Here is a 115343-nt window from a genome sequence, read left to right as displayed (position 1 = left end):
AAACGGCATGAGGTGCTGCTGGCGCGCGGCCCGTTCACCGTCGCCGATGAGGTCGAGTTGCTCACGGACCGTCGCATCGATGCCCTGGTCACCAAGGACAGCGGTGGAACGCTCACCGAGGCGAAGCTCACCGCGGCCCGTGAGCTCGGCCTGCCGGTCGTCATGATCGATCGGCCGCGCCTGCCGGAGGGTGCGACGCAGGTGGAAACCGTTGCCGCGGCGTGGGATTGGTTGCTCCGCCAGGCGCGTTAGACCGATCAGGACAGTCGGCTATTGCGGTCGAGTAGTTCGGGCAGCCGGTCGAACCATTCCAGGACGGCCCGCTCGTAGCGAATACCGAAGTCCAGGGTGGCGCGTTCGAAGGGCGACATCTTCTGCTCGTCGTGGCCGGAAAGGTATTTGGCCAGGCGTTGTTCGTGCACGGTGCGATTGGCGGCGATGATGCGGTCGAGCCGGTGTGGGTCGACGAATTCACCGAAGGACAGCGTGAGCAGCAGCGGCACGCGGATGGTTTCCGCGCCCGGATCGCGGGCGATCCATTCGGCGAAGGCCTCGCGGCCGTCCTCGGTGATGCGGTAGGGCGTGCGGTCGCGGGCGCCGGATTCGCCCTTCTCCACCAGGCCGTGCTGATGCATGGCGCCGAGCTCGCGGTAGACCTGGCTCTGGGTGATGGTCCAGAAGTCGCCGATGCGGTCCTGCGCCAGGGCGACCAGGTCCCATCCGGACATATCGCCCCAGTGTAGGAATCCGAGTAGAGACGCGGCCGTCGAATTGAGCTGGCGACGCGATTTCTCTTCTGTCACTGCCACTCCTTCCAGCCTACGTTCCACTATGGAATATTAATCCCCGTAGCGCCGCGAGGTGTACACCCGGGGTCCGCCCGGCGCGTCGAACACCGTGGTGGTGGATGCGCCCACGATCAACAGCGTGCGCATATCCACCTCGGCCGGATCCAGCTCGCCCAGGGTAACCACCCGCACGGTCTCGGTCGGCCCGCCCACATCGCGGCCGATGACCACGGGCGTGTCCGGCTTACGGTGCTCGAGCACCAGCTCCCGCATCGCCGCCACCTGCCACTTGCGCTGCGACGACGCCGGGTTGTACACCGCGAACGCCATATCGGCCCCCGCCACCGCCGAAATCCGCTTGGCCACGGCCTCCCACGGCTTCAGCCGATCCGACAGCGAGATCATGGCGAAGTCATGCCCCAGCGGAGCCCCCATCCGACTGGCCACCGCACTCGCCGCGGTAACCCCCGGCAGCACCCGCACCGGCACCTCCCGCCACTGCGGATCGGCCGACTCCTCGACAACCGCCGCCGCCATGGCGAACACCCCGGGATCCCCGGAGGACACCACAACAACCTTGGCCCCCTGCTTGGCCATATCCAAAGCCATTGCGGCCCGCTCGGATTCGACCTTGTTATCACTCGCATGCCGCCGCTGCCCCGCCCGCACCGGCACCCGATTCACATACGTCGAATACCCGACGATATCGGTGGCCTCGGCCAGCGCCTTCGTCACTTCAGGAGTAGTCCACGCCTCGGCTCCCGGGCCAAGCCCGATAACCACCACTTCGCCCGTTCGATCCAGCTGCGCCGCAGATGAATCCGTAGCCGTGCCCGGAGCGGCGACGTTTGCGGCGACTGACGCGGACCCGGTATCTGTGGCCGAGCTGCCGTCTCGGGTCACAGCTCGATCATCGTGCGGATCACCGTGTGTCACAGTCGATGCCGCGGCGAGCAACTCGGCGGGCGCGGCAGCGGTCGAGTCGACCGAGATTTCGGTGGGAGCCGCATGCGTAGCGGTCGCGCTAGTTACGGTGGTCGCGACACCCGTCATCTCGGCATGCTCCTGGCCGGGATGACCTACTGCGCGCTGGGTTCCGGCCAAGAATGTGCCGGAATCACGGGGCGAAGCTTCCGTCCCGCGCGTGGAGGCGGTGGCAGCGTCGGATGTGGTGTCCGTCAGTGTGATTCGGGTTTCCGGCTTCGGGCCGGGGACGATGGTGATCGCGAAGTACGGGACGCTGGCCTCATCCACGTCGGCGGCGCGCAGGACGCGCTGGCGGGTGCTGCTGGCGCGTTCGACATAGTAGGCGTCGGCGAGGCGGCCGGAATCGGAAAGGGCTTGGCGGACACCGGGATAGGTGCGGCCGAGCTTCATGATGGCGGCGGCGTCGGTTTCGCGCAGGCGGCGGGTGAGCTCCTCGGTGGGCATGGTGCCGGGGAGGATGGTGAGGACCTGTTCGCCTTCGACCAGGGGAGTGGCCAGGGCGGCCGATGCGGCGCTGACCGAGGTGACGCCGGGGATGATCTCGGAGTCGAAGCGGTCGGCCAGGCGGCGGTGCATGTGCTGGAAGGAGCTGTAGAAGAACGGGTCTCCGGCCGCGAGCAGGGCCACCGAGCGGCCCGCCGCGAGATGTTCGGCCAGGCGGGCGGCGGCCGATTCGTAGAATTCGTCGATGGCGCCCTGATAGCCGCCGGGATGATCTGTGGCCTCGGTGGTCACCGGGTAGACGAGATGCTCTTCGAGCTGGCCCTCGCACATATAGGGCGCGGCAATGGCGCGCGAGATGCTGCGGCCGTGCTTGGCGCTGTGGAAGGCGATCACATCGGCCGCGCCGATGACCCGCGCCGCCTTGACCGTCACCAGCTCCGGATCGCCGGGGCCGAGTCCGATGCCCCAGAGCTTGCCGCTCATTCTGTCTCGCTCGCAATCGCATTGAGGGCGGCGGCGGTAATGGCGCTGCCGCCGCGCCGGCCACGCACGGTGAGGAATTCGATATCGCCGTATTCGGCCAAGGCCTGCTTGGATTCGGCCGCGCCGATGAAGCCGACCGGGATGCCGAGCACCGCGGCCGGTCGGGGCGCGCCCGCATCGAGCATGTCGAGCAGATGGAACAGCGCGGTCGGCGCATTGCCGATGGCGACCACCGCGCCCTCCAGTCGATCACGCCAGAGTTCCAGTGCCGCAGCGGATCTCGTATTGCCCATCAGCGCGGCCAGCTCGGGCACGCGCGGATCGCCGAGCAGGCACAGCACGTCATTGTCGGCGGGCAGCCGCTTACGCGTCACCCCGGAGGCGACCATATTGGCGTCGCACAGAATGGGCGCGCCACCCCGCAGCGCGGCCCGCGCCGCGGCCACCACACCGTCGCTGTATTCCACATCGCCCGCGAGATCGACCTGCCCGCAAGCGTGGATCATCCGCACCACCACCTGCGACACATCCGCCGGGAACCGTGCGAGATCCGCCTCGGCCCGAATGGTCGCGAAGGAGCGCCGATAGATCTCGGCCCCGTCGGTGAGGTAGCTGGTGCGCACGTCGGACATGGCGTCCACCCTAGATTTCGCGCTCCCGGCCGCGTGGAGCGGGTAGTGCGCCGGACCACACGGCTGGGATTCGCGGTGCCCGGATCAGGTGCGCGGCCGCTCGATCAGCCGCGACATGACAATGTTGCTGCGGGTGCGCCCAACCCGCGTGTTCTCCCGAATCCGCTCCACGGTGGCCTCGATCTCGGCCATATCGGTGGCCATGACGTGCACGAGCGCGTCGGCCTCCCCGGCAATCGTCCACACGCCCACCACCTGTGGAATGGGTTCGAGACTGCGGCGCAGTTCGCTGGGGGAGATGTTGTCCTGATAGAAGACTTCGACGTACGCCTCGGTGCGCCAGCCCAGTGCGGCCGGATTCACCACCGCCGTGAATCCGGTGATCTGGCCACCGGCCACCATCTTGTCGACCCGCCGCTTCACCGCGGGTGCGGAGAGTCCGACCACGGTGCCGATGTCCTGGAACGAGGCGCGGGCGTGCTTGAGCAGGTGGGCGAGAATCCGCCGGTCGATCTCGTCCACGGTGATCCCTTCGGCGCGCGCAACGATTCGCTGTCAGAATCCATGATCACGCAATGAATCGCTATTTCAGACGCAACGCTACGCCATTTACCTTCGTGTCAACGCTGGAAACCAAACACCTGAATCAGTGTGTTCGAGAGGAGTCTCGTTGACGTCCGTAGCCACCCTCCGCGCACCAGAACCGTCGGGCGCCCGCCGCCCGACGGTGCGCGAGTTCCTGATGTGCCGCCCCGATCACTTCGACGTCAATTACGCCATCAATCCGTGGATGGACCTCAGCGCCCCGGTGGATCAGGCGCTCGCGCTCGCGCAGTGGGAGACCTTGCGGGCGACCTATGAACGGCACGGCCATCGCGTGCATGTGGTGGACGGTGTCGCGGGGCTGCCGGATATGGTGTTCGCGGCCAATGGCGGCCTGGTGATCGGTGATCGCGCGCTGTCGGCGCGATTCGCCAATCCCGAACGGGCGCAAGAGGGTCCGGCCTATCACGACTGGATGTCCGCGCAGCACTACGCCCAGGTCGCGGCTGCGCACGAAATCAATGAGGGTGAAGGCGATTTCGCGATCTCCCGCAATCGCATTCTGGCGGGTACCGGCTTCCGCAGCTCTCGCGACGCGCACCGTGAGGTGGCGGAGTTCTTCGGCCTGCCGGTGGTGTCACTGGAGTTGGTCGACCCGCGCTTCTACCACCTCGACACCGCGCTCATGGTCCTGGACGACACCATTGCCTACTACCCGGCCGCCTTCAGTGGCACCAGTGCGCGCCTGCTGGCCGAGATGTATCCCGATGCCATCATCGCCACCGACGAGGACGCGAATGTGCTGGGCCTCAATGGTGTCTGCGACGGCTTCCACGTCTTCCTCAGTGAGCGCGCCACCGCTCTGTCCGAGCAACTCCGCGCCCGCGGATACGAACCGGTCGGCATCGACTTGTCCGAGCTGCTCAAGGCCGGTGGCAGCGTGAAATGCTGCACTCTCGAATTGCACGGGGTCAGAACGGCAGCGGAGTCCTCCACACACTGACCGTCGGATCGCGCAGCGGGTGGGCGAGAATCAGGAAGCGGAACAACATGATCGCCCCACTGATCTGCAGTGCCGCCAAGGGAATCTCGCCCACAATGGCCGTGCCCGCCGACCACCACACATCACTGGCCTCGGCGGTCACGATGTCGAACCAGGCATCCACCAGCAACAACACCCCCGTAGCCAGCGCGGGCAAAATCAACAACACCCGCCGCCGCCACCCCAGATACGCCGTGGCCGCCATGCTGAGCACCAGCACAATGTCATACCCGATCCAAGCCAGCGACCAATTCTGCGCGTGATACTCCGCAGGCAACGTCAACCCCAGATAAACCATCCAAGGAATCAACGCCAAACACCCACCGACCATGAGCGTCAACCGAACCCGCCGATGCACCCGCACCACCTCGGGCCGCGGCAACACCCGCTCCACCGGCACCTGCAACCGCCGAATCAACTCCCGCCGCTCATCATCCGACATCCCCGCGATCTCACCATCGCTCAACCTCGAAACCGTCACGCCAACCTCCCGCACCCGTTCCAACCCGCGGATACTCCACTCTCCCTCTCCCCGGGCTGTCGAACAAGATTCACAGGGCACAGTCACCCCCACCTGGACCCCGACCCACCACCGCCTCGCAATCCACTGACCCCGGCAGGGCTGGCCGGTGAGGGAGCTGTGGTGGCGGGATTTCCCCGCAATTCCCACCACCACAGCTCCCTCACCGATTTCGATGCCTCCCAGGCCTGGCCATTGAAGACGTCACTGAGAATGCGGCGCTGCGCGTCGGTATCGCGACAGTCGTAGTCGAGCTGGTCGGATGCCCACTCGAAAATCGCTATGGTCTCGGCGTTGTGGCCGCGACCGGAGCTGCTCGCAGGGGACGATGCGGTGGTCGTTCGCGAATCTTGGTGACCGTGCGGCGGCGCGCCTGGATGGGCGATGGAGAGCTGACGGTGGCGATGCCGTCCGTTGACCGCGCTGCGGGAGCGGGCTGCGGCGGTGGGATTCAGGCGGGTGGGTTTATTCGGTAGCCGGTGGTGGTGGCGATGATGTCGGTGGCCGGGCCTCGGGGGCGGCCGCAGCGGCGGTCGCAGCCGGACCAGTGTTGGCGGCCGGAGGCGATGATTTCGTCGGCGTTGAGGGCCTCGTGGGCGGATTGTGGTGTGGCGGAGTGGAGTACGCGGCCGGATTCGACGGCTTCGGCGACGTCGGCGCGGACGTCGGTGAGGGATTTGGCGCAGCCGGGCATGCCCGCGCAGGCGCTGACCAGGAGCCAGGGGGAGTTGGTGTCGAAGAGCAGGCCCATGGGGGCGAGGACGCGGACGACTTGTTCGGCGGTCCATTCGTCGAGGTCGGTGATGACCACGCTGCGCCACGGGGTGAGGAGGATGGGGCGTTCGATGGCGGCGATGAATTCGGCGGTGCGGGCGGGGAGGGTGCCCAGGCGGATGCCTGCGCCGAGTGCCACGTTGTTATCGGACTGGGTGAGCCAGCCGATCGGGATGTCTTGGCGCGCAGCCACTTCGACGGATTCGTCGGAGGTGGTCAGACCGGATCGGGTGGCCAGTAGCTGCTCGGTGACGCGCGCTGACCCCTCGGGGACTTCATGCAACCGCCATTGGCCGTCGCGCACTTCGAGGAACGCGTGCGCGGCCGCGAGCATCAGGTCGACCGCCTCGCCCGCGGGCACCCGCACCCCGGAGTCCTTGCCCGCGAGCAGCAATGCGTAGGTGGTGTCGTCGATCGCGTGCACACCGATATCGCCCCCGAGCCCGCTCACATCCCCGCGCCCGTCATCGAGAGTGAACAGCACCCGCCCCGGCAATTCCGCCAACCGCGGCTCGGCTTGCAATCCGGCATCCAGTGCCGGGACCAGCGGATGCACATCGGTCCACCCACCCAACCGCCCGGATAAGGGCGACGCGACAATATTCCGCACCCGCTCATGTGAAGCAGTGGGCAGCAACCCGGCCGCCCTCAACCGCTCCTCGAGCGCACCCGCGTCCCGCACCCGCCGCAACTGCACATTCCCGCGCGAGGTCAGCTCGATATTCCCCTCGCCCAGCTCAACGGACGCTTCGGCCAACGCCTGCAACTGCTCCGGTGTAAGCCGCCCCCCGGGCACACGAATACGGGCGAGCGGCCCATCGGCTGCCTCATGCAGCCGCAGCACACCAGGGCAAGAGTCGGATTCGGTTCTGCTCATGACCAACCCAGCCTACGGCGACTCCCACCCACCCCGCGATCCACCCGACACCTCCGCCGAGGGAGCTGTGGTGGCGTAATTTTCAGCCGATTCTCGCCACCAGCGCTCCTTGATCTTGGTGCGCCGCACGAGCAGCGCCCATCGGGCCGTGCGCGGGCGACCCCCACCTACACGCGATCCACCCAACTCATCCACCGAGGGAGCTGTGGTGGCGCGATTTCCAGGCGATTCCCGCCGCCAGTGCTCCCTGATCTTGGTGTGCGTCGCATGCAGCGCTTATGGGGGCCGCGCGTGGGCGAGCACTGTCGCGCCGGTCATCCGATTGCGTGGATGAAGACGGTGGAAGTGGCGGGCAGGGTGAAGGCGGGTGCCTGGTGGGGCACCCGCCTTTGGGGGAGGGGTCAGCCTGCGTGGTGGGGTTCTATGGACTTCGGGGCGCCTCGGCGGCGGGCGAAGGCGGGGCTTACTTCCCAGGTGTCGTTGAGGAGGCTGGGGACGTTGTGGTGTTCGGTGTGGTCGCGGTGGATGGTGGTGGTTGCGACCGTGAGCCCGAAGAGGACGGTGGCCGCGCAGATGATGCCCGAGAGCATGGCCCATTGGGTGTGGCCGCTGCCCGCGGCCGTCAATGCCATTGCCAGCGTCGCGAAGGCAACCAGTACGCAAAAGTATCCTGACCAGGCAGCAAAGCGGTTCCGCCTGACCCAACCCGGGGTGTTTGGCATACCGGGAGCGTACGCCTGGAGGGGAGGGCCGAGAAGGCTCACGGAGCAGGCTTTGCCGCACTGTGATGCGGGCGCGATAGCATCGCGGGGCTCGTCGGACCAGAAGAAACCGGTGCAATTCCGGTGCGGTCGCGCCACTGTGACAGTCAGACCTTCCCGGCGGGCGCCGAACCGTGCTGGGCGCGAAACCCTTAGGAAGGCCGAACCCTGTGATTGTGCTGCTGTCCACCTCCGACACCGATCTGCTGAGCGCGCGCGCCAGCGGGGCCGATTTCCGGCTCGCGAACCCGGCGCGCCTGCTGCCGGAGGATCTGCCGGGCCTGCTGGAGGGCGCGGATCTGGCGATCGTGCGCATCCTCGGCGGCAAGCGTGCCTGGGAAGAGGGGCTGGAGGCGGTGCGCGCCAGCGGGATTCCCATGGTCGCGCTCGGCGGTGAGATCGCTCCCGATGCCGAGCTCATGGAGTGCTCCACCGTCCCCGGCGGTGTGGCCGCCGATGCGCACAACTACCTGGCCGCGGGCGGTCCCGGAAACCTCTTGCAGCTGCACAACTTCCTGTCCGACACGGTGCTGCTCACCGGCCATGGCTTCGAGCCGCCGGTGGAGATGCCGAGCTGGGGTGAGCTGGAACGGATTTCCCGCGAGCTCGCCGAAGACGCTGCGACGGTCGCGGTGGTCTACTACCGCGCGCAGCACCTGGCCGGAAACACCACCTACATCGACGCGCTGTGCTCGGCCATCGAGGACAAGGGCGCGCGGGCGCTGCCGATCTACTGCGCCTCGCTGCGTACCGCCGAACCGGCCCTGCTCGCCCGGTTGCGCACGGCCGATGCCCTGGTGGTGACGGTGCTGGCCGCGGGCGGCACCAAACCGGCTACCGCCTCGGCGGGCGGCGATGATGAAGCGTGGGATGTGGGCGCGCTCGCCGACCTGGATGTGCCCATACTGCAAGGACTCTGCCTGACCAGTGGGCGCGAGCAGTGGGAGGCAAATGACGACGGCCTCTCGCCCATGGATGTCGCCACCCAGGTGGCGGTGCCGGAGTTCGACGGCCGCATCATCACGGTGCCGTTCTCGTTCAAGGAGTTCGACGCCGACGGACTGTCGAGCTATGTGCCCGATGCCGAGCGCGCGGCACGCGTGGCGGGCATCGCGACCAGGTATGCGCGGCTGCGGCACATTCCCGCCGAGCAGAAGCGGGTCGCCATCGTGCTGTCCGCGTATCCGACCAAGCATGCCCGCATCGGCAATGCCGTCGGTCTCGACACTCCTGCCAGCGCCATCAAGATCCTGAATGAAATGCGTTCCGCCGGATACGATCTCGGCGAGCCGGGGGAGATCCCCGGCCTGGAGCAGGGTGACGGCGACGCGCTCATTCACGCCCTCATCGCCGCCGGTGGCCAGGATCCGGACTGGCTGACCGCGGAACAGTTGGAGGGCAACCCGATTCGCATCGGCGCGGCCGCCTACACCGTCTGGTTCGAGACCCTCCCCGACGATCTGCGCGCGGGCGTCATCGAGGCGTGGGGCCCGCCGCCGGGGGAGCTGTACGTCGACCGCTCCGCCGATCCCAAGGGCGAAATCGTCATTGCCGCACTGCGTTTCGGCAATGTGGTGTTGATCGTGCAGCCGCCGCGCGGTTTCGGTGAGAACCCGGTCGCCATCTACCACGACCCGGATCTGCCGCCCTCGCACCACTATCTGGCCGCCTACCGCTGGCTCGCCGCCCCCGACGGTTTCGCCGCCGACGCCATGGTGCACCTGGGCAAGCACGGCAACCTGGAGTGGCTGCCCGGCAAGACCCTCGGCATGTCCGCCTCCTGTGGCACCGATGCCGCGCTCGGCGATCTCCCACTCATCTACCCGTTCCTGGTGAACGATCCGGGCGAGGGCACCCAGGCGAAGCGCCGCGCCCACGCCACCCTGGTTGACCACCTCATCCCGCCCATGGCGCGCGCCGAAACCTACGGCGATATCTCGCGTCTGGAGCAATTGCTCGACGAGCATGCCAATATCTCCACCCTCGACCCGGCCAAGCTCCCCGCCATCCGCCAGCAGATCTGGACGCTCATGCGCGCGGCCAAAATGGACCACGACCTCGGCCTGGCGGAGCGCCCCGACGAGGAAGTCTTCGACGATATGCTCCTGCACGTCGACGGCTGGCTGTGCGAGATCAAGGACGTCCAGATCCGCGACGGCCTCCACATCCTCGGCCAAGCCCCTACCGGCGAAGCCGAAGTAGACCTGGTCCTGGCCATGCTCCGCGCCCGCCAGCTCTGGGGCGGCGAATCCAATGTCCCCGGCCTGCGAGAAGCCCTGGGCCTCAGCGAAGCCGGTGACGAATCCCGCAACCGCGTGGACGCCTTCGAAACCCGTGCCCGCGAACTGGTCGCCGCCATGCAAGAGGTCGACTGGGACGTGGATTCCATCGACGCGATCACCGAAGACCTCGTCGGTGGATGGCGCGCAGCCGCGGAAGCCGGTGTGGGAGCGGCGGAGTCCGACTCCGAGGTTGCGGGGCGGCTGGACGCGGTGCGGAAGGTGCTGGGGTTTGCGGCTACCGAGGTGGTGCCGCGGTTGCGGCAGACCGGGGTGGAGATTTCGCGGATTCTGCATGCGTTGAATGGTGGGTTCATTCCGGCGGGGCCGAGTGGGTCGCCGCTGCGTGGGCTGATCAATGTGTTGCCGACCGGTCGGAATTTTTACTCGGTGGATCCTAAGGCGGTGCCTTCGCGGCTGGCGTGGGAAACCGGTCAGGCCATGGCGGATTCGCTGCTGGAGCGGTACCTGGCCGATCACGGGGAGTACCCGCGTTCGGTGGGGCTTTCGGTGTGGGGCACCTCGGCCATGCGGACCTCCGGCGACGATATCGCCGAGGTGCTGGCCTTGCTGGGTGTGCGGCCGGTGTGGGATGAGGCGAGCCGCCGTGTCACCACCCTGGAGGCGATTTCGCTGGAGGAGCTGGGGCGGCCGCGCATCGACGTGACCGTGCGGATCAGCGGGTTCTTCCGCGATGCCTTCCCGCACGTGCTTGCGTTGCTCGATGACGCCGTGCGGCTGGTGGCGGAGCTGGAGGAGCCCGCCGAGTCGAATTACGTGCGCGCGCATGCGCAGTCGGATCTGGCCGAGCATGGCGATGAGCGCCGCGCGACCACCCGGATCTTCGGGTCGAAGCCGGGCACCTACGGTGCGGGCCTGTTGCAGCTCATCGATTCAAAGAGCTGGCGCACCGATGATGATCTGGCGCAGGTCTACACCGCGTGGGGCGGTTTCGCCTACGGCCGCGACCTGGACGGCGCTCCCGCCGCCGACGACATGCGCACCGCATACCGGCGAATCGCGGTGGCCGCCAAGAACACCGACACCCGCGAGCACGATATCGCCGACTCCGATGACTACTTCCAGTACCACGGCGGCATGGTCGCCGCCGTGCGCGCGCTCACCGGCAAGAATCCGGAGGCGTACATCGGCGACAGCACCCGCCCGGACGCCGTGCGCACCCGCACCCTGTCCGAGGAGACGACCCGCGTGTTCCGCGCCCGCGTGGTGAATCCGCGCTGGCTCGATGCCATGCGTCGGCACGGGTACAAGGGCGCATTCGAAATGGCCGCCACGGTCGACTATCTGTTCGGCTATGACGCCACCACCAATGTGGTCGCCGACTGGATGTACGAAAAGCTTGCCGAGAGCTATGTCTTCGACGATGTGAATCGCAAGTTCATGGAGCAGTCGAATCCCTGGGCGCTGCACGGCATTGCGGAACGTTTGCTGGAAGCGGCGGAACGGAAGCTCTGGGAGCATCCGGAGAGCGACACGCTCGACCGTTTGCGTCAGGTCTATCTGGAGACCGAAGGCGAACTGGAATAGGCGAATTCCAGGTTAGCGAGGCGTAATGCTGTGGCGGGCCGGGGTGTCCGGCCGATCTTCCGGCGCCGGATAAGCGCAGGACATTGGCGGACAACCCCGGCACCGGGGCTGCCCTACCAGGCTTTCTGAGAGGATCATAAGAATCGTTCGGCCGCCAGACTCGGGGAGGCACCGGACAACCCAATCCCCATATTGGGCCGAACAATTGGAAGTGGATTCCCCGATTCGCCGCGTCGCAAGAGTACGCGCAATCGAATCGTAGTGTGTCGACGTTTCCTCCCCGGATTACGTCTACTCCGTACTGCGGTGAATCGGCTCATCGATTGCAGGGAACCATCATGAGAATCGCCAGAATTGCCGCTACAGCCTTACTTTCCGTCGCCGCGCTGTGTATGGCGACCGTTACCGCGCACGGTGAACCGGCCGTCGCCATTCCGGGTGTGAGTGGTGTCGATCGAGGGGTCGAATACACCACCAGCCTGGCCACCGATCGCTCCACGGTGAGTACCACACTCGTCGGCGGGCATTTCGAAATCGCCGGTGGCATAGTCAATGTGATCGGCGCGAATGGCGAGGTCATGAGCTCGCTACCGCTGGTCTATCAGGTCGCCGATCGGTCGGTGAGCGTGGTCCCCGAAGTCGACGCCGCCGGAACCACATTGACGGTCCGGCCCGCCAGCATGGCGGATATCGTCGCGCCCACCACCGACGTGGCCGCGCTACAGAACATCTCCAATACGGGTTCGATCGTCGCGGGCGCGGTGATCGGCTGCATTGTCGGTATCGCGATCGGTATCTGGTTCTTCATCGTCGGAGCCATTGTCGGCTGTGGCGTCGGCGGACTGCTCGGCGCGCTCATCGCCGCCGATCAACCATGACGCGGTAGATACGGCACATCTCGTAGGCCGCCGGGCCGCAGGGTCCGGCGGTCGGGCCGCGCCCGGTTCCGGCGTGAGCGCGTACGACTACCCGTCCCGAGTACGACTCCAGGCGTAGGCGAATGCGCGCTCGTGCGCGGATGTGACCCTGCCGGGCGCGGCAATACCGTTGGCGTATGACATGGAATGACCTGGCCCAGGCCAAATACGCACGACTCACCACCTTCAAGAAGGACGGCACCCCGGTCGGTTCTCCGGTGTGGGTGGCTCCCGACGGCGACCGCATCGTCATCTGGACCAGTGTCGGTACCTGGAAGGTGAAGCGCATCAGCCGGACTCCGCTGGTGAAGCTTCAGATTTCCGATAATCGCGGCCGGGTGCGCGGCGTCGAGGAGATCTCGGGTACCGCCGTCGTGCTCGACGCCGCCGAAACCGAACATGTTCGTGAGGTCGTATACGGCAAGTACGGCCTGATCGGCAAGCTATTGATCAAGGGGCACAAGCTGTTTCGCGGTCGGGACGCGTCCGTCGGTCTCGCCGTCACCCAACTGCTCGACTAGCCCGCCGGGAAATTCGGGCGGCAGCCCGCAGCGTGCCGCCCGAGCCGATCGCCTACGCGGCGGCGATCTCGATGCCGATGGTGCCGGACTTGCCGCGGCGCAGCTGACTGCCCAGCACGGTGACCAAGCCCGCAATGCCATAGCGGCGCTTGATCAAACCCCGCACCCGGTCGGAGCCCGCGGCATCGAGCACCGCCGCGGTGCCCTCGACCACGTCACCGTGCACCTTGCCGCGCAGATCGCACGGCTGCACGGTGACCTGCGGATTGCGCCGGATGCGCTTGACCTTCCAGCTGTCGGTGACGGTCCAGACATAGAGGCGGCCACCGTCCAGCGCGGCCCACACGGGGGTGCCGACCGGCGTGCCGTCCTTCTTGAACGAGGTCAGCTGCACGTAGTTCGCGGTGCCCGCAGGCCCGAAGGGGTTGTCCACGCTGGCAGCCTATCCGGTGGTGATCAGGTGCCGCAGATAGCGCGACTCGACGGGACGCAAGCCTGGTCGGGGCGGGATTGATCACCCCATGAGTTATGTGCGTGTAGGCCTCCCGCCTTCGTACGGTGGATTGGACGACGATCACCGCGAGGAGGCATTCATTGGCTGCCATATCGGTTCCCATGCTCTGGGCGGGCAACCTGCCCGAGACACTCGACTTCTACCGCACCCTCGGCTACAAGGTCACCTACGAGATGACCCGCCCGTATCCCTACGGCGCGGTGGAGCGCGACGGCTTCCAACTGCATTTCGGCCCCACGCCCAAGGACATCGACGCCCAACAGGCGCACATCGGCTGCCTCGTCTTCGTCGATGACGTCGAACCGTGGCATATCGAATTCACCGCGGCCCTGCGCGCCCGCTACGGCCGGATCCCGGCTCGGGGAACCCCGCGCATCACCCGCTTCCGTCCCGGTCAAACCCGCTTCAGCGTCGTGGACCCGGTCGGCAACACCATCCTCTACGTGGAGCGCGACGAACCCGACCCCGAATACGGCGGCTCCAAGAAACTGAAGGGCCTGGCCAAGGTCCTCGATAATGCCCGCATCCTCCGAGACGAGAAGATGGACGACCCCACCGCCGTCCGGATAATCGAAGTCGGTCTCCGCCGCCACGCCGCCACGGCGTCCCCGCTGGACCGTGGCCGCGCCCTGGCCATGCTTGCCGAAATAGCCACCGCCGCAGGCAATCCCGCTCGGGTAGCCGAACTGATCGCCGAAATCGAAGCCCTCGACCTCACCGCCCTCGACCGCGCCGCCGTCGCGGCCGAACTCCAAACGGTCACCGCCCTCCAGCATTGGCTCAACGCCACAGACTGACCGGGCGAGTTCCGGGCGACTTCGCACACCTTTCCTCCTCTTCACCCCTGTAATCGCACTCGATTTCGGGGGCGAAGAGCCGAAGGCGGATGGCCTGTGGCGGCGCTACTCGGCGCGGGCGGCGACCATGCGGAGGGCGGTGGCGGCGTAGTCGGCGGCTATTTCGTCGGGGGAGCGGCGGTAGTCGGGGTGATACCAGCGGGCCGTGTCCACACAGAGCGAGAGCAGGGCAATGGCGGTCGCGCCGGGGTCGGCTACCGTGAAGTCGCCGCAGGTAATGCCTTCGGCGACCAGGTCGCGGACCACCTTGTGAATACTGCGCTGAAGTTCCAGGACCTCGGCGCGGTGCTCGGGCGTGAGGTCGGTCAGATGGTGCAGGACCACCCGCACCGACGCGCCGTGCTCGGCGTGCCAGGCGGTGAGTTCGCTGATGGCGGCGGCAAGGCGGGCCGAGACCGTGCCCGGCGCGGTGACGGCCGTAATGGCCACCTGTTCGGTCAGCCGCATGGCCGAGACGGAGATGCGGTGTAGCACTTCCTCTTTGGAGCCGAAGTGGACGTATAGCCCGGCGGGGCTGAGGCCCGCGCGGGCGGCGATATCGCGGGTGGTGGTGGCGTGGAACCCGCGTTCGGCGAAGGCGTCGATGGCGGCGAGGAAGATGCGGCGCCGGCCTTCCGGGAAGCGGCGCTGGTCGCGTTCGAGGCCCGCCATGGCGGTTGCCAGGGGGCCGCTGCCTGCGTTCGGCGGTGTGGCGTCGTCGTTACCCATCGAAACAGTATCGCGCAGCGACGCTTTGGAGTGGGGAGTGATCTCTCGCGGTCAGCCGATGCGAGTGAGGACCTGCGGTCCGGCCTCGGTGATCGCCACGGTGTGCTCGGAGTGCGCGGTGCGGGAGCCGTCGGCGGAGCGAATGGTCCAGCCGTCCTCGGCGGTGACCACGCGATCGGTGCCGCGCGCGAACCACGGTTCGATGGCGATGGTCAGGCCCGGCTGCAGGCGATAGCCGCGCCCGGCCCGCCCGGCATTGGCGATATGGGGATCCTCGTGCATGGTGCGGCCCAGTCCGTGGCCGCCGAATTCGAGGTTCACCGGGTATCCGGCGGCGTGCGCCACGCCCGCGATGGCCGCGGAGATATCGCCGATTCGATTGCCGGGCAGGCATACCGCGATGGCGGCCTCGAGGGCTTCCTCGGTGGCGCGCACCAGCCGCGCGTCCTCGGCATCGGGTGTGCCGACAATGACGGTGGTGGCCGAATCGGCGACCCAGCCGTCGATGCTCACGGCCAGGTCCATGCTCAGCACATCGCCGTCGCGCAGGGTGTAGTCGAAGGGAAGGCCGTGCAGGACCGCGTCGTTCACCGACAGGCAGATGGTGTTCCGGAACGGCCCGCGCCCGAAGGAGGGTGCGTAATCCCAATAGCAGGAGACCGCGCCGCGCTGCCGGATGCGCTCGCGCACAATCGCTTCCAGCTCGAGCAGATTCACCCCGATCTGTGCCTTGGTGCGCAGTTCCGCGAGCACCTCGGCGACGAAACCGCCGGTGACCCGCATGCGGGCCAGCTCGTTCGCGGTCTTGAGTTCCACCATGACAACCTCCGTATCGGTATTTTAATACCGACGATAGCGGTTGCGGTATTTTTATACCAACCGTATGGTGGCAGCCATGGTCCGACTCCCATTGACTCCCGCGCAGCTCGAGGCCGGTCGCCGACTCGGCACCGCACTGCGCACGGCCCGCGCCGGGCGCGACCAGGCCGCGATCGCCGAGAGTGCGGGCATTTCCCCGGAGACGCTGCGCAAGATCGAATCAGGCCGCATGCCCACCCCGGCCTTCGGCACCGTGGTCGCGCTGAGCCGCGCGCTGGGTATCGACCTCAGCGAACTCGCCGAGGTCTGGCAGCCCAGCGTGGAGACGGCTCGCCGCTCGGCTTCCTGAAGGTCGAACCGGTGGTTACGGGCTTCCTCGGCATGGGAAGCTCGCCCGCCGACCGGCCCCCGCGTCAGTCGATACTGAGCTCGATCGGAACGGCGATGACGTCCACCATCGCCCCATTGCGCAGCACCGTCACAGGCAGTGAGCGCCCGATGGCATCGGCGAACAGCTGGCTCTGAATACCCTGCGCGTCCCGCACTTCCTTGCGCGCGATGCTCAACACCAGATCCCCGCGCCGCAGTCCCGCGCGTTCGGCCGGGCCGCCGCGCACGATCTCGACAATCCGTAGCCCGGCATCCTGGCCTGTGCGTTCGGCGACCGGCGCCGGTAGGGGAGCGGGCACCCCGACAATGCCGAGGTAGGCCCGCCGCACCCGACCCTCGTGCAGCAGGGTGGTGATGATTCGGCGCGTGGTGATATTGATCGGAATCGCCAGCCCCAGCCCGATCCCCGCGACCGCGGTATTGATCCCGACCACTCTTCCGGCCGAATCCGCCAGCGCACCACCGGAATTGCCCGGATTGAGCGCGGCATCGGTCTGGATCACATCCTCGATGACGCGTGCGGCGCGGCGATTGCCCACCGGCACCGAACGGCCCAGCGCGCTCACCACGCCCGCCGTCACCGACCCGGCCAGCCCCAGTGGGCTGCCCACCGCCACCACCAGCTGACCGACGACCAGGTGATCGGCGTCTCCGAGCGTCGCCGCCCGGGGCGCGCCGCCGCGCGCTCGCAGCACGGCCAGATCCGAGAGCGGATCCACGCCGATCACATCGAATCTCGACTCCAGCCCGTCGGCGAAGACCACGACCCCGTTCTCCGCCGACCCCACCACATGGGCATTGGTCAGCAGGAACCCGTCATCGGTGAAGACCACCCCGGATCCGCCGCCGCGCCGCGTCTGCACGCTGGCGACATGCGGGGTGACCGAGGCGGCCACCGAGATCACCGAGCGCGAATAGGCGTCCAGCGCAGCGGAATCCGACTCGTCCGGCGGGCCTTTGCGCGCCGGTGCCAGCGGATCCATGGCCGTGGATTCGGCGCTATGATCCGAATACTCGCTATGACCATCGCCGTCCGGATTCGGCCGTGCGGTCGGCGAAAAGGCAGCTTCGTCGTCCACGACGACCACCATCCCGATTACATGATTACGCTCTTGCTCTGCTCCCAGGATGCACCCGATCGGGCAATGGCGCACTGTGTTCGCTTGTGGCGCAACAAACGTGGCGTGGTGAGACGGTCTTTATCACAACCTCTCAACAATCGGGTACATGACCAGTCGAACGACTTGCCACCCCCGAAGTGCCGGGCATACCGTCGAACTACCTCGAATTTCCCGCAGCGCAGCGGAGGTGCTCGGCATGACCGGCAGCAGTGATATGGCCACCGTCCACGACTTCACCCGTCGCGCAGCGCGACCCACGCCCGGCGAGGCCCTCGCCGAGGATGTCCGGTGGTTCACCGGATCACTCATCGCGGGCCTGTTCGGGCGGCTCGCCTTCGATCAGGTGGCGTATCGGGAGATTGCCGCCAGCGTGGATCGCACCGGACGATTCGCCCGCAATTTCACCGATCGGGGCGTGCGCAGCTTCGCCCACGTAGAGCTCATGACCTTCGGCGATCGCGCGGACATTCAGGAGGAGATCGAAAGTCTCAAGCAGAAGCATCGCGCGGTCCGCGGCACCGGCAAGGATGGCTTCGCCGACACCCGGTACAGCGCGCTGAGCCCCGACACCTGGAAATGGGTGGCGGTCAGCGGAATCAACGCCATCTATCAGGCCTACGTGCATACCGCCGGGCGCACACTCGACCCCGATGAGCACGAGATCGTCTATCAGACGATCCGCGTGGCCATCGAGCCGCTGGAACTGCCCGGCCAGGCAACCAAGCTGCCCGCCACCCTCATCGAGATGAACGAGTACTACGACGGCGTCGCCCGCACCAAGCTCGCCGACAATGAGTTCCTGCGCTTCGCCGATCGTCACTTCGGTGAGCTGCCCTTGCCCGCGCTGATCGTGCCCGCCGCATTACGTCCACTGCTGCAACCGATCTGGCAACTGGTCCTCCCCTTCGCCACCCGGCCGCCTCTGATCTGCGCGGCCGGTGCGGCGCACCCGCGCATGCGGGAACTGCTCGGCCCGCCGCAAAGACCCTGGCATCGCTACGAATTCGCGCTCTACACAGGTCTCGCGGGCCTGGCCTGGCGTCACCTACCGCGCCGCCTGACGCTCTCGCCGATGGCGTACAACAGATTCCGCTATGAGAAGCTGCGCGACCTGTACCGCAGCATTCAGCTGGAATCCTTCGCCGCGAGCTAGCGCGCCCGCATCTGGCGTCCGGCTCAACCGCGTTGCAGCAGTGGAAGCACGGTGTCCGCGATGGTGGCGGCGGCGGGCAGTCCCGAGGCCGCTTCGGGCGGGCTGAGGTGGCGTTGCAGCGCGCGCTGGTGCGCCGCGCCGGTGAGCAGGAGGGCGACCGGGCGCAGGTCGGCGTCGGTCGTGGCGGGGAATCGGCCGGACAGATGGGCGACCACCGCATCGACCGCGCGGTGTGGGCCGAGGTCGAGATCGCGGCTGCGCTCACGGTAGATCGCGCCCAGTTCGGCGTCGGATTGGACCGCGGCCATGACCGGGATGGCGGCGTGGAAGAAGTCCTCGAGAATGCCGAGCAGGGTGAGCAGGTCCGTGCGCAGATCGCGCTCGGCGGTGGTGTCGCCCTCGGTGAGTAGGTTCTTCAATGGGCGCAGCTGCTGTTGAATGACCGCCTGTAGCAGTCCCATTCGGTCGCCGAAGTGGTAGAAGATGCTGGATTCCGCGACTCCGGCGCGCGCCGCGACCGCCTTGGTGGACAGCCGGGCGACTCCGGATTCGGTGAGCACTCGCTGTGCGCTGTCGATGACGGCCTCGCGCACCCCGGTGCTCGGGCGGCCGCGGGTGCGGCGCACGCGCTCGGATTCCACATCGCCTCCTGCCTTTTCGCTCTCGTGCCCTTGCAGTATGCCGCATCTCGTCGTATTTTCTGAGTAAGGACTCAGTAATTATGTGCCGCGGAGGTACTCACCATGTCCAGTCCCGCGAAACCCGCAACCACCCCCCAATCGGGCCGAACTCAGCGCTCGTTCAACGCGATCATGCGCGCTCTCCTGCGCTCACCACTGCACGGCCTGGCCAGCACCAAACTGCTGATCATCACCGTGACGGGCCGCAAAACCGGCCACCGCTACGAGAACCCGGTCGGCTACGTCGAACACGAGGGCCACATCCTCATCGGCACCGCCGCCCGCTGGCCCCGCAACCTGCGCCCCGGCGAACCCGCCCACCTCGAGCTCCGCCGACGCACCCTCACCGCCGACTGGGAGATCATCACCGACGAGGACCGGATGGCCGACCTCTACCGAATCATCCTCACCCACAACCCCACCCACGGCCGCTTCGCGGGCATCTCCCTCGAGCCCGACGGCACCGTCAACCGCGACGAACTACGCGCGGCCCGCGAAAAAGGCACCGCCGTCGTCCGCCTGCGTGTGCATCCCGCTCCCTGACAGTCACATCGGATCAGCTGATCCGACTGGAGTGGAACGCAATCGAATATCGACGCACAACGGCCCGCCTCGGTGGGGATCGAGGCGGGCCGCAGTGGATTCGAGAACTGTGCGCCGGGAATGGCGGTCGGTCGCGCGCTAGGTCGCCTTGCTGACCGAGGACATGTGGAAGTCGGGAATCCGCAAGGCGGGCATGGCGGTGCGGGTGAACCAGTCTTTCCACTCGCGGGGGAGGGTGATTTCGGTGCGGCCCGCCTCCGAGACTCGGCGCAGGAGGTCGAGGGGGCTCTCGTTGAAGCGGAAGTTATTGACGGCCGCGGTGACTTCGCCGTTCTCCACGAGGTAGACGCCATCGCGGGTGAGGCCGGTGAGCAGCAGCGTGGCCGGGTCGACCTCGCGGATGTACCAGAGGCAGGTGAGCAGTAGGCCGCGTTCGGTATTCGCGATCATTTCCGGGAGGGTGGCTTCGGAACCGCCGGTCATGAGCATGTTTTCGCCGGGAACCGTGGTGGGCGCGCCGAATTCGGCGGCGGTGGCGCGCGGGTAGATCAGGGATTCGATCACGCCTTCGCGCACCCAATCGGTGCGCTGCGCGCTGAGGCCATTGTCGAACACCGAAAGCTGTTCCGAGGAGGACGAAGTGGCCACGAACGGCCGATATTCCAGCCCGGCCGCGCTCGGATCCGAGTAGAGGGTGAGCGGAATCTCGGTGAGCCGCTCGCCGATTCGGGTGCCGCCCTTGCGGGAGAACGCGGTGTGCCCTTCGTGCGCGCCGCGACCCGCCATGGACCAGGCCAGATAGATCATCAGATCGGCGACCGCGGACGGCGGCAGCAGCGTTTCGTACCGCCCGGCCGGGAGATCGACGCGCCGCTTGCTCCAATCCAGTCGCCGCGACAGTTCCGCCAGCAGCCCGGGAGTATCGATATCGGTGAAATCGAGTGTGCCCGCACCCACCCACGCGCTGGCCAGATCCGCTCCGGCACCGCGCTTGCCATTGATCTCCACCGATCCGGTCGGCTGCACCCAGCGCCGCCGCAGCCCGGTGGAAGTCCCCAGCCAGGTGGAATGCACCTGATGATGCGCGAACCCGTAGAGCGCATCGGCCTCGTCGAAGCCGACGGCGAGATCGCGGGCCAGATCCGAGAAGACGGTGATGTCGGTGGTGCCGGGTGCGTCGTCCCACGGCAACCGCTGATCGGGCGCGCTCGCATCGACCGCCGCCGAATCCAGCAGCGGCATGGCGTCCTTGGCGGGTTCGGCGGTGCGCGCGGCCTCCTCGCTGGCCCGCACCACGGCGTCGATATCGGCGGCCTGCACGCTGGTGGAACTCACGCTGCCCACTCGCGCGGCATTCGGCCCGTCGCGGAATACCGACACCACGACCCAGTTCCTCGATACCGAGGACCCATTGGTGGTCATGGAATTACCGGCCCAGCGCAGCGACGCCTCATGCGCGTCGGTCACGATCACAATGGCCTCATCGGCGCGCGAGGACCGCAGCGCGGCCTCGACGACCTCGGGGGCGGGGAGCACGCTCACTTGTGGTTCCTTCCTCACTGCCCGGCTTCGGCACGGGTATTGAGAACATTGATGCCGCGCACCAGGATCGACGGGCAGCCGTGCGATACGGCCGCCACCTGGCCGGGCTGAGCCTTACCGCAGTTGAACGCGCCGCCCAGCACCCAGGTGGACGGACCGCCGACCGCTTCCATCGAACCCCAGAAGTCGGTGGTGGTGGCCTGGTAGGCGACATCACGCACCTGCCCGGCCAGTTCACCATTGCGAATGCGGAAGAACCGCTGGCCGGTGAACTGGAAGTTATAGCGCTGCATATCGATCGACCAGGATTTGTCGCCGACGATGTACAGGCCGTTCTCGACGCGGGAGATGAGTTCCGCGGTGGAGGTGTCGCGCTCGGGATCGGGCTGCAGCGACACATTGGCCATGCGCTGGATCGGTACGTGATGCGCGGAGTCGGCGTAGGAGCAGCCATTGGAACGTTCCAGGCCGAGCCGCGGGGCGAAGACCCGGTCCAGTTGATAGCCGACCAGAGTGCCGTCGCGCACCAGGTCCCAGCGCTGCCCGGCCACGCCCTCGTCGTCCCAGCCGACCGAGGCGAGCCCGTGCTGCTGGGTGCGGTCACCGGTGACATGCATGATCGGCGTGCCGTACTTCAGCGTGCCCAATTGATCGGGGGTGGCGAAGGAGGTTCCGGCGTAGGCGGATTCATAGCCGATGGCCCGGTCGTATTCGGTGGCGTGGCCGATCGACTCGTGAATGGTCAGCCACAGATTGGTGGGGTCGATGACCAGGTCGGTGGCTCCGGCCTGGACGGTCGGGGCCTTGACCTTCTCGGCCAGCCACTCCGGGATCTGCGCGAGTTCGCCCGCCCAGTCCCAGGTTCCGTCCGCGCCGCTCACGTACTCCCAGCCGCGCCCGGCGGGGGCCGCGAGGGTGCGCATGGTTTCGAACACGCCCGCCGCCGGATCGACGGTGATGGCCTCGATCTCGGGATGCAGCCGCACCCGCTGCTGGGTGATGCGCGAGCCGAAGGTGTCGGCGTAGTAGGTCTGCTCCTTGACCTGCAAGACCGAAGCCGTCACATGGTCCACGCCATCGGCGGCCTTCAACCGCTCCGAATAGTCCAGCAGCAGCGCCACTTTGTCATTGGCGGGCAACGCGAAGGGGTCGATCTCGTAGGCCGACACGTATTCCGCACCGTCGTAGCGCGGCTCGTCGGCCAGCTCCACACGCTCCCGATTGAGTGACCGCAATGTCTTGGCTACCGTGACGGCGCGCCGCGCCACCTCCACCGCGGAGTCCGCGGACAGCTCGGCATGTGACGCGAAACCCCAGGTGCCGTCTACGATCACCCGGACGGCGAAGCCGAGATCGGTGCTGTCGCTGACCGATTCGACCCGGCCGTCACGTAATCGGATGGACTGCTGTAACAGTCGATGCACCCGCAGATCGGCATAGTCGGCCCCGGCCGCGCGTGCCGCCGACAGCGCGGCGTCGGCCAGCGCGGCCAGGGGCAGTGCGCGGAACTCCTCGTCCACGACCTTGATTGCGATGCTCACCCGCACCACGCTAGAGGTCGGCACGCCGCGGGTTCAACAATCCACGCAGGCGGAGTGAAATACGCAGCATGCAAACATGCACACGCTGCAAGAATGCATGAAGTGCGAAGAAGCACACCATGAAACGCGCGCGACAAGTCCTGGACATGCCACGTTTTGCTGTCGGGATGCCGTAGGGTCTGCCCGCGTGCCGCCATCCGCACTCCGCGATCGCAAACGGGAACGTACCCGCCGAGCCCTACTCGAAGCAGCTGTCGAACAGTTCGAGTCCAGAGGTTACGAGGCGACCACCGTCGCCGATATCGCCGCCGCCGCCGAAGTAGGCACGAGAACATTCTTCAACTACTTCGCCAGTAAAGAGGAACTGCTCTTCCCCGAACCCGACGAACGGGTCACCGCGGCAGTGCAAGCCATCGCCACCCGCCGCCCCGATGAGCGGCCCGTGGAGGTACTGCTGCGCGCGCTGCGCGCCGCCGGGGACAATCCCGGTGATCACCTCGGCGACAACCTCGCCGCGCGCATCGCGGTGCTCCGCGCGCAAATATCCCGCACCGTGCCCGCGGTGAGTGGCCGAGCCGCCTACGCCCAGTTGGCTTCCCAGCAGGAGATCGCCCGCCAGCTACGGGCCGCCTTCCCCGAAGAACTGGACGAAGTCGGCGCGGCCGCCTTGGTCGGCGCGGTCATCGGCGCGGTGACCGGAGCGCTGACCGCCCTCTTCCAGAACCGTCAGGCCGTGGAAGACGGTGACCGCCTGCACCGCCAGATCCGAGAAACCACCTCGAAAGTCCTGGCCCCCTGGCTGAATCCACCCTGCACGCACTCGCACCGCCAGTCGGTGGAGGACACGCAGGCCCCCGCGCAATCGACCCGGGCCGAGCTACCCACTTCCGAGCCCACCGACGCCGCGGCCCTGCAAACCGCACGGGCGGTGCTGACCCAGACCGATACCGCGGCCGTGCAAGCAGCGCACGCGGCGGCACGGACCGAGGCGTCCGTCGCCCCGCGAACCGAAGCGCCGGAGGCGATCACCACACTCGCCGATCGGATCGAAACGCAGTTGGCGGCCCCCGAGGCCGCGTCGGTCGCGAAGTCCGGGCCCGAGCGGTTCGACACCCCGGTACCCGAACGGATGGTGACATTCGGCGCGGAGCGAGCCGACACGCCCGCCGCCGACCAGCCGAATCCGTCGGTGCCGCACATGCGTCCGACCGTCCTGGAGCAGCCGAGCTGGCGAGCGCGGGTGCATCCGGGCTCACCGGTCATGCTCACCGACCGCCGCATGGGGATCGCGCCGGAACTGCGCCGCAGTGTCGAACCGCCCGCACCCCCGGCTCCGGAGGGCGAGTCCGACCTGGAGTCCGACAGTCGCGCCATAGCGGAGGCCGTCCGCCGCGCGAGCACCGAAGTCCTGGTCTGACGAACGCCGCAGGGCTGATCCCCGCCGAATTCGGTGGGGGTCAGCCGAACTGCTGCCAGCCCAGTCGAATCACCATGCCCACCACCACAACCAGCAGCACGATTCGGACGAATCCGGCTCCGCGCGCCAGCGCCATGCGCGAACCCACAATGGATCCGGCCACATTCCCCACCGCCATCGACAGGCCGAGCGCCCACAGCACATGGCCCGTCGAGGCCAGGAAGATCAGCGATCCCAGATTGGATCCGCAGTTGACCACCTTGGCCATGGCGGCGGCCCGCACGAATTCGGTGCCGAGCAGCGTGGCGAAGGTAATGATGAGGAACGTTCCGGTGCCCGGCCCGAGAATGCCGTCGTAGAGCCCGATCAGCCCCGCCGCCAGCGCCACCACCAGAATCGTCTTGCGCCGGGTCGGCGGATGCGTGGCCATGGTGACCCCGATGGACGGCCGCATGGTCACGAAGATCGCCACCCCGACCAGCACCACCATCACGATCGGCACGAAGAACTTCCGATCGATCAATGCCACGGCCGCCGAGCCGCCCGCCGCCGCCACCGCGGCGATCCCAGCCGCGGGCACCAATAACCGCCACCGCATCGGCACCTTGCGCGAAAAGGTGATCACCGCCGCGCTGGTCCCGGAGAACGCCGCAATCTTGTTGGTGCCCAACGCCGTCTGGGGAGCCAGCCCCGGCATCACCACGAACAGTGTCGGCAGCACAATCAGCCCACCCCCGCCCACCACCGCATCAACCCACCCGGCCGCCACCGCCGCCGTCAGCAAGACCGCCCAGTCCGCAACACTCACCCCCAGACCCAAGCACCCGCGCCACCCTCGGGCAAACCCGCCCAAGTCCCAGCGCGCCCGATCAACCAAGATCAGGGAGCGCTGACGTCGCTCTCACCCCCGAATTCCCGCCACCACAGCTCCCTCGGCGACTGCTCCCCTCGAGGGAGGGCGTTCAGTGGTGTCTGCTCGCAGGATTCGCGTCGTCCGGGCTTCCTGATCTTGGCCGACTGAGTGGACAAGCGAGTCCGGGGAGATGCGGCGGCTCGTCGGCATCGCTGGTGGGAGGGCGTGTGGGAGGGAACCTTTAGGGTGGGGTAATGCGCAGATTCAGTTTGTGGCTGCGTGGGAAGCCGCTGATCACCGATTCGATGCTGGCCCTGGGGCTGCTGATCCTCGATGTGCTTGCCGTGGGCGAGAGCACGAATAAGTCGGCCTACCTCGTCATCAGCGTGTTGCTGCCACTGCCGGTGGTGTTCCGGCGCACCCATCCGCGGGCGGCGGCTGTGGCGATGGTGGTCGCGTCTCTCATGACGAGTTTCGTGCACGGGGCCGGTCATGACACCTCGGTGCATCCGGCGCTGCTGGGGCTGGGGATCCTGCTGTACACGCTGGTCGCGTATGTGGGCCGCCGCGAAGGACTTTGGTACCTGGGGGTGCTGGTGCTCGACAGCCTGCTGTCGGCCGCGCTGATCGGGAAGCCCGCGGGCGGGGACATCCCCTTCACCGCTCTCTACTACGCCCTGTGCTGGACGCTGGCCGAATTCGTCGGCGCGCGACACGCGTACGACGCCGAGGTGGCCGCGCGACTCGCCGTCGCCGATTACGACCGGGAGCGCCGAGCCCACGATGCGGTGGCCTTCGAACGCACTCGCATCGCACGCGAGCTGCACGATGTGGTCGCGCACGCGGTGAGCGTCATGATCGTGCAGGCCGACGGCGCGCGGTACGCGCTGCGCCACGACCCGGATGTCGCCGAAAAGGCGCTCACCACCATCGCGGGCACCGGCCGCGAAGCCCTGCGGGAACTCCGCCGCACCGTCGAACTGCTGCGCACCGAACACGCGCCCGAGGAACTGCCGCAGCACGGCACGGCGGGGATCGCCAAGGTCGTCGCGATGATGAGGGACACCGGCCTGTCGGTATCGCTCGAATTGAGCGGCGAACTCGACACCGTCAGCCCGGAAGTCAGCCTCGGCGTGCATCGCATCGTGCAGGAATCGCTCACCAATACCCTGCGCCACGCCGGGCCCGACCCCCGCGCCCAAGTCAAGGTGTTGCGCGGCGAGACCGACGTGGTCATCGAGGTGGTCGACTCCGGTGGTATCCCGGCCGCGAGCCCGGCGCCGCGCCGCGCCCTGGTCACGGCTCCCGGCGTAGCGCCCGCGGGTGCGGCGAACGGAACCGGCGGCCTCCCACACGAACTCGCCGCACCGTCACCGGCCCGCGCGCCGGGCAGCCGCATCCCCGGCAGCGGGCTCGGCCTGGTCGGTATGCGCGAGCGCATCGCGGTGCTCGGCGGCACCCTTTCCGCAGGCCGGAACCCCAATGGCGGCTGGACCGTCCGCGCCACCATCCCGCTGACTAGGGACCTGCTCGAGTAATTCGCTGTGGTCGGCCGATAGATTGATGGGTGTGCCGATCACCGTTCTAGTAGTCGATGACCAGGAGCTCATGCGCGCGGGGTTGCGGATGGTGCTCGGTGCCCACCCCGATATCGAAGTGGTGGGGGAGGCCGACAATGGGGCCACCGCCGTCACTCGTGCCCTGGAGCTATGCCCCGATGTGGTGCTCATGGATGTGCGCATGCCGATCACCGACGGCGTGGCCGCCACCGGCCGCATCATCGAATCCGGTTGTGGCAGCCGGGTACTCGTCATGACCACCTTCGACCTCGATGAACACGCCCTGGGCGCGTTGCGCGCCGGGGCCAGCGGGTTCCTGCTCAAGGACACCCCGCCCGAGGACCTCATCTCCGCGATTCGCAGTGTCGCGGGCGGTGACGCGGTCGTCTCCCCGAAGGTCACCAAGCGACTACTCGACCGCCTCATCGCCGAGGATCCGGCCGCCGGTCGTGACCCCGGGATTCTGGAAGTGCTCACCGCCCGCGAGCGCGAAGTCCTCGAGCACATTGCCGCCGGGCGCTCCAATGCCGAGATCGCGGGCCAGCTCTTCCTCTCCGAAGCCACGGTCAAGACCCACGTGGGCCGAGTCCTCACCAAACTCGGCCTCCGCGACCGCGTCCAAGCCGTGGTCCTCGCCTACGAAACCGGGCTGGTCCGCCCCGGCAGCGCCTGACCGAAGGCTGCCGCGTGATCCGCGGCCCATTGCGCGAAAGTGCGTGGGGCGCTTCCGGTGACGTCTTGCACGGTGGGATACACGACCGAGGTGAACGACTCCAGCGCGGTTGCCCGCAGCGCCATGATCGCATCGGCCAGTTCGGCGGGGACGCCGTGGTCGAGGATCGCCGAGCGGGCCTGCTCGGGGGAGACCTCGACGTAGTGCAGCGGACGGCCGAGGACCTCGGCGAGGATTTCGGTCTGCTCGCCGGGGGACAGGGGCTGTGATCCGCTCAGCGTGTAGGTTCGCCCGTCATGGCCCTCGCCGAGTAGCGCGACGGCCGCGACGGCCGCGATATCGCGCGGGTCCACCACCGCGATCCGGCCCTGACCGAATGCGGCGTACACGGTGTCGTGATCGCGAATGCTGCCCGCCCAGTGCAGGGCATTGGACATGAAACCCAAGGGCCGCACGATCGTCCATGGCACACCCGACGCTTCCACGGCCTGCTCACCCGCGCGATGCCACGTGGGAATGGGGTCGGTCGCGGCATCATCGCCCGTGCGACCGGAGGACAATTTCACCAACCGGGTGACTCCGGCCGTGGCGGCGGCCTTCGCGAGGATCCCGTCGTGCTCGGGAATCTCCGGTCCGCTCGACAGCAGAAATACCCGCTCGATACCCTGCATCGCCCCGGCGACGGCGACGGGATCACCGAGATCCGCCCCGACCACCTCGACTCCTGCGGGAAGGCCCGCTTCGGCGGGCCGACGGCTCACCGCCCGCACCCGGGCTCCCGCCTCGACCAGCTGATCCACCAGTGCGCGGCCCACGGTTCCGGTGGCTCCGGTGACAAGAATCATTGCGCTACTTCCTCTTTCGCTGTGCGCCTTCCGATCGAACGCGCCCTGCGATCCACCTTCGGTGGCGAATGCCCTCCGATCCAGCAGCAGCCACCAGACTGCGGAAATCTTCCATATGATCTTCGAATATGAACGAAGCGACCACCCTCGACGAGGTGGACCGCGGCCTGATCCACGCCCTGCATATCGACGGTCGCGCCCCCTTCGGCCGCATTGCCGCGGTGCTCGGCGTCTCCACCCAAACCGTCACCCGCCGCTACCGCCGCCTGCGCGAAACCGGCCTGCGCGTCATCGGCCTCCCCGACACCACCCACACCGGCCACTCCCAATGGCTGGTCCGCCTGACCACGACCACCACCGCCGCCCAGAACCTCGCCCACGCCCTCACCCGCCGCCCCGACACCTCCTGGGTCAAGCTCCTGTCCGGCGGCACCGAAATCCTCTTCATGGCAGACATCCCCTCCCACGCCGACCCCACCAAATCCCTACTCCTGCACGACCTCCCACGCGCCACCGGCATAACCGGCGTCTCCGCCCACCTTGTGCTGCACACGTACCACGGCGGCCCCACCGCCTGGCAAGGCCACCTCACCGCCCTCGACTCGACTCAGCGCCACACCCTCGAATCCGCACTGCCGCAACAGCAGACCCACCAATCGGATTCGCCCACCGATCCGGCCGCGCCCGAGGTCGCTTCAAGATCAGGGAGCAGTGGTGGCGCGATCAGCCCCGAATTCACACCACCACAGCTCCCTCGGAGATCGGGACCGGAGGCGGCGCTGCTTGGAGTGCTCGGGCGGGACGGTCGCGCGACGATCGGTGAGCTTGCGGCGGCTACCGGATGGTCGCAGGCCACGGTCACCCGGCGATTGGCGGAGCTGCGCACATCCGGTGTGCTGTTCTTCGACGTCGAATTCGACGACACCCTGCTCGGGGGCACCACCCAGGCACTGCTGTGGATGACCGTGCACCCCGCGCGCCTGAACGAGGTCGCGACCGCCCTGGCCGCCCATGCCGAACCCGCCTTCGTCGCGGCCACCACCGGTTCGACAAACCTTGTCGCCCAAGCCCTGTGCCAGAGTCCCGCCGCCCTGCATCGCTACCTCACCGGCCCGGTCGGTGCGCTCGAGGCGATCCAAACCCTGGAGACGACCCCGGTCCTCCAAACGCTGAAAGCGGGCGGTCGTGCCGTCTCCGACCTTCGTGCGGCCGTCCCGGTCCATGGCCGACGTGGACGTTCGGCACGGTGAATTCGTGGGTGGCTCAGGGCTCTTCGCACTCGGTGCCTCCTGGATCCCGCTGTGATCGCTGCGGCCGCGCACATTGGTGGCAGCCGGAGAGCATGGATCAGGACTGCGCGGCGGCATGGCGAGTGCCGTTGAACAGGTCGATCAATCCGAAGGGTGCGCGGTCGTCGAGGCAGATCTCCAGGATCTTGTGTGCGTGCCCGGCGGTCGATTCGCTGCGCGGGAACATCGCTGTCTCGTAGGCGGTGAGGGCGGCTTCGATATCGCCGGGGTGCGCGGCGATTGCCTGCCCGAGCTCCGCACCATCGAGCATTGCCAGGTTCGCGCCATCGCCGGAGGGCGGCATGAGGTGCGCGGCGTCGCCGAGGAGCGTGACCCCGGGTACCCGTTCCCAGCGGTGCCGGTTCGGGAGCGTGTAGATCGGGCGCGGGGTCGGCGCGGTTTCGCCATCGGTGATCAGTGCGGTGAGTTCTGGTGTCCACCCGTCGAATTCGGCTGCGATGGCCGCGGTCGCCGCGGCGGCGTCGGTGAAATCGATACCGGCGATCCATGCCTCGGAGCGGTTCAGCTGGACGTAGGTGTGCAGAACGTTTCCCGCCTCGCGGTGCGCGGCAATGCCTTTGCCGGGGGTGGCCGCGAACATCGAACCGCCGCCGACCGCTTCGGCTGCCGCGGCATGCCGTTCGTCGGCGTCGTACAGGTAGGTCTCGATGAACGTGGTGCCGACGTACTCGGGTTGGGCGGCCGAGAGCAGCGGCCGGACCTTCGACCAGGCCCCGTCCGCGCCGACGAGCAGTTCGGTGGTGACCGTGGATCCGTCCGCGAAGGTCAGGGCGTGCCGACCGTCGCCGAGTGCCCTGACGTCGGTGAGTTTCTTCCCCCACTGAATCGTGTTCGCGGGCAAGGAGTCCAGGAGAATGCGCCGCAGGTCGCCGCGGAGCACCTCGGGTCGGCCGCGGTTTCCGTCATCGGCCTGGTCCAGGAGCACCTCCCCGTCCTGGGCGAGCACGCGCGTCGCCTCGCCGCCCACGTGAATGATCGCGCGGAACTCCTCGGTGAGACCGGCTGCCTCGAGGGCGAGCTGGCCGTCTTGTTCGTGAATGTCGAGTTGGCCGCCCTGCGTGCGGGTTTCGGCCGAGGGGTCCGCCTCATAGATGGTCGCGGGGATTCCGTTCAGGTGCAGAACGCGGGCGAGGACGAGGCCGCCGAGGCCTGCGCCGACGATCGTTACTGGTGTCTTCATTGGGTGCTCCTTCCGAGCGTGATGTTGGAACGCTGTTCCATAGAGAGTTTGGAACAACGTTCCATTCGTGTCAAGATGGTGTCCATGGCGAGCAAGACGCGGCGGAACGAACGACGCACGGACGCGCTCTCGAAGGAGCGGATCGTCGAGACCGCGGTCGAGATCCTCGATACCGAGGGGGAGGGCGCACTGACCTTTCGCGCGCTCGCGGCCCGCCTGGCCACGGGTCCCGGAGCGATCTACTGGCATGTCGCGAACAAGAACGACCTGCTCGCGGCGGCCACCGACGAGGTCATCGGCCGCGTCATGACCGAGGTGGTCGGTAGTGCGGAGCCACAGCGGGCGATCCGTGCCGTCGCCCTCGGCGTTTTCGACGCGATCGACGCACACCCCTGGGTGGGTGCGCAGCTCTCCGGCCCAGCGGGGCAATCCGCGATATTGGAGATCTTCGAAGGTCTCGGCAAACAGCTTCGCGCGCTGGACGTCCCGCAGCGGGCGCACTTCGGCGCGGCCTCCGCCCTGCTGAACTACATTCTCGGCGTCGCCGGGCAGAATGCCGCGAACGCTCGCATGAACCCGCACTTGACGGATCGATCGGACTTTCTCGACAGCGTGGCCACGCGGTGGGAACAGCTCGACCCGGCGCGGTATCCGTTCGTGAATCAGGTCGCGGCCCAGTTGCGTGATCACGACGACCGCGAGCAATTCCTCGCGGGAATCGACCTCATCCTGGCCGGGATCGGCACCCTCCACTAGCCGCGGTTCCGGTGATCGCGAAGCCGAGAGTGATGTGAGGATCACCGCAGCCGGGAGAAAAACGCCGGGGTGGGGCGTTGAGCGAGTAGATCGATCGAAAGGATCGGGATATGCCTGCCCTGTTGTTTGCCGCCTACTTCATTGCCGAGATCGCCACCTTGGTGCTGTTCGGGCACCTCATCGGGGTGTTCCCGACGATTCTGCTGCTCATCGCGGGATCGGCGGCCGGGTTGATTCTGGTGCGGTCGCAGGGGCGGCGGGTGATCGAGGGCTTCCGGCGCGCTTCGCGCGGTGAGGTCGAGCCGAGTACCGCTGTCGCGGATGGCGCGCTGGTGACCGTGGGCGCGGTGCTCATGTTCGTGCCCGGCCTGCTGACCTCGCTGCTCGGCCTGCTGGCGCTCATGCCGTTTACCCGGTTCGTGATTCGCCCGGTGGTGGCGGCCTTCGCTGCCCGGCGGTTGAGTCGAGTGGCCACCGCGGTCGGTCCGTACGGATACCGCAATGTGGTCATCGACCCCGATGGCGAGGTCATCGACGCCACCGTCGTGACCGAGTACTACGACGACGGCCAGGGCAACGGGTACCGCGCGATCGATCCGCGCTGATCTTGTCGGCGCTGTCCGGCGGCGTCGACGGTAATGAGGGCTGGGCACCGATTCGGTGCCCAGCCCTCACTCGTCTGCGGGACGCCGGGAGCGAATGCGGTTGTGGGTCCGGCGCGCGGGTGGGGCAGACTTGAGCCCCGTGAGTACCCAGTTGCTTGTCGGCGGCCGCATCTACAGTTCGACCAATCCTGACGCTACGGCGATGGCCGTGACCGACGGCACCGTGGTGTGGGTGGGGCTGGAACGGGCCGGGCGGGCGCTGCACCCGGATGCGGAAATCATCGAGCTGGACGGGGCATTCGTCGCGCCCGCGTTCGTGGATCCGCATGTGCATGTGACCGCGCTGGGGTTGAAGCTCACGGGACTCGATCTGACACAGGCGCGTTCGCTGAGCGAATGCCTGGAGTTGCTGCGGGCGCATGCCGTGGCGCAGCCGCAGGGCGCGATCCTGGGCGAGGGGTGGGACGAGACCGGCTGGGCCGAGGGACGTCCGCCCACCCTCGAGGAAATCGACGCCGTCGCACCGGGCCGACCGGTGTATCTGGCTCGGGTGGACGCACATTCGGCCGTGGCGTCGACGCCGCTGCTGGACGCGGTCCCCGGCATTACCGAGGCGACCGGCTTCACCCGTGGCGAACCGCTGCGCGCCGACGCCCACCACCGGGTGCGGGGCGCGGCGCTGGGTGCGCTGGACCGGTTGCAGCGCGACAGCGCCCGCCGGGCCGCCCTGAATGCCGCCGCCGCCAATGGCATTGCGGCCGTGCACGAATGCGCTGGACCCGACATCTCGGGCGAAGCGGATGTGCGTGAGTTGCTGGAGTTTTCGCACGGGGTCGAGGTGCGCGCCTACTGGGGCCAGGCCGTGCGCACCACCGATGAGGCCAGCGCCTTGGTGAAGGATCTCGGCGTGCACGCCCTCGGCGGCGACCTGTTCGTGGATGGTTCGATCGGCTCGCACACCGCCTGGCTGCGCGCGCCCTACGCCGACCGCGACACCACCGGCACCAGCTACATCGACACCGACGCCATTGCCGCCCACGTGCTGGCCTGCACCGAGGCCGGAATCCAGACCGGCTTCCATGTCATCGGCGATGCCGCGATGGACGCGGTGGTCGAGGGCTTCGAGCGTGTGGTCGCCGAACTCGGCGGACCGGCCGTGGCCTCGCGCGGGCACCGCCTCGAACACGCCGAGATGATCGACGCCGACCAGATCGCCAAACTCGCCCAGTGGGGCGTAATCGCCAGCATCCAACCGGTATTCGACGCCACCTGGGGTGGCCCCGACGGCATGTACGCCGCCCGCCTGGGTGCGGACCGGGCCGCGACCCTGAACCCCTTCTCCGCCATGGCTTCCGCGGGCATCTCCCTCGCCATCGGCTCCGACGCCCCGGTGACCGTCCTCAACCAGTGGGAAGCCATCCGCGCCGCGGTCAACCACCGCACCCCCGGCCACCAGATCTCCCCCCGCGCCGCCTTCGCCGCCGCCACCCGCGGAGCCTGGCGCGCAGGCGGCATCCGCGATGGCGTGGCAGGCACGTTGGTCCCCGGAGCCCCCGCCTCCTACGCGGTCTGGGAAGCCTCCGACCTGGTAGTCGCGGCCGCCGCCGACACCGTCCAGCGCTGGTCCACCGACCCCCGCTCCCGAGTCCCCGGCCTCCCGCCCCTCACCCCCGACGCAACCCTGCCCCGCTGCCTGCGCACCGTGCACCGTGGAACCACCATCCATGAGGCCTGACCCCGCCCCCGAAACCACCCCCGCCTCAATACCTTCCGGGCCGCACGACAGCGGCTCCACGCACGATGGAGCCTCGATGCCTCGCGAAGAGACCGCCAGCGCAGCGCCCGCACCGGAACCCGGTGCAACGGCAGAAGCGGACGATCGGGGCCACTCGGATACCAGCAACTCGGGCCGCCAGGATGACACCGCCATGGTGGCCGCTCCCTCGGACAGTGTGGCGCCCAACGAGAGTGTGGCGCGCACCGAAAGTGCCGCTGCCTCGGACGGTGCGGCGCGGACCGAGAGTCCGGTGCGCGCCGAAAATGGTGGTGTCGCAACCTCATCGGACGCCGCAAGCGGTTCCGGAGCTGGGCGAGGGAGCTCTCATGGCGGGGATTCGGGCGAAAATCTACCGCCAGTGCTCCCTGATCTTGGTTTGGGGCTGACGGCGCGGGTGAGCTTGTCGCTGGGGCGGCATCCGGTGGCATGGCGGATGGTTGCGGCTGTGGTCGCGGGGTTGTTGCTGTTTGCCAGCTTTCCGCCGCGGACGTTGTGGTTTCTTGCGCCGGTGGGGATTGCGCTGTTGACCGTTACCGTGCGCGGGAGTGGGCGGCTGCGTGGGGGATTCGGTTACGGAATGCTGGCGGGGCTGGGGTTTTTCTTGCCTTTGTTGCCGTGGACCGGAATTTATGTTGGGCCGGTGCCTTGGTTGGCATTGTCGACGGTGTTGTCGGTGTATGTCGGGTTGTTCGGGATGTTCACCCGGTTGATCGGCGGGCTGCGGGGGTGGCCGCTGTGGGTTGCGGCGGGGTGGTCGTTGACCGAGTGGGTGCGGGCTAGTTTTCCGTTCGGTGGATTTCCTTGGGGGAAGCTGGCTTTCGGGCAGGCTGATGGGTGGTATCTGCCGTATGCCATGGTCGGTGGCGCGCCGTTGGTGAGTTTCGCGGTGGCGCTCACGGGTACGGGACTGGCTGCGATCGCGGTGTGGTGGTGGCGGTCTCGGGGTGGTTCCGAGGGTTCGAAGGGCGCGCAGCATAGTTCCAGATGGGGGGCTTTGCATCTCACATCGTGGAACCGGATTGTTGCTGCGGCAATGCTTGTGGCTATTATTCCGATCACCGGAGTGATCCTCCGGACCGCGCTGCCCGGCCCGGAGGACGGCAATCGGCTGATCACGGTCGCCGCCATCCAGGGCAGCGTGCCGCGGTTGGGTCTGGACTTCAATTCTCAGCGCCGCGCGGTTCTCGACAATCATGTCAAGCGCACCGAGGAACTCGCCAAGGCCGTCGCGGCCGGGCAGGCCGAACAGCCGGATGTGGTGATCTGGCCGGAGAATTCGTCCGATATCGACCCGCTGCGCAATGCCGATGCGGCCGCGCTCATCTCGCAGGCCTCGCGAGACATCAAGGCGCCCATCCTGGTCGGCGCGGTGCTGGTGAACAATGATCGCACCACCACCAATTCGGTAATCGTGTGGAACGGTGACGCCGGTCCGGGGGAGCGGCACGACAAGAAGATCATTCAGCCCTTCGGCGAGTATCTGCCCTATCGCAGCTTCTTCCGGCACTTCTCCGAGTACGCGGACCGTGCAGGCTATTTCGTGCCCGGCAGCGGCGACGGCGTGGTGCACGTGCAGCCCGATACCGGTGGCGCGCCGGTCGCGATCGGCGTGGCGACTTGCTACGAGGTGGCCTTCGATCGCGCCTTCGAGGAAGCGGTCCGCGCGGGCGCGCAGCTTCTGACGGTCCCGTCCAATAACGCCACCTTCGGCGATAGCGAGATGACCTTCCAGCAGCTGGCCATGTCGCGGGTGCGCGCGGTGGAACACGGCCGGGCCGTGGTGGTCTCGGTGACCACCGGTGTGAGCGCCATGATCACCGCCGATGGCACGATCCAGCAGCAGACTCCGCAGTTCGTTCCGGCGGCCCTGGTAGCGAAGCTTCCGCTACGGACAGACACGACACTCGCGACCCGTTTGGGCCCCCTGCCCGAAGGGATCTTGTGTATCCTTGCCGCGGCTGCCGCTGTGGTGGCGGGAATTCGGCGGCGGACGCGCACCCCTGCGAAACCGACCGACCAGGATGCCGGGTAACCTTCCGGCGCGATAACAGTGAGCACGTGCGACGAGGGCCGTGCCGCTGGGCGATCTCGATATTCGCCAACATGTAGCTAGAGCCTTTTGCTCGCCCGGTATGTCTGAATCTGTGCTGTTCCTTATGCGAATTCAATGACAATCGCGAGGTTTGCCTTGTAGTAACTGGCCTAAAACTGCGCTCCGCCAACGCTGTTCGTTGCGGGCAACTCGAGATCACCACCGATCCGCTCGGCGGGATGCTCCGAATCATAGGGCGTGGATCACGTCCTAAGGCTCGCGCGTGCGCGCGTCAGCCGGGTTGGGTGCAGCACGTGATCGGTATTTGGGGCTCGGGGAGTTGCGTCGTCAGCGGAGAACGGAGTGATTTGATGAGTTCATTGGCCACCGATCGTGTCGACCAATGTTCTTCTGGTGAATTCTCGGCACAACCTTTCGCGCTTTCTCCCGCGCAATCGGCCCTGTGGTACGCCCAGCGGATTCGGCCCGACATCCCGCTCACCATCGCGCAGTACGTGGAGATCCACGGCGATCTGGATGTCGGCCGCCTGCTCTACGCCATCGAGCGGTTCGGCGCGGAGACCGAGGTCGGCCATGTGCGATTGCTGGAGATCGACGGGGTGCCGCACCAGGTGGTGGATCCGACCTGGCGGCCCGGCTGGGCGCGCATAGACCTGCGCGAGGAGCCTGATCCGCGCGCCGCGGCGCTGGCCTGGATGAATGATCACGCCAATTCGGCCATCGATATCGAGCACGATCCGCTCACCATCAATGTGGTTCTGCGGATCGGTGATTCGGACTACCTGTGGTACACCCGCGGCCATCACATCGTGATCGACGGCTACGGCGCCATGAACGCCACCACCCGCGCAGCCGAGATCTATACGGCGCTGGAGGAACAGGCCGAACCGGTGGTCAGTCGCGCCACCCCGCTGGCCACCATCTACGGCGATGAGAACCGCTACCGCGAGACCACCCGCTTCCGCTCCGACGGTGACTACTGGCGTGAGCAGCTGGCCGACGCGGGTGAGCCGATCACCCTCTCCAGCACCGGGATTACCGCCGCCCCCTCCGATGCGGGCCGCCGCTGCGCCACCGCGGTGCTCGGCGAACAGGTCGAGGCCGCCGTGCAGGACGCGGCAACCGCGTTCGGCTCCAATAGTTCCGCGCTCTTCGTGGCCGCCCTGGCCTGCTATGTGCGTGCGGTCACCGGCACCCAGGACGTGGTGCTGAGCCTGCCGGTCTCGGCGCGCACCACGGTCGCGCTGCGCCGCTCGGGCGGCGTGGTCTCCAATGTGGTGCCGATTCGCGTGCAGTTCAGCGGATCCGACACCGTTGCCGACACCGTGCGCGCGGTCGAACTCCAGATCACCGGCGCACTGCGCCACCAGCGCTACCGCAGCGACGATATTCGCCGCGACTGCGGCTACTCCCGCGATGCCCGCGGCTTCTTCGGGCCGATGGTCAATCTCATGCTCTTCCACAGCGAATTGAAGTTCGGCAGCCTGGTCGGCTCGCTGAACGTGCTCTCCACCGGTCCCGTGGAAGACCTGTCGATCAACCTCTACAACGGTGTCGGCAATCGCATTCACATCGACTTCGAGGCCAACCCCCGGCTCTACGGCGATGCCGAACTGACCATGCACCACGGCCGGTTCCTCGATTTCCTGGAGCGCTTCCTGCGCGCCGCACCCCAGTCCGTGGTCGGCGACCTGCCGGTCCTCACCGATCTGGAACGCGAACGCGTACTGCACGAGTGGAATTCGACTCAGGTCGCCCGACAGGAAGGCACCCTGGCCGGTCTGTTCGCCGAACGCGCCGCCATGTGCCCGAGCCGGGTGGCACTCGATTTCGAGGGCGAGACCCTCACCTACGCAGCCTTCGACGAGCGCGCCAATCGCCTGGCCCGTGAACTCATCTCCCGTGGCGCGGGCCCCGATACGGTGATCGGCCTGGCCATTCGCCGCAGCCTGGACCTGCTGATCGGCATGTACGCCATCGTGAAGGCGGGCGCGGCCTACCTGCCCATCGACCCGGACCATCCGGCCGATCGCATCGAGGCGATTCTGGAGCAGGCGCACCCGCTGTGCGTGCTCACCGCCGCCCGCGATGCCCTCGAACTGCCCCGCGCCGCACCCAGATTCGATATCGACAATGCCACGCTGCCGGAGCATTCGATCCGTCCGGTCACCGACGCGGACCGGCGCGCCCCCTTGCGCGCCGATCATCTGGCCTACGTCATCTTCACCTCCGGCTCCACCGGTAAGCCCAAGGGCGTGGGTGTCAGCCACGCCGCCATCGTGAACCGGTTGCGCTGGATGCAGCACGCCTACCCCCTGGTCAGCACCGATGTGGTGTTGCAGAAGACCCCCGCCACCTTCGACGTCTCGGTGTGGGAGTTCTTCTGGCCATTGCAGATCGGCGCGCGCCTGGTCATCGCCGCCCCCGACGGGCATCGCGACCCGGGCTATCTCGCCAAGGTGATCGCCGAGAAGCGGGTCACCACGGCGCATTTCGTGCCATCCATGCTGTCGGTCTTCCTCACCGACACCGATGTGCGCGGCTGCACCGGCCTGCGGCGGGTGTTCTGTAGCGGTGAGGCACTGCCCGCCGCCACCGTCACCGAATTCCATGCCGCCCTGGGCACCGGCGCGGACGCGCCCCAGCTGGACAATCTCTACGGTCCCACCGAGGCCGCCGTGGACGTCACGGCCTGGCATTGCGCGCCCGGCGCGACGGATGTGCCCATCGGCGCGCCGATTTGGAACACCCGCACCTATGTCCTGGATGCCCGGTTGCAGCCGGTGGCGCCCGGCGTGGTCGGCGAGCTGTATCTGGCGGGCGTGCAGCTGGCGCGCGGCTACCTCGGCCGTCCCGGCCTGTCCGCGGACCGGTTCGTGGCGAATCCCTTCACCCCCGGCACCCGCATGTATCGCACCGGTGATCTGGTGCGCTGGCGTGGCGGCCGTTCCGGAGTGCTGGAGTACCTGGGCCGCAGCGACTTCCAGGTGAAGGTGCGCGGGCTGCGGATCGAACTCGGGGAGATCGAGAACGCCCTGCTGGCCGATGAGCGGGTCACCCGTGCGGTCTGCGTCGCCCGGCGCGGTCGCGGCGGCGACGAGCTGGTCGGCTACGTGGTGGCCGCACCCGGTGCGGCACCGCTGGATCCGGCCGATCTCGCGACCGGCCTGCGCCGCATCCTGCCCGGCTATATGGTGCCGTCCCTGCTCATGGTGCTCGACGAACTACCGCTCAGCGCCAATGGCAAGGTGGATCGCAAGGCCCTGCCCGAGCCGACCGCGTACCCGAGGCGGATCGGCGCGCCCAGCGCCGAACCCGCCACCGAGGTGGAACGGCAGCTGACGGCAATCTTCGCCGAGGTACTCGGCGCCGATGAGATCGGCGTGGGGGACAACTTCTTCGACCTCGGCGGCAATTCGCTGACCGCCGCCCGCGCGGTGGCGCGCGTCAATACCGCCCTCGGCGCGGCGCTCACCATTCGCGACCTGTTCGAATCCTCGACCGTCACGGCCCTGGCCGCACGCCTGGCCACCCCGCAGGCCGAAAACGCCCAGCCCACCCTGGGCGCGGCCGAACGGCCGCAGCACATTCCGCTGTCGCTGGCCCAGCAGCGGCTCTGGATTCTCAATCGCTTCGCCGAGCACGCGGCCGCCTACAATATGCCCCTCGCCGTGGAACTGACCGGGCCCCTGGATATTCCGGCCCTGCGCGCGGGCCTGATCGATGTGCTGGAACGGCACGAGAGTCTGCGCACCACCTTCCCCGATACGCCCCAGGGGCCGTGCCAGGTGGTGCATCCGGCGTCGGAGATCCCGCTCACCCTCGAACCGATCGACGCCACCGAGGCCGATGTGCTCGAGCTGGCGGGCGAATTCGCGGGGTACGGCTTCGATCTGCGCAGCCAGGCCCCGATCCGGGTAGCGCTGTGGTCGACCGCCCCGGACCGGCATGTGTTCCTGGTCGTGTTGCATCACATCAGCGGCGACGGCTGGTCCATCGCCCCGCTGACCCGCGACATCATGGTCGCGGTGGCCGCTCGCGCGCAGGGACACGCCCCGGAGGCAGCACCGCTGCCGGTGCAGTACGCCGATTTCGCACTGTGGCAACGGGAATTGCTGGGCGATGAGGCCGATCCGGCCAGCGCCCTGTCCCGCCAGCTGGCCTACTGGCGTGCCGCCCTGGCGGATCTCCCCGATCAGTTGGACCTGCCCCTGGATCGCCCGCGCCCGCGTCAGCGATCCACCGATGGCGGCCGGGTGGAGTTCACGATTGCCGCCGAGACTCGCCGCGCCCTGGCCGCGCTGGCCGCCGATCGCGGCGTGAGCACCTTCATGGTGTTGCACGCGGCGCTGGCGGCCTTGCTTGCGCGACTGTGCAATACGGCCGATATCGCGATCGGCACGCCCATCGCGGGCCGCAGCGATCCGGCATTGGACGATCTCGTCGGCATGTTCGTCAATACCCTCGTACTGCGCACCCTGGTCGATCCGGCCGCGGGTTTCGACCGCATGCTCGCCGAGGTCCGCGATACCGACCTCAATGCCTTCGCCAATGCCGACGTCCCGTTCGAGCGGCTGGTCGAGGTCGTCAATCCGGAGCGGTCCGCCGCCCGGCATCCGCTGTTCCAGGTCATGCTGTCCTACGACAGCACCCCGGAACTGAAGATCACCCTGCCCGGCGTGCAGGCGGCCGTGCTGCCCATGGCGGTGGATATCGCCAAATTCGATCTGCAACTGACGGTGCACGAACCGGTCGGCTCGACCGCGGATAGCGGTTTCACCGCCGAATTCGAGTACGCGGCAGATGTTTTCGACCACGCCACCGTCGAGGCCATCGCCCGCCGCTTCGGTGCGATCCTGGCCGCCGCCGTGGCCGACCCGTCCGTACCGGTCGGCGATCTGCCGATCCTGGACACCCGGGAAACCGCCAAACTGGTGCCCATCATGGGCTCGCCCGGCGAGCCCGGCACCACCCTCGCCCGCCTGCTCAGCGATACCGCCGAACGCGTACCGGATGCGGTCGCGGTGCGCTACCAGGGTGCGGATACCACCTACCGCGAGCTCGACGAACGCTCGAATCGCCTGGCGCGCGTGCTCATCGAGCACGGTGCGGGCCCCGAGGTGGTCGTCGCCATCGCACTGCCGCGCAGCCTGGACTGCGTCCTCGCGGTGTGGTCGGTGGCGAAAACCGGTGCGGCGTATGTGCCGATCGATCCCGACTACCCGTCGGACCGCATCGCGCACATGCTCTCCGATTCCGGAGCCATGCTCGGCATCACCAGCCCGGACCGCCGCGCCGAAATGCCGGACTGGCCGGGTAGCCGTGGGCGGCACCGAAAGTCGTATGTGGACTGGCTGCTGCTCGGCTCCGAGCAACTGGCCGCCGAATGCGAGCACTTCACCGATGCCGCCGTCACCGATGCGGACCGGCATCACCCGCTGCGCACCTCCGGCCCGGCCTATCTCATCTACACCTCCGGCTCCACGGGCAAGCCCAAGGCCGTGGTGGTCACCAATGCCGGTCTGGCCTCCCTGGCGCATGAGCAGATGCATCTGTTCCGCGTCACGGATTCCGCACGCACCCTGCACTTCTCCTCGCCCAGCTTCGACGCCTCGGTGCTGGAGTTGCTGCTCGGCTTCGCGGCCGGGGCCACCATCGTGGTCGCGCCCGCCGGAATCTACGGCGGCGCGGAACTCGCGACGCTGCTGCGCGAGGAGCGGGTGACCCATGCCTTCGTCACCCCGGCCGCGTTGGCCACCGTGCCTTCCGAGGATCTGCCCGATCTCGAGGCCGTGATCGTCGGCGGCGAAGCCTGTCCCGAGGATCTCGTTCGCGTGTGGACCGAGGCATCCGATTCCCGGCCCGGCGGGGCGGTCCGTCGCATGCACAATATGTACGGCCCCTCCGAGGCGACCGTGGCCGCCACCGCCACCGGACCGATGGTGGCGGGTCAGCCCGTGCCCATCGGTCTTCCGGTGCGCGGTATGCGACTGTTCGTCCTGGACCGCCGCCTGCACCCGGTGCCGCCGGGCGTGGCGGGGGAGCTGTACCTGTCCGGACCGGGTCTGGCCCGCGGCTATCTGGACAGGCACGGCCTCACCGCGCAGGCGTTCCCGGCGAATCCGCACGGGCGCCGGGGCGAACGCATGTACCGCACCGGTGATCTGGTGATCGCCGACGGCCACGGGCAGTTGCGCTTCCTGGGTCGCGCCGATGATCAGATCAAGATCCGCGGCTTCCGTATCGAATTGCGCGAGATCGATCATGTGCTGCTCGCCCATCCGGGAGTCACCTTCGCGCTCACCGTCGTTCACAATGACGAGCGCGGAATCCCGCGTCTGGTGGCCTATCTCACCGCCGACACCGAACTCGAGATCGGCGAGGTACTCGACACCGCACGTGGCCGCTTGCCCGGCTATATGGTGCCGTCGGCGATCACGGTGCTCGATACCCTTCCCGTCACCCCGTCCGGGAAACTGGACCGCAAGGCCCTGCCCGCACCGGATTTCGTGGCCGCGGCCCCCTCGCGCGCCCCGGAAACCGAACTGGAGCAACAGGTCGCGCACGTCTTCGGCACGGTGCTCGGCACGCCGGTGCACGGTGCGGAGGACAACTTCTTCGAGATCGGCGGCAATTCCCTGCTGGCCACCCGCCTGACCGCGGCCCTGCACGGTGAATTCGGCGTCGAGCTGCCGGTGCGCGCGATCTTCGAAGCCCCGACGGTGGCCGGTGTGGCCGCACGTCTGGCGGAAGCGCCCCGGACGCACAGGGCGGCGCTGGCGGTGCATACCCCGCGTCCGGAGCGCATCCCACTGTCGCTGCCGCAGCAGCGACTGTGGTTCCTCAACAGATATTCCCCCGAATCAAGTGCCTACAACATCGCTTTCGTGCTGCGGATCGATGGAGATCCGGATATCGATGCGATAAAGGCCGCGCTCGCCGATGTGGTGGAGCGGCACGAGGTCTTGCGCACCGTCTTCCCCGAGGACGAGCAGGGCGCCTACCAGGTGGTGCTGGACACCGCCCGCTGCCTGCCGGTGCTGGAGCCGGTCGAGACCGATGATGTCGGCGCGCGCACCACCCTGCGCTCGCTGGCCCGGCGCGGCTTCGATCTCGCCCATGAGATCCCGCTGCGAATGGCCTTGCTGCGCACCGGGAATCGCCGTCACCTGCTCGGCATCGTGCTGCATCACATCGCGGCCGACGGCTGGTCGCTGGGCCCGCTGACCCGGGATCTGGCCGTGGCCTACACCGCACGGCACGGCGGGGTCGCCCCCGCCTGGACGCCACTTCCGGTGCAGTACGCGGACTTCAGTCTCTGGCAGCGCGAGGGCCTGGGCCAAGAGGCCGATCCGGAGAGCATGGCCGCCACCCAGCTGGCCTACTGGCGCGGCGCGCTGGCGGAGCTGCCCGAGGAACTGCCGCTGCCGTATGACCGCACCCGCCCGGCCGCGCCCACCCAGCGTGCGGGCGCGGTCCGGTTCGAGGTGCCGGAGGACTTGCAGCGCAGGCTCTCCGATGTCTCGCGCGCCCACGGCGTGAGCCTGTTCATGATGCTGCGCTCCACCCTCGCGGTGGTCTTGCGCGTGGTCACCGGTGGCCGCGACATTGTCATCGGCACTCCGGTGGCGGGCCGTACCGACACTCGTCTCGATGAGCTCGTCGGCATGTTCGTCAATACCTTGGTGCTGCGCTCGGATGTGGACCCCGACCGCAGTTTCGCCGAACTGCTGCAAGCGGACCGCGATACCGAACTCGCCGCCATGGCGAATGCCGAGGTGCCGTTCGAACGCGTGGTGGAGGAGATCGGCGGCGCTGCGGGCGGTATGCGGCCCTTGTTGCAGGTGGCCTTGACCGTGCAGGACACCCCGCTGCCCGCGCTGCAATTGCCCGGACTCGCCCTGCAGGCCGAGGAGCTCGATATCGCCCTGGCGAAATTCGATCTCGAACTGCGGGTGCTGCCCGGCGTCGACGCCGAGGACCGCGTCTTCGAATTCGTCTACGCCGCGGAGCTTTTCGATCAGCAGACCATCGAAACCCTGGCCGAGCGCCTGGTCCGGGTCTTTGCCGCGGTCACCGCCGATCCGCGCATGCGCGTGCGGGACATCGACGCGCGCACCGATTCCGAGCGGGAACTGTTCACCCCCGCCTGGGGTCCTGCCCCGGAACCGCAGTGCAGCCTGGCGGCCTACTTCGCCGCCACCGCGCACCTGAATTCCGATCGTGATTTCCTGTGCTTCGGGGAGACCGCGCTCACCTATCTCGAGGCCGATGTCTACTCGAACCGATTGGCGCGGGCGCTGATCCGGCGCGGCCTCGGCCCGGGTGACCGGGTCGCGCTCGGCCTCACCCGGTCGATCGAATCCGTGCTGGCCGTCCTGGCGGTGGCCAAGTCGGGTGCTGCCTTCGTCCCCGTCGATCCGGGTTATCCGGCGGATCGGGTGCGGCATATGCTCATCGACTCCGGCTGTGTGGTCGGCATCAGCATGACCGCGTCCGCCGACCGGCTGCACGAGGCCGCGGGCGACCACCCCATCGAATGGCTGCTGCTCGACAATGCCGAACTGCTCGAGGAATTGGAGGTCCTCGAGGACGGCCCGGTCACCGATCAGGAACGGATCGACACCCTCTGGACCGCCGATCTGGCCTATGTCATCTACACCTCGGGTTCCACCGGCAAGCCCAAGGGCGTCGCCGTCACGCACGGTGGCCTGTCCAATTTCGCCGATGACATCCGGGACCGCATGCGCGTGGACCGGGACGCCCGGACCATGCACTTCTCCTCGCCGAGCTTCGATGCCGCCATTTTCGATCTGCTGCTGGCGGTCGGCTCCGGCGCGACCATGGTCATCGTCCCGCCGGATGTCTATGGCGGCGATGAACTGGCCGCACTCATGGAACGCGAGGAGATCACCCACACCTTCCTGACTCCGGCCGCGCTGGCCACCATCGATCGCGACCGCTGGGCGCTGCCGCACCTGCGGGCCGTGACGGTCGGCGGCGAGGCCTGCGGCCCGGAACTGGTGGCGCGGTGGGCGCCCGGCCGCATGATGTACAACGGCTACGGCCCGACCGAGGCCACCGTGGTGTGCACCATCTCCGGACCCATGCAGCCGGGGGAGCCCGTCACCATAGGGACTCTGGTGCGCGGTGCCCGGGCGCTCGTCCTGGACGAACGCCTGCGTCCGGTGCCGGTGGGCGTGCCCGGTGAGCTGTATGTGGGCGGACAGGGTTCGGCGCGCGGCTACCTGGATCGCTTCGCGCTCACCGCATCCCGCTTCGTGGCCGATCCATTCGGTCCCGAGGGCGGGCGGCTCTACCGCACCGGCGATGTGGTGCGCTGGACCGCCACTGGCGAACTGTTCTATCTGGGCCGCAGTGACCATCAGGTCAAGGTGCGCGGCTTCCGCATCGAGCTCGGCGAGATCGACGCGGTCCTCACAGCGAATCCGGATATCCGGTTCGCGCATACCGAGGTCCGTGAGATCGCGGGCACCGAGCGCATCGTGTCCTTCGCGCTGCCCGTCGACGCCGCCGTCATCGACACCGAGGAGCTGCGGGCGCACTGCGCGAAAAATCTGCCCGCCCATATGGTTCCGAGCAGCATTACGCTGCTCGACCACATTCCGATGACCCCGGTCGGCAAGCTCGATCGCGAGGCGCTGCCGCAACCCCAGGTCGCCGTCGCCGTGGTCTCCCGTGATCCGGAGACCGATACCGAGCGCCTGGTGGCCGAGGTCATGGGCGAGCTGGTCGGCGCCACTGAAACATCTCAAAGAACCCTCGGCGCGGACGACAGTTTCTTCGAGGTGGGCGGAAATTCGCTGCTCGCGACGCAATTGGTGGCTCGGCTCGCCGCGCCCACGGGAGTGCGCCTCGAGGTTCGCGCCGTCTTCGCCAACCCGACCGTGGCCGGACTGGCCGCGGCGCTGGATGCCGGATCGGCCTCCGCGGACCTGCGGCCCGAACCGCGCAAGCGCACCCGGCCCAAGCAGATTCCGCTGTCGGCGGCACAGCGTCGGCTGTGGTTCCTGGAGAAGTTCAATGCTTCGGGCGAGCCCGGAGAAGCACTGGGCGCGTACAACATCCCGGTCGCATTGCGCCTGCAAGGCAAGCTGAATATCGCCGCGCTGCGTGCCGCCCTGCACGAGCTCCAACGACGCCACGAAACCCTGCGCACCGTCTTCCCGGAGATCGACGACGCACCCTGCCAGCGCATCCTGGATGCCGATCAGGCCGCCGTCGCCCTGCCGGTGCGCACCGTGCGTGCCGCCGACGTGCCCACCGAGATTCGGCGCGTCACCGCGGCCGGATTCGACCTCGGCACCATGGTTCCGCTGCGGGCGGCACTGCTGCGCATTACCGGGGTCGAGACCGAGGAGCACGTGCTGGTGCTGGTGGTGCATCACATCGCCATGGACGGCTGGTCGCTGCAGCCGCTCGCGGCCGATGTGGCCGCCGCCTACAGCGCGCACGCCGGTGGCAAGACCCCCGAATGGCCCGAATTGCCGATTCAGTACGCCGATTACACGCTGTGGCAGCAGGATGTCCTCGGCCGCGAGGACGATCCGGAATCGGTGATCAGCCGCCAGCTCGACTACTGGCGACGCGCGCTCGACGGTATTCCGGAGCTCCTCGCGGTACCCGCCGACCGGCCCCGCCCGCCGGTGCCGAGCTATCGCGGCGGCACCGTCGAATGCAAGATCGATGCCTTCACGCACCGCGAATTGCAGTCTCTCGCGGCCGAACACGGCGTCACCATGTTCATGGTGCTGCACGCCGCGCTGGTCGCCCTGTTGCATCGCCTCACCGCCGGTGACGACATCACCGTCGGCACGCCGATCGCCGGGCGCGGCCACCCCGCGCTCGACCGCATGATCGGCATGTTCGTCGGAACGCTGGTACTGCGCACCCAGATCGACGGCGGAGCCGCCTTCGGCGATCTGCTGCGCGCGGTCCGCGATACCGACCTGGAGGCCTTCGCCCACGCCGACGTGCCGTTCGAGCGCCTGGTCGAGGTGCTCAATCCGGTGCGCTCGCAGGCACATCACCCCATGTTCCAGGTCATGCTCTCGGTGCAGAACCAGCCGGTGCGGGTCCTGGAACTGCCCGGCCTGCGCATCGAGAACGACGAGGCCGATCCGGGCATCGCCAAATTCGATCTGCAATTCACCCTCACCGAATCCTGGACGCACCGCCGCGAACCCGACGGCATCACGGTGTCGGTCAACTACGCCTCCGACCTGTTCGAGGAGCCGACCGCACAGCGACTGGCCAATCGATTCGTGCGGCTGCTCGGCGCGGCCGCCGCGAGCCCGGCCACCGCCGTCGGCGATCTGGAACTCCTGGATTCCGGCGAATGGTCGGCGCTGGCACCGGTGCGCGGGGCGGAACCCGGTCTGCCCATTACCTTCCCGGAGGTATTCGAGGCCGCCGCCAACCTCAACCGCTCGGCCATCGCCGTGCGGGCGGCGGGCACCCAGATCTCCTACGACGCCCTCGACCGCTGGACCAACCGGCTTGCCCGGGTGCTCATCGGCTATGGCGTCGGCCCGGAAACTCTTGTCGCCATGGGCATTCCGCGTTCGGCGGAATCGGTGGCGGTCACCCTGGCCATTGCCAAGGCGGGCGCGGCCTTCGTACCCGTCGATCCCGGCTACCCGGAACAGCGCATCAGCCATATGCTGCTGGATTCCGGTGCCGCCGTGGGTATTACGCTCGCCGCGCACCGTGAGCGGATGCCCGACGGGGCCAACTGGACAGTCCTGGACGCGCCGTCGTTCCGTCGTCGCGTACTCGGCACCTCGGACGCTCCGATCTCCGATGACGAGCGCACCACGCCACTGCGCATGGACAACCCGGCCTATGTCATCTACACGTCGGGTTCCACCGGCATCCCCAAGGGCGTCGTCGTCACCCACGGCGGCCTGTCCAACTTCGCCGCCGAGACCGCGCAGCGCTTCGACGTCGGCCCCGGCTGCCGCGTCCTGCACTTCGCCACACCGAGTTTCGACGCCGCCATGCTTGATCTGCTGCTCGCGCTCGGCGGGGCGGCCACCCTGGTGATCACGCCTCCCGGCGTGGTCGGCGGCGAGGAACTGGGCCGGGTGTTCATCGACGAGGGCATCACCCACGCGTTCATCACCACCTCGGCGCTGGGCACCGTCGACCCGACCGGCGTCACCGCGCTGCGGCACGTGCTGGTCGGCGGTGAGGCGCTGCCGCCGGACCTGGTGACCAGGTGGGCCCCCGGCCGCAGGCTCTACAACGTCTACGGACCCACCGAAACCACCATTGTCACGGTGATTTCGCAGCCCATGACGCCCGGCGGGCAGATCACCATCGGCGGGCCCATTCGCGGTGTCGGCGCGAGCGTCCTGGACGGCCGCCTGCATCCGGCCCCCGCGGGCGTCACCGGCGAACTGCACCTGGGCGGCGCCGCCCTGGCCCGTGGCTACCTGCGGCGTCCGGGCATGACCGCACAGCGCTTCGTGGCCAACCCCTTCGGCAAGCCGGGCGAGCGCATGTACCGCACTGGTGACCTGGTCCGCTGGCTCTCCCGTGGCAGTCGCACACCGGATCTCGAATACGTCGGCCGCACCGACCACCAGGTCAAGATTCGCGGCTTCCGCATCGAACTCGGCGAGATCGACGCGGCCCTGGCCCGGCATTCGGCGGTGGAGTTCGCCACCACGATCGGCCACCGCACCCCGGCCGGTTCCACCGCGCTGGTCTCCTATGTGAAGCCGCGCAATGGCACCGCGCCCAGCGTGGCCGAACTGACCGCGCACGTGGCGGAGCTGGTACCCAATTACATGGTCCCGCAGTCGATCATGCTGCTGGACCGGGTGCCGCTCTCGCCGGTCGGCAAGCTCGATCGAAAGGCGTTGCCGGAACCGGTATTCGCCGCCCGCGAGGGCTATCGGGCCCCGTCCACCCCCACCGAGGAGGCGCTGTGCGCCGCCTTCGCGGAGGTGCTCGGCATCGACCGCTCCGCCTCCCCGCGCTTGGTCGGCGCGGACGACGGCTTCTTCGAACTCGGCGGCAACTCGCTGCTCGCCACCAAGGTGGTCGCACACGTGCGCGCCGCCGGTATCGAGCTGCCGGTGCAGGCCATGTTCGGCGAATCCACCCCGGCCGCCATCGCCCGTCGCCTCGACGATGCCAAGGGTGATGCGGGTGCGGCGCTGGCGGTGGCGCTGCAAGCGGTGCTCCCGCTGCGTCCGTCCGCCGATTCCGCTGTGCCGCCGCTGTTCTGCGTGCACCCCGCCATCGGTTTGTCGTGGTGCTTCGCGGGCCTGGCGGCGCATCTGCCCCACGAGCGTCCGGTATACGGCCTGCAAGCACCGCACGTGGTCGGCGAGGAAAGTCATGCCTCCATGTCCGAGGCCGCGAAATACTATGTGGCGCATATCAAGTCGGTGCAACCGGAAGGCCCGTACCATGTGCTGGGCTGGTCGCTCGGCGGGCTCATCGCCCATGAGGTGGCCGTGCAGTTGCAGGACGGCGGTGACGAGGTGGCGCTGCTGGCCATGATGGACAGCTATCAGCTCACCGATCGCTGGCTCGAGCACGCCATCCCGTCGGTGTCGGACATCATCGGCGAATTCGGCAGCGATCTGCTCGGCGGCGATACCGGCGTCGACCCGCGGCTGAACCTGCACGAAGCAGCCGAATTGCTGCGCAGTCGGCCGGGCCCGTTCGCGGCGCTCACCGTCGAGCATATGGAACGGCTCTACACCGGCTACACCAATGGGGCCATGCAGGCGCACGGTTTCCGCCCCCGCGTCTTCGACGGCGATGTGCTGTTCTTCACCGCCGCCGACGATGAGATCAATCGCGCGGATCCGGATCGCTGTGCCGCGGCGTGGGAACCGTTCGTCACCGGCGTCGTGCACGACCAGCTGGTGCGCTGCCGTCACTCGGGCATGACGACGCCCGAATCGCTTGCCGTCATCGGGCCGGTGCTGCGGGATCACTTGGCCGAGCTGGATTCCCGCACCGAACGGGAGGGGACTCGATGAGCTTGGCGGTAGAGGTATCCGGACTGATCAAGTACTACGGCAAGATTCGGGTGCTGGACGGCATCGATCTCGAGATCCCGTCCGGCACCGTGATGGGGCTGCTCGGTCCCAATGGTGCGGGCAAGACCACCACCGTCCGCATTGTCACCACCTTGCTACGCCCGAGCTCCGGCACCGTGCGCGTGGCCGGGGTGGATGTGCTGAAGAATCCGGCGCGCGCCCGCACCCGGCTCGGCCTGTCCGGGCAGTACGCGGCGGTGGACGCCAATCTGACCGGATTCGAGAACCTGCGCATGGTGGCGCGGCTCTACGGCATGGACCATAAGCGGGCCGCCGAGCGGGCGGGGGAACTGCTTGCGGCGCTTGGCCTCGAGCATGCCGCGGGCCGCCGGGCGGGCACCTACTCCGGCGGTATGGCGCGGCGGCTCGACCTGGCGGGCGCGCTGGTGTGCCGCCCGCCCGTGGTGGTCCTGGACGAGCCGACCACCGGTCTCGACCCGCGCGGGCGGCTCGATATGTGGCGGGTCATCGGGGAACTCGTGGACGATGGCACCACGGTCCTGCTCACTACGCAGTACCTCGAGGAGGCCGATCTCCTGGCCGACCGCATCACCGTCATCGATCGGGGCCGGGTCATCGCGCGCGGTTCCGCGGACGAACTCAAGACATCCATCGGCGGTGACAAGCTGACCGTCACCCTGGCCGCCGGGCAGGACCCCAAACCGGCCCTGCAAGTGTTGTCCCAGATCGGCATCGGCGATCCCGACCACGATTCCGGCGAGGACGCGGCCACCGTCGTGGTGGCCGACGGCACCCGCACCATGGTCGAAGCCCTGCGCCGCCTCGATGACGCGGGCGTGTGCGTGGTCGATGCCGCCGTGCACCGCCCCAGCCTCGACGACGTATTCCTGTCGCTCACCGGCAAATCCGCGGAGCGCAAGTTACCGGCACCCGCCACCGACCCCGTGCAAGAGGAGATTCTGTCGTGACGACCGTTCCCGCCGGCATCACGGTCCGGCCGGATGCCTCCAGACCCAAGAGCGCCTCCGGCCCGATGATGTTGTTGCCCCGCGTCTTCCGGGACAGCGCCATCGTCGCCTACCGGAACCTGCTGACCATTCTGCGGGTGCCGACCCTGCTGGTGACGGCCACCATCCAGCCGCTCATGTTCGTCTTCTTGTTCGCCTACATCTTCGGTGCGTCCCTGGGCGGCAGTCAGTACCGGGAATTCCTGCTCGCCGGAATCTTCACGCAGACAGTGGCTTTCAATGCCGCCTTCACCACCGTCGGCCTGGCCAATGACCTGCACAAGGGCATTATCGACCGGATGCGCACGCTGCCCATGTCGCGGCTGGCGGTCCTCATGGGCCGCACGCTGTCCGACACCGTGGTGAACATCCTGGCCCTGACCGTCATGGTGGCCTGCGGTTATGCGGTCGGCTGGCGCATCAACGGCGGAATCCTCGATGCCGTACTGGCTTTCGGGGTGATCCTGCTGTTCGCCTTCGCCATGTCCTGGGTCGGGGCGATCACCGGGCTCATGTCACCGAGCGTCGAGGTGGCCCAGAGCGCGGGCCTGATCTGGCTGTTCCCACTGACATTCATCTCCTCGGCCTTCATCTCGGGGGAGACCCTGCCCGGCCCGCTGCGCACCGTCGCCGCCTGGAATCCGATCACCGCCGTCTCCGCCGCGGGTCGCAAGCTCTTCGACAATGGCTCGCCGCCCACCTTCGTCCCCGCCAAGGGCTGGCCCGCCGATCACTGCGTCGAATACGCGATCATCTGCTCGGTCGTCATCCTCGCCATCGCCGTCCCGCTGGCCCTGCTGCAGTACCGCAAGGTCGCCAGCCACTGACCGGGTAAAAGGAGTCCGAATACGCGCGAACCCCCTCACATCAGTGAGGGGGTTCGCGCGTGAGGTATCGACCTCTAGCCGCGGCGGCGGCTCTTGATCAGATCCATCCGCTCCTGAAGCAGCTCCTCGAGCTCCTCCTTGCTGCGGCGCTCGAGCAGCATGTCCCAGTGGGTACGCGGCGGCTTCACCTTCTTGGGCTCCTGAGTGGTGCCCTCCATCAAGGTGCCTTCCTGGCCATTGCGGCACAGCCAGGTCGCGGGGATCTCGGCGTCGTCGGCGAACGGAACATCGAATTCCTCGCCGTTATCCGTCTTGTACCGCGCCATCCGACGCGGCGCCAGGTCGTGGTCGCGGTCGGTCTCGTAGCTCACCGCTCCGAGTCGACTTCCCCGGAGTACGCGATCTGCCATGAGTGCGGTCCCTTCTCGCCTGTCGGCAACGTCTAGATGCAGTGTTAACGCTTATGTGCACGCTGTGGTTCCCGTGGGAGAACCCTGCCATTCTACTCGTTGCCCAGACTGCGTTCGTTTCGCTCCGGTTGTAGCGGTGAATTCGGCGTGCCCACCGCACGACCGGGGCGGGTTCTGACTACTGTGTCGATTCATGCAGCGTCGCCTGCTCCCCTGCCAGTGGTGCGGAAGGGAGATTGCCGAATCCGAGATCGGACGCCGCCGTCGCTACTGTCGGCAATCGTGCCGTCAGCGTGCGTACGAGCATCGAAACAGCGTGAAGGGCACCGGTATTCCCGAGGATTCGGTGGTACTCAGTGCCCAGGAGGTCGCCGATCTGTCCGATCGCTGGTTCGCGGCCCGCTGCGCGGCCGAGGATGTGGCGACGGCCGTCGCGGAGGGCGCGAACCAGATCGAACTGGCCGATCTCACCGCCGCGCTGGTGGCGCTGACACGGGACGCTGAGCGCCTGCGCTGAGCGCGGGCAGGGGTTCGGTCACGTCGAACATCGAGGCGGGGGCTTCGAGGACCGTCGGAGAGGTGTCGGCGGTCCGTCCGCGCACGGCGTAGACCAGACCCAGCCCGGCGGCGGTCACCGCGACCACGGCTCCCAGTGCCGCGAGGGTCTTGCCGTCCGGGTGGGTGACCGGCTGGCCGCGCAGCGCCTGCCACAGCAGCGTCCCGAGCAGTCCGGCGTACCCGACCGCCAGCACCCGGATGAGGTCGGCGCGGGCCCGCTCCGAGCGCAGCCACGGCACCTGCGGTGCGAGGCGGGCCAGCACCAGGGCGGCCAGGATCAGGATCTGGATCCCGTGCAAACCGACGAAGTGCGGAATCCGCATATCCCCGCCGACCGTGCTCCAGTGACTCACCGGCATTTCACCCAGGCCGTCACGCACCACCGGCTGACCGTTGATGATGGTGTGCCCGGAGATCAGCGTGACCGGCTTTCCATAGGCGTCGGTCACCTCCTGCTTCCCGCCGTACCCCATGAAGTAGGCCAGCGCCATGCCCACCACGGCGATCCCCAGCCCGTAGTGAATCGCGCGGGTGGTGGGCAGATCGGTGATCTTCTGCCAGGAAAGCATCAGCGCGATCACCAGATTCGCGAGGAACAACCCCGGCACACCGTACTGGAACACATGCTGCCCAATGACATTGACGGTATCGGTGTCGTAATTGTTGAAGTGGCTGAATGTCCCCCGAGCCGCCTGCACCGCGATGAACCCGACATCGGCCGTGGCCGTGACCGCGAAGGCGGTCCCCATCCACCAGGTCAGCCGCTGGCCCCGATGCGGAAAGGACAGCAGCCAAGCCAGCGTGCCCGTGTACAACGCGAACGCGAACGCGAACTTGAGGGACTTCAGCCACACCGACTCGTTCAGCAGCATTCGATCGTCGAATGCCATGGCGCACAAGGAGACAACGGCCAGCACAGTCATTCCGGCGGTGGTGGCGAGCAACGGCCGATGCAGGCGGCGAGTGGTGGAAGCGAGAGGCGCGGTGGTCATGTCGGTGACGTTATGGTCGTCCGTCCGGACCGCAGATCCCCCGAAGGTGGGGTCCGCACGTAGTACTCGGGTATGACGGCGGCCATGACACGCGGGCCCCGGTCCGGGGTTACCCGAATGTTGCCGTCCGGTGCGCGAATTCTGGAAGGATATCCGCCAGGATGTTCTCTCGGCCGGTTCTTCGCCTAGCTGGAGGTGTCTATGGATGTCGGGCAGACTGCGCAAGACCCTCTCACCCTGATGGATATCCTCTCGACCAGAGTCGTGGAAACACCCGAAAGTGTCGCTTATACGTTCTCGAATTACCGGGAAGACTCAATAGTCGTCGATCATCTCGAATTGTGGGGGCGCGTAGCGGGTTTGGCGGCGCGGGTGCGGGAAGCGACCGCGCTCGGGGATCGGGTGGTGCTGTTATGCCCGCCCGGACCGGAATTCGTGTACGCGTTCTTCGCTTGTCTGTCGGCTCGGCGAATCGCGGTTCCGGCGGCGCTGCCGTCGTCGGCGCATCAGATGGCGACCTTGGCCTCGATCCTGCGGGACAGTGGCGCGCGGGCGGTTATCGCCCCGCTGTCCATGGTGCCGATCACCAGCGAAATGGTCGGCGCGGATATTCGGATAATCGACTGCGATGCGGCGGGTGACGGTGCGGACTTCGCCGGAGATATGGAATGGGATTACTCCCCGGACGACATCGCGTTCCTGCAATACACCTCGGGTTCGACCGGAGCTCCCAAGGGTGTGGCGGTCTTGCACCGGAATCTGATGCACAACCTGGGGCTCATGCGAGAGAGGTTCGAGCTCACGGCGAACAGCTCGATCGTTTCCTGGCTGCCGCCCTATCATGATATGGGTTTGATTCAAGGCATTCTGCTACCGATGTTCGTGGGATTTCCGGCGATTGTCATGTCGCCCATGACATTTCTGCGCGATCCGCTCGCCTGGCTGCGGGCGATTTCCGCCGGTGAGAATGTCATGGCGGGTGGGCCGAACCTCGCTTACGGGCTGTGCGTGAAGCGGGTATCGCGCGCCGACGCGGAGCAATTGGACCTGAGCGGCTGGCAGGCCGCCTTTGTCGGGGCGGAGCCGGTCGACCCGAATACCCTGCGGCAATTCGCCGACCTGTTCGAGGTGAGCGGCTTTCGCCGGGAGAGCTTCATGCCCTGTTATGGGCTGGCCGAGTCGACGCTGTATGTCAGCGGTGGGCCCCGCGGTACGGGTGCGCGCTCGCGCTACTTCGTGGCGGAGGACCTGGAGCGGGGGAGCGCCACGCCGACACCGCAGGGGCGGGAGCTACTGAGCATGGGGCCGGTCGAGACCGGGCCGGTCGCCGTGGTCGACCGGGAGTCGGGAGCGCGCTGCGGAGAGAACCGGGTCGGCGAGATCTGGTTGCGTGGACCCAGCATTGCCGCAGGTTATTGGAACAAACCCGCCGAGAACGAGCGCGCCTTCAACGCCCGGATCGCCGGGGAGGGGGAGGTCGCGTATCTGCGGACAGGTGATCTCGGATTCGTCTCCGACGGCGAGTTGTACGTGTCCGGCCGCATCAAAGAGCTGATGATCGTGCACGGACGCAATATTTTCCCGCAGGACATCGAGCAGACCATCGTGTCCACTCACCCGGACTTGCGCCCGGGAGGCTGCGCGGTGTTCTCGGCGAATATCGGCAATGAGGACCGTGTGCTGGTCGTGCAGGAGCTCAATGACACGTTGGAGAAGGACGGCGCGGCCGAGTTGGAGGGATCGATTCGCGACATTGTGAGTCGCGTGCATGCGATCAGCTTGTATCGAGTTGTGTTCGTCGGGAAGGGCGAGGTACCGAAAACGACCAGCGGGAAGATTCAGCGGCAGCGTCTGAGCAAGGACTATTCATCCGCAGCGCCACTCGAGGAGAGTTCGATATGACGACGACGGAGAGCTCGGCCGTACTGGAATTCTTCGTGGATTGGGCTGCTTCGAGATTGGACCGGGAATCGGTCGACCCGCACCTGCCGCTGACCTCGCTGGGTCTCGATTCCGTGAAAGCGGCGGAATTGATGACACTGCTGGAGGAACGGTACGAAACGGAGATCACCGCCGAGGAGATTTTCGACGGCCTGACGCTGGCCGATGTCGCGGAATTGGCGACCGGCCGAACCGCTGACGAGTCTCACACCGGCACGATGGATTTCAGCCTGCTCTTCTTTTCCAGCGACGCGCAGCAGCATGCCGACGGCCGCTACCGCCTGCTTCTGGAAAGCGCTCGTTTCGCCGATACCCATGATTTCCAGGCGATCTGGATGCCGGAACGGCATTTTCACAAGTTCGGTGGTCTGTACCCGAACCCGGCGGTGCTCGGTGCGGCGCTGGCCGCCGGTACCGAACGAGTGCGCATTCGGGCGGGCAGTGTGGTGCTCCCGCTGCACAATCCGGTGCGCGTGGCCGAGGACTGGTCGGTGGTCGACAACCTGTCCAATGGCCGCGTCGACCTGGCGTTCGCCACCGGGTGGAATGTCGACGACTTCGTGCTCGCGGGGGACAACTACGCCGATCGGGTCGAAATCACCCGAGCCGGAATGGATACCGTGCGGCGGCTGTGGCGCGGGGAGTCGATTCCCCTGCGCAATGGCGTCGGCGAGGAGCGCTCGGTGCGGATCTTCCCGGCCCCGGTGCAACCGGAGCTGCCGATGTGGCTGACGTGCAGCGGCGGTATCGAACGCTTCGAGATGGCCGGTGCGCTGGGCGCGAATGTGCTTACCGCACTGCTGTTTCAAGAGGTGGACGAGCTGGCGGAGAAGCTGGCGGCCTATCGCAAGGCCCGGGCGGAGCACGGCCACGGCATCGATACGGGCACCGTCACCGTCATGCTGCACACCTTTGTCGGGAAAGACGATGCGCTGGTGCGTAAGACGGTCGAGGGCCCGTTCAAGCGGTACCTCGAGGATTCGGTCGACCTGTGGCGGCGCGGTTCCGACGCTCTGGACAGCCTGGATCAGAAATCGCGAACCAAGGTGCTGGACTTCGCATTCGAGCGCTATTACCGAAACAATGGCCTGTTCGGCACGCCCGAATCCGCCCTGTCGACGACCACGCGGCTGCGTGCGATCGGCGTCGATGAGATCGCCTGCCTGATCGACTTCGGAATCCCGGATTCCGAGGTGCTGGCGGGGCTGGAATCGCTTGCCACGCTGAAGAATCGGATGTCGTCCGTCCACTAACGATCCAGTAGCGTCGAGATGCGGGAGCATAATTGACCGAGGCATGCCCACGCCCTTTTCCGTTGTCGGCTGCTCAGCAAGGAATCTGGTTCGCGCAACAATTGGCCGGCGCGACACCGGTGACGAATGCATTGTGCGTCGATCTGCGCGGTGACCTCGATGTCGAGTTGTTGTGCACGGCATTCTGGCGCGTGGCCGGGGAATTCGAGGCCGCGCGACTGCGCCTGCTCGAGGTCGACGGCAAGGTGATGCAGGTGGTCGACCGGGCCCTGGACGAGCCGGTCAAGTGCCTGGACCTGCGCTCGGAGCCGGATCCGACGGCCGCCGCGCACGACTGGATGCGCTCGGAGTACGGCAAACCGGTTGACCTGCAACGAGATCGGCTGATCACGACCGCGGTGCTGCGGGTCGATGACGACCGCTGGTTCTGGTATGTGCGTGCCCACCACATCGCCATCGACGGCGTTGCCGCCATGACCCTGCTGACCCGGGTCGGCGACGTGTACACCGCCGCGGTGGAAGGACGGGAACCGGCCGCCGCCAAGAGTCAGGGTCTCGCCGACCTGGTCGCCGCCGACGAACAGTACCGGGCCTCGGAACGCTTCGAGACCGACCGGGAGTTCTGGCTGCGGCAGCTGCAGGACCTGCCCGCCCCGGTCAGTCTGGCCGGACAGAGCGGCCCCGCCGACGCGCATCCGATCTCGGTGAGCGGCGTATTCCCCGCCGAGACAAGCGAATTGCTGGCGTCGGTGGTCAAGGCGACCTCGACGACCCCCGCGGTCCCCATCCTGGCGGCGTTCGGACTGTTCCTGGCCCGCATGACCGACAGCGCCGATATCGTGCTCAGCCTGCCGGTGTCGGCTCGCGTCACCACCGCGGCGCTGCGCTCGGGCGGCATGTTGGTCAATACCCTGCCCTTCCGGATCGGCACCGGGCCGGACGCCACCGTCGGAACGTTGATCGAGGCCACCCAGAAGCATTTGATCGAGGTGCTCCGCAGGCAGCGCTACCGCCAGGAGGACATGTTCCGCGATATCGGGCGGCTGACACCGCAATCGCAGGTGTTCGGGCCGTACGTGGACCTGATGATGTTCGATACCAAGATCTCCCTGGGCCCGATCGCCGGACAGCTCCAGGTGCTGACGCCGGGTCTGGTCGGGGACCTGTCGGTGACTTTCTATACCGTCGCGGGTTCCGGTGCGACCCAGGTCGACTTCGTGGCGAACCACAATCTGTACACGCCTGAGGATCTCGCCGGTCACCATCGCCGATTCCTCGGCTTCTTCCATGAGTTCCTGCGCGCGCTGAGCATGGATCCGGCGACGCCCGTCCGCGATATCGATGTGCTTGAAACTGCTGAGCGGCAACGAATCCTGACCGAGTGGAACGACACCGCGGCACCGATCGATGCGGCCGCCACGCTCGCCGAGGTGTTTCATCGGCAGGCCACCCGCACACCCGAGGCGATCGCCGTCGTTTCCGGTGCGCGGCACCTCACCTATGAGCAGCTCGACACCCGCGCCGATCGGCTGGCGGCGACCCTCGCTGAGCGCGGGTCCGGCCCGGAAAGCATTATCGCCGTGGCACTTCCGCGCGGCCTCGACCTGATCACGGCACTACTCGCGGTATTGAAGACCGGGGCCGCCTACCTGCCTCTCGATCCCGCCTCGCCGTCGGAGCGGCTCGCCTTCATCCTGGCCGACGCCGCCCCGAGGCTGGTCCTGGTCGATGACGGCACCGCCGATCTGGTCCTGCACAGCCATGTACCCGCGCTGCGTGTCGACCGACTGCCGAGCGAGACCGGCGAGCACGCCGTCACCGCGCATCCGCTGCGCCCGGACAATGCCGCCTATCTCATCTACACCTCCGGCACGACGGGAAAACCCAAGGGCGTGGCCATTACCCACGCGAATGCGATGTCCCTGTTCTCGGGCACCCAGCCATGGTGCGAATTCGGCGCTGACGATGTGTGGGCGTGGTGCCATTCGCAGGCCTTCGACTTCTCGGTGTGGGAGATCTGGGGTGCGCTGCTGCACGGCGGCCGCGTGGTGGTGGTGCCGCGCGAGGTGGCGTACTCGCCCGCCGAATTGTGGGATCTGGTCATCGAACACGGGGTGACGATCCTCAACCAGACGCCGTCGGCCTTCTATGCGCTCATCGAATCCCGTGCCGCCATCGCCGACCAGCGGTCCGCGCTGCGCATGGTGATATTCGGTGGAGAAGCGCTGGACCCCAGTCGTTTACAGCGCTGGCAACCCGTCGATCAGGTGGGTGGTCCGGCACTGGTGAACATGTACGGCATTACCGAAACCACCGTACATGTGACCAAACAGGCTCTCACGGAACAGCATCGGCGTGGAGACCTCGGCGTCAGCCCGATCGGCGCGCCGCTGGCCAACCTGCGCACCTATGTGCTGGATTCCTGGTTGCGGCCGGTCCCGGTCGGTGTGGCCGGGGAGCTGTATGTGGCCGGAAATCAGGTCGGGCGCGGCTATTACGCACGGCCTGGATTGACCGCGTCCCGATTCATCGCCGACCCGTTCGACCCGTCCGGCGGACGGTTGTATCGCAGTGGTGACATTGTCCGATGGACGGCGGACGGCACGCTGGAATACCTGGGCCGCGTCGATGAGCAGGTGAAGATCCGCGGCTACCGTATCGAACTCGGGGAGATCGAAACCGCTCTCGCGGCACATGATTCGGTCGCTCGCGCCGTCGTCACGACCCACACCGCCGCGGCGGCCGGGCCCGGTGACGTGCCGTCCCAACAGCTGATCGCCTACCTGGTCCCGGACCCCGGATTCGCTCCGGTGGCGCTGAAATGCCTGGAGCTGCAACGCGCGGGCGTGATCGCGCCGGACGAGTTGCACGAGCTCCCCAATGGCATGCCGATCGTCGGCCGCAATCCCTCGAATATCAAGTTCCTCTACGAGGAGATCTTCGAGCGCGAAGAGTATTGCTACGGCAATCTGACCATCCCCGACACGGGCTGCATTGTCGATATCGGTTCGCACGTCGGCATGTTCTCCATGTACGCGAAGAGCAAATCGCCCGGCGTCAAGATATTCGCCGTCGAGGCCATGCCCGAGCTGCGCCGGATGTTCGAGGCCAATTCGGCTCTGCACCATATGGATGCGACCATGGTGCCGTACGCGATCGGCGCGGAGACCGCGACCGATACCTTCACCTACTACCCGGAAATGTCGGTGCTGTCCGGGCGCGGTACCGACAGTCACGTGCAGCGCGACATCCTCGAATCGTTCATCCACAACGAATACCAAGCCGAGAGCCGCGATATAGGGGACAGCCTTGTCGATCAGCTGATCGATGAACGACTCGAATTCGTGCAGGTCGAGGTGCCGATTCGGACCCTGTCTCACATTATCGGCGAATACGAGATTCCTCGAATCGATCTGCTCAAGCTCGACGTGGAAGGCAGTGAGCTCGATGCCTTGCGCGGCATCGAGCCTCGGCACTGGCCGCTCATCGATCGCATGGTCATCGAGGTACATGACGTCGACGATCGGCTCGCCTGCATCGAGAATCTATTGCGCGAGCACGGATTCCAGGCCGAAGCGCGAGTCTCGCCGAATGTCACCGGGACGGATCTGCACATCGTCTACGCGGTGCATGAGCGGGTCGAATCGAACCCGGCACTGGACGGGGATCAGGTCGATCTGCTCGCGCCGAACGAGAAGTGGAGCGCCCCGGCCTCTTTGGGCACTCTGATGCGTCAACATCTCGGCGCGTGCCTGCCCGGCTACATGGTGCCGGATGTGGTGATGGTGCTCGACGGATTGCCGCTGACGGTGAACGGCAAGGTCGACAAGGCGGCGCTGCCCGAACCGGTGCTGGCGCGCGCGTTCTATCGGGCCCCGTCCACAGTGGTCGAGGAGATCGCGGCGGGGGTGTTCGCCGAAGTCCTCGGCATCGAGGAGGTGGGCCTCGACGACGACTTCTTCGAACTGGGCGGCAATTCGCTCTCGGCCACGCGATTGGTGGCACGGCTGGCCCAGGGCGTGGGCGTCGCGGTCGCGGTGCGCGATGTGTTCGAGTGCGCGGTGGTGGAGCGCCTGGCGGCCCTGCTCGCAACCCGGGTGGCGGCGGCGCCACCGGAGGACACGGGACCGCGCCTGGCCCCGTGGGCGCGTCCGGAGCGGGTGCCCTTGTCCTTCGCGCAGCAGCGCATGTGGTTCGTGAACCAGTTCGCGCCGGAGTCGGCGGCCTACAATATTCCGCTGGTCCTGCGGCTGACCGGTGAGCTGGATGTGGCGGCATTGTCGGGCGCGGTGCTGGATGTGCTTGCGCGGCACGAGGTATTGCGGACCTCGTATCCGGACGCGGACGGCGTGCCATTCCAGCAGGTCGTCCCGGTGGCCGATATCGCCACGCGAGTGGATGTGGATCTGACGCCGATCCGGGTGAGCGCGACCGATATGCCGGGCGCGATTTCCGGTGTGGCGTCCATGGGTTTCGATGTGGTGCAGCAGGTTCCGCTGCGAGTCCGATTGTTCACGGTACCGGGGGCGCAAGATTTCGCCTTGGTGATGGTGATGCACCACATCGGTGCCGATGGATTCTCCATGGCCCCGCTGGGCCGCGATCTCGCCACCGCGTATGCCGCCAGGTGCGCTGGGCGGCAGGCGGATTGGACGCCATTGCCGGTGCAGTACGCGGACTATGCGCTGTGGCAGCGGGACCTCCTGGGCGCGCCGGGCGATCCGGAGTCGATGCTCTCCCGGCAGCTGCACTACTGGACCGAGCAACTCCGCGGGCTGCCCGAGGTGCTGGAGCTGCCCGCCGATCGTCCCCGCCCGCCGGTGGCCTCGCATCGCGGAGCCCGGCACGGCTTCGTCGTGGAGCCGGATGTGGTTGCCGGGCTGCGGGAGCTGGCACATTCGCACGGCGTGACGGTGTTCATGGCATTCCATGCGGCCTTGGCGATCGTCCTGTCACGGCTGTCGGCCAGTAGCGATATCGCCGTTGGCTCGCCGGTGGCCGGGCGCGGCGCGGCGGAGCTGGACGATCTCGTCGGCATGTTCGTCAATACAGTCGTGTTGCGCACCCGCGTGGACGAGTCGGTGCCGTTCACCGAGCTGCTCGCCGATATTCGCGGCATCGATCTGGATGCGTTCGCGCATGCGGAGGTTCCATTCGAGCAGGTGGTGGAGGTCCTCGATCCGCCGCGCAGTCAGGCGCAACACCCGTTGTTCCAGGTGATGCTGGCATTCCATAATCTCGGCGACGCCAGCTTCGCGCTGCCGGGCGTCGAGGTGCACGCCTCGGGTGCCGATACCGGGATCGAGCGGTTCGATCTGACCCTGACATTGACCGACGCGGCCGACGAGACGGGCGCGATCCCGGTCGACATCAGCTACGCCACAGACCTTTTCGATCCGGCGACGGTCGCGGAATTCGCGGAACGCCTGCAACTGGTGTTGCGGACCATCGCACGCAATCCCGCTGTGCCGGTGCGTGATATCGACGTGCTGTCGGCACGTGAGCGAGAGCAACTGCGGCACTGGGGTCACGGCGGTTCGGTCGTGCGTGATGTGACCCTGCCTGATCTGCTGGCTGCCGCGGTGGCGGGCAATCCGGATGGCGATGCGGTGGTGGACGGGGATCGGCGGATCTCGTACCGCGAGCTCGATGAGCGTTCGAACCGATTGGCGCGACACCTGGTCAGACTCGGAGTGGGTCCGGAATCGGTGGTCGCGGTCGGGGTTCCGCGATCGCTGGAGTGGGTGCTGACCGTCTGGGCGATCGCCAAGACCGGGGCGGCATTCCTGTCCTTGGATCCCTCGCATCCGGTGGAACGCAATGAGTTCGTCTGCTCGGATTCCGGTGTGCTGATCGGGATTACGACGGACACCTATGTCCCGGAACTGCCGTCCGAGGACATGTCGTGGCTGATTCTCGACGAGCTCGACCTGTCGGGACTCGACTCCGCCGCGGTGACGGATGCGGATCGGTGTCGGCCGCTACGGGCGGCCGATGTGGCCTACGTCGTCTACACCTCGGGGTCGACCGGGCGTCCGAAGGGTGTCGAGGTCACGCATGCGGGACTGGCGGCAGCGGTGTCCGATCACCGGGATCGCTGTGCGATCGATGCCGATTCCCGGGTGCTGGGTGTGGCCGCGCGGACCTTCGATGCGGCGATTCTGGAGCTCCTGCTGGCGGTGTCCGGTGGTGTGACGCTGGTGATCGCGCCCGCGGATGCGTATGGCGGGCAACCATTGTCGGAGCTGCTACGTGCTCAGCAAGTCACCCATGCGTTCCTGACGCCGTCCGTGGCCTTGTCGGTGGATCCGGCCGGTCTCGATGCGCTGCGGATGGTGCTGACCGGTGGCGATCGGTGCCCGCAAGAACTGGCATCACGGTGGTCGGGCACCGATGCGGCGGGTGCTCGCACGGTGCACAACCTGTACGGCCCGGCCGAGGCGACCATCTGGGTGACAGGTGCGGAACTGACACCGGGAGACCTGCCGCGGATCGGTGGTCCGATCGCGGGTGTCGATGTGGCGGTGCTGGATTCGTGGCTGCGTCCGGTGCCCGCGGGTGTGCTCGGTGAGCTGTATGTGTCGGGTCCCGGTGTGGCGCGGGGCTATCGGGGCCGCCCCGGATTGACTGCCTCGCGATTCGTGGCGAATCCGTATGGGTCGCAAGGTGATCGGCTCTACCGCACGGGCGACCTGGCCCGCTGGGTCACCGATGACTCGGGCGTCGGGCAACTGGTGTTCGTGGGCCGCGCCGATGCCCAGGTGAAGGTGCGCGGACAGCGCCTGGAACTGGGCGAGGTCGAGGCGGCCCTGGCGGATCTGGCGGGGATCGAACAGGCCGTGGTGGTCGTGCATTCCGCCGGTGCCACGGTGCGCCTGGTCGGCTACGTGGTGGCCGAACCGGACTGCGCACTGGATCCGGAGCAGGTCAGGCGCTCGATTGGTGAGCGGCTGCCCGGATACATGGTGCCGGATGCGGTACTCGTCCTGGACGCCATGCCTTTGACGGTGAACGGCAAGGTGGACAAGGCCGCTCTGCCGGAGCCGGTATTCGCGCGTGCGGGCTATCGTGCGCCCGCCGCCGGGGTCGAGCAGCTCGTGGCGAGCGTGTTCGCGGAGGTCCTCGGGGTGGAGCGGGTCGGAGCCGATGACGACTTCTTCGGATTGGGCGGAGATTCGATCGTCTCGATCCAGGTGGTCGCCAAGGCACGGGCGCGAGGCGTGGTGTTCGGTCCGCGCGATGTCTTCGAGCAGCGCACGCCCGCCCGGCTCGCACTGATCGCCCGGACCGGTGCCGACGGCGCGGCCGAGCCCGCGGGAGCCGGAGTGGGCGAGCTGCCGCTGCTGCCGGTGGCCCAGTGGATGGTGGAGTGGGGCAAGGGATTCGATCGCTTCGCCCAGCATATGGCCGTGCGACTCCCGGCCGGTCTGGATGCGGCCGGTCTGATCGCCGGTGTGCGTGCGGTACTGGACCGTCACGACATGCTGCGGTCCCGGCTGGAACGTAGCGAGTTCGGGCACTGGCACCTGGTGGTCGCACCCCCGGGCGCGGTCGACGCTGCCGCGGTGCTGCATCGCCGGGTTCTCGATGCCGATATCGACTCCGCACAGACGCTGCCGTCGGATATCGCTGCCGCGGAACTCGACTCGGCCCTGGATCGATTGAATCCGGCCGAGGGCGTGATGGTGCAGTTCGTGTGGCTGGATCCGGGCTGGCTCCTGGTGGTGGCGCACCACCTCGTGGTCGACGGCGTCTCGTGGCGAGTGCTGGTGCCGGATCTCCAATCCGCATTCGAGCGTGCGAATTCGGGTGCCACTCCGGTCCTGGAACCGGTGGGAACGTCCATGCGGCGATGGGCACGCGAGCTGGTCACCGCGGCGCGCGAGCCCGGTCGGGTGGACGAGCTGGGGCTATGGCAGTCGATGGTGTCGGGACCCGATCCGCTCTGGGGCGGAAGGGAATTGGACCCGTCCATCGATACGGCCGAGATGCTCGAGGAGATCGAGGTCGAGCTGCCCGAATCGGTGACGCGGGCGCTGCTGTCGCGGGTTCCGGCGGTCTTCTACGGCGGCGTCAACGATGGACTGCTGGCCGGTTTGGCCGTGGCAGTGCGAATGTGGCGGTCGCAGCGGGGGATCGACGAGTCGTCGGTGCTGGTGCGCCTGGAAGGTCACGGGCGCGAGGAGCAGGTGGTCGCGGGCGCGGATCTGTCGCGCACAGTTGGCTGGTTCACGTCGATGTTCCCCGTCCGTTTCGAGCTGGCCGGAATCGATCTCGACGAGGTGGCCGCCGGGGGTGCCGCGGTCGCGGCGGTGGTGCGGGCGGTGAAGGAAACGCTGCGATCACTCCCCGACAAGGGGATCGGCTACGGACTGCTGCGGTACTCGAATGCCGAGACCGCCACCGAACTGCCCGATCGGATGCCGGGGCGGATCGGCTTCAACTATCTGGGGCAGGTCGGTGCCACGGATATCGCCGGAGTATTCGGTGAGCTGCGGGCCGCGCCGGATCCGGATATGCCGGTGACCCTCGCGGTGGATGTGAATGCCCTCGTGATCGAGGACCGGCTGCGCGCCGGATTCCGTTTCCCGCGCACCCTGCTCGATCGTGCGGACGTCGAGGCGCTCGCCGCACTGTGGTGCCGGGTATTGACCGCGATCGCCGCGCATTCCGCGGCTCCGGACGCCGGTGGGTATTCACCGTCGGATTTCGGCTTGGTGGAATTGACCCAATCCGAGGTCACCGCACTCGAACTCGCGTACCCGTCGCTGACCGACGTGTGGCCGCTGACGCCTCTGCAGGCCGGGTTGCTGTTCCACACCCGGCTCGCCGATACCGGGACCGATGTCGATGCCTATACCGCGCAGCTGACCCTGCGGCTCTCGGGCGCACCGGATGTGGAGCGCCTGCACCGATCCGCGCTCATGCTCGTGGACCGGCACGAGAGTCTGCGGACCGCGTTCACCACCACCGGTAGCGGTGCGAGCGTGGCCGTCGTGAGCGATGACGTCGAATTGCCGTGGCAGGTCGTTGATCTCAGCGACCGATCCGATCCGGAGAGCGCACTCGCCGAGCTGGCCGCCGCCGAGAAGGAGCGCAGGTTCGATCCGGCCGAGCCCGCGCTACTGCGGATCACGGTCGCCGAGTTGGGCTCCGGGCAATGGGCATTGGTGCTGACCAATCACCACGTGATCCTCGATGGCTGGTCGCTGCCGCTGCTGATCACCGAACTGTTCACCCACTACTGTGGCGAGGACGGCATCGCGGCGCCCGGCTCGTATCGGGACTTCCTGGCGTGGTTGGCCTCTCGTGATCGCGACGCCGCCTCGATCGCCTGGGGAACGGCCCTGCGCGGCGTCGAACCGACACTGATCGCTCCCGTTGGCTCCGACGCGGGTTCCGGTGCGGTGGTGGATTATTCGCTCACCCTCGACGCTGCCGACACCCGTGATCTGGTGGCCGCCGCGGCTGCTGCCGGGGTGACACTCAATACGGTGCTGCAATCGGCGTGGGCAATCATGTTGGCGCAGTGCGGCGGTCGCACCGATATCGTGTTCGGTTCGACAGTGTCCGGTCGTCCCGCCGAACTGTCCGCCGCCGGGCGCACCGTCGGCCTGTTCGTCAACACCATCCCGACCCGGGTCCGCTTCGAACCGTCCGAGCGCATCGGCGAACTGTGGACTCGGATCCACGGTGAACAAGCCGCCCTGCTTGAGCATCATCATCTCGGGCTGAGCGATATCCACACGCTCACCGGTCATGACAGCCTGTTCGACACCGTCATGGTGCTCGAGTCGTATCCCCTTGACATGCACAACATTCGGCAGGTCACCGACCGAGGCGACCTGGCGATCACCAGTGTCACGGCGGCCGATTCGACGCACTACCCCTTGACCTGTAGCGCCGTCCTGCACGACAGCCTGCGGCTGCGGCTGCAATATCAGCCCGGGGTCTTCGACGCGGCAACCATCGCGACATTCGCCGAGCGACTGCGGCAGGTCCTGCGTGCGATCACGGTCGACCCGGCACTGCCCGTGCGCGATATCGAGGTGCTGTCGGAGGTCGAGCGGCAACGACTGCTGGACCGGGGCCGGGGCCACACGGTGGAGACCGCCGCGACCCTGCCGGGTCTGCTCGCCGCCGCCGTGGCGGCCGATCCCGACGGTGATGCGGTGGTGGACGGGGATCGATGCCTGTCCTACCGCGAGCTCGACGAAAACTCGAATCGCTTGGCGTGGCACCTGATCGGGCTCGGGATCGGACCCGAGTCGGTGGTCGCGATCGGCGTTCCGAGGTCCCTGGAATGGGTATCGGCGGTGTGGGCGATTGCCAAGACCGGTGCCGCGTTCCTCTCGCTGGATCCCGGGCATCCGCTGGACCGCAATCGCTTCATGTGCACCGATTCCGGTGTGCTGGTGGGGATCACGGCCGATCGGTACTCCACGGTCTTGCCGCACGAGGATATGTCGTGGCTGAGCCTCGATGATCCCGCCGTGGCGGCAGCGGTCGCGCACTGCTCGAATGCCCCTGTGGCCGAGGCGGATCGGCGTGGTTCGGTGCGGTCGGACAGCGCCGCCTATGTCGTCTACACCTCGGGTTCGACCGGGCGTCCGAAGGGCGTCGAGGTCACCCACGCGGGGTTGGCGGGCGTTTGCGCCGGACAGCGCGAGCGTTTCGAGGTGGACCCCGAATCGCAGGTGCTGAGTGTGGCCGCCAGGACCTTCGATGCGGCCGTCTTCGAGCTCCTGCTGGCCGTCTGCGGTGCCGCCGTCCTGGTGATCGCGCCCCCCGATGTGTATGGCGGGCAACCACTGACCGAGCTCATGCGCGCCCGGCGGATCAGCCATGCCGTGCTCACCCCGAGCGTGGCGGCCATGATGGACACCGCGAGCCTCGACGACCTGCGCGTCCTGACCGTCGCGGGCGAGGCATGCCGACCCGCGCTCGTGACCCGGTGGTCGCGCACCGATGCCGCCGGTGTCCGGCGGGTGCACAACCTGTACGGCCCCGCCGAGGCGACGATCTGGGTGACCGGCAGTGCGGAGCTGTGCCCGGGCGACCCGATCACCATGGGTTCGGTAATCGGCGGAATGACCGCAGTGGTATTGGATTCGTGGTTGCGCCCGGTGCCCGCGGGCGTCGTGGGCGAGTTGTATGTGTCGGGTCCCGGTGTGGCGCGCGGGTATCGCGGCCGGGCCGCGCTGACAGCCTCGCGATTCGTGGCGAATCCCTTCGGCACGTCCGGGGATCGGCTGTACCGGACCGGTGACTTGGTCCGCTGGGTGACGGACGGCGAATCCGGTTCCGGCACCGGGGTTCTGGAGTTCATCGGCCGGGCCGACTTCCAGGTGAAGGTACGCGGGCAGCGGCTGGAACCGGGCGAGGTCGAGACCGCACTCACCGATCTGGACGGCATCGAGCAGGCGGCCGTCCTCGTGCACGCTCCGGAGACCGGTGGTGCCCGTCTGGTCGGGTATGTGGTGGCCGGTGCGGGGCAGGTCGTGGATCCGGTGCGGGTCCGGCGATCGCTCGGCGAGCGTTTGCCCGGATACATGGTGCCGGATGTGGTGATGGTGCTCGACGCACTGCCATTGACGGTGAACGGCAAGCTGGACACGGCCGCTCTGCCGGAGCCGATGGCGGCACGTGCGGGCTACCGCGCGCCCTCCTCGGTCATGGAGCACCTGGTGGCGGAGGTGTTCGCGGAGGTCCTGGGCGTCGAACGCATCGGGCTCGAGGACGACTTCTTCGTGCTGGGCGGGAACTCCCTGTCCGCCACCCGGCTGGCGGCACGATTGGCCGACGCCGCCGGTGCCGGGGTGGGTGTGCGTGATGTGTTCGAAGCGCCGGTGGCGGGGGAGCTCGCGGCCTTGCTCGCCGGTCGCGCCGCGAGTTCGGCTGCGCGGGAAGACGACTCGGCGGATGCGCCGCGCCTGCGGGCCCGGCCGCGCCCCGCGCGGGTGCCGCTGTCGTTCGCGCAGCAGCGCATGTGGTTCGTGAACCGCTTCGCACCGGACTCGGCGGCGTACAGCATCCCGCTCGTCCTGCGCCTGTCCGGTGCCTTGGATTCGGCGGCCTTGGCGTCGGCGGTGCTGGATGTGCTTGCGCGGCACGAGGTCTTGCGGACACGGTACCCGGATATCGATGGCGTGCCATTCCAGGAGATCGTCCCGGTGGCCGAGCTGGCCGCCCTGGTGGATATGGATCTGAGTCCGCTGTCGGTGAGCGAGGCCGAGGTGGCGGGCGGGGTCGCCGCCATGGTGTCGGCGGGATTCGATGTCGCCGAACGGATTCCCTTGCGGGCGCGGCTGTTCTCGGTGGCGCGGGATGAGTTCGTCCTGGTGATGGTGGTTCATCACATCAATGCCGACGGGTTCTCCATCACGCCCCTGGCACGCGATCTGGCCACCGCGTATGCGGCGAGGTGCGCTGGGCGGCAACTGGATTGGTCACCACTGCCGGTGCAGTACGCGGACTACGCGCTGTGGCAGCGGGACCTGCTGGGCTCGGCGAGCGACCCGGCTTCGATGCAGTCCCGGCAGCTGGGGTATTGGCTCGGGCAATTGCGGGATGTGCCCGAACTGCTGGAGCTGCCGACCGATCGCCCGCGCCCTCCAGTGGCCTCCCACCGTGGGGCGACGCACCACTTCACCCTGGACCCGGAAGTGGTCGCCGGATTGCACGGCCTCGCCCGGTCGCAGGGCGTGACAGTGTTCATGGCGTTCCACGCCGCGCTGTCGATCGTGCTGTCCCGATGGTCGGGCAGCAGCGATATCGCGGTGGGCACCCCGATCGCGGGGCGCGGTTCGGCAGCGCTGGACGACCTGGTCGGAATGTTCGTCAACACCGTGGTTCTGCGCACCCGGATCGATGAGTCGCGGCCGTTCACCGCGCTGCTGGCCGATATTCGCGGCACCGATCTGGACGCGTTCGCGCATGCGGAGATCCCATTCGAGCAGGTGGTGGATGCACTGGATCCGCCGCGCAGTCAGGCGCATCACCCGCTGTTCCAGGTGCTTCTGGCCTTCCACAACCTCGACCGCTCCGCCGTCACATTCCCCGGCCTCACCGTGCGCGCCTCCGGGGCCGAGACCGGTATCGAGCGATTCGATCTGACGCTGACCCTGGCCGACATTCCTGATTCCGAGGGCGCGATACCGGTCGACTTGAGCTATGCCACCGACCTTTTCGACGCCGAGACGATCGCACTGTTCGCCGAGCGCTTGCACCGGGTGTTGCACGCCATCGGCATCGATCCCACCGTGCCGGTGCGCGATATCGAGATCCTGTCGGCGTCGGAGCGGGAGCGCCTGCGCGAATGGGGCGGGGACCACCGGATCGACGCCTTCGATGACGTCGAAAGCACCCTGCCGGGCGTGCTTTCGGCGGCGGTGGCGGCCAATCCGGAGGGTGACGCCGTCCTGGACGGGCAGCGGCGGACCTCGTACCGGGAACTCGACGAACGTTCGAATCGATTGGCGCGCTGCCTGATCGGGCGCGGCATCGGCCCGGAATCGGTGGTCGCCGTCGCGATGTCGCGATCGCTGGAATGGGTTGCGGCGGTGTGGGCGATCACCAAGACCGGCGCGGGCTTCCTCTCGCTGGATCCGGCGCATCCGCTCGACCGCAATCGGTTCATGTGCGCCGATTCCGGTGTGCTGGTGGGAATTACGCTGGATCGGTACGCGTCGGTATTGCCGGAGGACGGGCTGTCCTGGCTGGTCATGGATGAACCCGCGCTGGCCGCGGAGATCGAACGTGTCGCAAGCACTCCGGTGACCGATGCGGACCGGTGTGGGCCATTGCGGCCGGAAAATACGGCCTACGTCGTCTACACCTCGGGCTCGACCGGCCGCCCGAAGGGCGTCGAGGTCACCCATGCCGGAGTGCTCGCGGTGGCGGCGGCACACCGCAGTCACTATGCGGTGGAAGCGGATTCACGAGTGCTTGGCGTCTCCGCACGCACCTTCGATGCCGCGGTGCTCGAACTCCTGCTGGTCGCTCCCGCCGGTGCAGCGCTGGTCCTCACCCCCGAGGATGTGTACGGCGGGGAGCCCTTGACCGAGTTCATGCGCACCGAGCGCATCAGTCACGCCTTCCTGACTCCGTCGGTCGCGGCCTCGGTCGATCCGGAGGGGTTCGACGCGCTGCGAGTCGCGGCAATCGGCGGTGAGCGCTATTCGCCCACCCTGGTGGAACGCTGGTGTCCGCCCGGAACCGAAGGCGCGCGACGGTTCTTCAATACCTACGGGCCGACCGAGACCACGATCATCATGATGATCAGCCCCGAACTGCGCGCCGGTGATCCGATCGTGCTGGGCTCGGCCATCGACGGCATGTCCGTGCAGGTGCTTGATGCGTGGATGCGACCGGTGCCCGCCGGTGTGGTGGGTGAGATGTATGTGTCGGGCGCCGGTGTGGCACGGGGATATCGGGGTCGATCCGGGCTCACGGCCGCGCGGTTCGTGGCGAATCCGTCCGGGGCGCACGGTGATCGGCTGTATCGCACCGGCGACCTGGTCCGGTGGACCATCGATGAATCCGGGGCCGGGACGCTGGTCTTCGTGGGCCGCGCCGACTTCCAGGTGAAGGTGCGCGGGCAGCGCCTGGAGCTGGGTGAGGTCGAGGCCGCGTTGACCGATGTATCCGGCATCGAGCAGGCCGTCGTGATCGTGCACACGCCGGACACCGGCAGCACGCGGCTGGTGGCCTATGTCCGGTCCGCGCGCGCACTGGATCCGGAGCAGATCAGGCAGACGGTGGGCGAGCGCCTGCCCGGCTACATGGTGCCGGATGTGGTGATGGTGCTCGAGGAATTCCCCTTGACCAGTAGCGGAAAGGTCGATCGCCGCGCGCTGCCGGAGCCCGTGCTGACCGTGCGCGAGTTCCGGGCTCCGATCTCCGCGACCGAGCGGATCGTGGCCGAGGTGTTCGCCGAGGTGCTCGGAATCGAGCGCGTCGGAACCGATGACGACTTCTTCGCCCTGGGCGGCGACTCCATCGTGTCGATCCAGGTGGTGGCCAAGGCACGCGCCAGGGGAGTGCTGTTCGGTCCGCGCGATGTGTTCGAGCAACGCACGGCGGGGCGTCTGGCGCTGTGCGCGCAGGTCACCGAGGGCGAATCCGGTGAGACGGGTGAACCTGCCGGTGGTGGGGTCGGCGAGTTGCCCCTCTTGCCCGTGGCTCAGTGGATGGTGGAGTGGGGCAAGGGATTCCGTCGACTCGATCAGCATGTGATGCTGCGTATTCCGGCCGGTGTGGATGAGGCGGGCTTGCTGGCGAGTGTGGGTTCGGTGCTGGACCGGCACGACATGCTGCGTTCCCGGCTCGAGGAAAGCGATTCCGGCGGTTGGTCGTTGATGGTCTCTGCGCCGGGCACCATCGATGCCGCCACGGTCTTCCACCGGCACGTGCTCGACGCCGGAATCGATATCGATTCCGAGCAGGGCCGAAAAGTGGTGGCGGGCATTGCCTCCGAGCAGTTGGATGCCGCGCTGGATCGAGTGGATCCGGCCACCGGGGCGATGGTGCGGTTCGTCTGGCTGGATCCGGGTTGGCTGCTGGTGGTGGCGCACCATCTGGTCGTCGACGGGGTGTCGTGGCGAGTGCTGGTGCCGGACTTAATGTCCGCGTTCGAGCAGGTGAGCTCGGGCGGCACACCGGTGCTCGAGCCGGTGCGGACATCCATGCGGCGGTGGGCACACGGACTGATGGCCGAGGCGGCCAACCCGCAGCGGGTCGCCGAACTCGGAATGTGGCAGCAGCTCGCGATCGGACCCGATCCGCTCTGGGGCGGGCGGGAATTGGACCCGGCCCTGGACACGGCCGACGTCATCGAACAGGTCGAGGTTCAGCTGCCGGAATCGGTGACCCGGGCACTGCTGTCGCGGGTTCCGGCGGTATTCCACGGTGGCGTCAATGACGGGCTGCTGGCCGCCTTGGCCGTGGCCGTGCGGATTTGGCGTGGACGCCGAGGCATTGACGAGTCGTCGGTGCTGGTGCGTCTGGAAGGTCATGGGCGCGAGGAGCAGGTGGTCGCAGGCGCGGATCTGTCGCGCACCGTGGGTTGGTTCACGTCGATGTTCCCGGTGCGGTTCGAGCTCGCCGATATCGATCTCGATGAGGTTCTCGCCGGGGGTGCCGAAGTCGCGTCGGTGGTGCGGGCGGTGAAGGAGACGCTGCGATCCATCCCGGACAAGGGAATCGGGTATGGGTTGCTGCGCTACCTCAACGCCGAGACGGCTGCCGAGCTGCCTGATCGGATGCCGGGACGCATCGGCTTCAACTACCTCGGCCGGTTCTCGACGGCCGACACCGGCGCGAATGGCGTGCACGGCGGGCTGGGCGAACTGACCTCGACGCCGGACCCGCAGACACCGGTGACCGTGGCCGTGGATGTGAACGCAATCGTTCTGGAAGACCGGCTCCGGGCGAGCTTCCGCTTCCCGTACACCCTCTTGCGCCGTGAGGACATGGACGAGCTGGCGGGACTGTGGTCCCAGGTGCTGACCGTCATCGCCGCACACGCCGAAACCCCCCGCTGCGGCGGCCACTCCCCATCGGACTTCGGATTGGTGCGGCTGCCGCAATCCGATATCACCGCACTCGAACGCGAATACCCCGCGCTGAGCGATGTCTGGCCGCTGACACCATTGCAGACCGGCCTGCTGTTCCATTCCCGGCTGGTCGACGCCGACCTCGACGCCTACACCGTGCAGATGGTGCTGCACCTGACCGGTGAGCTGGACGTGCGACGCCTGCGTGAGGCCGCGACCACGCTGCTGCGGCGACACCAGGGTCTGCGCACGGCCTACACAACCACCGACAGCGGTGTGAGTGTGGCGGTACTCCGGGACGACATCGAAGTGCCCTGGCGTGTAGTGGATCTGGCTGATCATCCAGATCCCGACACCGAACTCCGAGAGCTGGCCGCAGCGGAGAAGGCGCGCGGTTTCGATCCCGCTGTCGCTCCCTTGCTGCGGTTCACCATCGCGCGACTGGGCACCGGTCGCTGGGCATTGATCCTGACCAACCACCACCTGATCCTCGACGGCTGGTCCTGGCCGCTACTGCTCACCGACCTGTTCCGTCACTACACCGGCGATAACTCGCTTCCCGCGGCCGGTTCCTATCGAGACTTCTTGGCGTGGTTGGCGACTCGTGATCGGAACGCGTCACTCGCGGCATGGGATTCGGCCCTGGACGGTGCCGAACCGACCCTCCTGGCTGCCGGATCCGGTGCCGGGGCGGTCGCGGATCGGTCGATCACCATCGAGAGTTCGGTGACCCGGAATCTGGTGGAGGCGGCGGCCACCGCCGGTGTGACGGCCAATACCGTCTTGCAGTCGGCGTGGGCAATCATGCTGGCGCAGTTGACCGGCCGAACCGATGTCGTCTTCGGCGGCACCGTATCCGGGCGTCCCGGTGACCTCCCGGGTGCCGATCGCACCATCGGCTTGTTCATCAACACCATTGCGACCCGAGTCCGATTGGCGCCGGGGGAGAGCGTCGCCCAGCTGTGGACGCGAATCCACGGCGAGCAGGCCGCCCTGCTCGAGCATCACCATGTGGGCCTGCCGGATATTCACGCGCTGACCGGCAATGACAGCCTCTTCGACACGCTCATGGTGCTCGAATCCTATCCCGTCGACATCCATGACATCGAGCACGCCATCGGTCACGGCGAGCTGGCGATCGGCGAGGTCGGTGCCACCGATTCCACGCATTACCCGCTGGCCTGCACCATGGTGCTCGGGGACACGCTGCGGATTCGGCTCCAGTACCAACCCGATGTAATCGACTCGGCGCGGATCGACCTGATCGCCGATCGCCTGCGGCGGGTATTGCAGTCGCTCACAGTCGATCCCACCATCGCGGTGCGCGAGATCGATGCCTTGTCGATGCCCGAACGGCAGCGGCTGCTGCACGACTGGAGTCATGGCGACACCCTCGCGGGGCTCGAGGAGGTGACACTGCCCAGCGTGCTCGCTGCAGCGGTGGCAGCCGATCCGGATGGCGTCGCGGTGGTGGACGGTGAGCGGCGGATGTGGTATCGCGAGCTTGACGAATACTCGAATCGCTTGGCGCGGTGCCTGATCGGGATCGGTGCGGGGCCGGAGTCGGTGGTGGCCATAGCGGTGCCACGGTCGCTGGAATGGGTGACGGCGGTTTGGGCGATCGCCAAGACGGGGGCCGCGTTCCTGTCGGTGGATCCGGCGCATCCGCTGGAGCGGAATCGGTTCGTGTGTGCCGATTCCGGTGTGCGGGTGGGAATTACATTGAACAGGCAGGGCGAGACCCTGCCGCGCGAGGGTATGTCGTGGCTGATTCTCGACGACCTGGACCTTTCCCCGTACAGCGTCGACGCGGTGACCGACGCGGATCGGCATGGGCCGGTGCGGACGGGCAATACGGCCTACGTCGTCTACACCTCGGGTTCGACCGGTCAGCCGAAGGGCGTCGATGTCTCGCATACGGGGTTGGCGGCGGCGGTCGCCGATCACCGGCGGCGCTGCGCGGTCGATGCGGGCTCCCGGGTGCTGGGTGTGGCCGCGCGGACCTTCGATGCGGCGATTCTGGAATTCCTGCTGGCGGTGTCCGGCGGTGCGGCGCTGGTAATGGCCCCCGCGGATGTGTATGGCGGGCAACCGCTCTCGGAGCTTCTGCGTGATCAGCGGGTCAGTCATGCGTTCCTGACGCCATCGGTGGCTCTGTCGGTGGATCCGGCCGGGCTCGATGCGTTGCGCGTGGTGCTCACGGGTGGCGATCGGTGTTCGCCGCAATTGGCCCAGCGGTGGGCTGGCACCGATGCTGCGGGTTCGCGCAGGATGCACAACCTGTATGGACCGGCCGAGGCAACCATCTGGGTGACGGGTGCGGAACTGCATCCGGGTGCCCCGGCGGGAATCGGTGGCCCGATCCCGGAGGCGTTGGTGCTGGTGCTCGACGCCTGGTTGCGCCCGGTACCGGCCGGGGTCGCGGGTGAGCTGTATGTGTCGGGTCCCGGTGTCGCACGCGGATATCGAGGTCGCTCCGGGCTGACGGCCTCGCGGTTCGTGGCGAATCCGTATGGCGCGCCCGGTGATCGGCTGTATCGGACGGGAGACCTCGTCCGCTGGACGACGGAGGACGAGTCCGATTGCGGGGCCGGAGAGCTCATGTTCGTCGGCCGATCCGACTTCCAGATCAAGGTGCGCGGGCAACGCATCGAGCCGGGTGAGATCGAGAACGCCCTGACCGCCCTGACCGGGATCGAGCAGGCCGTGGTTGTCGTGCACTCCGAGACCACCGGGGCCGCAGTGCGATTGGTGGCCTATGTCGCGGGGACCGGAGTGGATCCGGAGCACATCAGGCGGTCCGTGGGCGAGCGGTTGCCGGGCTACCTGGTGCCGGATGTGGTGATGGTGCTCGATGAGTTGCCATTGACAAGCAGCGGAAAGATCGATCGCCGTGCCCTGCCCGAACCGGTGCTTGCACCGCGCTCGTTCCGGGCACCGGCCACCGCGATGGAGGAAGTGGTCGCGGGCGTCTTCGCGGATGTGCTCGGTGTCGACCGGGTCGGCGTCGACGACGACTTCTTCGTCTTGGGCGGCGATTCGATCGTGTCGATTCAGGTCGTGGCCAAGGCGCGGGCCAAGGGCGTGGTATTCGGTCCGCGCGATGTGTTCGAGCAGCGCACCGCGGCACGGCTGGCCCTCATCGCGCGGGACCTCGACGCCGAGGACGGCGTGGCGGAGCTCGCGGGTGGCGGTGTCGGGGAGATGCCGCTGCTGCCGATCGCCCGGTGGATGGTGGACGGGGGCAAGGGATTCGATCGATTCGATCAGCACGTGGTGGTGCATGTCCCGGCCGGTGTGGACGAGGCGGGCCTGCTGGCCTGTGTGAGTGCGCTGCTGGACCGGCACGACATGCTGCGGTCCCGACTGCGGCACAGCGACTCCGAGGGCTGGTCGCTCATGGTCGCCCCACAGGGGAGCGTCGATGCCGCGTCGGTGCTGCACTCGTGCGCGGACGCCGCGGGTCAATTGGATGCGGCGCTCGACCGTTTGGATCCGATCGCCGGGGTAATGGTGCAGTTCGTATGGCTGGGCTCCGATCGCCTCGTGGTGGTCGCGCACCATCTGGTGGTCGATGGCGTGTCGTGGCGAGTGCTGGTGCCGGACCTGACGTCCGCTTTCGAGCAGGTGCTTGCCGGTGAGATGCCGGTACTGGCTCCCGTCGGCACCTCCGTGCGGCGCTGGGCGCACGGATTGGCAGCCGAAGCCGTCACCGCTAACCGAGCCGCAGAGCTCGGACTGTGGCGGTCGATGGTGGCCGGTCCCGATCCGCTGTGGGGCGGGCGCGAATTGGATCCCACCATCGATACGGCCGCGGAGCTCGAGGCGGTGCAGGTGGCATTGCCGGAGTCGGTGACTCGGGCATTGCTGTCGCGGGTTCCGGCCGTGTTCCACGGTGGCGTCAATGACGGGCTCCTGGCCGGTCTGGCCGTGGCCGTGCGGACGTGGCGGTCGCGGCGGGGCATCGACGAGTCGTCGGTTCTGGTGCGCCTGGAAGGTCATGGGCGCGAGGAGCAGGTGGTCCCGGGCGCGGATCTGTCGCGCACCGTGGGTTGGTTCACGTCGATGTTCCCGGTGCGGTTCGAGCTGGCCGGTATCGATGTCGATGATGTGGTCGCCGGTGGTGCCGGGGTGGCGGCGGTGGTGCGTTCTGTGAAGGAAACGCTGCGATCCATCCCGGACAAGGGAATCGGCTACGGGCTGCTGCGCTACCTGAATGCCGAGACTGCCGCCGAGCTGCCCGATCGGATGCCGGGCCGGATCGGCTTCAACTACCTCGGCCAGATGTCGAGTGCCGATATCGGTGGATTCGATGGCGGGCTGGCTGATTCGACGCCGGATGTCGAGACACCGGTGACGGTCGCCCTGGACGTGAGCGCGATCGTCATCGACGGTCGGCTCGAGGCGACCTTCCGATTCCCCCGGACCCTGCTGGCGCGCGCGGAGATCGAGGAGTTCGCGGGATTGTGGACCGCGGCGCTGACCGCGATCACCGAGCATGCCGAGATGCCCGGTGCCGGTGGACATTCCCCATCGGACTTCGAATTGGTGCGAGTGACCCAATCCGATATCGCCGCACTCGAATTCGCGTATCCGTCGCTGACCGATGTGTGGCCGCTGACGCCCTTGCAGGCGGGCCTATTGTTCCACGCTCAATTGACCGGTGCCGTCGATGTCGACGTCTATGCGGCGCAGCTGGTGCTGCATCTCAGTGGGGAGCTGGATCCGGACCGTTTGCATCGGGCCGCGTCGGCTCTGGTGGATCGGCACGAGAGTGTGCGGACCGCGTTCACCACGACCGGTAGTGGCGTGAGTGTGGCGGTGGTGTGCGAGAGCGTCGAATTGCCCTGGGAGGTTGTGGATCTCACCGCGCATCCGGATCGAGAGGCCGGGCTCGCCGAGTTGGCCGCGGCCGAGAAGGCGCGCCGATTCGATCCGGCCAAGCCGCCGCTGCTGCGGTTCACGGTGGTCCGGCTGGGGGCCGATCAATGGTCGTTGATCCTCACCAACCACCACGTCATCCTCGATGGCTGGTCGCTGCCATTGCTGGTCACCGAATTGTTCTCGCACTACTCGGGTGACATTGCGATCGCACCGGCGGGCTCGTACCGGGATTTCCTGTCCTGGTTGGCCTCTCGCGATCGGGACGCCGCGCTGACCGCGTGGACCGAGGCCCTCGACGGTGCCGAACCCACCCTGATCGCGGGGACCGCCCCGACCGGCGTCGGTGCGGTCGTGGATCACTCACTCACGGTGGACGAGGCCGACACCCGGCATCTGGTGGCCGCCGCGTCCGCCGCCGGGGTGACACTCAATACGGTGCTGCAATCGGCATGGGCAATCATGTTGGCGCAGTACAGCGGTCGCATCGATGTCGTCTTCGGCGCGACGGTGTCCGGCCGTCCCGCCGAGCTGCCCGCCGCCGGGCGCACCGTCGGATTGTTCATCAATACGATTCCGACCCGCGTCCGATTGGCGCCGCGGGAGTCCATGGCGCAGCTGTGGACCCGAATCCAAGGCGAGCAGGCAGCCCTGCTCGAGCATCATCACCTCGGCCTGACCGATATCCACACCGTGGCCGGCAGCGAGTCCCTGTTCGACACGCTCATGGTGTTCGAGTCATATCCGATCGACGTACAGAACCTGCGGCACGTCACCGGTTCCGGGGATCTGGAGCTCACCGGAGTCACCGGCGCGGACTCCACGCACTACCCCCTGACCGGCACCATGATCCTGCAAGACAACCTGTGGATCAGGCTGCAATACCGGCCGGACATGTTCGACGCCGACACGATCACGGCGCTCGCGCAACGCCTTCGGCTCGTGCTGAGTGCGATCGCCCAGGATCCGACCGTGCTGGTGCGCGATATCGACCCGCTGCCGCCGCTGGAACGAGAACGGCTCCTGCGTGACTGGGGTCGTGGCGATACTCGCGACCTCGGCACACCCGTCGATGCGATGACATTGCCGGGCTTGCTCGCCGGGGCGGTGGCCCGCAATTCGGCAGGCGCTGCGGTGGTGGAGGGGGAGCGGCAGCTCTCCTACCGTGAGCTCGATGAGCGCTCGAATCGCCTGGCGCGGTGTCTGATCGGGCTCGGGGCGGGGCCGGAGTCGGTGGTGGCGATCGGAGTGCCGAGGTCGCTGGAGTGGGTGCTCGCGGTGTGGGCGATCGCCAAGACGGGTGCGGGATTCCTCTCGGTGGATCCGGGGCATCCGGTGGACCGGAACGGGTTCATGTGCGCCGATTCCGGTGTGCGAGTGGGTATCACGATGGATCAGTATGCCCCGGCGCTGCCGCGCGAGGGCATGTCGTGGCAGGTCCTCGAGGAGCTCGACCTGTCGCAGTTCAGTGCCGACGCCGTGACCGATGCCGACCGGCGCGGGGCATTGCGGTCGGGCAATGCGGCGTATGTCGTCTACACGTCGGGGTCGACCGGCCGTCCGAAGGGCGTCGAGGTCTCGCACGCCGGTTTGGCGGCGGTGGCCGCCACTCAAGTGCGTGCCTACGGGGTCGATGCCGATTCGCGAGTGCTGGCCGTATCGGCGCGGACCTTCGATGTGGCGATTCTGGAGTTGCTGCTGGCCGTGTCCGCCGGTGCGGTGCTGGTGGTCGCGCCCGCGGAGGTGTATGGCGGGCAACAGCTGTCGGCATTGCTGCGTGATCAGCGCATCAGCCACGCCAACCTGACGCCGACCGTGGCGGCCACGCTGGATTCGGCCGCACACGACTATCCGAAGGTCTTGATCACCGCGGGCGAGGCGTGTCCCGCCGCACTGGTGTCGCGCTGGTCGCGTACCGATACCGCGGAATCTCGCCGGTTCTTCGATGCCTACGGGCCGACCGAGATCACCATTATCGCGCTGATCAGTCCTGAACTGACGGCCGAGGATCCGCTCGGGCTGGGTTCGGTCATCGACGGCATGTCGGTGGCGGTGCTGGATCCCTGGCTGCGTCCGGTGCCCATCGGTGCGGTGGGCGAGCTGTGTGTGTCGGGTCCCGGTGTGGCGCGCGGCTATCGGGGTCGGCCGGGGTTGACCGCGTCCCGATTCGTGGCGAATCCGTTTGGGACACAGGGGAATGACCGGATGTACCGGACGGGAGACCTGGTTCGCTGGGTGGCCGATACGTCCGGCTCCGGGCGGCTGGTCTACGTGGGCCGGGCCGACTTCCAGGTGAAGGTGCGCGGGCAGCGGCTCGAGCTGGGTGAGGTTGAAGCCGCGCTGACCGGCGTGGACGGCATCGAACAGGCCGTGGTGGTCGTGCATACTCCCGACACAGGCGATGCGCGGTTGGTGGGATACGTGGTCGCCGGTCCCGGATACGCGGTGGACCCGGTACAGGTGCGGCGGTCGGTAAGCGCGCACCTGCCGGGCTACATGGTGCCGGACGTGGTGCTCGTCCTCGACGAGTTGCCCCTGACGATGAACGGCAAGGTGGACAAATCCGCACTGCCGGAACCGGTGATCGTGCGCGCGGGCTATCGCGCTCCGACCACCGCGATCGAGGAAATCGTGGCGGGAGTATTCGCCGAAGTCCTCGGGGTGGAGCGGGTCGGGCTCGAGGACGATTTCTTTGTACTGGGCGGGAATTCGCTGTCGGCGACCCGGTTGGTGGCGCGCGCGGCCGAGGGTGTGGGCGTCGCGGTGAGTGTGCGCGATGTATTCGAAGCACCGACGGTGCAGGGGTTGGCCGGATTGCTCGCGGCTCGGGTGGCGAGTACGGGACAGGATTCGGCCGCTGTTCTGCGCCTGGGTTCCGGGGTGCGGCCCGAGCGGGTGCCCCTGTCGTTCGCGCAGCAGCGGATGTGGTTCGTGAATCGGTTCGCGCCCGAGTCGGCGGCATACAGCCTTCCCCTCGTACTGCGCCTGTCCGGTGTGCTGGATTTGGACGCGTTGTCGGCGGCCATGCTGGATGTTCTTGCCCGGCATGAGGTTTTGCGGACGCGGTATCCCGATGTGGATGGCGTGCCGTTCCAGGAAGTGATCCCGGTAGCCGAGCTGTCCGGCTGTGTGGACGTGGATCTGACTCCGCTCCCGGTTACCGAGGCCGAGTTGGCGGGTGCGATCGCATCCCTCGTGTCCATGGGCTTCGATGTGGCACACCGTGTTCCGGTGCGTGCGCGGCTATTGGCCCTGGGCGTCGATGAATGCGTCCTGGTGCTGGTGCTGCATCACATCAGTGCGGACGGCTTCTCCATGGGGCCGCTGGCACGCGATCTGGCCACCGCCTACACGGCCAGGTGTGCTGGACGGCACGCGGATTGGGCTGCCTTGCCGGTGCAATACGCCGACTACGCGCTGTGGCAGCGCGAGCTGCTCGGCTCCGCAACAGATTCGGAATCGACACTGGCACGGCAACTTCAGTACTGGACCGAGCAACTTCGCGAGCTGCCCGAGGCCCTCGAACTGCCCGCCGATCGCCCTCGCCCGCCGGTGGCGTCCCATCGCGGGGCGACGCATTTCTTCACCGTGAACCCCGAAATCGTCTCCGGCGTGCGCGATCTGGCGCGGGCGCAGGGCGTGACGGTATTCATGGTGTTCCATGCGGCGCTGGCGATCGTCCTGTCACGGCTCTCGGGCAGCGGCGATATCGCGATCGGCTCACCCGTGGCGGGTCGTGGCGCGGCGGAGCTGGATGATCTGGTCGGCATGTTCGTCAATACCGTGGTGCTGCGCACCCGGGTGGATGAATCGGTGCCGGTCACCGAGCTGCTCGCGCAGGTCCGGGGTGTGGATCTGGACGGATTCGCCCACGCCGAAGTGCCTTTCGAGCAGATCGTCGAGGCGCTGGATCCGCCGCGCAGTCAGGCGCATCACCCGCTGTTCCAGGTCATGCTGGCATTCCACAATCTCGATCAGGCGGACTTCACGCTCCCGGGCCTCGAGGTCACCGCGTCGAGCGCCGATACCGCCATCGAACGGTTCGACCTGACGCTCACCCTGACCGATGCTCCGGACGCGGAGGGTGCGATCCCCGTCAATCTGAGCTACGCCACCGACCTGTTCGACCCGGCGACGATCGATGTGTTCGCACAACGCTTGCACCAGGTGCTGCGCGCGATCACGGTCGATCCCGCTGTGCTGGTACGGGATATCGACCTGCTCTCGGAACCGGAGCGAGGGCAGCTACGGCACTGGGGTCGGGGCAGCAGCATCGACGGTGCCTCGACCCTGCCCGGGTTGCTGGCCTCGGCGGTAGCGGCGAACCCGGACGGCGAGGCGGTCCTGGACGGGGATCGGCGGCACACGTACCGCGCGCTCGATGAGCGCTCGAATCAGTTGGCGCGGTATCTGATCGGGCTCGGCATCGGACCGGAGTCGGTGGTGGCCATCGGGGTGCCGCGATCGCTGGAATGGGTGCTGGCGGTCTGGGCGATCGCCAAGACCGGGGCCGGATTCGTCTCTGTCGATCCCGCGCATCCGCTGGAGCGCAATCAGTTCGTGTGCGCGGATTCCGGTGCACGGGTGGGTATTACGGCGCATCGGGCTGCGGCGGCAATGCTGCCCGAGGATACTTCGTGGCTGGTTCTCGACGAGCTCGACGTGTCGGGCCTCGGCACCGCCGCGCTCACCGACTCGGAGCGCGAGCCGGTGCGGTCGGCGAATACGGCGTACGTCATCTACACCTCGGGTTCGACCGGTCGCCCGAAGGGCGTCGAGGTCACCCACGCCGGGCTGGCGGGGCTGATGGCCGATCAACTGAATCGCTCTGCGGTGGAGTCGGGTTCGCGGGTGCTGAGCGTGGCCGCGCGGACCTTCGACGCGGCGATCCTGGAATTACTGCTGGCGGTGTCCGGTGCCGCGGCATTGGTGATCGCGCCGCCTGAGGTGTTCGGTGGGCAACCGCTGGCGGAGTTGCTGCGCGATCGGCGCATCACCCATGCGTTCCTGACTCCGGCGGTGGCATTGTCGGTGGATCCGGCCGGGCTCGACGAGCTGCGGGAGGTGCTGACCGGCGGTGACCGGTGTTCGCCGGACATGGTGTCGCGCTGGTCGCGCACCGATGCGTCGGGCTCGCGCCGGGTGCACAACCTGTACGGCCCGGCGGAGGCCTCCATCTGGGTGACGGGTACCGAGCTGGTGCCCGGGCGGCCGGTGGGGATCGGTGGCCCCATTGCGGGAATGACTGTGGCGGTATTGGATTCATCCCTGCGACCGGTGCCCGCCGGTGTGGTGGGGGAGCTCTACGTCGCGGGTGCGGGTGTGGGGCGCGGGTATCGAGGTCGAGCGGGGACGACCGCGTCGCGGTTCGTGGCCGACCCGTTCGGTGCGCCGGGGGATCGGCTGTATCGGACCGGCGACCTGGTCCGCTGGGTCACCGACCGCGAATCCGGCTCCGGGGCGGGCACTCTGGAGTTCGTCGGCCGCTCCGACTTCCAGGTCAAGGTGCGCGGACAGCGCCTGGAGCTGGGTGAGATCGAGGCCGTGCTGACCGCGTCGGACGGGATCGATCAGGCCGTGGTGGTCGTGCATTCGCCGGACACGGGTGAGGTGCGGCTGGTGGCCTACGTGCTGGCCGCCGCGGGCCGTGTGCCCGATCCGATCCGGGTGCGGCGGTCGGTCGGTGAGCGGCTGCCCGGATACATGGTCCCGGACGTGGTGATGGTGCTCGACGATATGCCATTGACCAGCAGCGGCAAGGTGGACCGCCGGGCCCTGCCCGAACCGGTGTTCGCGGCCCGTGAATTCCGGGTCCCGGCAACCGGCACCGAACAGCTGGTGGCGGAGGTGTTCGCCCAGGTGCTCGGGGTGGATCGGGTCGGGGCCGATGACGACTTCTTCGCACTGGGTGGAAACTCGCTCACCGCGGTGCAAGTCGTGTCGCTGGTGCATTCCCGTACCGGGCGGCAGATGCAGTACAGCCGCCTGTTCTCCGATGCGACACCCGCGGCGCTGGCGCAATCCCTCGACGGCGGCCAGGATCTCATGAATATCTCCCTGGGCGTGCTGACCCCGCTGCGCTCCTCGGGCACGCGCGCACCGCTGTTCTGCGTCCATCCCGGTGGCGGGCTCGCCTGGGTGTACGGGGCGCTCGTGAGTCACCTCGACCCCGATCGCCCGGTCTACGGCTTGCAGGACCCGTATATCGTCGCGGGCGAGTCGCGCCTGGAATCGGTTGGCGCATATGCCGATCGCTACGTTCGAGAACTCCTCGAGCGGTTCCCGGACACCACCTACAACCTGCTCGGCTGGTCCCTCGGCGGCCAGATCGCGCACGCCATGGCGGTGCGACTGCAAGAGCTGGGCCATGAGGTCGGCCTGCTGGCCGTGGTGGACGCCAGCCCGGAAACCGGTGTCGAGGAACCGTCCGATCCGGATCCCCAGGACGTGGTCGAGGCCGTGACCCGCATACTCGGCGGCTGGCGAGAAGTCTTGGGCCTGGACGATATTCCGCCCATCGAACGCCTCGACGACTTCTACGCCCTGCTCTCGGATCGCCTGAGCAGGGCCGGAATCCTCACCCCGCAACAGGTCGAGCGAGTCCTCGAAAGCTTCTCGAAGCCACTGCCTTTCACGCCCGGCCGCTACACCGGCGACGCCCTCCTGTTCACCTCCACCCGCGAGCCCGGCCGCGACCACCTCGCCGAAACCTGGCGTCCCCACATCTCCAACCGCATCGACCGCATTCCGATCGACGAATGGCACACCGGAATGCTCAGCGCCGACAAGGCCGCCGAGATCGCCCCGATCCTGGAGTCCCGCTTGACCCCCGATCCCGAAAGTCATCCCACCGGAGGACGGTCATGATCGACGTCATCGAGCAGATCGACCTACACCGCCACATCACCCTCATCACCTTCCGCCGCGACGGCCGCACCGTCCCCACCCCCCTCTGGTTCGCCGTGGACGACGGCGAACTCCTACTCCTCACCGAATCGAACAGCGGCAAGGTCAAACGAATCCGCAACAACAGCCAAGTCCTCATCGCCCCCTGCGACGACACCGGCCACATCCCCGAAGGCACCCCCACCATGCCCGCCGCCGCCCGCCTCCTCGACGAAGCAGGCACCCGACGAGCCCACCACCTCATCTCCCTCAGATACATAGCCGAACAATCCGACCGCCTCCGCCGCCGCGACCGCCAATGGATAGGCATAGCCGTCACCCTGTATTGATCGAAGCGACCCGTGGCCGGTGTGAACTGTGCCTTTGGCGGTCCTGATGGACCGGACCCGTTGCTGCTCGATCTCAGTGTGATTGCTTATGCGGGGTGGGGCCGCGGAGTTTTTCGGTGGTGCGTTGGGGGCGTTTGTGTCCGGCGCGCTGCCACCACGTGCTGGCTTCGTTGAGTTGGCCGCGGTAGCGCAGGCGGATGGCCAGGTTGTGCATGGCGTTGGTGTTGCCGGCCTCGGCGGCGTGCCGGTACCAGGTGAGGGCTTCGTCGTAGCGGCGGGATTTGTCGAGCATGAGGGCGAGGTTGTGCATGGCATCGGTGTCGCCGGCCTCGGCGGCACACTGACACCAGTACTCGGCCTCGGTGTCTTCGTGGGCTCGGCGCAGTAGATCCGCGAGATTGCCCATGGCTGCGGTGTTGCCACGGTGGGCGGCTTCGAGGTAGAGCGAGTGTGCTGCGCGGAGTTTTCCCTGGCTGTACAGCAGGTTGGCAAGGTTGTTCATTGCGCCGGGGTGTCCTTGCGATGCTGCAGTGCGCCAGGCCTTTTCGGCTTCGGTGGGGTCACCTTGTTCGGCCGCACACTGGCCGTCGGTGAAGATCTGCTGGGTGGTGCTGTCCGGGGTGGCGAGCGGGTCGATGACCAGCGGCGTCACGGCGTTGTCGGATATGGGCCGGTGGCGGGGCGGGGTGAACAGGCGCAGGTTACCGGTGATGTTGACGCTTCGTCGCACGGGGCGCGGATGGCCGTTGCGGTGCAGGATCTGGTCGATGTTGTCGTAGAGCTGGTCGAGTGTGAGTCCGGTTCTACTGGTTGCCGCGGTGAGCAGGGCGTCGGTGAATGCCGTGTGCCGGTGGCCCTCTGGGGCGAGAGAGGGCTCGTTGCGAGGAGAGGAGGCGATGGTGTAAGTGCCGGTGATGTCGATCTGACCGTCGACGACGGCGGCTGGGCTGCTCATGGCTTCGAAAGCTCGTCCGGAGAAGCAGCAATCCAGGATCAGAATGCGAGCACGGGCGCGGGCGGCGGCAAGCTCGTCGCGCAGCGTGGCGAACGGTATCGAGCTCCACTCGGGATGGTCGGGATCGCTGCTGGTCAAGGCAAGATGCAGTCGTCCGCGCCGGTCCAGCAAGCCGTGTCCGGTGTAGTACACCAGCAAAACCTCTTCGGCGTGGTCGGCGGCATCGGCAAGGAGTTCACCGACCTGTGGAGGCGCGTCGGGGTCGATGAGGGTGGCACAGTCCTCGCCCGGGAGCGCTGCACCGGTGGGTGCGGTCAACAGCCGCGTGAGATCGTGAATATTGGTGGCGGCGGCGGGGATATCGGTGATGTCGGGGTGAGTGTATCGGCTCACCCCGATCAGGGCGGCGCGCCAGCCGGAGCGGTTCCGTGCCGAGGTCACTGGGGTTTGTTCGCCTGGTCGAGCAGTGCCTGTAGCGCCTGGGTGATCTCGGGAGTTTTGACGCGTTTGGCGTCGAGTGTCAGCTCGGTGTGCTCGAGGGTGAGGGTGACCGCAATGTCGGAGCGCCGGTGAGTGAACCATGTGCTCAGCGACTGAATCAGTGCGGGCGCGATTCCCCTCGCACCAAGAGCAACGACGATCACCTCGGCCAGCCCGCCCATCTGGCCGGGACGAATCTGCCTCGCCGGCATGCTGACCCGGCCGCGCAGCTCATCGTCGTCGTTGAACCACTCGAGCAGACCGAACAGCTCATCGGCGCTGCCGTCGGTGCGGATTGTCAACTGGCTCTGATGTTCTGGCATGCCCTCGTCCTCGTCCTCGTCTCGTTACTCATTGCTGGTTCGTGCGCCGCGCCGCCTCGAGGCTGCGACGGTAGTCCTCGGCCTCGGGGAATTCGGTGAACACCAGCAGTTCTCCGGCGAGTTCCTGCATGGGTTCACGCACCTCTGCGGGGGTGACGCGGAAGAACTCGCGGCGGGAGTTGACCAGGTTGACGCGCTTGTGCGCTAGGCGGCGATGCAGTTCTTCTTCGATACCAGCGGCATCGAGATCGAAGTGCATAGCGTGCACGTCGTACTTGAACGGCACGGACGAGTTGTTCAGATCGCTGATGCGGTCATCAGGGTCGAGGCGACGGGTCATGCCGATCTGAACCATATTCTCGCCGAACGCACCGATATTGGACACGACGTACACGTGGCCGACGCGCAGATTGCCCGCCCGGTTCGCGAGCGCGGTGCGTTTCTGTTCCAAGTCGGCAAGCTTGTCCTGCAGATCGCGCCCCCTCGCTGAGTCGGTGTTGCCGGCCGCTTCCAGCGCGGCGAGCGCAGACGCGTACTGCTGATGCTGTTTCTCGAGTCTCTGTTGCTCGCGTTCGATCTCCTGCTGCGCCTTGCGCTCCTCGCGCAGGCGGTCACGCTCGTCGCGTTCGGCCTCTTTCTGACGGGCGAGCTTCTCCAGGTAGTCGGAAGTCAATTCCAGCTCACGGCGCCGCAACTGGTGATACCAGGGCGTCACGCGCAACTTCATAGTCTCGCCAAGTCGTTCGATCGTGGTTGCCAACCGGTCGAGGCGTTCCAGCGCGGTGTCGATCTTGTACGGTTTGAGACTTCGGACGAGGTTGTCGGCCTCGGCGTTGTAGGCGCGCAGCATCAGCTTCGAATACTCACGAATCATCTTGCGGCCCTGGGCGGCCGAGCCGTTGACCTGCCAGCTCTGCGACGCCTCGATCGCGCCACCGTCACGCGCCGCGGCGGACTTGATGTCACCCTGGAGCTGATCGAGCCTGGCGCGGTAGGCGACCACGTCCGACAACGGATGACGGTATCGATAGATACCGATCTCCTGGAGCACCTGTTCCTCTTGGGTGTTGATCACCTGCGTGCGTACGCTGTCCAGGTGCGCCTGCTCCGCAGTGATCTGCGCGGCGAGTTGCTCACGATAGCGTTGAAGTTCGGCGACCTCGAGTCCGCCGAAGCTGGCCAAAGCAGCTCGAAGCCGTTGAATCTCGGCCAAAGCCTCGGTCAGATCCTGAGATTGGCGTTTCGCATAGGCGCGAGTGCCAAATATCGGCACCTTAGCGGGCGGGGGCACGCGCGGCGGGGGTTGTGCAGGGATGTGTGCCGCTGGGTCGGGTACCGAGTCGCCGGTCCACTCATTGCCGTTCCAGTATCTGAGATAGCCTGGATTCTGCGGGTCGGGATACCAATTCGCGGGCGCGGTGCTCATGATCTACCCCCTTTACGGCAGTCGCACCTTCGAGAATGACATCTCCGACCGACCACCGTACGGCCAAACGCACAATTGCGGACTTGTCCACGCAGTCGTCCTGCGAGTCGCGGCGTCCGACACCGTGAGGGGATCGCCAAGTCAGGCGCCGGTGTAGGCCGCTCTGGAATTCGAGTCGTCGAGCCGCAATCATTCGGCTAAGTACGGATGCCTACTCGTTGGCTCAGTTCGCGGACATCGCTGCGCATGCCGGTCGGTGGTTTCTTCAACAGGTCGCGGAGCATGTCTCGGGCGAACCCGTTGTAGCGGATCGTCTCGGGGGCAGTCTGTTCCGACTTCACGAGCATCGTGAGTGCTGCGGTGTCTTCGTCGCGCTGCATGTAGGCGCGGGCAACCTCGATGAGGTGTCGGCCGCGGCGGGGCACGGACACGATGTTGTCGGCGTCGATGGAGCGGGCCGCACGCAACGCCTCGCCGGGCTGGCGCAGTTCCACGCCGAGAGTTGTTGCGTGCGCGGCCATTACCGGTTGGGAGAAGCTGGTCTGCACGTGCCGATAGGTGGGGCCGAGTTGCTGGGCGATGCGGTCGGCCTGTTCGAGGCCGCGCCAGGCGTCGCCGGAGCGGCCGCGTCGGCCGTGGACGTAGGCGATCTCGAATTCCAGGGCTCCGGCGATGCCGTGCCAATCGTCGGGGGTTTCGGCGCGGTCGAGGTAGGGGGTGATTTGGTCGATCGCGTTGCGGGCCAGTGCGATTGCTTCTTCCCACCGTCCGGAATCGCGCAGTGCTTGCACCATCGCCCAGGCACTGCACGCGATGACGTAGGGGTCGTCGGCCTCGTAGCCTTCGCTCATGGCGCGGTCGGCGACCATCCAGACGAGTTCGGGCGCGGGCTGATAGGCGACATAGAAATCGGCGAGCTGATAGACACCGGCGAGGGTCCGGCGCGCGGTGCGGCGGTCGTCGGCGGTGCGGGCTGCGGTTTGGGCGTCTCGGATCAGGCCCGGCAGTAGCGCGCCCAGTTGCGAGCGGTGGTCGGGGCTGGAGTGGCGAATACGCCATGCCTTGCGGAGTCGTTCGGCGAGATGGTCGATGCTGACCGGCTGATCGCTGGGCGTGATGCGGTAATCGGTCAGGGCGGCTTGTACATCGGAGAGAGCGGCGTGACGTTCGCCCGCGAAGACGGTCACCGGCACGGCGTACTCGTCACCAGTGAGCGTGGCAAGGTCGTCCAGATCCAGGACACGAGCGATCCGTAACAACAACTCGAGGCTCGGTGTTCGCTGAATCCTGCCGTTCTCCAAGGCTTTCAGCCATTCGGCGGACCGGCCGATCTGGGCGGCCAGCACGGGCCGCGCCATGCCGACGCGTTCTCGGTACAGCCGAACTCGCTGCCCGATCTCTGAGGGATTCGCTGCACCGCTCACCGGGACCGCCTCCTCGTGCTGTGACGACAATCGCCAGCGTAACGGCATTGGGGGGTACGTTCGTACCCCTTCGCGGCGTCGGCCGGGCATACGTTCCACACTGCCCCGACGTCGGTTCGATCACCAGTCCCCGACGTCGGGTGCACTCCAACACCGTTCCAGGGACATGGAGAACACCCGACATGGAAATCATCGTTGCCGCCACCACCATCGCGCTAGTGCTGTTTTTCCTCGCGGCCCACGCACTGCCGGACACCGAACGCACCCAGCGGCAGAAACAGCTGACCGTCGCTGGCATCCAGGCGCGGTTAGCGGCCGAACCGCCGCGCACCTACGTTCCGATCAGCCGAAGGCGGTGAGCGATGGCGTTCACAGAACCCGAAGCGAAAGTGCTTGGCGCACTGTCAAACCAGGTCCCTCCGCATGCGCTGACCGTGCGGCAACTCTGCCGCGCGACCCGGCTGCCCGAGACCTCGGTCCATCGGGCGCTGCTTCGACTGTCGCGCACCGGGCTCGCGACGGGCACCCTGCACGGCCCAGCGCAGTGGCGCTGCACCCATCGCGGCCGCCTTGCGATAACCAGGCCATCTACCGTGACTACGCAGGGACACGACCATGACCAACTACGTGATCGGATTTCTGCGACCGGACGTGTCGGGGGAGGCGTGGACGGAAGACGAGGCGCGGATCCATGCGATTGCTGCTGAGCGCGGGTGGTCGGTGATCCTGGTGTACTACGGTGATCCGGACCGGCCGGGAGGCGCTGTGATCAACCGCCTGATGAACCTCGCCCACGGCCAGTATGTCAACGAGGTGATCGCCCCGAGCTCAGACCATTTCGAGCCTGGTGACCTCCTGGCGCTGGTCAAGATCGCCGACGTGATCTGCGCGGATACCGGCACCAGGTACACGATTCCCACCGGCGACGGGCAAGACCAAACCGGTCTGGTCAATCAGCGATAGGTGCCAGGTCGCCATCACCGGAACCGACCGGCTCCTCCCTACTCTCCGCATCCCACAACTCGGAGACGACATTGAGGCTGGTATCGCTCCGGCGGTACCAGCCCCAATGGAGTCGGTTCGTGCAATGCCACGTTTAGTAGGCGTACAGCGGTTGTTGAGTCGAATGACCGATGGTTTGCGGGGTGCGGAGAGGCCGCATGTCCGTGAATGAAGGGGCACGTCTTCGATGTCGGGGTCAGCGGGTGCTGCGGGACAGCTGTTTCAGGTTGGCGGTGAGGATGCCGTGCAGGTCGGTGATCTGCTCGGGGCGGTGGAAGCGGTCGGAGTATTCGAGCTCGACGGTGAGCTCGCCTCGGAACGTGTACACGAAATAGCCGACCCACGAGACGGGCTCGGAGGTGGCGAAACCTCGGAAACCGGTGATCTGCATGCCTTGTGGGCACTCGAGGTCGGGGACCACGCCCCAGTTCGTGAGGAAGTTTCCGGTCGAATTCCGGGTGCGGCGCTCGGCGGCGAGGGTGGCCGCGGCGCGCATCACCGCGAGCGCGGACCCGGTGTCGATGCCGCGGACGATCTGCTCCTTGGTCTCTTTGGCGAGGACTTGCAGGTCGGAGCCGGATCCGCACGGGGTGATCGTGGGCGCGAATCCTAGGGCATTGGTGGCGTCGGAGGGCCGAGCCGGAGGGTCCAGGTGCGGGCGCAGATCCACGAGGTGGTACATGATCATGGGGAGTTCGGTTGCGGAGTCGGCTGATTCGGCGATCATTGCGCGTTCGGCTCGGATGATCGCGGCACTGACCAGCGCGTGGATGGTCGTTCCCCACGCGCGAGCATTGCCGAGTAATGCGCGAGTATCGCTGGCAGACAGGGTGATCCGATCACCCGGGGACAGGCGGAACATGCTTTCGCCGGGCACTTCCGACGAAGGGACGCTGTACACCGGACCCGGAGCCGAACCGCTCAGCTCCGGCAGTGGCAATCCTCGTTCCAGGTACAGCTCCTCGAGCCTGCGCGGGTGCACCGGGGTCGGATCGAGAACTGCCGCCGTTCCACTGAGCGCGGCGGCCATGTGCCAGAAGTCTTCGAGGAGTGCGAATCCCATCTGCGCGTCGTTGATCGCGTGCGCTACGCGAAGGGCGACGGCCGTCACGCCGTCATCGAGCACGATCTCGAGCCTGGCCACTGAGGCAGCGGGATCGAGGGGTTCGGTTCGAGCGAGCCAGTCGGCAATTGTGCTATCGATGATTTCCACCGAGGCGGCACCCGATCCGGTGTCGGGGGTATGCAAATAGCCTCGGCCGCCGTCGATTTCGATCGTCCCGCCGAGCATCGGATACTTGCGGCACAGCATCTCGAATGCCTGTCGCAATAGTTCGGTATCGATATCACCGGTACACATTGTCGCGTAGTCCACGGTGAGCTTGCGGGGCACGAATCCGTGATCGATGGTGCCCAATTCGTACTTCATATCAGTTCCCCTGTCCGGCTGGATGATTCAGTCCAAGCCGAGCAGCTCGGGGTTTGTGGCGCGCGAGCGGAACTGCGCAGCGGGGTCGGTGACCATTCGCCGAGTCCGCATATCGAGCAGTCCGCTGAGGCTGCTCACCTCGGCCACGAGCGTTCCATCTGGTTTACGAAAGGTGTGTTCGACGCGATGGGTTTTACCCTCTCCCCAGAGGAAGGTGCACGACACGTCGACCTGATCCTCGCCACGCAGTTCGCCCAGGTGGCGCACGGTGGTTTCGAGATTGATCGGGCCGAGGCCGTCCGCCAGCAGCCGGTCGGGCGACAGGCCCGCGGCCTGCCCGCAGGCGAAACGCGAATGTTCGGCGTACTGCAGGTAGACCGTGCTCGCCACATGGTGATTGGTGTCGAGCTCATAGCTGCGGACGGTGAATCGAATGGTGAACGGCTGCGCGCTCATCGTTCCTCCTACGAACTGTCGATTGTCGATGTTGTCGAATCAACAGCCTGCGCAAGCCCTTTCACTGCTACCAAGACGGTGCCGACACTGGTGTTGCTGACACCTGGCAGCGAATCCCTGGCATACCGACCATGGGGAGCGTGACCATGACCCGCTCCGCCCGCCGGACCGAACTCGCCGCGTTCCTGCGCAGTCGCAGGGCTCGCGTGACGCCTGCCGACGTCGGTATCCCTCCCGGGTTGCGGCGTCGGCTTCCGGGGTTGCGCCGCGAGGAGGTCGCCCACCTCGCCGGTGTCAGCATCACCTGGTACACCTGGCTCGAACAGGGCCGCCCGATCAATGTCGGCAGCCAGATCCTCGACGCCATCGCCCGCACCCTGCGCCTCGACGACGCCGAACGAGACCACCTGTACCGCTTGGCCGAGGTCCCGCTCATCCCGGTGACGGCCGACGCCGACCGAATCACCCCCACGGTGCAGTCGATCCTCGACAGCATCACCGGATTCCCCGCCGCCGCACTCAACAGCCGCTGGGACCTCCTGGGCTGGAACGCATCCTGCGCCGCCCTCTGGCCGAGACTCACCGCATCCGACAGCTCGGGCAACGTCCTCCGCGAAATGTTCGAAACCCCCGAGTGCTGCCGCTCCTTCGTCAACCGCGACACCGGCCTACCCCACATGGTCGCCTCATTCCGGGCAGCCTTCGCCCACCACCTCCAAGACCCCGCCTGGACCACCCTGATCCACGAACTCTCCTCCACCAGCCCCGAATTCGCCCACCTATGGTCCACCCACGACGTAGCCGCCCCACCCACCCAAACCATGACCTACCGCCACCCCGCCACCGGCGACCTCTCCTTCACCTTGACCAGACTCGACCTGTCCGCCATCCCCGAAACCTTCATCACGATATGGACCCCGGTCGACGACGAAAGCCGTGCCCGCATGACCCGCCTACTGACCCACCCCGAAGCCCCCTCTCCCGACCACACCCACCACCCCCATCCCACCGATGTTGTGGCCGAGAATTGGTGACGGTGAGGGGTGAGGGAGCTGTGGTGGTGGGAATTCGGACGCGATTCCACCGTGAGTGCTCCCTGATCATGATTGCGAAGCCGCGGTTGGGAAGCCGGTCGGCGAGGCCGTCGCCGACCACCCGCACGAGGGCCTTACCCACAACGGCTAGGGTCGTTTTCGACTTCAGCAGCACGGCTCGAAAGGCATAACGCGATGAGCGCAACCACCGAACGCATCGAGGTCTCGCGGCTCATCCCCGCGTCCGCCAACGCCATCTTCGCGGTCTTGACCGACCCGAAGGGGCATGTGGATATCGACGCGTCGGGGATGCTCATGGATGCCGACGGGGATCCGGTCGAGCGGGCCGGGGATCGATTCGTCGTGCACATGGACCGAGAAGCCCTGGGCGACTTCCCCCTCGGCAAATACGACGTCGAGGTCATCATCACCACCCTGATCCCCGACCAGGAGATCGCCTGGACAGTCGAGGGCCGGATGCGGCCGCACGTCCGCCACATCTACGGCTACCGACTCGAGCCGACCGAAGGCGGCACCCGCGTCACCTCCTACTACGACTGGTCCGAACTCGAGGAGACCTGGAAGCAACGCCTCACCTTCCCCGTCGTCCCCGAATCCGCCCTCAAAGCCACCCTCGGAATCCTCGAGCGCACCGTCCGCCGCCGCGCCGAAACCCACCGGACGGAGTGAAGGATCAGTCATGCCCGGGGCTGGTGGATGATCCAGATCGGATATTCTTCGCCGAGTCGAAGGCTGGGTTTCAAGGGGGGTTCATGACGGAGTCGACTGCGCGCGGACACGATCCGGAGGTATTGCGGCGGATCTCGGCGGCGGCGGAAGGGGCCGGCATCGGGCGGCATCAGTCGATTTATCCGGCCGCGCCGGCGAATTGGCTCGGTCTGGGGAAGATGGCATTGGTGATGCTCGGCGGCGTGGCGCTGACCGCGCTCGGAGTCGTCGCGGACCAGGAGTGGTTGCAGGGGCTGGCCGGATTCGCTTCGGTGGTACTGATTCTCGGCGTGCTCATCACCACCGTGCGAACGCTGGCGTATCAGGCGCGGAAGGCGGGAGCGCGGCGCACAGGTCACCGTCGACCAGTCGTTCGCGAATGTCGAGCGATGGGGCGCGGAGATTCAGGAGTCCGTGACGCGCACCCAGTTGCCGATCGCGGCCGCCCGCGTCCGCGCCGGTGAGCTAGTCGAGTTCGGGGATCTGTGGATCACCGCGAACGAGGTCGGATCCCGCCGGAAATCCGCATCATGGTCGACGGTGGGAACGCTCGATCTCACGCGCGGGTATGTCGCGGTCGGTATCGAAGGCAAACTGTTCGACCTGACCGTCACACCGGTCAGCAAGATCCCGAATTTCTTTGTCTTCCAAGCACTGTTCGACCACCTCCGCTCGCACTCACAAGGGCGGATCAGCACCGTGGAGTGACCTTTAGTCTTATTGGCATGGGCACGTCCGATGTTCTGACGCTCGACCGGATCCGGCGAGATCTCCAGGAATTCGCTCGCCTCGCCGAGGCACCCTACGACGCGGCGGCCCTGGACCCGGTACTCGAAGCACTCGAGAACCTATGGACCACATCCGTCCTCGGCGTCCGCACAACCACTCATCCTGTGCCGCAGCGACGACTGAACGTGCGGTTGATGAACTCCGGCAGCGGTGTCGACCCGGTCACGACACTGCGCGAAGCCGGACTACTCGAGTTCACCGGCCACCCGATGGAACAGCTACTCACCGACATCCCGGCGACCGTGCCCGTGCTCTTCGGTGTAGACGTCGGCGTAGCTCACGGCGTCGAGAAAATCTGGATGCTCTTCCCCGAACTGATCAGTGTGGAACGCGCCCTGGCATTCCCCGGCATCCCCGACTCCGCCCGCGCCCACGCCCCCCACCTGAACCGCTACGGCGGCGAAATCGCCATCATGGCCCTGGATTTCGCCAACCGCACCATCAACCTCTATTCCCAAGTCTTCGCCCCTGGCCACCTGACCCCCACCGACATCACCACAATCCTGACCGATCTCGAGTTCGTCCCCGCCACCACCGAAGAGCTCTCCATACTCGCCCCAACCTTCAACATCTACCGCACCTTCTCCTGGACCTCCCCCCAAATCCAACGCATCTGCTTCCCCGTACGCCACCAAGCCACAACCTTCCCCACCCACCTAGCCCCCGAACTAGCCCGCTTCGTCTCCAACGCCCCCTACGCAGGAACCGCCCCCCGAGCCTTCACCTTCTACACCGCCTACGGCCCCACCACCCGCTACTACAAAGTCCAAGCCGAATACACCTCAGCCCAACACGCCCCCTTCCCCGGCGGCAAAGCCCCCCAAATCAACTAACCGAGTGCAGGGGGCTGGCCGTTCAGTAGGCGGCGGATCTCCTCGTCTGGGTATGGGGTGCTGCGGCTGTCCTGTTGGAAGGCATGCGTGAATGTGGACATCGCCGCGGCGAGCGGTGCGTGCCGGGTGAGGGCCGCGGCGGCTTGCTCGGGGATGTCCTGTGGCGGTTTGCCGTCGGCGATGGCGCGCACCATCGCGGTCCGGTCCTCCCCGCGGAGACCGTAGAGGGCGGTGAGTAGCCAGATCACCAGATAATTGGCGGTGAAGGCGCGGTCGTAGCTCTGGTTCTGGTGGAAGAACGCGGATTCCTGTGGGGAGAGGTCGAACCCGGAGGAGAGGGCGAGGCCGTAATCGGCGAAGTAGAGGCGGTGGCCGTCGGTCAGGATGTTCTGGAAGTGTGCGTCGATGTGCAGCAGCCCATGGTTGTTCATGAATGTGGTGCCGGTGGCGAGTTCTCGTTCCACCATGGCGCAGGCCCGGTTGGCGGCCTCGTCGCCCGCCGCGATCTGGGCGTTGAGCCACTGGTGCAGGGTCTGCGGGATGTATTCCAGGAACAGGGCGATGCTCGCCGAAGAGTCTCGGAGGGCCTCGATCCGGTGGCGTATCTGGGGTCGGTCGTCCCAGTAGGCGACGGTGCGATCGATGTCGGCGAGCTCGTCTGGCAGCAGCGTCGTGTCGGGCAGCGCCCGCCAGTGGTACATCAGCGGGAAGCTCTCGGCTTCGGTCGCGAGCACCCAGTTCGTCGTCATGGTGTGCACGGCGAGCTCGCGCCAAGCCCCGAAACCCGCCCCGCCGATGAGGCCGATGCCGTAGTGGTGGAACTGCGGCAGGTCGAACAGATTCGCCGTGGAGCGGACGTGCTCGGGCTGTCGTTCCAGGTCGGTGAGGGGTATTCGCTTCACGAAGACCGGGGTTCCGGCGATCTCCAGCAGCGCCGACCTCCCACCGATACCGGCGCCGAGCGGTGTGGCCGCGTCCACGATCTCGCGCAACGCGTGATCGCTGTGCAACGCCAGGGCCGTGGAGACGGCGCTGTGGACGTGCAGGCGCGCCGGACGCGACATGTCGCGGATCGTCACCGCGTCAGGTGACGAAGACGTCACTGCGTCAAGGGAATTCGCTGCGGCCTTCATATGGGCGCCGACCTCGATTCAGTCATGGCCACGCGGCCGGTGGCTCGTTCTCGCTCCATCATGGCGCGGTCAGCCGTGACAGAGCGTTTCGAAAATCCGACATATGGTGGTTCGCCCACGCATCGATACCGGCCGCCTGTGCGAGGCCGCGAGGACAGACTCTTCGGCCGGAGCCCCGACTACTACGGGCATGTGGTTCGCGCGGGTAACTATTAGAGTGACCCAGATCATGATCGGCAGTCCGAAGAGATCGACAAGCGAGAGGTCCGGTATGCCCGTGCGTTCGTTGTCACGTGTTCTGTCCTGCTGTTTCGCCAGTGCCGCAGCACTATTCGCGCTCGCGCCTGTCGCACTTGCGGACCCGCCCGAATGGGAGGTCGCCAAATCCTGCTCCGGGGTCTACCTCACCAGTGATGGTTCGGCGGAGGTCGAATCCTGCATCTACCTCTACGAGGGCGCGCTGCGCTCCTACGGCAGCCTCACCTCCAAGACGGGCTCGTCGCCGATTCCCAACTGCACCATGGTCGTCACGATCATCGACAAGGACGCCTACTCCAGTGGCTTGCCCGATGAAGTGATTGGCTCCAGCGGCTCCATGCCCTGCTTCGACGGCAGTTACCCGTCGCCGCCGTTGACCATCGACAAGTCGAAAGTTATGGCGGGACATCGGTATGTCAGCTTCGCGGAGGTGACCAAGGACGGCAAGGGCATCATTCGCATGTATAGCCCGGAACTGCAGCCGTAACCGAGGGGCACCACCGACATCAGAGCCCGGCACCGTGCAGGTGCCGGGCTCGTCTGCGTCAACTCCCCGGCAGCCGTGTGGAATTCGTGAAGATCGCTGCGCCGCCCATGCTGGACAGAATTGAGCACCGATGTAATGATGATCAACATCGAGCCTAAGTTACTGGTCGGTAACGTTACCTTGTTGCTGCTCAGTGCGTTTCAGCGGACCGGGGGAGGTCAGCACCGTGAGCATCGCGACGGTCATATTGGGGATCATCGGCAGCATCGTCACCCTGATTTGCTGGGGGACACTCGCCGTCGGATCGACTCGGATGATTCGAATCTTCCGCGCGGGGCAGGCGGATCGGTCACGGTTACGCCCGGTATTGCTGCGTGCGAAAAATGTTGTCGTCGAGGTCGGCGCGCACACCCGGATGAACAAGTTCCGGACCGTCGGGTGGGCGCACTGGCTGATAATGATCGGCTTCCTGCTGGGCATGGTCTTCTACTTCGAGTCCTACGGCCAGACCTTCGATCCTGAATTCGGCTGGCCGATCGTGGGCGATACTGTCGGCTATCACCTGATGGAGGAAACCCTCAGTCTCGCAACGATCATCGGGATCCTGGCGCTGATCACCATCCGCCAGGTGAACCACCCCCGCCGACCCGAGCGGCTCTCTCGATTCAGTGGATCGAACTTCCGAGCCGCGTACACCATCGAATTGATCGTGGTCATCCACGGTTTCAGTGATGTCCTGGTCAAGTCCGGCAAGATCGCCACCTACGGCGGCGGGCACGCCTGGACCGATCCGATCACCATGCGGATCGCCACGCTGCTACCGGTCAGCCCGCTACTGATCTCGATCTCCGCGTTCATCAAAATGCTTGCGGGCGCGGCATTCCTCTACCTCATCGGCCGCAAACTGACCTGGGGCGTTGCCTGGCACCGGATTTCGGCCTTCTTCAATATCTACTTCAAGCGCGAGAACGACGGCGGCGTCGCGCTCGGCGCACTGAAGCCCATGATGTCCGGCGGCAAGGTGCTGCAACTGGAGTCCGCCGACCCCGACGTGGACACGTTCGGAGTCGGCAAGGTCGAGGACTTCACCTGGAAGGGTCTGCTCGACTTCACCACCTGCACCGAATGCGGCCGCTGCCAAAGCCAATGCCCCGCGTGGAACACCGGAAAACCGTTGTCCCCCAAGCTGCTCATCATGTCGCTGCGCGACCACACGTATGCGAAAGCGCCCTACCTGCTCGCTAGCGGTGACGACGGCAAGCTGGCCAAGCTCTCCGAATCCGAACGCGCAGAAGGCGAACGGGCACTCGTCGCACCCGCCGGGAGCGACTCCGGCGGCATTATCGATCCCGAGGTGTTGTGGTCGTGCACCACTTGTGGTGCGTGTGTGGAGCAGTGCCCGGTCGATATCGAGCATGTGGATCACATCATCGATATGCGCCGCTATCAGGTGTTGATCGAGTCGGAGTTCCCGTCCGAGCTCGCGGGTCTGTTCAAGAACCTGGAGAACAAGGGCAACCCGTGGGGGCAGAACGCCAAGGATCGCCTGAACTGGATCTCCGAGGTGGACTTCGAGATCCCGGTCTACGGCCGCGATGCGGACTCCTTCGACGGCTATGAGTACCTGTTCTGGGTCGGTTGTGCCGGTGCGTATGAGGACCGCGCGAAGAAGACCACCAAGGCCGTGGCCGAGCTCCTGGCGACCGCGGGGGTGAAGTTCATGGTCTTGGGTCAGGAAGAGACCTGCACCGGTGATTCCGCGCGGCGTGCGGGTAATGAGTTCTTGTTCCAGCAGTTGGCGATGCAGAACATCGAACTGCTCAACACCGTGTTCGAGGGTGTGGAGCAGGCCAAGAAGAAGATCGTCGTCACCTGTGCGCACTGCTTCAACGCGTTGAACAACGAGTACCCGCAGGTCGGTGGCAGCTACGAAGTCGTGCATCACACCCAGTTGCTGAACCGGCTGGTGCGCGCCAAGACCCTGGTGCCGGTGTCCCCGGTCGCGCAGAACGTCACCTACCACGACCCGTGCTATCTGGGCCGCCACAACAAGATCTATAACGCGCCGCGTGAGTTGATGGAGGCCTCGGGCTCCACCCTGATCGAGATGCCGCGTCACGGTGAGCGGTCGATGTGCTGTGGTGCCGGTGGCGCGCGCATGTGGATGGAAGAGCAGCTCGGCAGGCGCATCAACGTCGACCGTGTCGATGAGGCCTTGGAGACGCTCAAGGGCGGCAATGAGCCGTCGATGATCGCGACGGGTTGCCCGTTCTGTCGCGTCATGCTGACCGATGGTGTCACCGCCCGCAAGGACGGCGGCGAGGTCGGCCAAGGCGTGGAGGTCGTGGATGTGTCGCAGTTGATGCTGCAGTCGATCGATCGCATCGATGCCGCGCAGCTGACCGAGAACCTCAAGGTCATCCAGACTCCGAAGGTCGAAGAGCCCGAACCGGTTTCCGAGCCGGAGCCGGTGAAGGCCGAGGCGGCTGTCGCCGAGGCCCCGGCCGAGCCGAAGACCGCTCCGGCCGGTGGCGGCCTGGGCATGAAGCGCGGCTTGAAGCCTCCAGGCGGCGGCAAGGGTCTGGCCATGAAGAGCCCGAACTGATTACTCGCCGATGCGGGCGATGGTCTCGGCCACTCGTTCCAGGTGATCGGTCATGGCGAGCCGTGCGCCGTCCGGGGTTTGGGCTTCGATGGCGCGCACGATCGCCTCGTGTTCTCGGTCGGAGTCGGCGCGGCGGTCCTGGGTCAGGTTGAGGAACTCCGACTGTACGTCCAGGGCGCGGCGGGTGTCGGCGACCATCGAGGTGAGCATGGTGTTTCCGGTGGCCGCGGCGATGGCCGTGTGGAGTTCGCCGTCGTAGCGGACCCATTCGTGGGCGTCGGTGGCGGCGGCCAGCTTGTCGAGGATGGAGAACAGGTGTCGCAGCTGGTCGGGGGTGCGGCGTTCGGCGGCGAATCCGGCGGCGGGAATCTCGACCAGACGGCGCGCCTCGATGAGGTCGCGGGCGTCGACGCCCGCGAACGTCAGCTGGTTTCCCTCTTTATTGGAGACGACGAAAGTGCCACGGCCGGTTCGTGTTTCGGTGAGTCCGAGGATGGCGCAGGCGTGTAATGCCTCGCGCACCACGGGGCGGCTCACGCCGAACTCCTTGGCCAGGGCGATCTCTCCGGGAAGACGGTCGCCGACCGCGTACTCCCCGCTGTGGATGAGGCTCTTGAGTCGTCGAAAGACCGCTTCCGTAGCGCCGATGCGCTGCACTTGTCCCTCTTCGACCGTCACGCGATCAGTATGGTGACTCGCCTTATCCCACGCAAAACGCTCGGGCCGGGTGTTTCGGTGCGTGAGCGAGGGCGGCGTTGACAGTGGGTGTGACGCCGATTACCTTAAGCCTGTCTTACAGCCTGACAGCCTTACTGCCGAGTGTGTGAATCGCCGCTCGCGGGGCTGAGCTCGGCCCGAGGAAGGTCTCCATGCAGCACGATCAACCGCCGCTCGCGGCAGCCACTCAGTCGTCGCCCCCGATCGATATCGGCGACCTCGGCTACCAGAAGCGGCTGAGCAAACGCCATATGCAGATGATCGCCCTCGGCGGATCCATCGGCACCGGCCTGTTCCTCGGCGCGAGCGGCCGCATGGCACTGGCCGGACCATCGCTGGCCATCGTCTACATCGTGTGCGGCATCTTCACCTTCATGGTGGTGCGGGCACTGGGCGAGCTGGTCATGTACCGGCCCTCGTCCGGGGCCTTCGTCTCCTACGCCCGCGAATTCCTCGGCGAGCGCGGCGCGTACTCGGTGGGCTGGCTCTACTTCCTGAACTGGTCGACGACCCTGGTCGCCGACATCACCGCCGTCGCGCTGTACGTGCACTACTGGTCGTTCTTCGTGCCCGTACCCCAGTGGGTGCTCGCCTTGATCGCGCTGACGATCGTGGTCGGGCTGAATATCGTGTCGGTCCGGCTCTTCGGCGAAATGGAGTTCTGGTTCGCGCTGATCAAGATCGGCACCATTGTGGTGTTCATGCTGGTGGCCGTGGCGTTCATCGTCACCGGGACCTCCATCGACGGCAATGTGCCGGGCCTGTCGACCATTACCGACAATGGCGGCCTGTTCCCGCGCGGCCTCGCCCCCATGCTGACCATCGCGCTGGGCGTGGTGTTCGCCTTCGGCGGCACCGAGATGATCGGCGTCGCCGCCGGAGAATCCGACAACCCGCGAGCCGTGGTGCCCAAGGCCGTCAACTCCATCATGTGGCGGATCGTGCTGTTCTACGCGGGCTCGGTCGTGCTGTTCACCCTGCTGCTGCCCTGGACCGCGTACTCCTCGGCCGAAAGCCCGTTCGTCACCGTCATGAGCCGGATCGGCGTCGCGCACGCCGGAGACGTCATGAACCTGGTGGTGCTCACCGCCGCCATGTCGAGCCTGAACGCGGGCCTCTACGCGACCGGCCGCACCCTGCGCTCCATGGCGGTCGCCGGTGCCGCACCGCGTTTCGCCACTCGGATGAATCGCCACGGCGTCCCGTACGGCGGCATTCTGATCACCAGTTCGGTCGGCATCGCCGGTGTGGTGCTGAATCTGCTGGTGCCGCACAAGGCATTCGAGATCGTGCTGAATCTGGCCGGGCTCGGCATTGTCGGCACCTGGGCTTCGATCATGATCTGCCACTGGGTATTCGTGCGCAAGGCCCGACGCGGCGAGTACGAGCGCCCCGAGTTCCGGCTGCCCTACGCGCCGGTGCTGAATGTGCTCACCCTCGGATTCCTGGTCGCGGTGGTGGCGCTCATGTTCTTCGACGACGAGGTCGGACGGATCACGCTCGTAGCGTTCCTGGGTGTGATCGCGGCCATGGTGGCGGGCTGGTTCCGGGTGCGCGGGCGACTCCACACGGACATGTTCACGGCCACGGATCGGGCGGAATCCGGCGATTCGGCGGAAAGCCGATGAGCCTCCCGACGACGGTACCTGCCGCGCAACAGGTTTCGACTCTGCGCGTCGACGTGCTGTACACCGGTGGCACCTTCGGCATGGTCGATCGGGGCGATGGGCTGGGCCCGCGCACCGGCATCGGCACCGAAATCGAGGCGCTCCTGGACGAATTCGTGCGCGAGACCGGAATCGCGGCCGACTTCCGGTACGCCGAATTCGATCAGGTGATCGACAGCGCCAACGCCGATCCCGACACCGCCCGCCGGATCGCCGCCCACGTGCGATCCGGCCTGGGCACGACGCCGCCGGACGGAGTGATCGTCGTGCACGGGACCGACACCATGGCCTACGTCGGCGCGCGCATGGCCTTCGAATTGCGGGATGTTCCGATGCCCATCGTGCTGACCGGAGCACAAGTGCCGCTGGGCGATCCGGGCAGCGACGCACGCGGCAATCTGCACCTGGCATTGAATTCGATTGCCGCCCAGCCGGGTCCGGGAACCTTCCTGGCGTTCGGTGCGTCCCTGCACCCGGCGGTGCGAGCCAGCAAACGCCACTGTGAGGACCCCGACGGGTTCAGCACGCTCGGCGACTTCACTCCGCCGCCGACACCGCCCGCCCTGCCCGCCGCCCGAGGTAATGGAACAGCCTCCCCGGTGGGACTTTTCACCGTTTTCCCCGGAATGGATTCGGACCTACTCGATGCGGCGCTCCGCATCTACCACGGCGGGGTCGTGCTCGAATGCTACGGCGCCGGAACCATGCCGATGTTCGGCTCCACGACGATCGAGGCCGTCCGCCGGGCGACCGGGCGCGGAACGCCGGTCGTCGTGATCACCCAATGCGACGGCGGCGCGGTCGATCTCGGCCTCTACCAGCCCGGCCGAGCCCTGCTCGACGCGGGCGCCATCGGCGGCGGCGATATGACCCGCGAGGCAGCCCTGGCCAAACTCGCCTACCTCGACGGACTCGGTCTCTCCCACACCGAGATGTGCCGGTGGATGGCGACCAATCTGCTCGGCGAACTCTCGAATTCCCCTTCCACCTCCTGGAGCCGATGATGTCCGAAGACCCTCGCACAGAACACGATTCCCTCGGCACCCTGCCCGTGCCCGGTGACGCCTACTGGGGCATCCACACCGCCCGCGCACTGAGCAACTTCGTGATCTCAGGCGACAACATCGGGCGATACCCCGCGCTGATCGTGGCCCTGGCCGCCGTCAAACAGGCGGCGTGCCAGGCCAATCGGGAACTCGGCCTGCTCGACGCGCGCCGAGCCGACGCGATCGAGGCCGCGTGCACCGCGATCCGGGGTGGTGCGTTGCATGATCAGTTCCCTATCGACCCGATCCAGGGCGGCGCGGGCACCTCGACCAATATGAACGCCAATGAGGTCATCGCCAACCGAGCCCTCGAACTGCTCGGCCACGAGCGCGGAACCTACACCGAACTCGATCCGCTCGATCACGTGAATCTCGGCCAATCCACCAATGACGTCTATCCGACCGCCGTCAGACTCGCTGTCATCACACATCTTCGGCAGCTCGTCGCCGCCCTCGGCCGCCTCGCCGACGTGTTCTCCGCCAAATCGCTCGAGTTCGCCGACATCATCAAAATGGGCCGCACCCAGCTACAGGACGCCGTCCCCATGACGCTCGGCCAGGAGTTCGGCACCTTCGCGGTCATGCTGCGCGAGGACTGCGCCCGGCTGGTGGAAGGAATCGCGCTGCTGGGGGAGAGCAACCTCGGCGGCACGGCCATCGGTACCGGAATCAACGGCCACCCCGACTATCCGGTCCTGGCCTGCGCCCGGCTGAGCGAACTGACCGGCGAACGGGTCACTCCCGCCGAGAATCTGATCGAGGCCACCCAGGATTGCGGTGCGTTCGTACAGGTCTCGGGCATCCTCAAGCGCGTCGCGGTCAAGCTGTCCAAGACCTGCAACGACCTGCGACTCATGTCCTCCGGCCCGATCGCCGGACTACACGAGATCAATCTCCCACCGGTGCAAGCGGGTTCGTCGATCATGCCCGGCAAGGTGAACCCGGTCATCCCCGAAATCGTCAACCAGGTCGCCTTCGAGGCCATCGGCGCCGATATGACCGTCACCATGGCCGCCGAAGCCGGTCAATTCCAGCTCAATGCCTTCGAACCGATCATGGCCTACAGCCTCCTGCGCACCACGGCCCACCTCACCGCCGCCGTGGACACCCTGGCCACCAAATGCGTCAGCGGCATCACCGCCAACACCGACCACCTGCTCTCCGGCGTAGTCCGCTCCATAGGCATCGTCACCGCCCTGACCCCGCACATCGGCTACGCCGCCAGCGCCCGAATTGCCAAGCACGCCTTGCAAACCGGCCAACCGGTCGCCGACGTCGCCACCGAACTCGGACTCCTGGAACCGGAAACGGTGCAGCTACTCCTCGCCCCCCACCGGCTCGTGGGACTGACCGGAGCCGCCCTGCCCCGATGACGCTGTCTTGATCACAAAAATGCTGACCACCAGCGCCAGCGCGCAGGCGACCACCGCGGCGATCACCGCGGTGGACAGACCGTGCGAGAGGGCGTCACGCCCGGCGTGGCCATGCCGACTCGACTGAGAGATCGTGGTCAGAATGGCCACGCCCAGCGACAGTCCTACCTGCTGTGCGGCCTGCAGCAGGCCTGATGCCGCACCCATATCGCGGGGCTCGAGTCCGCCCAGCACGGTCATGTTCAGGGTGACGAAGGCCAGGCTGAGTCCGGCACCGAGCAGGATGAACGGCCCGACGATTCCGGTCAGGTAATTGCTCGACTCGGTGGTCGTGGTCAGCCAGATCGCCTCGAGCCCCATGAGGATCACACCGGTGATCAGCACGGGTTTGCGGCCGAAACGGGCGATCAACTTGACCGCCCGCCGGGCGGCGAAGAACTGGACGACCGCCATGGGGAGGAACGCCAGCCCGGCCTGCCACGAGCTGAAGCCGAGCGCGTTCTGCACGTAGAGCGACAGCAGGATATAGGTGCCGCCCATGGACACCATGAGCAACACGAAGCTCAGGTACGCCCCGGCCCGCACTCGTTTGCTCAGCAGCCGCAGCGGCATGATCGGCTGCGCGGCATGGCGTTCGATGAACACGAACACCGCCACCAGCACCACACCGGCGACGAACGCGGCCCAGGCGACGGAATCACCCCATCCGGCGGTGGAGGCGCGGGTGAGGCCATACACGATCCCGACCATGCCGAGGGTCGAGACGATCGCGCCCAATACATCGAATTTGGCTGGATGCCTCTGGGTTTCGACGAGGTAGAGCTGAGCGAGCACGATCGTCACAATGCCGATCGGCACATTGATGAAGAACACCAGCCGCCAGCTGAGGGTGGTGAGCACGCCACCCAGGATCAGCCCGAGGGTGATGCCGAATCCGGTGACCATGGAGAACACGCTCAGCGCGCGAGTGCGGTGCGGGCCCTCGGCGAAGGTGGCCGCGATCAGTGACAAGGCCGCGGGTCCCGCGAAGGCGAACCCGACGCCCTGCAGTGCGCGCGCGGCGATGAGCAGCCCCTGATTCGGTGCGATGCCGCCCAGGATCGAGGCGGCGACCACCAGCGACAGCCCCCACACGAACATGCGGCGACGGCCGAGGATATCGCTGGCCCGGCCGCCGAGCAGCAGCAGTCCGCCGTAGGCGAGCGAGTAGGCGCTGAACACCCAGGCCAGGGCCTGCGCGGACATGTTCAGCCCGGATTGGATCTGGGGCAGGGCGATATTGACGACATTGCTGTCCACCGAGACCATCAGCTGACAGGTCACGATCACGCCCAGGGTGATGGCCAGGCGGCGGCTGGAACGGGTTGTCTCGCCGTGGGTTTCGGTCCGGTGGTCACGGTCCGGTGGATCGACGGAGAGCGCGGACGGGGACTGCGTTTCTCGGCTGGTCATGCAATTGTCCGTTCGAAGGATTTCGCCAGGAGTTGGCAGAGGGATGAGCCGCGGCGCGCCACTGCGCCTCTGCTCCACGCTTGTATACTCAGCAGCATAGGTACCGCCGATCATTTCGTCTACAGTTGTTGAGCGAGGCCGCCATGACATTGCAGGAACTGCAGATCACGCCGCAGGAACCGGAACCGGCTGTCCCCGCCGGGAGGGTCGCGCGCCGATTGCAGTCCCGGCAGCAGATTCTCGATGCCGCCCGGGAACTGTTCGCCCAGCGCGGCTATGTCGAGACCACCATTCGGGCCATCGCACAGCACGCCGGAGTTGATCCGGCGCTGGTAATGCAGCATTTCGGGACCAAGAAGGCGCTTTTCGACGAGATCGCGGGTATTCCGGAGACTCTCGACGACGCCCTGCAGGGGCCTCCGGAGGAACTGGGCGAGCGGCTGCTGCGCCACGCGCTGGCCGATGTCGACCGCAAGGAAGATCGGACCATGCCGGTGCTGCGGTCGATGCTGACCCATCCGGAGGCGGCGCACGCGGTGCGCTGCGCGATCGTGAACCCCGAGACCAGTCCGTGGACGCGCGTTCTGGCCGGTCGAGACGCCGAGCTGCGGTCGGTTCTGATCGGCACGCTGGTGCTTGGCGTCCTGGTCGCCCGCTACATGGTGCACATTCCCGGCGTTGCCGATGCCCCCGCCGAGCGCCTTGTGGAACTGCTCGGCCCGTGTCTGCGCCCCCTGGTCACCGAGGGTATGCCCGCCGAGCGCCCCGAGCCGTGCTCGGCACTGGAATCGCTGGCCCAGGCCGACGCCGAACAGCGGGCCGCCGCCGTACGCGTCGACGAACGCGCCCGTGCCGCCTTGGCTGCCGGTGCCTCCTACGGTGACATCGGCCGGGCGCTGGGCATCAGTCGCCAGGCCGCTCGCAAGCGCTGGCCTGCCTGATCACTCTTCCTGCGAGGTGACAACATAGGTTGTCGATCTGGCAAGAGTGATTTCGAGCGACCTTCGCCTCAATGAGTGACAACATTGGTTGTCGTATTGCTCTCCGTAGAGAAAATCAGAGCCCTGCACCGAGTAGGTGCAGGGCTCTGATCATGTGTTTGCTGCTGTTTCGGGAATCCCTCATCGATTCCTGTAACTGCCGCGGAGGGGTCGAATCAATCGACCGGCATGCCCACATCCATGCCGCGGTTCGCGAGCCACGGGATGGGGTCGACGGGGCCGCCCTGGGTGTGGACCTCGTAGTGCAGGTGGGGGCCGGTGGAGTAGCCGCGGCTGCCGACAGTGGCGATATCGTCGCCCGCGCGGACCTGCTGGCCGGGCTGGACCAGGATGTCCTGCATGTGGCCGTAGACGCCGATGGTGCCGTCGTCCTGCTGAATGCGGACCCAGAGGCCGAAGCCGGAGGCGGGACCGGCCTCGATCACGGTGCCGTCGGTGACGGCCTTGATCGGGGTGCCGAGGCCCTCGCCGAAGTCGATGCCGGCGTGCATGGCGCCCCAGCGGACGCCGAAGCCGGAAGTCAGGGGACCGGCGACGGGGCGCACGGTCTTGGGGCGGGCCTGCTCGATGCCGAGATTGCGCAGGAAGTCGACCACCTGGGGTGGGACGGTCTGCGGGATCTGGGCTTCGATCGGAGTGAAGGCAACGGGTGCGGCCACATGGGTCTCAGCGGCTGCGGTGAGCTGACCGACGGCTTCGCCCGAGGCATTCTGGTCGGCTGCTGCGAGTACGCCCAGGGAGGCGCTGACAACGGCGGTAACGGCCACGGCACGAGTTGCGGCCGTTCGATACTTGCCGGCCTTGAGGCTGCGAGATAACGGAACGGTTACGGGCATGCATCGAACGTACGGGAGGCCATGGCGCGTTCCGAAACCCTGTTGTGACCGTCACAGCGGTACAAAACGCCAGTTGATGTGTCACGACTGGATAACGACACAGGGGTAATTCTTGAATGACATTGGCGAACGTGGGTTGCCGGTGTATTGACCCCATTGTTACGCCTCGGGCACACTACTTAAGTGCCCACTAACGGAGTTAAGGTCTTGAGCGCACTCGCCGACCCCACTCGGCGGGCCGTCTTCGAAGCGCTCCCGCAAGGACCCCGCTCGGTCAGCGAACTCGCCGCAACCGTCGGTGTGACCAGCTCGGCCGTCTCCCAGCATCTGCGGGTCTTGCGCGAGGCCCGCCTGGTGATGGTCCAGCCCGAGGGAAACCGTCGCCTGTACTCCCTGGATCCCCGCGGCCTGGCCGACGCCCGCGACTACCTCGAGCAGTTCTGGCCCAGCGCCATCGCCGCCTACTCCGCGGCCATCTCCAGCGCCCGCGCCGATCTCGCCGACCTATGAGTCGATCTTGCAAAAGATATAAGGAGAAGCCCGGAGTAAAGCGGAAGCGTCAGCCGACCCGGCGGTAAGCCTGCTGGGCGCGACGATCCAATCCGGTTCCCGGCCACGGCCGCTTGCGCAGCTGCTTGTCGACCGCATTGAGAACTTCCGGAACCCCGATCTTCAGCAGCCCCGAATCGGTCATCCCCGCATCCGGATCACCGGTCTGCCCGGCCCACAACACGGCATGCCGGCCGAGTAGGTGCGGCGGAGGCCCGCTGCGGCTGGGCGGGGTCGGACCGAACAGCAGCACCGTCCGGGTGCCGAAAGCCGTTGCCAGATGCGCTACTCCGGTATCGCCGCACACCACCAGATCCGCCTCGGCGACGGTGGCGGCGAGTTCGATGAGATTCTGCTGACCCGCCAGGACTCGCGCCGGTGAGAGTCCCGCACGGGCGGCGACGCCGAGCGCTATTTCGCGTTCGGTCTCATCGCCGGTCAGCACGACCTCGCGCCCCTGCACCAGGAGATGACGGACCACCGCGGCGAACCGGTCCGGCGGCCAGCGCCGGGCCTGAGCGCCCGCGCCGATGTGCACCACCACGCAGTCGCGATGACTCGTTGTCGAAACCGGTGGCACCAGACCGAGATTGCGGCGGTCGGCGGTCATGCCATCGGATTCGAGCAGATGACACCAGCGGTCCACATCGTGCATATCGGCCTGCCAGTCCGGTCCCTCCAGGTCCGGGAAGGCCGGATTGCGGTAGGTGAGAATGCGTTCCGGCCGGGCCTTGGTCAGTTGCACGATGCTGTCCGCGCTCGCGCCGTCCAGATTGACCGCGAGCGCCGGAGCCGCGCCGTCCCAGCGCATGCCGATCGGGGCGATAATGGGCACCATCTCGTCGACCGAGGCGATCAGATCCACAATGGGTTTCAAGCGATGGGGCGCGGCGAGCGCGATGTGGTCGTCGGGCCGGGCTCGGCGCAGTGCGCGCAACGCGGGGACCGCGGTGAGCAGATCACCCAGTCCGCGTGCTCGCAGCACGAGTACAACCGCCACCTGAGTTCTCCTAGCCATCAACACTGCCCATGCAGGGAAGGCCCACCACACAGGGGACATGGAGAGCCGCTTGATGTGGACTACCCGTGTGACGGTGCTGTGAAACCCTCGGTGAGTCGATGCCCGAAACGCCGGGACACGGCCGAAACAGCGGCCCATATTGGTACTACCGGCTGTCGTAATCGCGAGTTGATCAACTACGCTGTGCGTTCATGACCTTCGTCTACAACCTTGTGGTCGTGACCCATCTGCTCGGTATGGCGGCGGTGGTCGGCGGGTACGCCGCCTCCCAGCCGCGGGTCTCGGAGCTGATGGTGTGGGGCGCCCGCGCACAGATCATTACCGGCGTCATCCTGGTGGGCATGGCCGAGTCGATCGACTCGCTCGGCAAGGACCCGAATATGCCGAAGATCATCACCAAACTCGTGATCTCCGTGGCGGTGGCGGCCTTCGCCGAAATGGGGCGCGCCGATGCCAAGCGCGGCAAGGCGGTGCCGTGGATGACGCACGCCGCGGGTGGGCTCGCCATCGCGAACGTGCTCGTCGCCGCACTCTGGAAATAGACAGCATCGAAAACCTCTGCTGCACAGCATGCGTCGAGGCATGTAGCGCAGTGCTCACACCAACGACACGGTCACCGCACGAGTTCGTGCGGTGACCGTGTCGTCTTGATAGGGCGTCGTATCAATAGGGTGCGATGCACCCGCGCAGGGCGCGGCGCACTTTCGGAGAGTGCACTGCACCTTCATGGGGTGCAGTGCACCGGCCAACCCGGGTCAGTGCACCAAGCGGCTGGATTGATCGGCGTTCGCGGTTTGGGCGAACGATCTCGCGATCTCGGCGGCGACCACGGCGTGGCCCGCCATGCTCAGGTGAATGAGGTCCGCGCTCAACCAGTCCGGGCGCAGCCGCGCCGGGTGATTCCAGAACTCGGTGAGGATGGCGTCGTGGCGGGTCGCGATCCGGCGCACGCTGTCGGCGAACTGCGCGAACAGCGGCTGCAATGGCGTCATCTTCCCGGTGAAGGCGTCGGCCATGGTGAACAAGGCCAGGCGCGCCCCGGTTTCCGTGGCGGCGGAGCACAATTCGTCCAGCTCGGCCTCCACGGTGGCGAGATCAGCGCCGCGCCGGAAGAGATCGTTGCCGCCGCAGGTGACGTACACCAGGTCCGGGCGGAAGTCGTCGAGGGCGGGCAGCTGCTCGGTGCGCACCTCGGCAATGAGTGCGCCCACGCGGCCGGTATTGAGGTAGCTGGTGTCCGGATGCGCCGTCGAGAGCCAGCGCGCGATGCGGTCCGCCCACGGCAGCGTCTCGTAGCCGGGGACGGGATCGCCGGTGCCCGCGGCGGTGGAGTCGCCGATGACGGCGAAGCGCCGCCATGGCACGTCGTGCAGGAGTGCGGTCCCAGCTGTATCGGACAGTATCCAGGGGTTGTCGGCTTCGACGTGAATATCGGTGTGGCTCATACGTTGACCTCCTCGGAACGAGCGGGCACGGCCGCGATGACAGCGGCGGCGACCGCGATGACGGCGCAGATGGCGAACAGCGAATGGAAGGCGGCGAGCCCGTCACGCGGATGCGCGGCGAAGACGGCCGCCAGCACGGCCACCCCGAGCGCGCCGCCGGACTGCCGGGCGGTCAGGTTCATGCCGACACCGGCGGCGAACCGCTGCGGCGGCAGTGAACGCGCGGCGGCGGTGCCGAGCACGGTGATCACCATTCCGATCCCGCCGCCGCCCAGGATCCCGGCGGGAATCCACGCCTTCCAGAGTTCGGGCGTGGTGCTCCAGGCATCGGTGCTCATATAGAAGGTGGACGCCGCGAACATGAGCGCACCCAGCACGCCCAGCCAGCGCTGCCAGGATTCCGGCGCGCGCCCCGCGGGCACCGCCGTCATCATGGACGCGATCGCCCCCACGGTCATGGCCCCCGCCGACTCCAGCACCGAGTAGTGCCATACCGAATCCAGCCACAGCGGCCCGGCCAGCAGCCACGCGAACATGCTCGCGCCGAATACGAATGCGGTCGCGTTCACCAGCGCGTACCGGTGACTGCGCCACAGCCCGACCGCGATCGCCGGGCGCGGATGGCTGCGCGACCGCCATAGCGCCACGGCCAGCAGTGCCAGCCCGCCGATCCCGCAGACCAGCGTGCGCCATTCCCCCCAGCCCCACTGCTGCCCCTGCGTGACCGCCGCGACCACCGCACCGATCCCGAGTCCCGTTGCGGCCGTACCGAACAGATCGGGCAACCCGTCCCGCTGCCGTGCCTCATTGGCCGCCAGCCGGAACCCGAGCGCGATGAGCACCGCCGCGATCGGCAGATTGATCACGAAAACCGAACGCCACCCGAACCAGTCGACCAGCGCACCACCCACCGCGGGCCCCACGGTCGCGGCGAACCCGCCCGCAGCTGTCCACGCCGCCATGGCAACGCCGATCTTCTCCGGCGCGGTCACCCCCAGCACGACCCCGAGCCCGGCGGGAATCAGGAATGCCGCGGTCGCACCTTGCAAAAACCGCCCGACGATCAACCAATCGGCCCCGGGCGCAACCGCACACAGCAGCGAAGTCAGCGCGAATCCGCCCAGCGCGAACAGGAACACCCGCCCCCGCCCGAGCGCATCAGCCAATCGCCCAGCGGGCGTGAGCAATGCCGCGAACGCCACCGCATATCCGCTGACCACCCAGGTGAGGGTGGTCGGCGCGGTCGAAGGAAAGTCACGTGTGATGGCCGGGAACGCGATATTCACGACCGAGAGATCAAGAAATGCCACAAAGGCCGCGCCACAGGCAACGAGCAGTGCGCGCCGGGCAGCGCGTGCGGCCGCAGTCGTCGCCGACTCCGTTGCCGCCGATTCCGCTGCGGGCGAGTCCGATTCGGAGGAGGCGATTGTGGGCGAGGCCGGTCCGCGGGAGGCGATTGTGGGCGAAGCTGGTCCGGGGGAGTCCGTTGCGAGTGAAGCTGGTCCGGGGGAGGCCGCTGCGAGTGAAGTCGGTCCGGGGGAGGCCGGTTTGGGGGAGGCCGGTTTGGGGGAGTCGGAGGTCGCTTCGTGCGCGTCCGCGGTGGGTGGTGCGACGTGATCGGGGGAGGAGGTGGGGTCGGGGGGAATCCGAGGAGGGGAGGTTTGGGGGTGCGCGGCGTTGTGCCGGGCTGACGCATTGGTCATCGGTTGAGCTTTCGAGCGAGGGATTCGAGCGGAACCTAAACTGTACGAACGATCGTGCGTATTGTTGAAAAGTACGACCGATCGTGTGTTTTCGCAACAGGTAGGTGCGAGGATGGAGAGGTGGCTGAACCCATGGAGAGTGCTGAGCAGGAGATTTCCGATCAAAGATTGCTCAAGGGTGCGCGAGCCCGGGCGGCGATCGCGCGGCACGCGGCCGATGTGGCGTCCGCGGAGGGGCTGACCGGACTGAGTCTCGGGCGGCTCGCGGGCGATCTCGGGGTGAGCAAGAGCGGTGTCGCGACACTGTTCGGCACCAAGGAAAATCTGCAATTGGCCGCGGTGCAGTCCGCGCGCGAGGTGTTCATCGAGCACGTGGTGACCCCGGCCTTCACCGAGGCCCGCGGCATGCCGCGACTGCGCGCCTTCATCGACCACTGGTTCGACTACATCGGCGAACCGGTGTTTCCCGGCGGCTGTTTCCGGGTCGCGGGGGTAGTGGAATTCGACTCCCGCCCCGGCCCGGTCCGCGACGCACTGGCCGCGGACCGCGCAGATTGGTTCGCGGTGCTGGAGAAGGAAATCGGCCGCGCGCAGGAGCAAGGCTTCCTCACCGGGCAGGATCCGCACACCCTCGCATTCCAGCTGGATGCGATCGTGGGGGCGGCGAACACCGCGGTGCGCATGGGCGATCCGGGCGCGATCGCCACCGCCCGCGGCATTGTCTACGCTCTGATCGGGGCGAAAGCCTGAACGCTTCGCGCACTGCAAACCGGCCCGCCGCGCCGCAAGCTCTCAAACTTCGCTGCGCACACTGCAATTGTGCGCGCAATGCATGAATGCACCGAGGTCACAGGTGGTTTCACGTGGATCTTGGCATGTACATGATCAACGTGACACCCACCAAACAGACCACCGCGCCGATCACATCCCACCGATCCGGCCGGAACCCATCCATGGCCATGCCCCACGCCAGCGACCCCGCCACGAACACCCCGCCATACGCCGCGAGGATCCTGCCGAAGTTGGCATCAGGCTGCAAAGTCGCCACAAACCCATAGACCCCGAGCGCAACCACCCCCGCGCCCATCCACCCCCACCCCCGATGCTCCCGAACCCCCTGCCAGATCAGCCACGCCCCACCGATTTCGGCGACGGCCGCCAGCCCAAACAGCACGATCGAACGCAGCACGGTCATGCCTGCCACCCTAAATCCCACCCCACCCACCCCCGCGACAGCACGCGCGATGGCGAGCTCCGGCCGAGACATCCGATACGTCGACGGCACCTGCGGTCGTCAGATCTCACCTGGACCATCCGACATCCGGTAGCGCGCGACGCCGAATCCCTCGGCCCAGATGGGTGAGGGAGCTGTGGTGGTGGGAATTCGGACGTATTCCCACCAACACAACACACAACCCAGTTTTTTTTGGCGGGGGGCCCCCCCCTTTTGGGT

The 115343-nt window shown here is 67.0% G+C and carries 73 protein-coding genes and 1 pseudogene (1 of these 74 running past the window's edge); 41 read left to right on the top strand and 33 right to left on the bottom strand.

The features are described from left to right. On the top strand, window positions 1-252 hold the final stretch of the coding sequence (locus tag AB0N05_RS26050; protein WP_364699091.1) for a cobalt-precorrin-6A reductase. It extends 486 nt beyond the left edge of the window; 252 of the gene's 738 nt are visible here — the last part of the coding sequence; the start codon falls outside the window, past its left edge; the stop codon is at window positions 250-252. A gap of 5 nt (window positions 253-257) precedes the next feature. On the opposite strand, the gene AB0N05_RS26045 is transcribed toward AB0N05_RS26050, so the two are convergent. The 4 genes from AB0N05_RS26045 to AB0N05_RS26030 form a co-directional block, all read right to left on the bottom strand. After that, complete coding sequence (locus AB0N05_RS26045; protein WP_364698475.1) at window positions 258-803, bottom strand: PadR family transcriptional regulator; 546 nt, start codon at window positions 801-803, stop codon at window positions 258-260. A 36-nt stretch (window positions 804-839) separates the two neighbouring features. Beyond that, a complete protein-coding gene (cobJ, locus tag AB0N05_RS26040; protein ID WP_364698474.1) occupies window positions 840-2702 on the bottom strand; it encodes a precorrin-3B C(17)-methyltransferase in 1863 nt (620 codons plus the stop codon). Next, entirely contained in the window at window positions 2699-3334 is a 636-nt protein-coding gene (locus AB0N05_RS26035; RefSeq protein ID WP_364698473.1) for a precorrin-8X methylmutase, read from the bottom strand. Before AB0N05_RS26035 ends, cobJ begins: the two co-directional genes overlap by 4 nt. A gap of 84 nt (window positions 3335-3418) precedes the next feature. Then, window positions 3419-3856 (bottom strand): Lrp/AsnC family transcriptional regulator, encoded by a 438-nt coding sequence (locus tag AB0N05_RS26030; protein WP_364698472.1) that lies wholly within the window; start codon window positions 3854-3856, stop codon window positions 3419-3421. 148 nt (window positions 3857-4004) lie between these two features. On the opposite strand from AB0N05_RS26030, the gene ddaH reads away from it, so the two are divergent. Beyond that, window positions 4005-4880, top strand: coding sequence for a dimethylargininase (ddaH, locus tag AB0N05_RS26025; protein WP_364698471.1), 876 nt, complete (start codon window positions 4005-4007; stop codon window positions 4878-4880). Here ddaH and AB0N05_RS26020 read toward each other — a convergent pair. The 3 genes from AB0N05_RS26020 to AB0N05_RS26010 all read right to left on the bottom strand — a co-directional run bounded on the left by AB0N05_RS26020 (window position 4849) and on the right by AB0N05_RS26010 (window position 7722). Beyond that, a complete protein-coding gene (locus AB0N05_RS26020; RefSeq protein ID WP_364698470.1) occupies window positions 4849-5400 on the bottom strand; it encodes a hypothetical protein in 552 nt (183 codons plus the stop codon). The genes ddaH and AB0N05_RS26020 overlap by 32 nt on opposite strands. A gap of 490 nt (window positions 5401-5890) precedes the next feature. Beyond that, complete coding sequence (gene cobG, locus AB0N05_RS26015; protein WP_364698469.1) at window positions 5891-7096, bottom strand: precorrin-3B synthase; 1206 nt, start codon at window positions 7094-7096, stop codon at window positions 5891-5893. A 395-nt stretch (window positions 7097-7491) separates the two neighbouring features. Next, entirely contained in the window at window positions 7492-7722 is a 231-nt protein-coding gene (locus AB0N05_RS26010; RefSeq protein ID WP_364698468.1) for a hypothetical protein, read from the bottom strand. A gap of 299 nt (window positions 7723-8021) precedes the next feature. Here AB0N05_RS26010 and cobN point away from each other — a divergent pair, with 299 nt between their 5' ends. The 3 genes from cobN to AB0N05_RS25995 all read left to right on the top strand — a co-directional run bounded on the left by cobN (window position 8022) and on the right by AB0N05_RS25995 (window position 13116). Then, a complete protein-coding gene (gene cobN / locus AB0N05_RS26005; protein ID WP_364698467.1) occupies window positions 8022-11678 on the top strand; it encodes a cobaltochelatase subunit CobN in 3657 nt (1218 codons plus the stop codon). Between the two features lie 338 nt (window positions 11679-12016). After that, complete coding sequence (locus tag AB0N05_RS26000; RefSeq protein WP_364698466.1) at window positions 12017-12556, top strand: hypothetical protein; 540 nt, start codon at window positions 12017-12019, stop codon at window positions 12554-12556. A 176-nt stretch (window positions 12557-12732) separates the two neighbouring features. Beyond that, a complete protein-coding gene (locus AB0N05_RS25995) occupies window positions 12733-13116 on the top strand; it encodes a PPOX class F420-dependent oxidoreductase (protein ID WP_364698465.1) in 384 nt (127 codons plus the stop codon). Window positions 13117-13168: 52 nt separating this feature from the next. On the opposite strand, the gene AB0N05_RS25990 is transcribed toward AB0N05_RS25995, so the two are convergent. Further along, the gene (locus tag AB0N05_RS25990; protein ID WP_364698464.1) at window positions 13169-13549 is read right to left on the bottom strand and encodes a PPOX class F420-dependent oxidoreductase; all 381 of its coding nucleotides are present in this window, start codon (window positions 13547-13549) and stop codon (window positions 13169-13171) included. Window positions 13550-13710: 161 nt separating this feature from the next. Here AB0N05_RS25990 and AB0N05_RS25985 point away from each other — a divergent pair, with 161 nt between their 5' ends. Then, window positions 13711-14427: a glyoxalase gene (locus AB0N05_RS25985; protein ID WP_364698463.1), complete on the top strand. Its 717-nt coding sequence runs from the start codon at window positions 13711-13713 to the stop codon at window positions 14425-14427. A gap of 105 nt (window positions 14428-14532) precedes the next feature. On the opposite strand, the gene AB0N05_RS25980 is transcribed toward AB0N05_RS25985, so the two are convergent. Together AB0N05_RS25980 and map are read right to left on the bottom strand one after the other, a co-directional pair. Further along, window positions 14533-15195: a TetR/AcrR family transcriptional regulator gene (locus AB0N05_RS25980; RefSeq protein WP_364698462.1), complete on the bottom strand. Its 663-nt coding sequence runs from the start codon at window positions 15193-15195 to the stop codon at window positions 14533-14535. Between the two features lie 51 nt (window positions 15196-15246). Further along, the gene (gene map / locus AB0N05_RS25975; RefSeq protein WP_364698461.1) at window positions 15247-16014 is read right to left on the bottom strand and encodes a type I methionyl aminopeptidase; all 768 of its coding nucleotides are present in this window, start codon (window positions 16012-16014) and stop codon (window positions 15247-15249) included. A 76-nt stretch (window positions 16015-16090) separates the two neighbouring features. Between map and AB0N05_RS25970 the strand changes: the two genes are divergently transcribed. Further along, window positions 16091-16363, top strand: coding sequence for a helix-turn-helix transcriptional regulator (locus AB0N05_RS25970; protein WP_364698460.1), 273 nt, complete (start codon window positions 16091-16093; stop codon window positions 16361-16363). 64 nt (window positions 16364-16427) lie between these two features. On the opposite strand, the gene AB0N05_RS25965 is transcribed toward AB0N05_RS25970, so the two are convergent. After that, window positions 16428-17387, bottom strand: a complete 960-nt coding sequence (locus tag AB0N05_RS25965) for a trypsin-like peptidase domain-containing protein (RefSeq protein ID WP_364699089.1) — start codon at window positions 17385-17387, stop codon at window positions 16428-16430. Between the two features lie 334 nt (window positions 17388-17721). Between AB0N05_RS25965 and AB0N05_RS25960 the strand changes: the two genes are divergently transcribed. Next, the gene (locus tag AB0N05_RS25960; RefSeq protein WP_364698459.1) at window positions 17722-18678 is read left to right on the top strand and encodes an oxygenase MpaB family protein; all 957 of its coding nucleotides are present in this window, start codon (window positions 17722-17724) and stop codon (window positions 18676-18678) included. Between the two features lie 23 nt (window positions 18679-18701). Here the strand turns inward: AB0N05_RS25960 and AB0N05_RS25955 are convergent, their stop codons facing one another. Continuing rightward, window positions 18702-19319, bottom strand: a complete 618-nt coding sequence (locus tag AB0N05_RS25955) for a TetR/AcrR family transcriptional regulator (protein ID WP_364698458.1) — start codon at window positions 19317-19319, stop codon at window positions 18702-18704. A 102-nt stretch (window positions 19320-19421) separates the two neighbouring features. On the opposite strand from AB0N05_RS25955, the gene AB0N05_RS25950 reads away from it, so the two are divergent. Next, entirely contained in the window at window positions 19422-19901 is a 480-nt protein-coding gene (locus AB0N05_RS25950; RefSeq protein WP_364698457.1) for a nitroreductase/quinone reductase family protein, read from the top strand. A 138-nt stretch (window positions 19902-20039) separates the two neighbouring features. Here the strand turns inward: AB0N05_RS25950 and AB0N05_RS25945 are convergent, their stop codons facing one another. Next, on the bottom strand, window positions 20040-21437 hold the full coding sequence (locus AB0N05_RS25945; RefSeq protein WP_364699087.1) for a TldD/PmbA family protein: 1398 nt from the start codon (window positions 21435-21437) through the stop codon (window positions 20040-20042). A gap of 20 nt (window positions 21438-21457) precedes the next feature. Continuing rightward, window positions 21458-22984, bottom strand: a complete 1527-nt coding sequence (locus tag AB0N05_RS25940; RefSeq protein ID WP_364698456.1) for a TldD/PmbA family protein — start codon at window positions 22982-22984, stop codon at window positions 21458-21460. A gap of 187 nt (window positions 22985-23171) precedes the next feature. Between AB0N05_RS25940 and AB0N05_RS25935 the strand changes: the two genes are divergently transcribed. Beyond that, window positions 23172-24401 (top strand): helix-turn-helix domain-containing protein, encoded by a 1230-nt coding sequence (locus AB0N05_RS25935; protein WP_364698455.1) that lies wholly within the window; start codon window positions 23172-23174, stop codon window positions 24399-24401. Between the two features lie 40 nt (window positions 24402-24441). Here the strand turns inward: AB0N05_RS25935 and AB0N05_RS25930 are convergent, their stop codons facing one another. Beyond that, on the bottom strand, window positions 24442-25209 hold the full coding sequence (locus AB0N05_RS25930; protein WP_364698454.1) for a TSUP family transporter: 768 nt from the start codon (window positions 25207-25209) through the stop codon (window positions 24442-24444). A gap of 299 nt (window positions 25210-25508) precedes the next feature. Between AB0N05_RS25930 and AB0N05_RS25925 the strand changes: the two genes are divergently transcribed. Both AB0N05_RS25925 and AB0N05_RS25920 read left to right on the top strand, forming a co-directional pair. Continuing rightward, window positions 25509-26792 carry a histidine kinase gene (locus AB0N05_RS25925; RefSeq protein ID WP_364698453.1) on the top strand — a complete coding sequence of 428 codons (1284 nt, stop codon included), beginning with the start codon at window positions 25509-25511 and terminating at the stop codon, window positions 26790-26792. Window positions 26793-26823: 31 nt separating this feature from the next. Further along, a complete protein-coding gene (locus AB0N05_RS25920) occupies window positions 26824-27486 on the top strand; it encodes a response regulator transcription factor (RefSeq protein ID WP_364698452.1) in 663 nt (220 codons plus the stop codon). On the opposite strand, the gene AB0N05_RS25915 is transcribed toward AB0N05_RS25920, so the two are convergent. After that, window positions 27450-28331, bottom strand: a complete 882-nt coding sequence (locus AB0N05_RS25915) for an NAD(P)H-binding protein (RefSeq protein ID WP_364698451.1) — start codon at window positions 28329-28331, stop codon at window positions 27450-27452. The two genes, AB0N05_RS25920 and AB0N05_RS25915, sit on opposite strands and share 37 nt — an antisense overlap. A 128-nt stretch (window positions 28332-28459) precedes the next feature. On the opposite strand from AB0N05_RS25915, the gene AB0N05_RS25910 reads away from it, so the two are divergent. Continuing rightward, the gene (locus tag AB0N05_RS25910; RefSeq protein WP_364698450.1) at window positions 28460-29581 is read left to right on the top strand and encodes an AsnC family transcriptional regulator; all 1122 of its coding nucleotides are present in this window, start codon (window positions 28460-28462) and stop codon (window positions 29579-29581) included. A 97-nt stretch (window positions 29582-29678) separates the two neighbouring features. Here AB0N05_RS25910 and AB0N05_RS25905 read toward each other — a convergent pair whose 3' ends face one another. Next, complete coding sequence (locus AB0N05_RS25905; RefSeq protein WP_364698449.1) at window positions 29679-30821, bottom strand: NAD(P)/FAD-dependent oxidoreductase; 1143 nt, start codon at window positions 30819-30821, stop codon at window positions 29679-29681. Window positions 30822-30905: 84 nt separating this feature from the next. Here AB0N05_RS25905 and AB0N05_RS25900 point away from each other — a divergent pair, with 84 nt between their 5' ends. The 7 genes from AB0N05_RS25900 to AB0N05_RS25870 all read left to right on the top strand — a co-directional run bounded on the left by AB0N05_RS25900 (window position 30906) and on the right by AB0N05_RS25870 (window position 51891). Next, window positions 30906-31577 (top strand): TetR family transcriptional regulator, encoded by a 672-nt coding sequence (locus tag AB0N05_RS25900; RefSeq protein WP_364698448.1) that lies wholly within the window; start codon window positions 30906-30908, stop codon window positions 31575-31577. A gap of 110 nt (window positions 31578-31687) precedes the next feature. Then, the gene (locus AB0N05_RS25895; RefSeq protein WP_364698447.1) at window positions 31688-32182 is read left to right on the top strand and encodes an FxsA family protein; all 495 of its coding nucleotides are present in this window, start codon (window positions 31688-31690) and stop codon (window positions 32180-32182) included. A gap of 139 nt (window positions 32183-32321) precedes the next feature. Further along, complete coding sequence (locus AB0N05_RS25890; RefSeq protein ID WP_364698446.1) at window positions 32322-33917, top strand: amidohydrolase; 1596 nt, start codon at window positions 32322-32324, stop codon at window positions 33915-33917. A gap of 475 nt (window positions 33918-34392) precedes the next feature. After that, window positions 34393-35991, top strand: a complete 1599-nt coding sequence (gene lnt, locus AB0N05_RS25885) for an apolipoprotein N-acyltransferase (RefSeq protein ID WP_364699085.1) — start codon at window positions 34393-34395, stop codon at window positions 35989-35991. 371 nt (window positions 35992-36362) lie between these two features. Beyond that, window positions 36363-50036: an amino acid adenylation domain-containing protein gene (locus tag AB0N05_RS25880; RefSeq protein WP_364698445.1), complete on the top strand. Its 13674-nt coding sequence runs from the start codon at window positions 36363-36365 to the stop codon at window positions 50034-50036. Continuing rightward, window positions 50033-51025, top strand: coding sequence for an ATP-binding cassette domain-containing protein (locus tag AB0N05_RS25875; protein WP_364698444.1), 993 nt, complete (start codon window positions 50033-50035; stop codon window positions 51023-51025). Before AB0N05_RS25880 ends, AB0N05_RS25875 begins: the two co-directional genes overlap by 4 nt. Window positions 51026-51093: 68 nt before the next feature. Further along, window positions 51094-51891 carry an ABC transporter permease gene (locus tag AB0N05_RS25870; RefSeq protein WP_364699083.1) on the top strand — a complete coding sequence of 266 codons (798 nt, stop codon included), beginning with the start codon at window positions 51094-51096 and terminating at the stop codon, window positions 51889-51891. Window positions 51892-51965: 74 nt separating this feature from the next. Here the strand turns inward: AB0N05_RS25870 and AB0N05_RS25865 are convergent, their stop codons facing one another. Continuing rightward, entirely contained in the window at window positions 51966-52301 is a 336-nt protein-coding gene (locus tag AB0N05_RS25865; protein ID WP_364698443.1) for an RNA polymerase-binding protein RbpA, read from the bottom strand. Window positions 52302-52494: 193 nt separating this feature from the next. On the opposite strand from AB0N05_RS25865, the gene AB0N05_RS25860 reads away from it, so the two are divergent. Next, entirely contained in the window at window positions 52495-52818 is a 324-nt protein-coding gene (locus tag AB0N05_RS25860; protein WP_364698442.1) for a hypothetical protein, read from the top strand. Here the strand turns inward: AB0N05_RS25860 and AB0N05_RS25855 are convergent. Next, window positions 52769-53851, bottom strand: coding sequence for a hypothetical protein (locus AB0N05_RS25855; RefSeq protein ID WP_364698441.1), 1083 nt, complete (start codon window positions 53849-53851; stop codon window positions 52769-52771). The genes AB0N05_RS25860 and AB0N05_RS25855 overlap by 50 nt on opposite strands. 264 nt (window positions 53852-54115) lie before the next feature. On the opposite strand from AB0N05_RS25855, the gene AB0N05_RS25850 reads away from it, so the two are divergent. From AB0N05_RS25850 to AB0N05_RS25835, 4 genes are read left to right on the top strand one after another with little or no spacing between them, the layout of a single operon-like run. Further along, a complete protein-coding gene (locus tag AB0N05_RS25850; RefSeq protein ID WP_364698440.1) occupies window positions 54116-55753 on the top strand; it encodes a fatty acyl-AMP ligase in 1638 nt (545 codons plus the stop codon). After that, window positions 55750-57045 carry a MupA/Atu3671 family FMN-dependent luciferase-like monooxygenase gene (locus AB0N05_RS25845; RefSeq protein ID WP_364698439.1) on the top strand — a complete coding sequence of 432 codons (1296 nt, stop codon included), beginning with the start codon at window positions 55750-55752 and terminating at the stop codon, window positions 57043-57045. Before AB0N05_RS25850 ends, AB0N05_RS25845 begins: the two co-directional genes overlap by 4 nt. A gap of 32 nt (window positions 57046-57077) precedes the next feature. Then, window positions 57078-85349 (top strand): non-ribosomal peptide synthase/polyketide synthase, encoded by a 28272-nt coding sequence (locus tag AB0N05_RS25840; protein WP_364698438.1) that lies wholly within the window; start codon window positions 57078-57080, stop codon window positions 85347-85349. Further along, entirely contained in the window at window positions 85346-85717 is a 372-nt protein-coding gene (locus AB0N05_RS25835) for a PPOX class F420-dependent oxidoreductase (RefSeq protein ID WP_364698437.1), read from the top strand. The genes AB0N05_RS25840 and AB0N05_RS25835 overlap by 4 nt, the downstream gene beginning before the upstream one ends. A gap of 73 nt (window positions 85718-85790) precedes the next feature. On the opposite strand, the gene AB0N05_RS25830 is transcribed toward AB0N05_RS25835, so the two are convergent. From AB0N05_RS25830 to AB0N05_RS25815, 4 genes are all read right to left on the bottom strand, one after another. Further along, on the bottom strand, window positions 85791-87113 hold the full coding sequence (locus AB0N05_RS25830) for a tetratricopeptide repeat protein (protein WP_364698436.1): 1323 nt from the start codon (window positions 87111-87113) through the stop codon (window positions 85791-85793). Further along, entirely contained in the window at window positions 87110-87475 is a 366-nt protein-coding gene (locus AB0N05_RS25825) for a hypothetical protein (protein ID WP_364698435.1), read from the bottom strand. The genes AB0N05_RS25830 and AB0N05_RS25825 overlap by 4 nt, the downstream gene beginning before the upstream one ends. A gap of 28 nt (window positions 87476-87503) precedes the next feature. Further along, window positions 87504-88901: a DUF4041 domain-containing protein gene (locus AB0N05_RS25820; protein WP_364698434.1), complete on the bottom strand. Its 1398-nt coding sequence runs from the start codon at window positions 88899-88901 to the stop codon at window positions 87504-87506. A 197-nt stretch (window positions 88902-89098) separates the two neighbouring features. Further along, the gene (locus AB0N05_RS25815) at window positions 89099-90325 is read right to left on the bottom strand and encodes a helix-turn-helix transcriptional regulator (protein WP_364698433.1); all 1227 of its coding nucleotides are present in this window, start codon (window positions 90323-90325) and stop codon (window positions 89099-89101) included. Between the two features lie 182 nt (window positions 90326-90507). On the opposite strand from AB0N05_RS25815, the gene AB0N05_RS25810 reads away from it, so the two are divergent. Genes AB0N05_RS25810 through AB0N05_RS25800 form a run of 3 tightly spaced genes read left to right on the top strand, consistent with a single transcriptional unit; the run spans window position 90508 to window position 91288 of the window. Then, window positions 90508-90684, top strand: coding sequence for a hypothetical protein (locus tag AB0N05_RS25810; protein ID WP_364698432.1), 177 nt, complete (start codon window positions 90508-90510; stop codon window positions 90682-90684). 3 nt (window positions 90685-90687) lie between these two features. Further along, complete coding sequence (locus tag AB0N05_RS25805) at window positions 90688-91032, top strand: helix-turn-helix domain-containing protein (RefSeq protein ID WP_364698431.1); 345 nt, start codon at window positions 90688-90690, stop codon at window positions 91030-91032. After that, the gene (locus AB0N05_RS25800) at window positions 90941-91288 is read left to right on the top strand and encodes a hypothetical protein (protein ID WP_364698430.1); all 348 of its coding nucleotides are present in this window, start codon (window positions 90941-90943) and stop codon (window positions 91286-91288) included. The genes AB0N05_RS25805 and AB0N05_RS25800 overlap by 92 nt, the downstream gene beginning before the upstream one ends. 235 nt (window positions 91289-91523) lie before the next feature. Here the strand turns inward: AB0N05_RS25800 and AB0N05_RS25795 are convergent, their stop codons facing one another. Together AB0N05_RS25795 and AB0N05_RS25790 are read right to left on the bottom strand one after the other, a co-directional pair. Continuing rightward, window positions 91524-92756 carry a hypothetical protein gene (locus AB0N05_RS25795; protein ID WP_364698429.1) on the bottom strand — a complete coding sequence of 411 codons (1233 nt, stop codon included), beginning with the start codon at window positions 92754-92756 and terminating at the stop codon, window positions 91524-91526. A 27-nt stretch (window positions 92757-92783) separates the two neighbouring features. Beyond that, window positions 92784-93212: an acyl-CoA thioesterase gene (locus AB0N05_RS25790; RefSeq protein ID WP_364698428.1), complete on the bottom strand. Its 429-nt coding sequence runs from the start codon at window positions 93210-93212 to the stop codon at window positions 92784-92786. A gap of 146 nt (window positions 93213-93358) precedes the next feature. Between AB0N05_RS25790 and AB0N05_RS25785 the strand changes: the two genes are divergently transcribed. From AB0N05_RS25785 to AB0N05_RS25770, 4 genes are all read left to right on the top strand, one after another. After that, window positions 93359-94246, top strand: a complete 888-nt coding sequence (locus AB0N05_RS25785; protein WP_364699080.1) for a helix-turn-helix transcriptional regulator — start codon at window positions 93359-93361, stop codon at window positions 94244-94246. A gap of 195 nt (window positions 94247-94441) precedes the next feature. After that, on the top strand, window positions 94442-94936 hold the full coding sequence (locus AB0N05_RS25780) for a polyketide cyclase (protein ID WP_364698427.1): 495 nt from the start codon (window positions 94442-94444) through the stop codon (window positions 94934-94936). Between the two features lie 360 nt (window positions 94937-95296). Next, window positions 95297-95683, top strand: a complete 387-nt coding sequence (locus AB0N05_RS25775; RefSeq protein ID WP_364699078.1) for a DUF6585 family protein — start codon at window positions 95297-95299, stop codon at window positions 95681-95683. 17 nt (window positions 95684-95700) lie between these two features. Next, complete coding sequence (locus AB0N05_RS25770; RefSeq protein ID WP_364698426.1) at window positions 95701-96597, top strand: aromatic prenyltransferase; 897 nt, start codon at window positions 95701-95703, stop codon at window positions 96595-96597. Here the strand turns inward: AB0N05_RS25770 and AB0N05_RS25765 are convergent. Next, on the bottom strand, window positions 96594-97661 hold the full coding sequence (locus AB0N05_RS25765; protein ID WP_364698425.1) for a protein kinase family protein: 1068 nt from the start codon (window positions 97659-97661) through the stop codon (window positions 96594-96596). The two genes, AB0N05_RS25770 and AB0N05_RS25765, sit on opposite strands and share 4 nt — an antisense overlap. A 346-nt stretch (window positions 97662-98007) precedes the next feature. On the opposite strand from AB0N05_RS25765, the gene AB0N05_RS25760 reads away from it, so the two are divergent. Beyond that, window positions 98008-98475 (top strand): hypothetical protein, encoded by a 468-nt coding sequence (locus AB0N05_RS25760; protein ID WP_364698424.1) that lies wholly within the window; start codon window positions 98008-98010, stop codon window positions 98473-98475. Between the two features lie 226 nt (window positions 98476-98701). After that, window positions 98702-101002 (top strand): annotated as a pseudogene (locus AB0N05_RS25755) ((Fe-S)-binding protein); the annotation flags it as partial. Window positions 101003-101080: 78 nt separating this feature from the next. Here the strand turns inward: AB0N05_RS25755 and AB0N05_RS25750 are convergent. Continuing rightward, window positions 101081-101758, bottom strand: coding sequence for a FadR/GntR family transcriptional regulator (locus AB0N05_RS25750; protein ID WP_364698423.1), 678 nt, complete (start codon window positions 101756-101758; stop codon window positions 101081-101083). A 191-nt stretch (window positions 101759-101949) separates the two neighbouring features. Here AB0N05_RS25750 and AB0N05_RS25745 point away from each other — a divergent pair, with 191 nt between their 5' ends. The 3 genes from AB0N05_RS25745 to AB0N05_RS25735 are packed head-to-tail and all read left to right on the top strand — an operon-like array spanning window position 101950 to window position 105883. Beyond that, window positions 101950-103425, top strand: a complete 1476-nt coding sequence (locus AB0N05_RS25745) for an amino acid permease (RefSeq protein WP_364698422.1) — start codon at window positions 101950-101952, stop codon at window positions 103423-103425. Beyond that, window positions 103422-104468, top strand: a complete 1047-nt coding sequence (locus tag AB0N05_RS25740; protein WP_364698421.1) for an asparaginase — start codon at window positions 103422-103424, stop codon at window positions 104466-104468. The genes AB0N05_RS25745 and AB0N05_RS25740 overlap by 4 nt, the downstream gene beginning before the upstream one ends. After that, window positions 104465-105883 (top strand): aspartate ammonia-lyase, encoded by a 1419-nt coding sequence (locus AB0N05_RS25735; protein WP_364698420.1) that lies wholly within the window; start codon window positions 104465-104467, stop codon window positions 105881-105883. Before AB0N05_RS25740 ends, AB0N05_RS25735 begins: the two co-directional genes overlap by 4 nt. On the opposite strand, the gene AB0N05_RS25730 is transcribed toward AB0N05_RS25735, so the two are convergent. After that, window positions 105827-107335, bottom strand: a complete 1509-nt coding sequence (locus AB0N05_RS25730) for an MFS transporter (RefSeq protein WP_364698419.1) — start codon at window positions 107333-107335, stop codon at window positions 105827-105829. The two genes, AB0N05_RS25735 and AB0N05_RS25730, sit on opposite strands and share 57 nt — an antisense overlap. A gap of 143 nt (window positions 107336-107478) precedes the next feature. On the opposite strand from AB0N05_RS25730, the gene AB0N05_RS25725 reads away from it, so the two are divergent. Then, on the top strand, window positions 107479-108276 hold the full coding sequence (locus AB0N05_RS25725) for a TetR family transcriptional regulator (RefSeq protein WP_364698418.1): 798 nt from the start codon (window positions 107479-107481) through the stop codon (window positions 108274-108276). Between the two features lie 215 nt (window positions 108277-108491). On the opposite strand, the gene AB0N05_RS25720 is transcribed toward AB0N05_RS25725, so the two are convergent. Beyond that, complete coding sequence (locus AB0N05_RS25720) at window positions 108492-109172, bottom strand: M23 family metallopeptidase (protein WP_364698417.1); 681 nt, start codon at window positions 109170-109172, stop codon at window positions 108492-108494. Window positions 109173-109355: 183 nt separating this feature from the next. Between AB0N05_RS25720 and AB0N05_RS25715 the strand changes: the two genes are divergently transcribed. Next, entirely contained in the window at window positions 109356-109682 is a 327-nt protein-coding gene (locus AB0N05_RS25715; protein WP_364698416.1) for a metalloregulator ArsR/SmtB family transcription factor, read from the top strand. Between the two features lie 49 nt (window positions 109683-109731). On the opposite strand, the gene AB0N05_RS25710 is transcribed toward AB0N05_RS25715, so the two are convergent. Beyond that, complete coding sequence (locus AB0N05_RS25710) at window positions 109732-110721, bottom strand: glycosyltransferase family 9 protein (RefSeq protein WP_364698415.1); 990 nt, start codon at window positions 110719-110721, stop codon at window positions 109732-109734. 212 nt (window positions 110722-110933) lie between these two features. On the opposite strand from AB0N05_RS25710, the gene AB0N05_RS25705 reads away from it, so the two are divergent. Then, complete coding sequence (locus AB0N05_RS25705) at window positions 110934-111284, top strand: hypothetical protein (protein ID WP_364698414.1); 351 nt, start codon at window positions 110934-110936, stop codon at window positions 111282-111284. A gap of 213 nt (window positions 111285-111497) precedes the next feature. Here AB0N05_RS25705 and AB0N05_RS25700 read toward each other — a convergent pair whose 3' ends face one another. Both AB0N05_RS25700 and AB0N05_RS25695 read right to left on the bottom strand, forming a co-directional pair. Continuing rightward, the gene (locus AB0N05_RS25700; RefSeq protein ID WP_364698413.1) at window positions 111498-112187 is read right to left on the bottom strand and encodes an SGNH/GDSL hydrolase family protein; all 690 of its coding nucleotides are present in this window, start codon (window positions 112185-112187) and stop codon (window positions 111498-111500) included. Beyond that, complete coding sequence (locus tag AB0N05_RS25695; protein ID WP_364698412.1) at window positions 112184-113890, bottom strand: MFS transporter; 1707 nt, start codon at window positions 113888-113890, stop codon at window positions 112184-112186. The genes AB0N05_RS25700 and AB0N05_RS25695 overlap by 4 nt, the downstream gene beginning before the upstream one ends. Window positions 113891-114022: 132 nt before the next feature. Here AB0N05_RS25695 and AB0N05_RS25690 point away from each other — a divergent pair, with 132 nt between their 5' ends. Further along, window positions 114023-114640 (top strand): TetR/AcrR family transcriptional regulator, encoded by a 618-nt coding sequence (locus AB0N05_RS25690; protein WP_364699076.1) that lies wholly within the window; start codon window positions 114023-114025, stop codon window positions 114638-114640. 109 nt (window positions 114641-114749) lie between these two features. Here AB0N05_RS25690 and AB0N05_RS25685 read toward each other — a convergent pair whose 3' ends face one another. Next, window positions 114750-115085: a YnfA family protein gene (locus tag AB0N05_RS25685; protein WP_364698411.1), complete on the bottom strand. Its 336-nt coding sequence runs from the start codon at window positions 115083-115085 to the stop codon at window positions 114750-114752. Between the last annotated feature and the right edge of the window lie 258 nt (window positions 115086-115343).

The sequence above is a fragment of the Nocardia sp. NPDC051030 genome (assembly GCF_040683015.1).
GTDB lineage: Bacteria > Actinomycetota > Actinomycetes > Mycobacteriales > Mycobacteriaceae > Nocardia.
This window is presented reverse-complemented; position numbering and strand designations above follow the sequence as displayed.

Excerpts from the sequence above, each read along its gene's own strand:
- cobJ (WP_364698474.1), bottom strand. The coding sequence starts at position 2,702 with ATGAGCGGCAAGCTCTGGGGCATCGGACTCGGCCCCGGCGATCCGGAG.
- AB0N05_RS26035 (WP_364698473.1), bottom strand. The coding sequence starts at position 3,334 with ATGTCCGACGTGCGCACCAGCTACCTCACCGACGGGGCCGAGATCTAT.
- AB0N05_RS26010 (WP_364698468.1), bottom strand. The coding sequence starts at position 7,722 with ATGGCATTGACGGCCGCGGGCAGCGGCCACACCCAATGGGCCATGCTC.
- AB0N05_RS26000 (WP_364698466.1), top strand. The coding sequence starts at position 12,017 with ATGAGAATCGCCAGAATTGCCGCTACAGCCTTACTTTCCGTCGCCGCG.
- AB0N05_RS25995 (WP_364698465.1), top strand. The coding sequence starts at position 12,733 with ATGACATGGAATGACCTGGCCCAGGCCAAATACGCACGACTCACCACC.
- AB0N05_RS25980 (WP_364698462.1), bottom strand. The coding sequence starts at position 15,195 with ATGGGTAACGACGACGCCACACCGCCGAACGCAGGCAGCGGCCCCCTG.
- map (WP_364698461.1), bottom strand. The coding sequence starts at position 16,014 with ATGGTGGAACTCAAGACCGCGAACGAGCTGGCCCGCATGCGGGTCACC.
- AB0N05_RS25970 (WP_364698460.1), top strand. The coding sequence starts at position 16,091 with ATGGTCCGACTCCCATTGACTCCCGCGCAGCTCGAGGCCGGTCGCCGA.
- AB0N05_RS25965 (WP_364699089.1), bottom strand. The coding sequence starts at position 17,387 with ATGGATCCGCTGGCACCGGCGCGCAAAGGCCCGCCGGACGAGTCGGAT.
- AB0N05_RS25960 (WP_364698459.1), top strand. The coding sequence starts at position 17,722 with ATGACCGGCAGCAGTGATATGGCCACCGTCCACGACTTCACCCGTCGC.
- AB0N05_RS25950 (WP_364698457.1), top strand. The coding sequence starts at position 19,422 with ATGTCCAGTCCCGCGAAACCCGCAACCACCCCCCAATCGGGCCGAACT.
- AB0N05_RS25925 (WP_364698453.1), top strand. The coding sequence starts at position 25,509 with ATGCGCAGATTCAGTTTGTGGCTGCGTGGGAAGCCGCTGATCACCGAT.
- AB0N05_RS25915 (WP_364698451.1), bottom strand. The coding sequence starts at position 28,331 with ATGATTCTTGTCACCGGAGCCACCGGAACCGTGGGCCGCGCACTGGTG.
- AB0N05_RS25910 (WP_364698450.1), top strand. The coding sequence starts at position 28,460 with ATGAACGAAGCGACCACCCTCGACGAGGTGGACCGCGGCCTGATCCAC.
- AB0N05_RS25905 (WP_364698449.1), bottom strand. The coding sequence starts at position 30,821 with ATGAAGACACCAGTAACGATCGTCGGCGCAGGCCTCGGCGGCCTCGTC.
- AB0N05_RS25900 (WP_364698448.1), top strand. The coding sequence starts at position 30,906 with ATGGCGAGCAAGACGCGGCGGAACGAACGACGCACGGACGCGCTCTCG.
- AB0N05_RS25895 (WP_364698447.1), top strand. The coding sequence starts at position 31,688 with ATGCCTGCCCTGTTGTTTGCCGCCTACTTCATTGCCGAGATCGCCACC.
- lnt (WP_364699085.1), top strand. The coding sequence starts at position 34,393 with ATGGTTGCGGCTGTGGTCGCGGGGTTGTTGCTGTTTGCCAGCTTTCCG.
- AB0N05_RS25880 (WP_364698445.1), top strand. The coding sequence starts at position 36,363 with ATGAGTTCATTGGCCACCGATCGTGTCGACCAATGTTCTTCTGGTGAA.
- AB0N05_RS25875 (WP_364698444.1), top strand. The coding sequence starts at position 50,033 with ATGAGCTTGGCGGTAGAGGTATCCGGACTGATCAAGTACTACGGCAAG.
- AB0N05_RS25870 (WP_364699083.1), top strand. The coding sequence starts at position 51,094 with ATGTTGTTGCCCCGCGTCTTCCGGGACAGCGCCATCGTCGCCTACCGG.
- AB0N05_RS25865 (WP_364698443.1), bottom strand. The coding sequence starts at position 52,301 with ATGGCAGATCGCGTACTCCGGGGAAGTCGACTCGGAGCGGTGAGCTAC.
- AB0N05_RS25860 (WP_364698442.1), top strand. The coding sequence starts at position 52,495 with ATGCAGCGTCGCCTGCTCCCCTGCCAGTGGTGCGGAAGGGAGATTGCC.
- AB0N05_RS25855 (WP_364698441.1), bottom strand. The coding sequence starts at position 53,851 with ATGACCACCGCGCCTCTCGCTTCCACCACTCGCCGCCTGCATCGGCCG.
- AB0N05_RS25845 (WP_364698439.1), top strand. The coding sequence starts at position 55,750 with ATGACGACGACGGAGAGCTCGGCCGTACTGGAATTCTTCGTGGATTGG.
- AB0N05_RS25835 (WP_364698437.1), top strand. The coding sequence starts at position 85,346 with ATGATCGACGTCATCGAGCAGATCGACCTACACCGCCACATCACCCTC.
- AB0N05_RS25825 (WP_364698435.1), bottom strand. The coding sequence starts at position 87,475 with ATGCCAGAACATCAGAGCCAGTTGACAATCCGCACCGACGGCAGCGCC.
- AB0N05_RS25820 (WP_364698434.1), bottom strand. The coding sequence starts at position 88,901 with ATGAGCACCGCGCCCGCGAATTGGTATCCCGACCCGCAGAATCCAGGC.
- AB0N05_RS25810 (WP_364698432.1), top strand. The coding sequence starts at position 90,508 with ATGGAAATCATCGTTGCCGCCACCACCATCGCGCTAGTGCTGTTTTTC.
- AB0N05_RS25805 (WP_364698431.1), top strand. The coding sequence starts at position 90,688 with ATGGCGTTCACAGAACCCGAAGCGAAAGTGCTTGGCGCACTGTCAAAC.
- AB0N05_RS25800 (WP_364698430.1), top strand. The coding sequence starts at position 90,941 with ATGACCAACTACGTGATCGGATTTCTGCGACCGGACGTGTCGGGGGAG.
- AB0N05_RS25795 (WP_364698429.1), bottom strand. The coding sequence starts at position 92,756 with ATGAAGTACGAATTGGGCACCATCGATCACGGATTCGTGCCCCGCAAG.
- AB0N05_RS25790 (WP_364698428.1), bottom strand. The coding sequence starts at position 93,212 with ATGAGCGCGCAGCCGTTCACCATTCGATTCACCGTCCGCAGCTATGAG.
- AB0N05_RS25785 (WP_364699080.1), top strand. The coding sequence starts at position 93,359 with ATGACCCGCTCCGCCCGCCGGACCGAACTCGCCGCGTTCCTGCGCAGT.
- AB0N05_RS25780 (WP_364698427.1), top strand. The coding sequence starts at position 94,442 with ATGAGCGCAACCACCGAACGCATCGAGGTCTCGCGGCTCATCCCCGCG.
- AB0N05_RS25770 (WP_364698426.1), top strand. The coding sequence starts at position 95,701 with ATGGGCACGTCCGATGTTCTGACGCTCGACCGGATCCGGCGAGATCTC.
- AB0N05_RS25765 (WP_364698425.1), bottom strand. The coding sequence starts at position 97,661 with ATGTCGCGTCCGGCGCGCCTGCACGTCCACAGCGCCGTCTCCACGGCC.
- AB0N05_RS25745 (WP_364698422.1), top strand. The coding sequence starts at position 101,950 with ATGCAGCACGATCAACCGCCGCTCGCGGCAGCCACTCAGTCGTCGCCC.
- AB0N05_RS25740 (WP_364698421.1), top strand. The coding sequence starts at position 103,422 with ATGAGCCTCCCGACGACGGTACCTGCCGCGCAACAGGTTTCGACTCTG.
- AB0N05_RS25735 (WP_364698420.1), top strand. The coding sequence starts at position 104,465 with ATGATGTCCGAAGACCCTCGCACAGAACACGATTCCCTCGGCACCCTG.
- AB0N05_RS25730 (WP_364698419.1), bottom strand. The coding sequence starts at position 107,335 with ATGACCAGCCGAGAAACGCAGTCCCCGTCCGCGCTCTCCGTCGATCCA.
- AB0N05_RS25725 (WP_364698418.1), top strand. The coding sequence starts at position 107,479 with ATGACATTGCAGGAACTGCAGATCACGCCGCAGGAACCGGAACCGGCT.
- AB0N05_RS25720 (WP_364698417.1), bottom strand. The coding sequence starts at position 109,172 with ATGCCCGTAACCGTTCCGTTATCTCGCAGCCTCAAGGCCGGCAAGTAT.
- AB0N05_RS25705 (WP_364698414.1), top strand. The coding sequence starts at position 110,934 with ATGACCTTCGTCTACAACCTTGTGGTCGTGACCCATCTGCTCGGTATG.
- AB0N05_RS25700 (WP_364698413.1), bottom strand. The coding sequence starts at position 112,187 with ATGAGCCACACCGATATTCACGTCGAAGCCGACAACCCCTGGATACTG.
- AB0N05_RS25695 (WP_364698412.1), bottom strand. The coding sequence starts at position 113,890 with ATGACCAATGCGTCAGCCCGGCACAACGCCGCGCACCCCCAAACCTCC.
- AB0N05_RS25690 (WP_364699076.1), top strand. The coding sequence starts at position 114,023 with ATGGAGAGTGCTGAGCAGGAGATTTCCGATCAAAGATTGCTCAAGGGT.
- AB0N05_RS25685 (WP_364698411.1), bottom strand. The coding sequence starts at position 115,085 with ATGACCGTGCTGCGTTCGATCGTGCTGTTTGGGCTGGCGGCCGTCGCC.